At 72.0% G+C, this 115,343-nt stretch carries 94 protein-coding genes (1 of these 94 running past the window's edge); 42 read left to right on the top strand and 52 right to left on the bottom strand.

All coding sequences use genetic code 11. The annotated features are described in order from the left end of the window. Positions 1 to 705: 705 nt before the first annotated feature. On the bottom strand, positions 706 to 894 hold the full coding sequence (locus ACZ466_RS15275) for a DUF397 domain-containing protein (protein WP_378288062.1): 189 nt from the start codon (positions 892 to 894) through the stop codon (positions 706 to 708). Next, the gene (locus ACZ466_RS15270; protein ID WP_378288063.1) at positions 891 to 1,697 is read right to left on the bottom strand and encodes a Scr1 family TA system antitoxin-like transcriptional regulator; all 807 of its coding nucleotides are present in this window, start codon (positions 1,695 to 1,697) and stop codon (positions 891 to 893) included. Before ACZ466_RS15270 ends, ACZ466_RS15275 begins: the two co-directional genes overlap by 4 nt. A gap of 194 nt (positions 1,698 to 1,891) precedes the next feature. Between ACZ466_RS15270 and ACZ466_RS15265 the strand changes: the two genes are divergently transcribed. The 3 genes from ACZ466_RS15265 to ACZ466_RS15255 all read left to right on the top strand — a co-directional run bounded on the left by ACZ466_RS15265 (position 1,892) and on the right by ACZ466_RS15255 (position 4,650). Further along, entirely contained in the window at positions 1,892 to 2,275 is a 384-nt protein-coding gene (locus ACZ466_RS15265) for an ATP-binding protein (protein WP_378288064.1), read from the top strand. Positions 2,276 to 2,521: 246 nt separating this feature from the next. After that, positions 2,522 to 3,562 carry a methyltransferase domain-containing protein gene (locus ACZ466_RS15260; RefSeq protein WP_378288065.1) on the top strand — a complete coding sequence of 347 codons (1,041 nt, stop codon included), beginning with the start codon at positions 2,522 to 2,524 and terminating at the stop codon, positions 3,560 to 3,562. A 293-nt stretch (positions 3,563 to 3,855) separates the two neighbouring features. Beyond that, the gene (locus tag ACZ466_RS15255; RefSeq protein WP_464043722.1) at positions 3,856 to 4,650 is read left to right on the top strand and encodes a phosphotransferase family protein; all 795 of its coding nucleotides are present in this window, start codon (positions 3,856 to 3,858) and stop codon (positions 4,648 to 4,650) included. A gap of 170 nt (positions 4,651 to 4,820) precedes the next feature. Here the strand turns inward: ACZ466_RS15255 and ACZ466_RS15250 are convergent, their stop codons facing one another. From ACZ466_RS15250 to ACZ466_RS15225, 6 genes are all read right to left on the bottom strand, one after another. Further along, complete coding sequence (locus ACZ466_RS15250; protein ID WP_378288066.1) at positions 4,821 to 5,738, bottom strand: hypothetical protein; 918 nt, start codon at positions 5,736 to 5,738, stop codon at positions 4,821 to 4,823. Positions 5,739 to 5,820: 82 nt separating this feature from the next. Beyond that, positions 5,821 to 7,362, bottom strand: a complete 1,542-nt coding sequence (locus ACZ466_RS15245) for a sporulation protein (RefSeq protein ID WP_464043720.1) — start codon at positions 7,360 to 7,362, stop codon at positions 5,821 to 5,823. Positions 7,363 to 7,519: 157 nt separating this feature from the next. Beyond that, complete coding sequence (locus tag ACZ466_RS15240; protein ID WP_378288068.1) at positions 7,520 to 8,920, bottom strand: M16 family metallopeptidase; 1,401 nt, start codon at positions 8,918 to 8,920, stop codon at positions 7,520 to 7,522. Then, positions 8,917 to 10,176: a M16 family metallopeptidase gene (locus ACZ466_RS15235; RefSeq protein WP_378288069.1), complete on the bottom strand. Its 1,260-nt coding sequence runs from the start codon at positions 10,174 to 10,176 to the stop codon at positions 8,917 to 8,919. The genes ACZ466_RS15240 and ACZ466_RS15235 overlap by 4 nt, the downstream gene beginning before the upstream one ends. Positions 10,177 to 10,476: 300 nt before the next feature. Beyond that, positions 10,477 to 10,866 (bottom strand): STAS domain-containing protein, encoded by a 390-nt coding sequence (locus ACZ466_RS15230; RefSeq protein WP_378288070.1) that lies wholly within the window; start codon positions 10,864 to 10,866, stop codon positions 10,477 to 10,479. Positions 10,867 to 11,021: 155 nt separating this feature from the next. Then, positions 11,022 to 11,702: an ATP-binding protein gene (locus ACZ466_RS15225; RefSeq protein ID WP_378288071.1), complete on the bottom strand. Its 681-nt coding sequence runs from the start codon at positions 11,700 to 11,702 to the stop codon at positions 11,022 to 11,024. A 405-nt stretch (positions 11,703 to 12,107) separates the two neighbouring features. On the opposite strand from ACZ466_RS15225, the gene ACZ466_RS15220 reads away from it, so the two are divergent. Next, on the top strand, positions 12,108 to 12,929 hold the full coding sequence (locus ACZ466_RS15220) for a helix-turn-helix domain-containing protein (RefSeq protein WP_378288105.1): 822 nt from the start codon (positions 12,108 to 12,110) through the stop codon (positions 12,927 to 12,929). A 104-nt stretch (positions 12,930 to 13,033) separates the two neighbouring features. Next, positions 13,034 to 13,261 (top strand): DUF397 domain-containing protein, encoded by a 228-nt coding sequence (locus ACZ466_RS15215; protein WP_378288106.1) that lies wholly within the window; start codon positions 13,034 to 13,036, stop codon positions 13,259 to 13,261. Positions 13,262 to 13,568: 307 nt separating this feature from the next. Here the strand turns inward: ACZ466_RS15215 and ACZ466_RS15210 are convergent, their stop codons facing one another. Continuing rightward, entirely contained in the window at positions 13,569 to 15,425 is a 1,857-nt protein-coding gene (locus tag ACZ466_RS15210) for a serine/threonine protein kinase (protein WP_378288072.1), read from the bottom strand. Between the two features lie 244 nt (positions 15,426 to 15,669). Continuing rightward, entirely contained in the window at positions 15,670 to 15,852 is a 183-nt protein-coding gene (locus ACZ466_RS15205) for a hypothetical protein (protein ID WP_378288073.1), read from the bottom strand. Positions 15,853 to 16,055: 203 nt separating this feature from the next. On the opposite strand from ACZ466_RS15205, the gene ACZ466_RS15200 reads away from it, so the two are divergent. From ACZ466_RS15200 to ACZ466_RS15190, 3 genes are all read left to right on the top strand, one after another. After that, entirely contained in the window at positions 16,056 to 16,748 is a 693-nt protein-coding gene (locus ACZ466_RS15200; RefSeq protein ID WP_378288074.1) for a hypothetical protein, read from the top strand. A gap of 108 nt (positions 16,749 to 16,856) precedes the next feature. Beyond that, positions 16,857 to 18,020 (top strand): alkaline phosphatase PhoX, encoded by a 1,164-nt coding sequence (locus ACZ466_RS15195; RefSeq protein WP_378288075.1) that lies wholly within the window; start codon positions 16,857 to 16,859, stop codon positions 18,018 to 18,020. A 90-nt stretch (positions 18,021 to 18,110) separates the two neighbouring features. Next, positions 18,111 to 19,313: a S8 family serine peptidase gene (locus tag ACZ466_RS15190; protein ID WP_378288076.1), complete on the top strand. Its 1,203-nt coding sequence runs from the start codon at positions 18,111 to 18,113 to the stop codon at positions 19,311 to 19,313. On the opposite strand, the gene eccCa is transcribed toward ACZ466_RS15190, so the two are convergent. Then, the gene (eccCa, locus tag ACZ466_RS15185) at positions 19,310 to 23,299 is read right to left on the bottom strand and encodes a type VII secretion protein EccCa (RefSeq protein ID WP_378288077.1); all 3,990 of its coding nucleotides are present in this window, start codon (positions 23,297 to 23,299) and stop codon (positions 19,310 to 19,312) included. The two genes, ACZ466_RS15190 and eccCa, sit on opposite strands and share 4 nt — an antisense overlap. 333 nt (positions 23,300 to 23,632) lie before the next feature. On the opposite strand from eccCa, the gene eccD reads away from it, so the two are divergent. The 12 genes from eccD to ACZ466_RS15125 all read left to right on the top strand — a co-directional run bounded on the left by eccD (position 23,633) and on the right by ACZ466_RS15125 (position 35,893). Next, complete coding sequence (gene eccD, locus ACZ466_RS15180; RefSeq protein ID WP_378288078.1) at positions 23,633 to 25,012, top strand: type VII secretion integral membrane protein EccD; 1,380 nt, start codon at positions 23,633 to 23,635, stop codon at positions 25,010 to 25,012. A gap of 15 nt (positions 25,013 to 25,027) precedes the next feature. Continuing rightward, positions 25,028 to 26,374: a type VII secretion protein EccB gene (gene eccB, locus ACZ466_RS15175; RefSeq protein WP_378288079.1), complete on the top strand. Its 1,347-nt coding sequence runs from the start codon at positions 25,028 to 25,030 to the stop codon at positions 26,372 to 26,374. 222 nt (positions 26,375 to 26,596) lie between these two features. After that, a complete protein-coding gene (locus tag ACZ466_RS15170; RefSeq protein ID WP_378288080.1) occupies positions 26,597 to 26,911 on the top strand; it encodes a WXG100 family type VII secretion target in 315 nt (104 codons plus the stop codon). A gap of 13 nt (positions 26,912 to 26,924) precedes the next feature. Continuing rightward, positions 26,925 to 27,221, top strand: coding sequence for a WXG100 family type VII secretion target (locus ACZ466_RS15165; RefSeq protein WP_378288081.1), 297 nt, complete (start codon positions 26,925 to 26,927; stop codon positions 27,219 to 27,221). Between the two features lie 114 nt (positions 27,222 to 27,335). Further along, positions 27,336 to 27,683, top strand: a complete 348-nt coding sequence (locus ACZ466_RS15160) for a DUF2563 family protein (protein ID WP_378288082.1) — start codon at positions 27,336 to 27,338, stop codon at positions 27,681 to 27,683. 1,367 nt (positions 27,684 to 29,050) lie between these two features. Continuing rightward, positions 29,051 to 30,340, top strand: coding sequence for a S8 family serine peptidase (locus tag ACZ466_RS15155; protein ID WP_464043714.1), 1,290 nt, complete (start codon positions 29,051 to 29,053; stop codon positions 30,338 to 30,340). Continuing rightward, the gene (locus tag ACZ466_RS15150) at positions 30,337 to 31,005 is read left to right on the top strand and encodes a YbaB/EbfC family nucleoid-associated protein (RefSeq protein WP_378288083.1); all 669 of its coding nucleotides are present in this window, start codon (positions 30,337 to 30,339) and stop codon (positions 31,003 to 31,005) included. Before ACZ466_RS15155 ends, ACZ466_RS15150 begins: the two co-directional genes overlap by 4 nt. A gap of 62 nt (positions 31,006 to 31,067) precedes the next feature. After that, positions 31,068 to 31,376, top strand: a complete 309-nt coding sequence (locus tag ACZ466_RS15145; RefSeq protein WP_378288084.1) for a YbaB/EbfC family nucleoid-associated protein — start codon at positions 31,068 to 31,070, stop codon at positions 31,374 to 31,376. A 241-nt stretch (positions 31,377 to 31,617) separates the two neighbouring features. Continuing rightward, a complete protein-coding gene (locus ACZ466_RS15140; protein WP_378288085.1) occupies positions 31,618 to 32,205 on the top strand; it encodes a WXG100 family type VII secretion target in 588 nt (195 codons plus the stop codon). Between the two features lie 668 nt (positions 32,206 to 32,873). Continuing rightward, positions 32,874 to 33,230 carry a hypothetical protein gene (locus ACZ466_RS15135; RefSeq protein WP_378288086.1) on the top strand — a complete coding sequence of 119 codons (357 nt, stop codon included), beginning with the start codon at positions 32,874 to 32,876 and terminating at the stop codon, positions 33,228 to 33,230. Positions 33,231 to 34,276: 1,046 nt separating this feature from the next. Continuing rightward, on the top strand, positions 34,277 to 34,708 hold the full coding sequence (locus ACZ466_RS15130; RefSeq protein ID WP_378288087.1) for a hypothetical protein: 432 nt from the start codon (positions 34,277 to 34,279) through the stop codon (positions 34,706 to 34,708). 747 nt (positions 34,709 to 35,455) lie between these two features. Next, on the top strand, positions 35,456 to 35,893 hold the full coding sequence (locus tag ACZ466_RS15125; RefSeq protein WP_378288088.1) for a hypothetical protein: 438 nt from the start codon (positions 35,456 to 35,458) through the stop codon (positions 35,891 to 35,893). Here the strand turns inward: ACZ466_RS15125 and ACZ466_RS15120 are convergent. Together ACZ466_RS15120 and ACZ466_RS15115 are read right to left on the bottom strand one after the other, a co-directional pair. Next, a complete protein-coding gene (locus ACZ466_RS15120) occupies positions 35,865 to 36,647 on the bottom strand; it encodes a DUF6177 family protein (protein WP_378288089.1) in 783 nt (260 codons plus the stop codon). The genes ACZ466_RS15125 and ACZ466_RS15120 overlap by 29 nt on opposite strands. Positions 36,648 to 36,972: 325 nt before the next feature. Then, positions 36,973 to 37,635 (bottom strand): MinD/ParA family ATP-binding protein, encoded by a 663-nt coding sequence (locus tag ACZ466_RS15115; protein WP_378288091.1) that lies wholly within the window; start codon positions 37,633 to 37,635, stop codon positions 36,973 to 36,975. Between the two features lie 559 nt (positions 37,636 to 38,194). Between ACZ466_RS15115 and ACZ466_RS15110 the strand changes: the two genes are divergently transcribed. Beyond that, positions 38,195 to 41,569: a pyruvate carboxylase gene (locus tag ACZ466_RS15110; protein ID WP_378288092.1), complete on the top strand. Its 3,375-nt coding sequence runs from the start codon at positions 38,195 to 38,197 to the stop codon at positions 41,567 to 41,569. A gap of 170 nt (positions 41,570 to 41,739) precedes the next feature. Then, the gene (locus ACZ466_RS15105) at positions 41,740 to 43,092 is read left to right on the top strand and encodes a serine hydrolase domain-containing protein (protein ID WP_378288093.1); all 1,353 of its coding nucleotides are present in this window, start codon (positions 41,740 to 41,742) and stop codon (positions 43,090 to 43,092) included. Between the two features lie 13 nt (positions 43,093 to 43,105). Here the strand turns inward: ACZ466_RS15105 and ACZ466_RS15100 are convergent, their stop codons facing one another. After that, positions 43,106 to 44,065, bottom strand: coding sequence for a threonine/serine dehydratase (locus ACZ466_RS15100; RefSeq protein ID WP_378288094.1), 960 nt, complete (start codon positions 44,063 to 44,065; stop codon positions 43,106 to 43,108). Between the two features lie 276 nt (positions 44,066 to 44,341). Here ACZ466_RS15100 and ACZ466_RS15095 point away from each other — a divergent pair, with 276 nt between their 5' ends. Next, complete coding sequence (locus tag ACZ466_RS15095) at positions 44,342 to 45,616, top strand: lipase family protein (protein WP_378288095.1); 1,275 nt, start codon at positions 44,342 to 44,344, stop codon at positions 45,614 to 45,616. A gap of 57 nt (positions 45,617 to 45,673) precedes the next feature. On the opposite strand, the gene ACZ466_RS15090 is transcribed toward ACZ466_RS15095, so the two are convergent. Continuing rightward, positions 45,674 to 46,957 carry an RNA polymerase sigma factor gene (locus ACZ466_RS15090; protein ID WP_378288096.1) on the bottom strand — a complete coding sequence of 428 codons (1,284 nt, stop codon included), beginning with the start codon at positions 46,955 to 46,957 and terminating at the stop codon, positions 45,674 to 45,676. A gap of 99 nt (positions 46,958 to 47,056) precedes the next feature. Continuing rightward, positions 47,057 to 47,410 (bottom strand): YciI family protein, encoded by a 354-nt coding sequence (locus ACZ466_RS15085; protein ID WP_378288097.1) that lies wholly within the window; start codon positions 47,408 to 47,410, stop codon positions 47,057 to 47,059. A gap of 220 nt (positions 47,411 to 47,630) precedes the next feature. On the opposite strand from ACZ466_RS15085, the gene ACZ466_RS15080 reads away from it, so the two are divergent. Both ACZ466_RS15080 and ACZ466_RS15075 read left to right on the top strand, forming a co-directional pair. Then, positions 47,631 to 48,056 carry an effector-associated constant component EACC1 gene (locus tag ACZ466_RS15080; protein WP_378288098.1) on the top strand — a complete coding sequence of 142 codons (426 nt, stop codon included), beginning with the start codon at positions 47,631 to 47,633 and terminating at the stop codon, positions 48,054 to 48,056. After that, positions 48,053 to 50,656, top strand: coding sequence for a caspase, EACC1-associated type (locus ACZ466_RS15075; RefSeq protein ID WP_378288099.1), 2,604 nt, complete (start codon positions 48,053 to 48,055; stop codon positions 50,654 to 50,656). Before ACZ466_RS15080 ends, ACZ466_RS15075 begins: the two co-directional genes overlap by 4 nt. Before the next feature lie 79 nt (positions 50,657 to 50,735). Here the strand turns inward: ACZ466_RS15075 and ACZ466_RS15070 are convergent, their stop codons facing one another. Both ACZ466_RS15070 and ACZ466_RS15065 read right to left on the bottom strand, forming a co-directional pair. Continuing rightward, complete coding sequence (locus tag ACZ466_RS15070) at positions 50,736 to 51,305, bottom strand: dihydrofolate reductase family protein (RefSeq protein ID WP_378288100.1); 570 nt, start codon at positions 51,303 to 51,305, stop codon at positions 50,736 to 50,738. A 14-nt stretch (positions 51,306 to 51,319) separates the two neighbouring features. Then, positions 51,320 to 51,883 carry an NADPH-dependent FMN reductase gene (locus tag ACZ466_RS15065; protein WP_378288101.1) on the bottom strand — a complete coding sequence of 188 codons (564 nt, stop codon included), beginning with the start codon at positions 51,881 to 51,883 and terminating at the stop codon, positions 51,320 to 51,322. Positions 51,884 to 52,062: 179 nt separating this feature from the next. Here ACZ466_RS15065 and ACZ466_RS15060 point away from each other — a divergent pair, with 179 nt between their 5' ends. Both ACZ466_RS15060 and ACZ466_RS15055 read left to right on the top strand, forming a co-directional pair. Continuing rightward, entirely contained in the window at positions 52,063 to 55,290 is a 3,228-nt protein-coding gene (locus ACZ466_RS15060) for an AfsR/SARP family transcriptional regulator (RefSeq protein ID WP_378288102.1), read from the top strand. Between the two features lie 198 nt (positions 55,291 to 55,488). Next, a complete protein-coding gene (locus ACZ466_RS15055) occupies positions 55,489 to 57,651 on the top strand; it encodes an ATP-binding protein (protein WP_378288103.1) in 2,163 nt (720 codons plus the stop codon). A gap of 150 nt (positions 57,652 to 57,801) precedes the next feature. On the opposite strand, the gene ACZ466_RS15050 is transcribed toward ACZ466_RS15055, so the two are convergent. Genes ACZ466_RS15050 through ACZ466_RS15040 form a run of 3 tightly spaced genes read right to left on the bottom strand, consistent with a single transcriptional unit; the run spans position 57,802 to position 60,622 of the window. Continuing rightward, complete coding sequence (locus ACZ466_RS15050; RefSeq protein ID WP_464043708.1) at positions 57,802 to 58,740, bottom strand: carbohydrate kinase family protein; 939 nt, start codon at positions 58,738 to 58,740, stop codon at positions 57,802 to 57,804. Continuing rightward, positions 58,737 to 59,396 (bottom strand): hypothetical protein, encoded by a 660-nt coding sequence (locus ACZ466_RS15045; protein ID WP_378292355.1) that lies wholly within the window; start codon positions 59,394 to 59,396, stop codon positions 58,737 to 58,739. The genes ACZ466_RS15050 and ACZ466_RS15045 overlap by 4 nt, the downstream gene beginning before the upstream one ends. Next, positions 59,393 to 60,622, bottom strand: coding sequence for a hypothetical protein (locus ACZ466_RS15040; RefSeq protein ID WP_378292357.1), 1,230 nt, complete (start codon positions 60,620 to 60,622; stop codon positions 59,393 to 59,395). Before ACZ466_RS15040 ends, ACZ466_RS15045 begins: the two co-directional genes overlap by 4 nt. Positions 60,623 to 60,852: 230 nt before the next feature. Here ACZ466_RS15040 and ACZ466_RS15035 point away from each other — a divergent pair, with 230 nt between their 5' ends. After that, positions 60,853 to 63,975: an AfsR/SARP family transcriptional regulator gene (locus ACZ466_RS15035; RefSeq protein WP_378292359.1), complete on the top strand. Its 3,123-nt coding sequence runs from the start codon at positions 60,853 to 60,855 to the stop codon at positions 63,973 to 63,975. Here ACZ466_RS15035 and ACZ466_RS15030 read toward each other — a convergent pair. Beyond that, a complete protein-coding gene (locus tag ACZ466_RS15030; RefSeq protein ID WP_378292361.1) occupies positions 63,972 to 64,856 on the bottom strand; it encodes a LysR family transcriptional regulator in 885 nt (294 codons plus the stop codon). The genes ACZ466_RS15035 and ACZ466_RS15030 overlap by 4 nt on opposite strands. A gap of 107 nt (positions 64,857 to 64,963) precedes the next feature. Between ACZ466_RS15030 and ACZ466_RS15025 the strand changes: the two genes are divergently transcribed. The 5 genes from ACZ466_RS15025 to ACZ466_RS15005 all read left to right on the top strand — a co-directional run bounded on the left by ACZ466_RS15025 (position 64,964) and on the right by ACZ466_RS15005 (position 69,073). Then, entirely contained in the window at positions 64,964 to 65,464 is a 501-nt protein-coding gene (locus ACZ466_RS15025; RefSeq protein ID WP_378292363.1) for a cysteine dioxygenase family protein, read from the top strand. A gap of 12 nt (positions 65,465 to 65,476) precedes the next feature. Beyond that, positions 65,477 to 65,974 carry a pyridoxamine 5'-phosphate oxidase family protein gene (locus ACZ466_RS15020; RefSeq protein WP_378292365.1) on the top strand — a complete coding sequence of 166 codons (498 nt, stop codon included), beginning with the start codon at positions 65,477 to 65,479 and terminating at the stop codon, positions 65,972 to 65,974. 32 nt (positions 65,975 to 66,006) lie between these two features. After that, a complete protein-coding gene (locus tag ACZ466_RS15015) occupies positions 66,007 to 66,465 on the top strand; it encodes a VOC family protein (protein ID WP_378292368.1) in 459 nt (152 codons plus the stop codon). Between the two features lie 22 nt (positions 66,466 to 66,487). Beyond that, the gene (locus tag ACZ466_RS15010) at positions 66,488 to 66,976 is read left to right on the top strand and encodes a hypothetical protein (RefSeq protein WP_378292370.1); all 489 of its coding nucleotides are present in this window, start codon (positions 66,488 to 66,490) and stop codon (positions 66,974 to 66,976) included. Between the two features lie 612 nt (positions 66,977 to 67,588). Further along, positions 67,589 to 69,073 (top strand): flavin-containing monooxygenase, encoded by a 1,485-nt coding sequence (locus ACZ466_RS15005; RefSeq protein ID WP_464044016.1) that lies wholly within the window; start codon positions 67,589 to 67,591, stop codon positions 69,071 to 69,073. 31 nt (positions 69,074 to 69,104) lie between these two features. On the opposite strand, the gene ACZ466_RS15000 is transcribed toward ACZ466_RS15005, so the two are convergent. Further along, positions 69,105 to 69,656 (bottom strand): ATP-binding protein, encoded by a 552-nt coding sequence (locus ACZ466_RS15000; RefSeq protein WP_378292372.1) that lies wholly within the window; start codon positions 69,654 to 69,656, stop codon positions 69,105 to 69,107. A 164-nt stretch (positions 69,657 to 69,820) separates the two neighbouring features. Here ACZ466_RS15000 and ACZ466_RS14995 point away from each other — a divergent pair, with 164 nt between their 5' ends. Further along, on the top strand, positions 69,821 to 70,600 hold the full coding sequence (locus ACZ466_RS14995) for a helix-turn-helix domain-containing protein (protein WP_378292374.1): 780 nt from the start codon (positions 69,821 to 69,823) through the stop codon (positions 70,598 to 70,600). Then, positions 70,584 to 70,778 (top strand): DUF397 domain-containing protein, encoded by a 195-nt coding sequence (locus ACZ466_RS14990; protein ID WP_464043703.1) that lies wholly within the window; start codon positions 70,584 to 70,586, stop codon positions 70,776 to 70,778. Before ACZ466_RS14995 ends, ACZ466_RS14990 begins: the two co-directional genes overlap by 17 nt. A gap of 84 nt (positions 70,779 to 70,862) precedes the next feature. Here the strand turns inward: ACZ466_RS14990 and ACZ466_RS14985 are convergent, their stop codons facing one another. Beyond that, positions 70,863 to 71,912: an LLM class flavin-dependent oxidoreductase gene (locus ACZ466_RS14985; RefSeq protein WP_378292376.1), complete on the bottom strand. Its 1,050-nt coding sequence runs from the start codon at positions 71,910 to 71,912 to the stop codon at positions 70,863 to 70,865. A gap of 103 nt (positions 71,913 to 72,015) precedes the next feature. Further along, a complete protein-coding gene (locus ACZ466_RS14980; protein WP_378292378.1) occupies positions 72,016 to 73,389 on the bottom strand; it encodes an ABC transporter substrate-binding protein in 1,374 nt (457 codons plus the stop codon). A gap of 167 nt (positions 73,390 to 73,556) precedes the next feature. Between ACZ466_RS14980 and ACZ466_RS14975 the strand changes: the two genes are divergently transcribed. Genes ACZ466_RS14975 through ACZ466_RS14965 form a run of 3 tightly spaced genes read left to right on the top strand, consistent with a single transcriptional unit; the run spans position 73,557 to position 77,191 of the window. Continuing rightward, on the top strand, positions 73,557 to 76,205 hold the full coding sequence (locus tag ACZ466_RS14975; RefSeq protein ID WP_464043700.1) for a sensor histidine kinase: 2,649 nt from the start codon (positions 73,557 to 73,559) through the stop codon (positions 76,203 to 76,205). A 7-nt stretch (positions 76,206 to 76,212) separates the two neighbouring features. Continuing rightward, positions 76,213 to 76,593 carry a DUF742 domain-containing protein gene (locus ACZ466_RS14970; protein WP_378292851.1) on the top strand — a complete coding sequence of 127 codons (381 nt, stop codon included), beginning with the start codon at positions 76,213 to 76,215 and terminating at the stop codon, positions 76,591 to 76,593. Beyond that, the gene (locus ACZ466_RS14965; protein ID WP_378292853.1) at positions 76,574 to 77,191 is read left to right on the top strand and encodes a GTP-binding protein; all 618 of its coding nucleotides are present in this window, start codon (positions 76,574 to 76,576) and stop codon (positions 77,189 to 77,191) included. The genes ACZ466_RS14970 and ACZ466_RS14965 overlap by 20 nt, the downstream gene beginning before the upstream one ends. A gap of 20 nt (positions 77,192 to 77,211) precedes the next feature. Here the strand turns inward: ACZ466_RS14965 and ACZ466_RS14960 are convergent, their stop codons facing one another. The 14 genes from ACZ466_RS14960 to ACZ466_RS14895 form a co-directional block, all read right to left on the bottom strand. Continuing rightward, on the bottom strand, positions 77,212 to 77,472 hold the full coding sequence (locus ACZ466_RS14960) for a hypothetical protein (protein WP_378292855.1): 261 nt from the start codon (positions 77,470 to 77,472) through the stop codon (positions 77,212 to 77,214). After that, entirely contained in the window at positions 77,469 to 78,023 is a 555-nt protein-coding gene (locus ACZ466_RS14955) for a class E sortase (protein WP_378292857.1), read from the bottom strand. The genes ACZ466_RS14960 and ACZ466_RS14955 overlap by 4 nt, the downstream gene beginning before the upstream one ends. Before the next feature lie 111 nt (positions 78,024 to 78,134). Beyond that, positions 78,135 to 79,430, bottom strand: a complete 1,296-nt coding sequence (locus ACZ466_RS14950) for a chaplin family protein (protein ID WP_378292859.1) — start codon at positions 79,428 to 79,430, stop codon at positions 78,135 to 78,137. A gap of 204 nt (positions 79,431 to 79,634) precedes the next feature. Beyond that, positions 79,635 to 80,486: a hypothetical protein gene (locus ACZ466_RS14945; RefSeq protein WP_378292861.1), complete on the bottom strand. Its 852-nt coding sequence runs from the start codon at positions 80,484 to 80,486 to the stop codon at positions 79,635 to 79,637. A gap of 191 nt (positions 80,487 to 80,677) precedes the next feature. Beyond that, entirely contained in the window at positions 80,678 to 81,961 is a 1,284-nt protein-coding gene (locus ACZ466_RS14940) for an NAD(P)-binding domain-containing protein (protein ID WP_378292863.1), read from the bottom strand. A 32-nt stretch (positions 81,962 to 81,993) separates the two neighbouring features. Further along, entirely contained in the window at positions 81,994 to 83,259 is a 1,266-nt protein-coding gene (locus ACZ466_RS14935) for a carboxylate--amine ligase (RefSeq protein WP_378292865.1), read from the bottom strand. A gap of 1,246 nt (positions 83,260 to 84,505) precedes the next feature. Next, positions 84,506 to 85,732, bottom strand: coding sequence for a glycosyltransferase family 4 protein (locus ACZ466_RS14930; protein WP_378292867.1), 1,227 nt, complete (start codon positions 85,730 to 85,732; stop codon positions 84,506 to 84,508). After that, positions 85,725 to 86,984: a GNAT family N-acetyltransferase gene (locus tag ACZ466_RS14925; protein ID WP_378292869.1), complete on the bottom strand. Its 1,260-nt coding sequence runs from the start codon at positions 86,982 to 86,984 to the stop codon at positions 85,725 to 85,727. Before ACZ466_RS14925 ends, ACZ466_RS14930 begins: the two co-directional genes overlap by 8 nt. Next, complete coding sequence (locus ACZ466_RS14920) at positions 86,981 to 87,712, bottom strand: YveK family protein (protein WP_378292871.1); 732 nt, start codon at positions 87,710 to 87,712, stop codon at positions 86,981 to 86,983. The genes ACZ466_RS14925 and ACZ466_RS14920 overlap by 4 nt, the downstream gene beginning before the upstream one ends. An 81-nt stretch (positions 87,713 to 87,793) precedes the next feature. After that, positions 87,794 to 88,960, bottom strand: a complete 1,167-nt coding sequence (locus ACZ466_RS14915) for a glycosyltransferase (RefSeq protein WP_378292873.1) — start codon at positions 88,958 to 88,960, stop codon at positions 87,794 to 87,796. Next, entirely contained in the window at positions 88,957 to 89,733 is a 777-nt protein-coding gene (locus ACZ466_RS14910; protein WP_378292875.1) for a polysaccharide deacetylase family protein, read from the bottom strand. The genes ACZ466_RS14915 and ACZ466_RS14910 overlap by 4 nt, the downstream gene beginning before the upstream one ends. Then, the gene (locus tag ACZ466_RS14905) at positions 89,730 to 91,337 is read right to left on the bottom strand and encodes a lipid II flippase MurJ (RefSeq protein WP_464043693.1); all 1,608 of its coding nucleotides are present in this window, start codon (positions 91,335 to 91,337) and stop codon (positions 89,730 to 89,732) included. The genes ACZ466_RS14910 and ACZ466_RS14905 overlap by 4 nt, the downstream gene beginning before the upstream one ends. Continuing rightward, positions 91,334 to 92,710, bottom strand: coding sequence for an O-antigen ligase family protein (locus ACZ466_RS14900; RefSeq protein ID WP_378293210.1), 1,377 nt, complete (start codon positions 92,708 to 92,710; stop codon positions 91,334 to 91,336). The genes ACZ466_RS14905 and ACZ466_RS14900 overlap by 4 nt, the downstream gene beginning before the upstream one ends. Further along, positions 92,707 to 94,344 (bottom strand): sugar transferase, encoded by a 1,638-nt coding sequence (locus tag ACZ466_RS14895; RefSeq protein WP_378293208.1) that lies wholly within the window; start codon positions 94,342 to 94,344, stop codon positions 92,707 to 92,709. Before ACZ466_RS14895 ends, ACZ466_RS14900 begins: the two co-directional genes overlap by 4 nt. 301 nt (positions 94,345 to 94,645) lie before the next feature. On the opposite strand from ACZ466_RS14895, the gene ACZ466_RS14890 reads away from it, so the two are divergent. Beyond that, positions 94,646 to 95,740 carry a zinc metalloprotease gene (locus ACZ466_RS14890; RefSeq protein ID WP_378293206.1) on the top strand — a complete coding sequence of 365 codons (1,095 nt, stop codon included), beginning with the start codon at positions 94,646 to 94,648 and terminating at the stop codon, positions 95,738 to 95,740. Here ACZ466_RS14890 and ACZ466_RS14885 read toward each other — a convergent pair. The 5 genes from ACZ466_RS14885 to ACZ466_RS14865 all read right to left on the bottom strand — a co-directional run bounded on the left by ACZ466_RS14885 (position 95,703) and on the right by ACZ466_RS14865 (position 102,060). Then, complete coding sequence (locus ACZ466_RS14885; protein WP_378293203.1) at positions 95,703 to 96,818, bottom strand: glycosyltransferase; 1,116 nt, start codon at positions 96,816 to 96,818, stop codon at positions 95,703 to 95,705. The two genes, ACZ466_RS14890 and ACZ466_RS14885, sit on opposite strands and share 38 nt — an antisense overlap. After that, complete coding sequence (locus ACZ466_RS14880; protein WP_378293201.1) at positions 96,815 to 97,555, bottom strand: DUF2334 domain-containing protein; 741 nt, start codon at positions 97,553 to 97,555, stop codon at positions 96,815 to 96,817. Before ACZ466_RS14880 ends, ACZ466_RS14885 begins: the two co-directional genes overlap by 4 nt. Before the next feature lie 73 nt (positions 97,556 to 97,628). Then, complete coding sequence (locus ACZ466_RS14875) at positions 97,629 to 98,747, bottom strand: glycosyltransferase family 4 protein (protein ID WP_378293199.1); 1,119 nt, start codon at positions 98,745 to 98,747, stop codon at positions 97,629 to 97,631. 130 nt (positions 98,748 to 98,877) lie between these two features. Beyond that, positions 98,878 to 100,839: a hypothetical protein gene (locus ACZ466_RS14870; RefSeq protein ID WP_464043690.1), complete on the bottom strand. Its 1,962-nt coding sequence runs from the start codon at positions 100,837 to 100,839 to the stop codon at positions 98,878 to 98,880. A 258-nt stretch (positions 100,840 to 101,097) separates the two neighbouring features. Continuing rightward, a complete protein-coding gene (locus ACZ466_RS14865; RefSeq protein ID WP_378284682.1) occupies positions 101,098 to 102,060 on the bottom strand; it encodes a GlxA family transcriptional regulator in 963 nt (320 codons plus the stop codon). A gap of 99 nt (positions 102,061 to 102,159) precedes the next feature. Here ACZ466_RS14865 and ACZ466_RS14860 point away from each other — a divergent pair, with 99 nt between their 5' ends. Then, positions 102,160 to 103,443, top strand: a complete 1,284-nt coding sequence (locus tag ACZ466_RS14860) for an MFS transporter (RefSeq protein WP_378284681.1) — start codon at positions 102,160 to 102,162, stop codon at positions 103,441 to 103,443. Between the two features lie 13 nt (positions 103,444 to 103,456). Here the strand turns inward: ACZ466_RS14860 and ACZ466_RS14855 are convergent, their stop codons facing one another. Then, positions 103,457 to 104,029, bottom strand: a complete 573-nt coding sequence (locus ACZ466_RS14855) for a TetR/AcrR family transcriptional regulator (RefSeq protein WP_464043685.1) — start codon at positions 104,027 to 104,029, stop codon at positions 103,457 to 103,459. A 131-nt stretch (positions 104,030 to 104,160) separates the two neighbouring features. Here ACZ466_RS14855 and ACZ466_RS14850 point away from each other — a divergent pair, with 131 nt between their 5' ends. After that, the gene (locus tag ACZ466_RS14850) at positions 104,161 to 105,003 is read left to right on the top strand and encodes an SDR family oxidoreductase (protein ID WP_378284678.1); all 843 of its coding nucleotides are present in this window, start codon (positions 104,161 to 104,163) and stop codon (positions 105,001 to 105,003) included. Positions 105,004 to 105,789: 786 nt separating this feature from the next. Here the strand turns inward: ACZ466_RS14850 and ACZ466_RS14845 are convergent. From ACZ466_RS14845 to ACZ466_RS14815, 7 genes are all read right to left on the bottom strand, one after another. Then, the gene (locus tag ACZ466_RS14845) at positions 105,790 to 106,194 is read right to left on the bottom strand and encodes a hypothetical protein (RefSeq protein ID WP_378284677.1); all 405 of its coding nucleotides are present in this window, start codon (positions 106,192 to 106,194) and stop codon (positions 105,790 to 105,792) included. Positions 106,195 to 106,331: 137 nt separating this feature from the next. After that, positions 106,332 to 108,455 (bottom strand): tetratricopeptide repeat protein, encoded by a 2,124-nt coding sequence (locus tag ACZ466_RS14840; RefSeq protein WP_378284676.1) that lies wholly within the window; start codon positions 108,453 to 108,455, stop codon positions 106,332 to 106,334. Next, the gene (locus tag ACZ466_RS14835) at positions 108,452 to 110,251 is read right to left on the bottom strand and encodes an HSP90 family protein (protein WP_378284675.1); all 1,800 of its coding nucleotides are present in this window, start codon (positions 110,249 to 110,251) and stop codon (positions 108,452 to 108,454) included. The genes ACZ466_RS14840 and ACZ466_RS14835 overlap by 4 nt, the downstream gene beginning before the upstream one ends. Before the next feature lie 122 nt (positions 110,252 to 110,373). Beyond that, the gene (locus ACZ466_RS14830) at positions 110,374 to 111,306 is read right to left on the bottom strand and encodes a diiron oxygenase (protein ID WP_378284674.1); all 933 of its coding nucleotides are present in this window, start codon (positions 111,304 to 111,306) and stop codon (positions 110,374 to 110,376) included. Between the two features lie 26 nt (positions 111,307 to 111,332). Beyond that, a complete protein-coding gene (locus ACZ466_RS14825) occupies positions 111,333 to 111,950 on the bottom strand; it encodes a TetR/AcrR family transcriptional regulator (RefSeq protein WP_378284673.1) in 618 nt (205 codons plus the stop codon). A gap of 67 nt (positions 111,951 to 112,017) precedes the next feature. Continuing rightward, complete coding sequence (locus ACZ466_RS14820) at positions 112,018 to 112,845, bottom strand: SAM-dependent methyltransferase (protein ID WP_378284672.1); 828 nt, start codon at positions 112,843 to 112,845, stop codon at positions 112,018 to 112,020. Then, positions 112,830 to 114,035 carry a cytochrome P450 gene (locus ACZ466_RS14815; protein WP_378284671.1) on the bottom strand — a complete coding sequence of 402 codons (1,206 nt, stop codon included), beginning with the start codon at positions 114,033 to 114,035 and terminating at the stop codon, positions 112,830 to 112,832. The genes ACZ466_RS14820 and ACZ466_RS14815 overlap by 16 nt, the downstream gene beginning before the upstream one ends. 187 nt (positions 114,036 to 114,222) lie before the next feature. On the opposite strand from ACZ466_RS14815, the gene ACZ466_RS14810 reads away from it, so the two are divergent. Next, positions 114,223 to 115,343, top strand: partial view of an ATP-binding protein gene (locus ACZ466_RS14810; RefSeq protein WP_378284670.1) — the 5' end (the start) only. Its footprint extends 1,771 nt past the window's final position; the window shows 1,121 of its 2,892 coding nt (coding positions 1-1,121); the start codon lies at positions 114,223 to 114,225; the stop codon falls past the right edge of the window.

Below are 115,343 nucleotides of genomic sequence, written 5' to 3'. Positions count from 1 at the left end.
CGCTGGGGGACCGTTGCGGCGCGCCCAGCGCGGCGTGCACACGCATCGCACTCGCGACAACCCGCCGATGCGCTGGTCGTTGGGCAGTTCAGGGACCGGCCGCAGGGCATCCAGGGAACCTTCCACATCCCCGCTGTTGGCCCGCGCCAACGCCATGTCGGCGCGGGCTCCGGCCCCGTCGCTGAACGAGCGTTGTTCCGGAGGGGCTTCCTCATAGGCGTTGATCGCTTCGGTGGCCGAACGTGCGGCGGGTTCCTCCTTGCCGGGAAGCCAGATCCGGGCGTCGGCGACGTAGTAGAGACCGACACAACCCCGCCCTCCACTTCGTCAGGCCCTAAAGCCTTCCGGGAAGCCGGGGCGGGGGCATGGGGACTGGTGATCTCGCTCCTCGCTCCGCTCGGGCAGTCATATTGGGGCTCCGCCCCAAACCACAAGGCAGGGGGCTCCGCCCTCCACACCCCCACCAGCCCCGGAACGACAACGCAGAAGACAAGCTCCTGAGAGGCGCTTGGATGAAACGGTCGGTCGCCGAGCGGCACGACGGCCTTCATCTGTGACCGCCCCAGCGCAATAGTCCGACTCGCGGGCCCGGCGCTGCGCGTCCTGGGCCGCGGGAGGTCACGAGAGCCTGCCAGGCGTCGCTCTCCTATCAGGCCAACAGCACGCGGGCGTCGGTCGCCGCGGCGTGCTGCCCGTGATGAAGCATCAGAGGTCGAACGTACCGGCCTTGATGCCGCTCAGCAGGCTTGCGAGGGTCACGTGGCTGAGGGCGATGTGACCGGCATCCGGCGCCTTGCTGTCCCGGATGCCGACCGCGAGGGGAAGACGGGCCACTTCGACGCAGTCTGTCTGACCGGTGTCGGCGCTACGACTGGACTTTCTCCACTGGGTCACTGCTGTGCCTCGATCATCTCTTGGAGTCTCTCGCGGGTGGCCTCGGGCGAGAGTGCGCGCCCGCCGGTTCGATCAAACGCGACCGTGAGTCTACGCAGGTCGCCCGATTCGGTCACCAGCCTCCCACGCGCGGGAGTCTCGACAAATCCCACCTCGCGTTCAGAAGTACTGAAGATGTGGAACGCACCCCCTAGACCCACCTGTGGTCCCACATCCACAGCTACCACTCGGAGCGTCACGTTCGGGAGGTTCGCAACCGCCGCAAGTTTCTCAAGTTGCCCCAAGCGGATGCGGGAGGGGGCCAGCAAAAGGGCCACCTCGGAGAGCAGCACGGAGACATAGGGGGCGTTCTGTCTGGTGATGACCGTCTGCCTTTCCAGGCGCTGGGCGACCTGCCCTTCCACATCGGGTTCACCAGCCAGCCTGAAGACGGCTTCCGCGTATTCGGGCGTTTGCAGCAGTCCCGGGATGAAGGCGACACCGTTCATCCGGATCACGGTGGCGATGGACTCGTACTCGGCGAACGCTCGGAACTGGGCGGGTGCTTGCAGGGTGCTGGCGTAGTGATGAAGAGCGGCGAGTAGTCCGCCGGTTCTCCATTCGTCGTCGAGAGTCCGGAGAGCTTCGACCGGTGGATGGTTCCTTCCTGCCTCCCAATTCGAGACAGTCTTGTGGTCGGCTCCCACAAGCCGACCCACGGCAGCCTGAGACAGCCGGTGCTGCTTGCGGAGTATCCGCAGGTGAAAGGCTAGAAGCGACCACAGGCCGGCCATCGGATCGATCGACTCAGCGCTGCTGCTCATCTACCCTCCATGACTCTCGATCCTCTCGCGAGACAGAGCCAAACTAGCTCCGGCTGTGTGAATGTGTGTCGCGAACCACAGAACACACACCGGGAGAGTGATCGGGGATGGCAGTTAGGAGCACGGCGGCGGATCGCGATCTGACGTGCACGGGTCTTCCTTCCCGGAGCTTTCCGGGCACCATGCGCCAGCACATGGAGCAGCGCCTCGGCCTCTTGGGGCTTATGGATCACCTGCCGACCGAGTTGATCGACGATCTCCATCTGATCGTCTCGGAACTCGCCACGAACGCGTGTCAGACGACTCCCGAACGAGAGATCACCTTCAAGGCCGTCTTCGAGGAGCGCTCCATCTGGATCGGAGTATGGGACTCAAGTAACGAAGCGCCGAAACCCAGGCAGATCGGTCCCTTTCCGGCGGGGGATCTCCAGCCCGACGCTCACGCCCTTGATGAGGGGCACGAGTCCGATGACATCGGAGGCCTGGGGCTCCCCATCGTCATAGCGCTCACGGACGAGCGAGGCGTCGAGTTCACTCCACCAGAAGGGAAGTGGGTGTGGGCACGTCTCAAGCACTGAAGGGACGGACGGTTCGGGTCGATCGGAACCGACGGTCACGGAGGTACTGAGAGCCGGAGTCGGTGTTACCTTGGGCGTGATTCGCTCACGGATAGATGAAAGGAAAGATGCGATGGGAAAGCACGGCAAGAAGGAGACCTGCAAGCGGTGTAACGGATCGGGCACGATCGTCGTCGATGCCGACGGAAAGGATGGCCGGAGTCAGGAAACCCGGAGCTGCCCGGGGTGCGGTGGGGCTGGAGAGGTATGAATCGGCGGCAGTTCATTCCGGACACGGTGTGGGTATGGGGTGACGACGGCTGGATGATCCCGCTGCGCCGGGAGGACGATCCGGGCAGGTGGGGGAGGCTCTGCGACAGCGATGAAGCGATCGTCACGCAGGTGGACGACGGTGCCGGCACCAGGGGCGTACAGCCCACAAGCTCCAGCAGTGCCCCCTCCGTCATGCGGCACATGATCAACGCGCTCGACGTGGAACCAGGAATGCGCGTGCTGGAAATTGGCACCGGGACCGGATATAACGCGGCGATGCTCGCAGAGATCGCGAGCGCGGTTAACGTGACCACGGTCGAGGTCGATGCAGGAATTGCCGACCATGCCCGGCAGGCGCTCAATGCAGCCGGGTTTCCGGTCACCGTTATCACTGGAGACGGCGCTGCCGGATATCCGGAGAACGCGCCGTATGACCGTGTGATCGTGACAGCCTCGGTAAGCGATGTCCCCTACGCCTGGGTGGTTCAGACCGCCGCGCACGGACGCGTGCTCATGCCCTGGGGCAGCGATCTTTACTCGGGCGGGGTTCTGCTGACGCTGACGGTGGGCACTGATGGCACCGCCGACGGGCGATTCACCAGGGCGGTTGCCTTCATGCGTCTGCGAGAGCAACGGCCAAGGCATGTGCCATGGCGAGATGATGAGGGGAAAGGCGACTATCTGCAGAGGGCGACCGGCGTGTTCCCTCATGAGGTGTTCGAGGCTGGATCAGAGGCCAGGTTCGCGGTCGGGGCCCGGCTTCCGGGTGTTACCGACGGCAGGACTCGGAATGAGGATGGGAGCCACACCTTCCGGCTGTCGCACCATGAGACCGGCTCATGGGCGGCCTGCACGCCGAGCGACGACGAACACCGTGTGCGCCAGCACGGGCCGCGCCGACTCTGGGACGAGCTTGAGCGGGCCTATGCCTGGTGGCATGACTCCGGCAAGCCGGGGCCCACACGGTTCGGGCTCACAGTGACCCCAGAAGGTCAACATGTCTGGCTCGACTCGCCGGCGAACCGGATCACCTGAACCCTGATGGGGGCCAGGCCACCGTGCAGGAGCCGGCGATGGCCGTGGCTCGAGTTCCGGCATATGGACAAGGCCGTGGCGGCCGGGCATGCGGCCCTGGCGGTCAGCCGTCCCGCTTGGTCAACCATGGGGGTGGACACGAGGACATCCGGTCCGGCGCCGCGCTGGAGCGGACCGTGCCGATCCTGAAGGCCACCGGTTACCGCCTCGACATGGAGTTCTGGGAGTCCGGTGCCGGGGCGGGCTGCTGCCCGCCCGAATGCAGCACCATCGGAGACTGACGGAAGGCGTCGATGCGCAGCACATGGGTGGACCTGCCGCATGAGGTACGGGACGCCGTAGCCGAGCAGACCGGCCTCGTCCGGGAGGTCCGGCCGGTCACGGCTGGGAGTAACGCCGAGTTGGCCGCCGTGGTGGACGGCTCGGTGGGGCTGACGTTCGTCAAGGCCGCGACGATCTCTGGCCGTCAGGCCCGTGCGCTGCGCAGAGAGGCCGAGATCAATCCGCATGTCCGCGAGTTCGCCCCTCGGCTCCACTGGACGGTGGAGACCGGGGGGTGGCTCGTGCTCGGCTTCGAGCACGTCGAGGGTCGGCACGCGAACTACGCGCCCGGCTCCCCGGATCTGAACACGGTCGCCGCCTTCATCCGGGAGCTGCACATGCTGGCGTGTCCGGACGTGGTGGAGATGCGCGTCGAGCGGCGCTGGGAGGGCCTCGCCGAGGACGTCTCGGTGCTCGCCGGGGCCACACTTCTGCACACCGACCTCAACCCGCGCAACTTCCTGATCACCCGGTTTGGCCGTCCTTACGTGGTCGACTGGGCGTTCGCCTCTCGCGGGGCCGCCTGGATCGAGGCAGGCCAGGTCATCCCGTGGCTGATCCATGCCGGGCACAGCCCGGCGGAGGCCGAGGCGTGGGCCGACCAGGTCCCCGCCTGGAAGCTCGCCGACCCTGCTGCGATCGACCTGTACGCACAGGTATCAGCCGAACGCTGGAGGCTGCACAGCCAAGCCAACCCACGCCCAAGCGGCGAAGTGCCGGAATACGTCACCGTGAGAGAACGGTGGGCGCGACATCGCGCACGCTGATCCGCCATTCGCGGGGCCATCAGCGCTTATCGAGGGTTGCCTGTTGCTTGTCGGTCCGGGAGGTTTTCGGGGGTGTGGGGGGCGGAGCCCCCTGCCTTGGGGTTTGGGGCGGGAGCCCCAATGAGACTGCCCTCGCGGAGCGAGGACCGATTCTTGAGGGCCTCGTCGGGTTACACGGTGCCTGGGTTGATCGCTGCTCTCAGGTCTTCTGGGAGGTCGCGTAGGCGGGTGGTGAGTTCCCAGGGTTCGATGCCTTCGGGGATGTCCTCGGGGAGGAGGCCGCAGAGGACGGAGCCGGTCGTGTGGACGGCGGTGAACGCGCCGATGCGGGCGATGCCGCCGCCGTTCAGGTGGGCCATCTCGGAGAGCAGGGCGGTCAGGGCCGAGGGGTCGTTCAGGTCCTGCAGGCCCCGGGCGTAGGTGAACAGCTCTTCGGCCAGGGCGTCGGCGCGGCGGCCGGAGAGGTAGAAGGCGGTGCCCTGGTAGACGCCGGCGGAGCGGTGCTCGCGGATACGGATGCGCAGGCCGTACTCGGCGGCGCAGCGTTCAAAGGCTCCGGTGAGGAGGGCCTCGGCCTCGCCTTCCTCGCTGAGGAGGAGTCCGGGTACGACGCCTTCCTCGCGGTTGAGGCGTTCCAGCATCTCCTGCCGGAGTTCGCCGATGACCTGTTCGGCGGCGTCGAGGGAACGGGCCAGGGCGTGCCTGGATTCGCGGTCGAGGTCGGTCTCGGCGAGTCCGGACGACAGGGCGCCGAGTTCGGTCTCGATGCGGTCCACGCGCGCGCCGAGCTTGTCGACCTGGTCGAGGACCTGGGGGTCGGGGCCGGGGGGCGGGGTGGGCCGTTCCGGCGCGTACAGCGATCCGGGCGGCGGTTGCGGCGGGGCCTGCGGGATGGTGATGGCGGGGGCTTCGGCGGCGGCCTGCTCCACGTCGGCGCGCAGCGTGTCGTGCCGCCGGCCCAGTTCGGCGAGCTGCGACCGCAGCTCGCGCAGTTCCGCCTGCGCGCGGGGCAGGCGTTTGTCGGAGGCCAGGTAGAGCTCGCGCCCGGCGATCGCCAGGCACAGCAGGACCAGGATCACGGTGGACATGAGCCTCCTCGGGGGGCGGGCCGCGCCTTCGACCCTAACCGCCGGGGGCGGTCATGCCGAGGGCGCGGCGAGCATTGCGCGATCAGCCGAACAGGCCGCCGAGCAGTCCGCCGAGGATTTCGCCGACGGCTCCGGCGGCCTCGCCCGCGGCGGCGTTGACGGCCTCGCCGGCGACGGCCTTGCCCGCGTCGGCGGCGAGGTTGCCCGCGTAGCCGGCGACGGCGTCGCCGAACTGGCCGACGGGGACGCCGGCGGCGTAGCCCGCGACGTTGGCGGCGCCGCCGACCACGTTGCCGAACGCGTCGACCGCCGCGCCGGCGGCCAGGCCGCCCGCGACGCCCGCGGCGGCGACCCCGCCGACCGCGCCTGCCGCGGCCCATCCGGCGCCGCGCCCGTGGTGGCCGTGGTGGGCCGGGTACGCGGGTCCGCCGTGGTGATGGTGGTGGACGGGAGGCGGTCCGTGGTGTGCGGGAGGCGGCGGGTACTGCGGGGCCGCGGGGGCCGGGGGTGGGGCGTACGGGAGTCCTGCGCCGGGCGCTCCGGGGCCGGGAGGGGGCGGTAGGTGGCCGGGCGGCGGGGGAAGCGGGTTCTGGCCGGGCTGCGGCGCGTGTGCGGCCGGCGGCAGGGGGCTGTTCGATCCCGGTCCGGGGGCGGGCGGGGGGAACTGCCCGTACTGGCCGGGGCCGCCGTAGGCGGCAGCGGCCGGGGCCGGGGCGCCGTGTCCGTGGCCTGGCGTGCCGTGGTGCGCGGGCGGGGCGCCGGGAGGCGGTGGGAACGTCGAGTGGCCGCCCGGTGGGGGCAGTGGCGCGCCTCCGGGGGGCGTGTGCCCCGGCGAGGGGTAGGGCGATGCCTGCGGGCGCGGCCGGGACGCGGCCTCCTCCAGCCAGCGGCCGATCTTGGAGTTCCAGTCCGTCTCGGCGGCCTCCTGGTGCTCGACCTGGAAGCGGCCGAACCGCTCGTCCGGGGACCCGCCGGCCCGCCGGTCGGCCTCCAGCACGAACGCCATGTGCCGCGGGTTGGCGATGAAGCTGAGCCCCACCTCGCCGATCCGGCCCGCGTACTGCGGCGGCGGCGCCAGCTGGATCTCCTGGTAGAACGGGAGCTGCTGCGGGACGCCGCGCAGCTTCGACTGCTCGAACGCCACGTTCTGGATCTTGAAGCCGAGCCGGGCGATCGCCGCGAGCACCCACTGCTGCGACTTCAGCGGCTCCACCGAGATCGGGTCGACGTCGCCCGGGTCGGGCTCGCCCTTGACGTCCACCTCGGTGCACAGCCCGATGGTGAAGCCCGGCAGCTCCCGGCCCAGCACCGTGGTGAACGGCAGCTCGTACGGCAGCGGGATCGAGAACGACAGGTCGCGCCGCTGGCCGGGCTCCAGCCGGAACGCCCTGGTGAGCGCGCCGCGGTAGACCTCGGGGCCCGCGCTCTCCCCGCCGTAGCCGTTCTGCATGCGCGGCATCAGCGCGAGCGTCACATGCCGGATCTCAGCGGGGCGCTGGCCCCCGACCAGGTGCACCTTGCCGGCCACGACCCCGCCGGGGCGGCAGTTCGGCTCCGACAGGATCGTTTCGACGGAGGGACCCGGGGCCCCGCCGTACCCGCCCGCCATCTGCCCATAGGCCACAGGCCCTACCCCTCTCGCGCGACACCGCGGGGGCGGTCCCCGCATCGGTCAGACGAAATCCACCATGCCATCGTTTCATCGCGGGCGGCGACCCCCGATATGCCATGGAATGGGTGAATCGTCCCCTCGGCGAGACGAGGGGACGATCCATCCCAGGTCACTCGCCGGGCTTCGCCTCGCGGGCCGACACGGTGACGGTCGCGTAGCCCAGCTTCTCCAGGGGCTCGCGGATCTGCTCGGCGTCGCCCACCGCGATGACGGTCAGCGCCTCCGGGTCGACGTGCTCGGCGTACGCGCGCGCCACCTCGTCCGGCGTCGCGGCGCGGACGGCGTCCAGGTAGCGCCGCGGGTAGTCGGCGCCCAGGCCGTTGGCGGCCGCGTCGGCCAGCTCCGCGGCGACCGAACGGGCCGTCTCGTACTCGGCCGGCGCCCGGTCGGCCAGGGCCCGCACCGAGGAGCCGCACTCCTCGGCGTCGATGCCCCGCGACACGACCCCGCGCAGCTCGGTCAGCGCGTCGGCGACCGCGTCCGCCGTCACCTCGGTGTGGACGGCGCCCTGCGTGATGAACAGCCCGCAGTGCCGCAGCCGCAGCAGCCCGGCGCGCACCCCGTAGGTGTACCCCTTCTCCTCCCGGAGCACGGCGTTCAGCCGCGAGGTGAGGCCGCCGCCCAGCACGTGCGACACCACGGTCAGCAGCGGCCAGTCGGGGTGCGAGCGGTTCGGCACGCCGTGCCCGAGGCTCAGGTACGTCTGGACCGATCCGGGACGGTCGACCACCACGATCCGCGGGCCCGTCGTCGGCGCGATCTCGTCCGGGACGCGCAGGGCCTCGCCCGAGCTCGTCCAGCCCTCCAGCGCGGCGGTCAGCGCGGCGTCGGCGTCCACGCCGGACAGGTCGCCCGCGACCACCGCCGTCGCCTCGCCGGGGACGGCCGAGCCGTAGAACGCGCGCACGTCCGCGCCCTGGATCGCGTCCACCGACTCGGGCGTGCCGCCGGTCGGCCGGGACGCCCGCGCCCCGGCCGGGAACATCACGGCGCGCAGCTCGCGCATGGCGCGCGAGCCCGGGTCGGCGTCCTCCTGCGCGATCTCCTCCAGCCGCTCGCGGACCAGCCGGCGCACGTCGGAGTCGGCCAGCGCCGGCTCCCGCACCACCGAGGAGAACAGCTCCAGCGCCGCGCCGAGCCGGGTCACCGGGACGTCCAGGGCGATCCGCAGCGCGGTCAGGTCGGCCGAGGCGTACAGGCTGGCGCCCAGCCGCTCGAACGCGGCGGTCAGCGCGGTGCCGCCGCCGGGCTCGGTGCCCTCCAGCAGCGCCCGCGCGGCCAGCGCGGCGACGCCGTCGCCGCCGTCCGGCTCGCGCCCGGCGCCGGCGTTCAGCACCAGGCGCACGGCCGCCAGCCGCCGCCCGGGAAGGTCGCAGCGCAGCGTGGCGGGGCCGCCGGGCACCGCGCCCTCCGCGCCGGCCGGGAACGCCCAGGCGGGGACGGGACCGGGGACCGGGCGCGGCGCCAGGGCCAGGGCCGAGGGCTCGGAGCCCGCGGGGTCGGTGGTCACGACGCCGTACCTCCATAGGTCAGGACGGAGCGCGAGCCGGGCCGCAGCCACCGGCCCGCCATCTCCTTGATCTGGTCCGCGGTGACCGCCGCGGCGCGGCCCGGCGCGGTGAACACCCGGGCCGGGTCGCCGAACTGGGTGGCGTTCTGCGACAGCGCGTTGGCCAGCCCGGTCACCGTCTCGGTCTGCTCCAGGAACCCGCGCTCGGCCTGCGCGGTGGCGCGGGCGGTCTCGTCGGCGTCGGGGCCGCCGGCCGCGAACCGGGCCAGCTCCTCGTCCAGCACCTCGGCGATCTTGGCGGTGTCGGGGCCGATCGCGTCCACGATGGCCAGCGACGGGCCGCCCGCCAGCCGGGTCACCCCGGCCCACACCTCGGTGGCGATCTGGTCGCGGCGCACCATCCGGTCGTACAGCCGGGAGCCGGAGCCGCCGCCGAGGATCTCCACCGCCAGCTCGGCCGCCTCGATGTCGGTGCCGCCGTCGGAGGGCAGCGGGAACATCGCGAAGTAGGCGGGCGAGGGCACCTCCTCGTCCACCGGCTCGGCGTTGACCGCGGGCAGCGGGCCCAGGTCGCCCGGCCGGGCCGGCGGCGCCTGCGGACCGGAGGGCAGGCCGCCGAAGTAGCGCTCCACCGCGGCCAGGGTCGCCTCCGGGTCGACGTCGCCGACGATCGAGATGACCGCGTTGCCCGGCGCGTACCAGGTGCCGAAGAAGTCGGCGCAGTCCTCCAGGGTGGTGGCGTCCAGGTCCTCCATCGAGCCGATGGGGGTGTGCGCGTAGGGGTGCCTCTCGGGGAACGTCAGCGCGCACAGCTTCTCGAACGCGGTGCCGTACGGCTGGTTGTCGTAGCGCTGGCGGCGCTCGTTCTTCACCACGTCGCGCTGGTTGTCGAGGTTGGCCTGGGTGAGCGCGGCGGGCAGCGTGCCCATCCGGTCGGCCTCCAGCCACAGGGCCAGCTCCAGATGGCTGACCGGCACCGTCTCGTAGTAATTGGTGCGTTCAAAGGAGGTGCTGGCGTTGAAGGTGGCGCCGGCGCTCTCCAGGAGCGCGGCGTGCTCGCCCTCGGCGACGTTGGCCGAGCCCTGGAACATCAGGTGCTCGAAGAGGTGCGCCAGACCGGTGCGGCCGGCCCGCTCGTGGCGCGAGCCCACGCCGTACCAGATGTTCACGGCGGCCAGCGGTACGACATGGTCCTCGCAGACCACCACGCGCAGGCCATTGCCGAGCGTGTGCTCATGCAGCGGCTGTTCTGCCACGGAGCGCTCCCGTCCGTTCGGTGGATCGGTTGGCGAGACGGCACCGCGCGCGTCTGCGGGACTGCGCCCTGGCGGCGGGCTTGATCTCTGTCTCACGGTACCGGTTCGCGTAGCCCGCGGGCGCCGCACGTCCGGTACGACGAGGGCCGGGCGATTTCCGGTGCCGTTCCGGAGGTCCGGGAGGGGGACGAGACGCGTCTGGGGCCTCTGGGGGCGCTGTGGCGGGGGCGAAGGGAAGGAATAAGGAGGCGGGGGAGTAAGAGAGGAGGGGAGCGGAAGCGCCCTGCGCCGAGGGGAGGCTCAGCGGGTGGTCTGGGACTTGGTGCCGCCCTGGCCGCCGGCGGCCGCGGCCTCGTGGGCGGCGAGCGCCTCGTCCAGCGTGCGGTGCAGCACGAAGATCTTGGTGAGCTGGGTGACGTGGAAGACCCGCCGCACCCGGTCGTTGACCCCCATGAACGACATGGAGCCGTCCCGGGCGCGGAGCCGGTGGTAGATGCCGACCAGGACGCCGAGGCCGGTGGAGTCGAGGAAGGTGACCTCGCTCAGGTCCACCACCAGGTGGAGGGCCCCGTTGTCGATGATGTCGAGCAGTCTCTCCCGCAGGCGGGGGCTGGTGAAGACGTCGATCTCACCGCTGATCGTGACGACGGTGAGGTCCTTCTCGACCCTGTGCTCGACGGCGAATTCCACCGCTACTCCCTCTCCGGACGGTTTCGTGGGTGCACGCATACCCGCCGGGCAGGGCCTTCATTCCGTGGGCCGCTGCGAGGTCCGGCACAAGGCCCCGCTTTGGGCCTGTCCAAAGGACCACCGGGCCAGGAACGCACGGGCTAGGAACGCACGGGCTAGGAACGCACGGGCTGGGAACAGCGGAACAGGGCCCAGACGACCTTGCCCTGGGGCAGGCCGCACCACCCCCAGCGCATACTGAACGACTCGACCAGGTGCAGTCCGCGGCCGGTCTCGGCTATGTAGTCGGGCTCCTTGCGCCGCGGCGCGGAGGGGCTGGCGTCCATGATCCCGCACAGCAGCCAGGGGGCCTGGTACAGCAGCCGCAGCCGGATGGCGGCGGGCGCCGAGCCCAGCGGGTCCCCGGCGGAGTGGACGGCCGAGCCGACCGTGGCGCCGGAGGAGTAAGAGGCCCGCGAGGCGCCCTGGCCGTGCGCGCCCTGCGTGCTGTGGGACGGATGCGCGCCGTGGGACCCGTGGAGGCTGTGGGGGAGGTCGGGGTCCGGGCCGTGTGCGGCCGGGCCGGAAGTGTAAGGGTTGCGGGCGCGGGGGCCGTGGGCGGCGGGGCCGCCGCTGTGCCTCAGCGCGTTGGTGACGAGTTCCGAGACCACCAGGCCGACGTCGTCGGAGATCGCCCCGCAGCCCCAGCCGTCCAGCCGCGAGACGGCGAAGTGGCGCGCCTCGGTGACCGACTCGGGCTCGGGCAGGACGGTGAAGGAGACGGTCGGCGCGGCCGGTTCGACCAGTGTGCGCAGCCCCTGGGCCAGGCGTGGCGGCAGATCACTGGATTCGGGCACCGGTGTCGCCGGTACGGCACAGTCCTGTGGCCCCGGCGCACCCGCGATGGGGCCTACCCCCCATCGCGTGTCGTCGTGCGCGTGGCGTGACGTCATTCCCCGGACCCCGCAGAGTGATCTCGTTGTGCAGCCGTGGCTCGGAAGTCTCGTGCGTTATCCTGCGCATCGTAGCGTGCGAATGCAAGGCCCAATGCACGTGCATCCGAACCGAACGGGCGCGATCCGTCACGATCGGCAGGGTGCTCGCGCGGGCGGACGGAGGTAAACCGCAGGACAGGCACCCCAATGGCACACTGAGTACACTCTCCGGCTTCGCCGGGGAAAAATCGCTGTCCGCCAACGAGCCGCGGGAGGTTGGGCGTGACTCCAGAGACGCCGGGAGCTGGATCGACGGTCCGTCGGATCCTGCTCGGCTCGCAGCTGCGTCGCCTGCGAGAGGCGAAGGGCGTGAGCCGGCAGGAGGCCGGCTATGTCATCCGCGCGTCGGAGTCGAAGATCAGCCGCTTGGAGCTCGGGCGGGTCAGCTTCAAAGAGCGTGACGTGGACGACCTGCTCACGCTGTACGGCGTCGACGACGCGACCGAGCGCGAGGCGCTGCTGCAACTGGCACGGGAAGCCAACACCCCGGGCTGGTGGCACCGCTACAACGACGTCCTCCCCGGCTGGTTCCAGACCTATGTCGGCCTGGAGGAGTCGGCGGCGCTGATCCGGACCTACGAACTACAGTTCGTCCCGGGTCTGCTGCAGTCCGAGGGCTACGCGCGGGCGGTGATCCGGCTGGGCAACGCCGGTGCGGCCGAACAGGAGATCGACCAGCGGGTCGAGCTGCGGCTGCAACGGCAGGAACGGCTGACGGGCCCCGACGCCCCGAGGCTGTGGGCGGTGCTGGACGAGGGCGCGCTGCGCCGGCCGATCGGCGGCCCGGAGGTGATGCGGGGCCAGTTCGAGCATCTCATCGAGATGTCCAAGCTGCCCAACGTCACCATCCAGGTGATGCCGTTCCGGTTCGGCGGCCACGCCGCCGAGGGCGGAGCCTTCTCGATCCTGCGCTTCCCCGATCAGGACCTGCCGGACGTCGTGTACGTCGAGAACCTCACCGGCGCGATGTACCTGGACAAGCGCGACGACGTCGACACCTACCTGCAGGCGATGGAACGCCTCTGCGTCGACAGTGCCACACCCGAGCGCACCGTCGAGCTTCTCGGTGATTACCTCAGAGAGACATGATGCTCCAGACCGACGGCCAGAACTTTCCTGGACGCAACAACGCCTACGAGGGCGCCCACGAGGCCGCCCGCGACAGCGCCTATGACAACGCCTACGACAACGGGATGCCGGCGACCGGCCTCACCGGGGCCCGCTGGCTGAAATCGCGGCGCAGCAACTCCCAGGGGAACTGCGTGGAGATCGCGGAACTGCCCGGCGGGCACATCGCGATGCGCAACTCCCGGCATCCGGAGGGCCCCGCCCTCATCTACACCCGGCCCGAGATCGAGGCGCTGATCCTCGGGGCCAAGGACGGGGACTTCGATCACCTGATCGCCTCGTCCTCCAACTGATCCGAAGCCATACGCCGGGCGCACCCGCTCGCGCATCCGCGCCCGGCCCGATCCCCCGCGCTCCTGAGCCCCGTCACACGGAGGCGAGCCCCTCCGGCTCAGGCTCCGCTCCGGCCGCTCCGGCCCGCTTCCGCCGCTCAGGCTCCGCACTGGCCACTGTCGCCACTCCGGCCCGCTCCGGCTCCGCTCCGGCCTCCCGGCCGCTCCGGCCGTTCAGGCTCCGCTCTGGCCCGCTCCGGTCACTCTGGCCGCTCTACCCGCTTCGGCCGTTCAGGCTCCGCTCTGGCCGCTCCGGCCTCCCGGCTGCTCAGCCGCAGTTCGCGTACGACGACGTGGCCGACCCCGAGCCGAACCGGACGCACTGCCCGGCCGCCGAGACGTACACCGGCCCCGCGTACCAGGCGTACGACCCGCTGTCGGCGACCTTGCTGCCGCCCTGGCGCTGGATCCACACCGACGCCGACGACGCGCGGCCCACGTTCTTGGTCTTGATCAGGACGGCGCAGTTGTAACCGGAGCTGTTGTAGAGCTGGTACGCCCGGCCGCCCGAAACCGCCATCGAGCGCTGCACGTAATACCCGCCGCCGTGGCCGCCGGAGTTGCACACCTGCTGGGGCGTGTACTTGTTGGCGGGTTCGGGGGTGGAGCCGCCGCCTCCCCCGCCGCTTCCTCCGCCCGGCGGGGGCGTGGACGGCTGGCCGGAATTGCCGCCCCCCGTCCTCGGGGTCTCCGAGGTGCCGGGCTGCGCGCCGGGGCTCTGGGAGTTCTTCGGCTTGGCCGTCCCCTTGCCCGGCGTGGGGTCGGGGGCGCCGGGGAGGTTCTCGACAGTGACGGGGCCGTTCGGGCCGTTCTGCTGGGCGGCGGCCGCACCTGGGCCCTTGTCGCCGCCCGAACGGGTCGCGGCCCACACCGCGCCGCCGGCCAGCAGTGCCGCGACGGCGGCGGCCGCTGCGATCGGGACCAGCAGCCGTTTTCGCCCGCCCTCACCCTGGCCGCCGGGCCGGTGCTGCTGCCCCGGCATCGGATGCGGGTGAGGAGGCGGCTGCGGCACGGTGCTGCCGTGCACCCCGTGCTCGCCGCCCGACCTCGGGTCGGTGGCCGCCATCGGGGACGCCGCGGCGTGGAACTGGGGCGGGGGCGGAGGCTGCGGCGGGGCCGGGGACGGAGCCCGGGGAACGCCGGCCGCGCCCGGCGCGCCGTCCGCGGGAGGGCCGCCGGGCACCGCGCCGGCACCGGGTACCGCACCGGGCATCGGGACGGCGCCGGGCACCGCACCGGCACCGGGTACCGCACCGGGTACCGCGGCGGCTCCCGGGACCGCGTTCGGGGCGGCGCCGACCAGCCGTTCCTGGGCCTCGCGGGCGGTGGGACGGCGCTCGGGCTCCTTGGCCAGGCAGGCGTCCACCACCTCGCGCAGCGGGCTCGGCAGGTCGCCGAGGTCCGGCGCGCCGGTCAGGATGCGGTGCATCACCGCGGCCATGTCGTCGTTGCCGAACGCGGGCCGCCCGGTCGCCGCGAACACCATCGTGGTGCCCCAGGCGAACATGTCCGAGGCCGGTCCGACCGCGCCGCCGCTGAAGTGCTCGGGCGCCATGTACGCGGGCGTCCCGACGTTCTGGGTCTCACCGGCCGCGCCCAGCGCCCGCGCCACCCCGAAGTCGATCACGCGCGGGCCGTCCGGGCCCATCATCACGTTGTGCGGCTTGAAGTCGCGGTGCACGATGCCGGCCTGGTGGATCGCGTACAGCGCGGTCAGCGTGCTGATCGCGAGCCGTTCCAGCGCTCCGCCGGCGCGCGGCCCCTCGGCCTGCACCTGCAGGTGCAGCGACTGGCCGGGCACGAACTCGCTGACGATGTACGGCTGGTCGCCGGCCAGGTCGGCGTCCAGGACCTGCGCCGTGCAGAACCGGGCGACCCGCTTGGCGACCGCAAGTTCCCGGACGAACCGGCTGCGCGCGGACTCGTCCCCGGTGAGCCCGGAGTGCAGCAGCTTGACGGCGACGTAGTCGGACAGCCGTTCCGGTTCGCCCGTTCCCGCGCGGCGGCCGAGGAAGACCGCGCCCTGACCGCCCTCGCCCAGCCGGCCCAGGAGCTCGTACTCCCCGAGCGCGGTCGGGTCGCCCGACCGCAGCGGACGGGTGTCCGGCATCGTCCTGTCCGTCACGCCACTCTCACTTCGTCGCATCCGCCTCTGGCCTTGCAAGACTATTGGTCGATCGAGGGTGCGCGCTCATGAACGAGGGCGATCGCGACCGTCCTGCCGGATGTTCGCGCAGGTCCGGGCCGGTTCAGCCGACAGGCGCGGGGCGGCCTCCGTCTACGAGCGAATGCTCGTTCTACAGTGCGGAAGACCCCCGGCACCGCACGTTCCGGTGTGCCGGGGGCCTGCTTCTTATCCGGGTTTTCGGTCAGGCCGGGTCGGGACCGCACCGCCAGAGGCGCCGCTCCGCCCGGCCGTGCTCATGGCCCGGCGGACCCTCCGGGGCATGACCGCGTTCCAGACGCGCCGCCACCGCGAGCGCCCGCAGCGAGGTCGACTTCACATGCTTGTGCCCGGCGCCGGTCCGGGCCTGGGGAATGCTGCTACGCACCAGATACTCCATGGGGGTCGGATTACCCGAATCATCCGGTCGCGCACCTGCCCGCGGACCGGGTCGGGAAGCGCGGGACGATCACCGCGCCCCCGGTACAACCCCAAGATCGTCCACGGTATTCCGAGCGAGCGTTCGATTTTTTTGGCCCCCTGAGGCGGCGCTAGGTTGGCAGGCCACGCCCCCCGCCGAGGAGACCCCCGATGACGACCGCCTACTACGACGATCTGGCCGGGCTCCTGCTCGCGCGCGGCCTGCCCGCCGAAGAGGTGGCCGACACCGTCGGACGGCTCGCCGCGCACGCCGCCGGCGCCGACCCCAAAAACGAGTACGGCCCCTGCGCCGCCCTCGCCGAACGGCTCACCGGCGCCGCGTCCGGCCCCGTCGACGGCGCGCCCAGCCCCGAGACCGACCCCACCGCGCGCACCCGGACCTGGACCGCCGACGCGTTCGGCGACCGCGCCCGCCTCGACGCCTTCGGCGCGGCGGGCTGGGAGGTCGAACGGGTCGACGAGCGCGACCGCTTCGTCGCCCGCCGCGACCTCACCGACCCGCGCCGCTGGGAGTACCGGCGCGAGACCGGCGACGCCGCGCCCCCGGACGGCGACTGGGAACCCTGCGGCACCTGGCTCTGCTTCCGCTACTACAAGCGCCCCGCGCAGGACGGGCCCGGCGACCTCTCCGGCGAGATCCCGCGGACCTCGTCCCGGCGCGCGCAGCTCTCCCTCATGGTCGCCTGCTACGTCGCCACCCTCGCCGCCATCGGCCTCGGCTGGACGATCTTCAACGGCTCCGGTTCCGGCTCCGGGACGGGCCTCGGCTTCCTCGGCGGCTTCCTGATCGGCGGCGCCGTGGCGGCGGGCGCGCTGGTGATCGCCCGCGCCCGCCGTCCCTGACACCGACACCCCTCGTTCACCGGTCCCACCGGTGACCGTTCCCCAACACCTTTTACCGTCGGTGCAGCCGCGGCTCCGGAACGTCTCAACCCCCCTAGGAGACAGCCGATGGAACGCCGTACCTTCATGCGCGCCACCCTGGTCGGGACGGGCGCCGCCGCCTTCACCGGCACCCTCTGGCAGCGCGCCGCCCTCGCCGCCCCCGCGCAGAACGCCCCCAGCCCCTACGGCGCGCTCCAGGCCGCCGACGCCAACGGCATCCAGCTCCCGCCGGGCTTCACCAGCCAGGTCGTGGCCCGGTCCGGGCAGACCGTCACCGGCACGTCCTACACCTGGCACAGCGCGCCCGACGGCGGCGCCTGCTTCGCCGACGGCACCGGCTGGATCTACGTGTCCAACGCCGAGGTGTCCGCCTCCTCCGGTGGCGGCGCCTCGATGATCCGGTTCAACTCCAGCGGCGCCGTGACCGGGGCGTCCCGCATCCTGTCCGGGACGGACCGCAACTGCGCGGGCGGCAAGACCCCCTGGAACACCTGGCTGTCGTGCGAGGAGACCGACACCGGCCGGGTCTGGGAGACCTACCCGTTCGGCGGCACCGCCGTGGCCCGTCCCGCGATGGGACGCTTCAACCACGAGGCCGCCGCGGCCGACCCCGTCCGCCGCGTCATCTACCTCACCGAGGACAAGAGCGACGGCTGCTTCTACCGGTTCGTCCCCACCACCTGGGGGGACCTGTCGTCCGGAACGCTCCAGGTGCTGCGCGCCGGCACCGCCACCTCCGGCACGTTCACCTGGGCGAACGTCCCCGACCCCGACGGATCCCCGACCGCGACGCGCAACCAGGTCTCGGGCGTCAAGCGCTTCAACGGCGGCGAGGGCTGCCACTACGCGGGCGACACCGTCTGGTTCACCACCAAGGGCGACAACCGCGTCTGGCAGGTGAACCTCGCCGCCGGCACCTACGAGCTCGCCTACGACGACAGCCTCGTCAGCCCCGGCTCGCCCCCGCTCACCGGCGTCGACAACATCACCGGCGCCTCCTCCGGCGACCTGTACGTGGCCGAGGACGGCGGCAACATGGAGATCTGCATGATCACCCCGGACGACAAGATCTCCGTGTTCCTCCGCATCACCGGCCAGTCCTCCTCCGAGATCGCCGGCCCCGCGTTCAACCCGGCCGGGAACCGCCTCTACTTCTCCTCGCAGCGCGGCACCTCCGGCTCGTCCTCGAACGGCATCACCTACTGCGTGACGGGCCCGTTCCGGACCTGACCGATACCCGATCTCCGGGCCGGCCGGTCCTGCCGTCCGGCCCGGAGGTCCAATACAGTCGTCCGCCGAACCCACCCGGGGAAGGGGACGATGCGCCGACTCGCAGCGGCGGCGGCAGCCGCCACTCTCGCCCTCCCCGCCCTCCCGCCGACCGCCCACGCCGCACCCGCCCCCTGCGACCTCCCGCGCGGCTACACCGGCCCCGTCGGCGAACAATGGGCCCGGAAACGCCTCGGCTACGACCGCGCCTGGACGCTCACCCAGGGCGAGGGCGTCCTCACCGCGGTCATCGACAGCGGCGCCGACACCCGCCACCCCATGCTGAGCGGCCGGATCGCCGACTCCGTCGACCTCACCGGCACCGGCGACCGCGACTGCGCCGGGCACGGCACCGGCGTCGCCGCCCTCATCGCCGGCCGCGACCCCCGCCTCGGCGGCGTCGCCCCCGCCGCCAGGCTCCTGATCGTCAAGCAGCAGCACGCCGAACGCGACGCCGACGGCGGCGCCCGCCTCCCCAAGGCCGTCCGCGCCGCCGCCGACGCCGGAGCCCGCGTCATCAACATCTCCCTCAAGGCCGCGCCCTCCCCGGCCCTCGACCAGGCCGTCCAGTACGCGCACACCAAGGACGCCGTCATCGTCGCCGCCGCCGGAAACGCCCAGGAACAGGACGGCGACCAGGGCGCCGCGTACCCCGCGAGCTACCCGGGCGTCCTCTCCGTCGCCTCCCTGGGACCCGACGGCGCCCGCGCCGAGAGCTCCGGCGTCCAGTCCAAGGTCGACCTCGCCGCCCCCGGCAAGGGCCTGATCACCCCGTGGCCCGGCGGCGGCCACAACCCGCAGGCCGAGGGCACCAGCTACGCCGCCGCGTTCGTGTCCGGGACGGCCGCCCTCGTACGGTCCCGCCACCCCCACCTGAACCGGGAGCAGGTCGTCAGGCGCATCCTCGCGACCGCCGACGGCAACGCCGGAACGGGCACCGGCCGCGGCATGGTCAACCCCGTCCAGGCCGTCACCGCCGTCCTGGCAGGAGAGACCGCCCCGCCGCCGGCGCCGTCCCAGCCGCCCGCGGCCGTCCTGGCCGCCCCCGAACCGTCCGACGACCGCACCCGCGCGATCGCCACCGCCGTCACCGCGGTCACCCTCACCGCCGCCGCCCTGGCCGCCCTGTCGGGCGTGATCGTCCCCATGGGCCGCCGCCGCAACTGGCGCCCGGGCCGCGCCGCCCTCCCGGCCCCCGAGCCCGAGGACACCCCCGAAACAGCCCCGCCGTCCACCACGATCGGCACCCCCTAGGAGGCGTGCAACCCCGTCTGCACCAACCGCGCCCCGGCCCGCCGATCGGCCAGCGTCCCACGTCCCACAGGCAGGGGCGCCGGGCGGACCTCGTGGAAGAGCGGGCCCTCCTCCTTGGTCCCCGACATGATCAGAGCGGGCGAGGCCATGTCCTTGAGCTGCTGGAGGACCGGGTCGTACAGCGCCCGCCCGGCACCGCCCATCGCGCGCGACAGCACCAGGTGCAGTCCGATGTCGCGCGCCTGGGGGAGCAGCTCCAGCAGCGGCAGCAGGGGGTTGCTCGACGTGGCGACAAGGTCGTAGTCGTCGACGAAGAGGAAGACGTCCGAGCCCTTCCACCACGAACGGTCGCGGAGCCGGTCGGGCGGCAGGTCCGCCGGGGGCAGCCGCTCGCGCAGCGCCTCCGCGAGGTCCTCCACGAGTTCGGACGCCGCCGACGCGGACGCGGCGTACCCGATCCGGTGGCCGGTGTCGGCGGTGTCCAGGAGCGCCCGCCGGTAGTCGACGAAGAGGAGCCTGGCCTCGTCGGGGGCGTGCAGGGTGACGAGCCCCTCGGCGATGAGGCGCAGCAGGTTCGACTTGCCGCACTCGGTCTCGCCCACGACCACGAAATGGGGATCGACGGCGAAATCCAGCTGGACGGGAGCCAGCGCGTCCTCGTCGATGCCGATCGGCACCCGCCACGCCTCCCGGGGGACACCGGCCAGCCCGGAGGCCGGCAGCAGGCTCGGCAGCAGGCGCACGGGGGGCGCCTTCGGGCCCTGCCAGGCCCCGGCGACGAGGTCGACCGTCGCCGCGACCCCGTCGGCCAGGTCGTCGGTGGTGCCGCGCCCGTCCAGACGCGGCAGCGCCGCCAGGAAGTGCATGCCGTCCCGGGTGAGCCCGCGCCCGGGACGCCCCTCCGGGACGTTCTCGGCCAGCCGCCGGTCGACCTCGGACTCGTAGGAGTCGCCGAGCTTCAACTCCAGCCGCGTGCCGAACACGTCCCGGATCCCCATCCGGAACTCCGACCACTTCCCGGCCGTGGCCACCACGTGGATCCCGTACCCGAGCCCGCGCGCGGCCAGATCGGTGATGGCCTCCTCGAGCTGCTCGTACTCCTGCCGCAGGGACGTCCAGCCGTCCACCACCAGGAAGACGTCGCCGAAACCGTCGCCCGGGACCCGCCCCTCCGCGCGCATCCGCCGGTACGCGGCGATCGAGTCGATGCCGCGCTCGGCGAACTCCTGCTCGCGCCGGTCGAGGAGCGTGGACACCTCGGCGACCGTACGGCGGACCCGGTCGGGATCCCGCCTGCTCGCGACGCCTCCGACGTGGGGCAGCCCGGCGAGCGCGCCCAGCGTTCCGCCCCCGAAGTCCAGGCAGTAGAACTGGACCTCCTCGGGGGTGTGCAGCACGGCGAGCGAGGTCAGCAGCGCGCGCAGCGCGGTCGACTTGCCGGTCTGCGGCGCGCCCACGATCCCCACGTGCCCGGCGGCGGCCGACAGGTCGACCCAGAGCGGCTCGCGCCGCTGCTCGAAGGGCCGGTCGATGACGCCGGCCACGGCCCCCAGGCGTCCCCTCCCCTCCCAGCCGGCCGCCGTGAGCCCCAGCCCGGCAGCGGCCGACAGCGGCGGCAGCAGCTGGTCGACGGACGGCGGGACGTCCAGCGGCGGCAGCCAGATCCGGTGCGCCGGCGCGCCCCTGTCCGCGAGCCGGTCGATCACCGCGGTGAAGAGGGTCTCCCCGGTCGCCGGTTCGCCGGGTAGGGGGCGGGCGCCCTCCCCGGCAGGTGGACGCTCGTCGGCCCGGGGGGCGATGCGGTCCAGCGTGTACGGGGTGATCCGCCGGTGCCGGATCGTGCCGCTCGGCCGGACGTTCTCCTGCCGCCCCTCCCCGACCGGACCGGAGACGTAGGCGGCCTTGAACCGCACCATCTCGCTGATGGACACCTTCAGATAACCGTTGCCCGGCTGCGACGGGAGCTCGTAAGCGTCGGGCACCCCCAGCACGACCCGCGACTCCATCGCCGAGAACGTCCGCAGCCCGATCCGGTAGGAGAGGTGTCCGTCGAGGCCGCGCAGCTTGCCCTCCTCCAGACGCTGCGAGGCCAGGAGCAGGTGGACGCCCAGCGAACGGCCCAGCCGCCCGATCATCACGAACAGCTCCGCGAACTCCGGCTTGGCCGACAGCAGCTCGGAGAACTCGTCCAGCACGACGAACAGCGTCGGGAGCGGGTCGAGCCGCGCCCCCTGCTCCCGCGCCTTCTCGTAGTCGCGGAGCGAGGCGTAATTGCCCGCCGCGCGCAGCAGCTCCTGCCGGCGGACCATCTCGCCGTTCAGCGCGTCGTACATGCGGTCGACGAGCGGGAGCTCCTCCTCCAGGTTGGTGATGACCGCCGACACGTGCCGTAGCCGCTCCAGCCCGAGGAACGTCGCGCCGCCCTTGAAGTCGACGAGCACGAAGTTCAGCGTCTCGGACGGATGGGTGAGCGCGAGCGCCAGCACGAGCGTGCGCAGCAGCTCCGACTTGCCCGAGCCGGTCGCGCCGATGAGCAGGCCGTGCGGGCCCATGCCGCCCTGCGCCGACTCCTTGATGTCGAGCTCGACGGGACGGCCTTCGCCGTCCACCCCGATGGGCACGCGCAGCCGGTTGCGCGGTGCCTTCGGCTGCTCCCAGGCGCGCTCCGGCTGGAGGTCGTCCAGGCCGTCCAGGCCGAGCAGCGAGGTGAGCGTGAGGTCGCCGGCCAGCGCGTCCTGCTCAGGCTCGCCAGGTGCCCCGGCGCGCAGCGACGCCAGCCGCAGCGCGAGCCCTTCGCCCTGGACGGGGGTGAGGGCGTCGGGACGGCCCAGCGACGCCGCGACGTCCTTGCCGGTGTGATCCCGCTCCAGCATCTCCAGATGGTCCGCGGCCACGCGCAGCCGCAGCATGGTGGCGTCGGGCGTGGGGGCGACCGCGCCGTCGAGATCGATGACGCACACCCCCTTGATCCCGTCCGCGCCGAGCTGGGAGTCGGGGGTGACGGTGCCGCCGTCCACGATCACGACGTGGAACGGCAGGTCCTGCGCGTCCACGCCGGGGCTGAACCGCGGCCGGTCCTTGAGGTCGTCGTCCAGGAGGCGTTCGAGGTCGGTGAGGGAGCCGGCGAACAGCCGCACCGGGCCCGCCGCGTCCTGCTCGTCCGGGTGCAGGCAGTGCGGCAGCCACTTGGCCCACTCCCAGTCGCGCACCCGCTCGGGCGCCGCGCAGATCGACAGGCGCACGTCGTCGGGCGTGTGGAAGGCGACGAGCTGGGCCACCATCGCCCGGACCATCTCCCGCACGGCCGACGCGTCACCGGTGGGCAAGATCCGCGCGAACGCGGGCAGGGACACCGCCACCGGAAGGTCCGGGACGGTCGAATGCGCCCGCAGGAACCGTCTCAGCGCCCCCGCGCACATCGGCTCCAGATCCTCGATCGGCCGGGTCTCCGGGGTGATCAGCTCCAGCGCGAGCCGCTGCCGGCCCCGGCCGATCCGCACCTGGCCGAAGTCCTCGTCCGCCGGGCGCCGCTCCCAGAGCCGGTGGCTCATCGCCAGCGACCACAGCGTCCGCGGGCTGGGGCCCGTCCATTCCAGCGCTTCGCGCTGCTGCGCCGCGGCCTTCCGGACGCGCCCGCGGACCTGGTCGAGGTGGCGGTAGTAGTCGCGGCGGGCGGCGTTCAGCTGCTGCTTGCGCTCTCCGGCGCCGTGCCCCATGTGCCCGAAGCCCATCCCGACCATGGACAGCACGAAGAGCCCGCTGGCGATCCACATGATGGGGTTCCCGCCGCCCGCGCCCCCCGCGCCGCCCATGAACATGAGCCCCATGGCGCCGCCGCTCGCCGCCATCGGCAGGTACATGAGGGCGTTGGCGAAGCCCTGATTGATCGTCTCCGGGATCTCGGGCGGCGGTTCCAGCAGGATCTCGCCCTCCGGAAGCCGGGGAGGAGGCCGTCGCTCCGGACGGTGTACGAGAACGATGCCCAACCCTCAGGCCCTTCTGCCCTGTTTCGGTACCCCGGGAAGCCAGGAACCGGACAATTCACCCGCTCATCTCCGACTGTGGGAACGTGCCGCAGATCACCATCGGAGTCCGGTTGATATCCAAAAGCCCCCGATGCCCCCGACATTCCCCGTCGACGCGTGTCAAAGTATCATCGTGCGCCGTCCGCCAGATCGGGGTTTCTTCCGCGTTATGATCATGCTCCCTTTTTCTTCTGTGCCGAATACCGGTTCGCCTCATGACCGAATCGGCGCCACGGAATCACCGGGCCGGCGCCCGCGGAGAAGCGCCGCCGAAGGTGTGAGACCGGAGGCCGTGTGAACACGTTGGCTGGGGCCGACCTCTGCCGCGTCGTACTGGTCGCCCCGCAACGGCGCGTCGACCTGTCGCTGCCCGCGGACATTCCGCTGGCCCACCTCCTGCCCACCCTGCTGCAGGTGGCCGGGCGGGAGCTGGCGGACGCCGGGCTCGCCCATTCGGGCTGGGTGCTCCAACGGCTTGACGAGCCTCCCCTGGACGAGTCACAAACACTGTCGTCCCTGGGCGTGCGCGACGGCGAGCTGCTCTATTTCCGTCCCGAACTCGCCCAGCTGCCCGAGGTCACCTTCGACGACGTGGCCGACGTCGTCGCGACCGCCGTCAACGAGCACTCCGAACGCTGGCGTCCGGAGAACACCCGCCGTTTCGGACTGGCGGCGAGCGCGGCGCTCCTGACCGCCGGCGCGGTCGCGCTGGCTCTGGCCGGCCCGTCCTGGGGGCCGTCCGCGATCGCCGCGTCCGCCATCGCGGTGGCGCTCCTGCTGGGCGGCGTCGTCCTCTCCCGCGCCGTCGGCGACGCCACCGCGGGCTCGGTGCTGGGCTTCGCGTCACTTCCGTACGCGTTCCTCGGCGGCCTGCTCGCCCCGGCCCGCCCGGTCGAGCTCCTCGACCTGGGAGCACCGCACCTGCTCGCCGCCCTCGCCGCCGCCACCCTCGCGGCGATCACGTCCGCCTTCGCCACCACGGCCGGACTTCCCACCTTCCTCGGGGTCGGCTTCGCCTCACTCCTCGGCGTCGTCTCCACCGGGCTCGTCCAGGTCGCCGGGCTCAGCCCATACGGGACGGCGGCGTTCGTGGCGTCGCTCTGCCTGACCTTGACCGCGCTGATCCCCTCGCTGGCGTTCCGGCTGGCCCGCCTGCCGCTGCCGCCCGTACCGGAGACCGCCGAAGAACTGCGGAGCGCCCAGACCTTCAACGGCTCGATGCTGCTGCGCCGCACAAGAGAGGCGGACCGCTTCACCACCGGGCTCGTGGCCGGTGTGGGGCTGGTCGCCCTGGCCGCACAGTTCTTCCTTGTGCCCGGCAAAGGCGTACTGCACATCATCATGAGCGTCTGCATCTCGCTCGTTCTCCTGCTCCGCGCCCGCGTCTTCCACGGACGATGGCAGCGGACGTGGATGCTGGGCGCGGGCCTGGCGGGCCTGGCGCTCCTGTGCCTGCGCTGGGCCGCCACCGCGCCCGTGCTCGCCGTCATCGTCCCCATGGTCCTGGCCGTGACCATCACCATGCTCATGGCGCTCCGGCTGCCCGCCCACAAGCCGACGCCGTTCTGGGGGCGGGCCGGGGACATCGTCGACCTGGCCCTCGTCATCAGCCTCTTCCCACTGGCCATGGGCCTGCTGAACCTCTACTCCTGGCTGCGCGGCCTGGCCGGCTGATCTCGGGGACGACGCATGCAAACGCGCAAGGACCTCTACCAGGCGCACCGGCTGATGACCCAGCGGGTCGCCCTGGCCCTCCTCCAGGGCAAGCCCGGAGCCGCCGAATCACCTCTCCGACGCACGGGCGTCGGCGCGCTGTGCGGCGTCATGGTCGTCGTCCTGGTCGCCGCCGGGTTCGGCATCTCCGGCCTCGTCTTCAAGGGCGGCGCCCGCAACCTGGAGCAACCGGGCCTCGTCATCATCGAGAAGGAGACGGGCGCCACCTACGCCTACAGCCCCCAGGACAGGAAACTCATCCCGTTCCTCAACTACGCCTCCGCACGCCTGGCGATGTCCACGACCTCCATCCAGCGCAAGACGGTCTCCGCGAGGTCCTTGGCCAAGTACGGCAGAGGCCCGGTCACGGGAATCCAAGGCGCACCCGAGTCGCTACCCGCCCCGGACAAGCTCACCAAGGCGCCATGGTCCCTCTGCACCACCGGCTCACGCGTGTCCCTCATCGGCGGCCGTGACATAGGCGGAAGCAAGCTCGCCGACAACCAAGGAGTGCTCGTCCAGGGCGGCCCTCAGTCATGGCTCATCTGGCGTGACACCCGGATGCGCGTCTCCCCGAGGGCCGCCCGCGTCCTGAGCGCGGACCAGCCGACCCCGGTCGACGAGCGCTGGCTCAACGGCCTCCCGCAGGGGCCCGACTTCGCGGCGCCTCCCGTGCCGGACCGGGGCCAGACCCGCCCGGGCCCGGACGGCGCCCCAGCCCAGGTCGGCCAGGTGTTCAGGGTCGCCGCCGTCGCGGGCACGCCGACCCGCTGGTACGTCCAGCTGCCGGACGGCCTGGCGAGCGTCTCGCAAACCCAAGCCCGCCTTCTGCTCGACTCGGCCGGAGCCGGCCCGCCGCGCGACATCTCTCCCGGCGCGGCGAACACGAGGCCCTCCCGCACCGCCCTCTACAACCGAAATATCCCCGAAGACCCGCCCCAAATTTCTGCGCACCGTCCCGACCAGTCACTCTGCGCGGTCTACCGGAATACCGGCCGGCTTTCGACGGAGGTCCGCTTCACCCTGGACGCCCACCTCCCTCCCGCTCCCGCCGCTCCCGTTTCCACCGCCCTGGACCAGGTCGTCCTCCCTGGTGGCGGCACATTCGCCGGCACGCTCTCCCAACCGGGACAAAAACCCCAGGCATTCTCATTGATCACCGAACAGGGCGTCCGCCACCCCATCGCCACGTCCGACGACGCCACCAAACTCGGCTACTCGGTGAACACCGCAGTGCCGATACCGGTCAACCTCATCAACCTTTTCCGCCCTGGCCCCATCCTCTCCTCAGCGGCCGCACTGCGGCCGGTTCCGGCCACGTAAGTGTGCGTCTTGACAACGCTCGCGCAGATCAACTGCGGGGTCGGCGGACCTGTTGCCCGAGAGTCTGAAAACCCCTCATGTGCTGGGCGTGGACACCCGCGTTCCCTGATCCCTACGCTCGAACTTGCTCGCTGTCACGGGGTGTGTCGCTTTCGAAGCGCTACAGGGAGTAGGGGGCGCGCCTTGTGATGCCTCATGTCGTCCATCCACAAGGAGAACGCGGTGACACAGCAGTCGGCGCACAGCCGGGAAGGCATGCGCAAGGGCGCGGACGCCATCGAACACGCCGAGCGGCAGCTGCGCGGCACCCGGGCCAGGCTCGAGGCCGAGCAGAAGGCCCTCGCGGCCCGCTGGAAGGGCGAGGGCGCCATGGCCTTCGTGAAGGTCTACCAGCAGTTCGACCAGCAGTTCGTCAAGGTCCTCACCGACCTCAACAAGATCCAGCAGAAGCTCGGCGACGCCCGCGTCACCTACGCCGCCAACGAGGCCGAGACTGCCGCCAGGGTCAACAAGCTCACCGGCATGATCAACGGCTGACGAGGAGGACACCGTGAGCACCGACTACACGCTGGTCAACTTCGGCGCGATGAAAGAGGCCCAGGCCAGCTTCGCCAAGGCCCTGAACGAGTACAAGGCCGCCCTCAACGAACTGCAGAGCAAGGTCCAGTCCACCCTCGCCGAATGGGAGGGCGACGCGGACCAGGCATACCAGGCTATGCAGAAGCAGTGGAACGCCGCCGGCGAGCAGCTCGGCCAGGTCGTCCACAACATGGGCCAGGCCATCGGCGACTCCCACGACGGCTACCTCACCACCGAACGCCGCAACACCGCCATGTTCGGCGGCTGACGAACCACAGAACACCACGGGGAAGGAACGCTGTGGCTCCCAGGGGTGAATGGCCGACACCGACCGATAGTCGGGCTCGTCGCACGGCCCCAGTGATCATGCGAGGCCGGTGAAATGAATCCCATCGAGGTTCGGCGCCGCCGGCTACGCCAGATGGCCGGAGAGATGGAACGTGATCTCACCGAGCTCAGGGCGGCGCTGGACGCCCTGGCCGGAGGCTCCAAGGCGGCCGGTCGTATCGGCGGGTGGGACGTCGCGCAGCAACTCGGATGGAACCTGGACTCCGCGCACCAGAACATGGTGCGCGGGCTGCGCGACTACTGCGACGCCTATCAAGCGCTGATCACGCGCTTGCAGCGCGCGGCGGAGAACTACGAGCGCACCGAAGCCGCTGCCGCAGACCGGGCCCGGGCCGTTCAGGGCGGTGGAGGTACAGGTGTGGTTCCGTGGCAGCACAGGTGAGTCGGGCCAACGGGGATCGGAATAAACGATGAGCAAGAAGGATCGGGCCTACGACCTCAGGCCGGGGACGCTCGGGCAGGGGGACCCGACCCAGTACAACTACGACGCCGTGGCAGCGCATCTGCAGGCTGCCAGTGCGGTCCCGCTTCAAGAGATTTGGTTGGCCTATCACAAGGCGCACGGCGCACTGCGACGGGCCGAGGACTCCCTCGGTCGGCATGTGCGCCAGCTGAACGCCATATGGCAGAGCGACGCCCAACAGCTCGGCGTGGCCGAGATGAAGCAGCTTATCGAAGCCTCGGGGACGTTGGCCGACGTCAGTACCAGGTTCCAGTCTGCGGCGAGCGCGGTCCGAGCCGCCCTTGAATCCGCACAGAGCAGCATGCCACCGAAGCAGAACCCCGAAGGGCTGGGAGTGATCTCCAGACCCGGCGCTCCGGACGCGAGTCCTGCGCGTTACGCAGACGACAAACGCGCGCAGCAACACCTGGCAAGTACCAACACCAGCCTTTCAGCCGCATTCGACCAGATCCCGGAGACGGTGGCAGTCGGTCTTCCCGGCGGCCCGCAACGACGCATTGACGGTGGGGCCACGGGTTCCGCTGGCGGAACGAGCGGTGCGGGCACCGTTCCGGAGTCCTACACAGGTCCGGCCGGAGCGTCGCAAGGCGGCATGGCCGCGAGCCCGCACGGCGGTGGTGGTCCCCTCCTGTCGGATCCACACCCCGGCCCGCAGACTCCTGGCCAGCCCGATATGCGGCCCGATATGCGGAACGCGTCGGAGCTGGAGGGCATTGCGCCTATAACCGGCGGACCCGGCCCCCAACACGCGGATCCACCTTTCAACATGGGTCCACGGCCTCCCGGCTCGGGGGAACTCTCACCGGGTGTTCCCACGATGACGACGCCCGCGCAAGGCGTGACCACGGGTAAACGGCCTGGGCTTCCTGTGGGGCACTCACCCCTGACAGGAAACGCTGAGATGCCCCTTCGCGGTCCAGGGCCCAGCGGTGGCGTGCTCAGAGGCGCCGGCCCCGTTCCCGGCCATGTCGGATCAGGAGGTGTCCCCGGATCGGGGCCGCCACCGGTCAGCCGCGCAGGAGGGATCATCGGAGGCGTCAGCACCCCGAGCGGGCATTCCACGACCAACGGCTCACGTCCCGTAGGCGGCCTGTCTCCGGGAGGTGTGATCCGTCCTGGAGCGACGCCCCCAAGCGCCATTTCACGGGCAGGCGCCACTCCCAGCGGCAGCGCTCCCTGGCAGGGTTCCCCGACGGAGCATCGGACGTCCGCCCTCCCTGGGGCGACTGGTCTCGGCGCCGGACGTCGCGGAGCTGGGGAAGCGATCCGAACCCCCCGCATCCTCGATGAGGATGACCTCTGGGCCGAAGATGAGGACGTGGCCCCACGCGTCATCGGCGGCGATGAAAAGTAGCCGGCGAAGCGACGATAAGGCCATTGCCGTAGGACCGAGCGACGAGGCAATAGGGAAGGCGCGTATAGCCCGGGTCATCCTGGTCGGCGTCGCCGCCTTGCCGCTCATGCTCTGCCATGCTCCCACGGCATTGGCTGCCCCTGGGCCCCGGGGTGAACAGTGGTGGTTTCAGGCTTGGGAGATTCAGAACAAGGTGTGGCCCATCAGCCGAGGTCGAGGCGTCACCGTGGCTCTGATCGACAGCGGCGTCCAGGCGGATATAACTGACCTGCAAGGCGTGGTGCTCCCCGGGATCGCCTACTCGGAGACAGGCACTCAAGCACGAGGTGACGGACGTGTTGACAGCGACTCCGAACTAGGCGGCCACGGTACGGCGATGGCGACACTGATAGCGGGCCAGGGGCGCGGCAGCCGGATGATGGGTGTGGCTCCGGAATCCAGAATCCTGCCGATTCAAGCCTCCAGCCAATACAACTATCCCGAGGCCATTCGCTACGCTGTCGACCATGGCGCCAAAGTGATCAACTTTTCGGAGGGAGTCGGCTACAGGTGCACCGACTCCATCCAGGATGCCGTGAGCTATGCAATAAGTAACGATGTCGTCATCGTCGCGGCTTCGGGAAACGATCCTCGTGAACCCGACACCGCACCCGGCGACTGTGCGGGAGTGCTCTCGGTCGGCGCGTTGAGCCATGACCTGAAAATCTGGGAGAAGAGCGCACCGGGGAGAAACGTCATGGTCGCCGGTCCGGGAGTGAGTGTGGGGGCCACCATGAAGGACGGCCGCTTTCGCCCGAACCTCAACGGCACGAGCCAGGCGGCTGCGCTCTCGAGCGGCGTCATCGCCCTCATGCGTTCGCACTATTCCGCTATGTCGGGCCGTGAAGTCGTGCAACGGCTGGTGGCGACCGCGAAGGACGTGGGCCCCAAGGGCTGGGACAAATGGACGGGGAATGGTGCGATGATTCCCTATCTAGCGCTTACCGCCGAGGTCCCGCACAACGCACGCAATCCCGCTTACGAAAAGCTGGACACTCTGCAGGGCATGGCACCGGACGTCCCCAAGACAGAGTCGCCTGCGCAGCACACGCGCGCAGTGGCCAATGAAAAAGTACAGGGCGGCGGCAGCAGTACAGGGCTTCTGCTTGGTATTGCCGGTTCGGTCGTGGGGCTCGCCGTCATCGCCTTCGCTGCAAGACGCATCATGGGAAGAACTCGATGACACCGAAAAAACGAATCAAAGATGCGATAAATGCGGGCTTCGCCAGTGATGCGGAGGTAGCTGAGTATCCAGCGGGCATGCGAGGGGCTCGCTCAACTCGTAGAGAGGGCGACGCCGAGCGCGATAGCGCGGCCGGCCTGCCCGGCGGGATCGCGGAGGAAAGCGAGACCGGAGAGCCTGTAGGACCGCAGGAAACAGCAGGGGCGGCCCAGGTCTATTCCACCTATGAATCCGTGGATGAGCGGGAAGTGCAGGTTCGAGCGCATCAGTGGCTGTCACGCGCTCGGGTGGCCGGCGATGCGAATACGTCATTGGTCGAGGCTCCGACGTTCACCCCACAGCAAAAGCAAGACCCTCCCCAGAGCGTCGAGATGATGACGCCCGATCCTCGCTACAGAGAATCCATGAAAGCACTCGAAGCCGAACTGTTCGAGATGCGCTTCCACCAAGAATCGGCCCAGGGCGACGTCCAGGCGACCGTCAACGGCTACGGGCAGTTGACCGATCTCTACATCGACCCCGACGCGCCGCTGGGATCGACGGCCGCGAAGCTGGGACAACGGATCGCGCAGTGTGTGGACGCGGCTCAGAGACAGGGCATCGAATTCGCGCAGTCCTCGGCTGAGGAGATCGAGCGCCGCTTCGAAAACGGCAGCCGGTTGTGAGGGCAGGAGACGTCTATCGCGGCGGAAGCAGCGACAACCCCGAACGCCGCCTCGATCGAGCCTTGGAGGACCTCGCGACGGCCATGGCGCGGAGTGATGCAGAGGTGTCCGCTCTCCGTGACTACGTCGAGGCATTGGACGACCTCGAAGACGAAGCCGCCGAGCTTCACTGGGTGCAGGACATCAAGCCTGGGCTGGGCCAGGTGAAGGTGGACGGACGAGGCCGTGTGGTAGCTGTCGAATTGGACATTCATACTGTCCGGCTCTCGGACCGCAGTCTGCTGGCGGAGCGTGTGCTTCAAGCCTTCAATGCAGCCAACGCCCGACGCGTGGCGGATCTGGCCGAACGGGCCGCTGTCAAAATCTGGTGAGTGACGAGGCCGAATCGATGAAGGGGACCTAGAAATGCCGCTGTACGACAGATATCAGCCGTATCATCGGGGTTTCACTGGCCTTGGTTTCGGTCCTGGGGGCGGAGGGGCCAGGGGGCCTCGCCCAGGAGGTGGAGGGAACTCACGACCGAGCGGCAACCAAGGGAACAGGGGGAACCGCGGCGGCCAGGGGGCTGACCCACCGCTCAGTACCAGCCTGATCAAGAGTGCCGGTGCCATTGTGGGCTCGGCTGTCGCCTGGCAGGTTGCGCTTGACAAGCTCGCGGGCCTCAAGGGCAACCCCGAGGCAGTTTACAGAGCGGTGGACGCCTGGCGTGGGGCGGCGAACCTCATTGCGATGTCAATGGAGTCGATCGAGACGTCGTATACGGCGTTGGGGGCCCACTGGGAAGGGCCTGCCTATGACAACTTCAAAGAGTACATGGGCAAGAACCAGGATAAATCCAAAGACAATCGGGATGCACTTCTCGAGGTTGGCATTCAGCTGGCTGAGGCTGCCGGCGTTCTGCAGACCTCCTATATCAATGCCGTGGCCGCGGCCAGAGAGGCATCGATCCAAATCGGTCCATTGATCGTTCAGTACAGGAATGCGCAACAGTATGCCGACCAGGTGACCATGACGGAAGCCATGACGCAGGTTCTGCAGAACTTCGCTTCGGGAATCAATAACATTCATGCGGGCAGTAAGACCGCCATCACCGAGTACAAGACGTACATAGCAAAGATTCAAGGCACGGCGAGCAAGCTGCAGAAGCCGGTGAGTCCTCCCGGCGGGCTTGGTAACAGGGCCGGTTGGGAAGCCAAATGAAGGGCGCACGGGCCGTCTGCGTCATGGGTGGTCTGGCGGTGGTGGCAGCCTGCTCGGGTGAGGCCGCTCCGAGGGCCAGACCTTCCGCGGTGCCGTCAACAGAACGTGCCGTACCTGCACAATCAACCTTGCGCGGACCCGACCCGTGCACTCTGGTGGGGGACGAGCTCCGCCAAGAGGTTCTCGGGCCGAATGAGAAGGCCAGGAGCGAGCACTCGTACGGATGTGTCTGGCGCAGTAAATCTTATCGCCCCGAGCAGCGGGGACCCAAGGCGCTGTCTTTGCACATCAGTGTTTTCCCTGGGCCGGATGGATCCACCTGGTACGAGAAGCTGCCGGAGGCGACGGGCGAGGCATATTTTCGGGAAAAGTCCGTTGCCTATGGCAACTGCAGGACCATCTCTGTCCCGGGTGGGCAAGCGTGCTGGGTGTACCCGCGAGGGCTCAAGGCCAATGGCTCCTGGTCCTGGTCACCTGACTTCTTGACGATCCCCTTGCGTCGCGGAGGGCTCGGCGGCCAGATCAATGTTTTCGGTGGCAATCTTCGGAGCATGCCTTCCGGTAAAAGGGGCGAAATCGCGACTCGGTTGGCCAATGAAGGTTCGGCAAATCTCAAGTAACGCGCCGCTCCGGCACTGTCACGCGGCGCGTGGAGGTAGGGAGGATTGTTGAGTAATACGCAGGTCTCGCATCGTCGAAACCGCATCAAGCAAGCCGGGGAGGATGTGCTCGAAGGCGCATCGTTCTGGGCGTTGGCGTCACGTGCAATCACCGTTCATACGGCGATTCCTGGTGATGCTTTCGGGAGCCTCGGGGCGGAGGTCGGGATCGTGGAGAGCTACCAGGTCGCTGCTCGGGAGATGGCCCATAAGATAGATGACGGTGCAGATACCCTGGGGAAGACCGCCGCTGCCCTGTGGAAGGCTGCGGATGCCTATGACGGCCGGGAGAAGAAGGTCGCCCAGCACTTCCTACTGGCCATTCGGGCCCTTTACAGCACCTACCAGGTGCAACGACCCCGATGAATCCGCTCAGCCGAACTGAAAAAGCCTGTTAGACCTCTAGGAACAGGGCTTTTGACTCGTTTCGCGCATATCACATGGGCTCGTGGGCGAGAAGAAGACTACTTGTCTCCAGCGGTCGTATGGTGGGATCAGTGTTCGCGATGTGGTGTCGATGGCGCCAGAAGAGCGTACAGCAAGAAGTAATAGGCTTGCTGGGGCTCGAGGCTAGGATGAAACAGATCAGCGAATGGTTGACCCCTTAATAAGTTAAGAGATGCGACGGGGCATTCTCTCTGAGTCGGTCTCGACAGGCCGGGGCTCTTGGTAATTGTTTCAGAGTGAAATCGAAGATTCAATAGTCCAAAATTACCTCACTTCGTGAGCTGGTGAACCATGCCCGTACGAGAACGAGTGCAACTCAGCACTGGCCCGGGGCGACGTGGTGGCCTGCTGTGGGGAGGAAACGTTCTAGCGGCCGCGATCTTCCTTGGATTTTCTGTGTACGCCATGCCAGTGCTGATGGCGGCTGGTGACCAACTCTTTGCGGTGATCTTGTTTGTCGCATGCCTTTCTTTTTTTGTTGCCATTGTGTCGATGGTGGTGACTGCCTATCGTCGGTCCTACTGGCTTGAAGATGGCCTACTGTGGCGCAAGGGGGTCTTCCGTAATCAGTCTTACGATTTTTCTACAGTATCACTGTCCTTGCAATCTAGGACTATAGGGGTTGGCGGGTCCCCAGTGCCACGCCTCGTCATCAGCTCTCAGGGTAAGCGTGATGCCGTGCTTTGGTTGCGTAATCGTGACCATCGGCTATCATTGCTGCCCCCTGACCAAATAAGGGCACTTGCGGATTCAATTGTTTCTAAATGTGCGGTTGATCCTGAGGCTATGGCGGTCGCGACCCGGCTCCGGAGATTGTCAGATTAGGAGTGTGATGACAGTTAGGTGGTGTGGTCTTGGGGGGCGGGCGGGTTGAACTGTCCACAGGGCCTGGGGTCAGTGCATGGGTTGCATGGCTCATTTTGGTTTTGGGGACGGTCGGTGCCGTTGTCTTCACGGTAAGAGTGGTGGATGACCTCTCGGTTGACGGGGATAAGGTACTGGCGGTCGTTCTTAGTGTGGCTGTGGCGGTGTCCGTGCCGTTCGTGATTCTGCTCGGTGTTGTTATGCATCGGCGAAGCTTCTTCTTCGAGAGCGGCTGTCTTTGGCGTCGAGGTGTGTTGCGGGATCGTCGGTATGATCTCTCGCGGGCCGTAGTGCGGATGGACGCGGGCAAAATTGGGTTGCCCGGTATTCCCGCGCCGGTTCTGGAGGTCAGCGAGGAGGGAGGCCGTGCTGTTCGGGTTTGGCTTCGGAATAGGGATAAGCGGTTCGCGTTGCTTCCCCCTGGGGAACTCCGCGCGTTGGCGGATGAAATCGTTGCCGCTCGTCCGGATGGTCCGGATGTGAGTGGTGTCGCCGAAAGGTTGCGTCGGCTGGCTGATGATCCGGTTTGTTGAGGGTGGGGGAAACGGGGTGGGGGTTGGGGGCGTCTTAAGGGGTGGGTTGGTTTCGGAGGGAGTGGGATGGGTGCTTTGAGGGTTGGGGATCCTCGGATTTTGGGGGCGTTCACGCTTCGGGGGCGGCTGGAGGAGCATGGCGCGGGGGTTGTGTTCTTGGGGGAGGACCGGGAGGGGCGGCAGGTCGCGGTGGCGGTGTTGCGGTCTGCGGCGGCTGCGGACTCGGCGGTGCGGGAGCGGTTCGAGGCTGCGGTGGGGGCGCTTGTCGAGGAGGGGAGGGTTCGGGACGCTGCGCCTCGTGGGGTGTTGGGGTGGGTTGCTTTTCCGTATGAGGGGCCATTGGGGGATGCCGTTGGGGTGCTGGATGCGGCTGGGCTGACTGCGGGTGCCGCGGAGGGTGGGCCTGGGTTCGAGCCTCACTGGTCTGCGGGGGAGTGGGCCAGCCCGGATGCGGGGGTGGATTTCGCGGTGCCGCATGTGGTGAATGAGGCGGTGCCTCAGGAGCCTTCTGCGGTGCGGTGGCGGGTTGTTGCGGGGCTTGTGTGTGCTGGGGTACTTCTCGGGGCGTTGGTTGTTGCTTTTGTGTGGTCGCCGGGGGGCGGGGGTGCGCCGGTTCCGTCTCCTTCGGTTGCGCGGCCTTCGGCTAGTGCGTCGGCTTCCGCCAGTCCGCGGGTTCCTCAGGGGCCTGATGGGCCTGATGGGCCTGTGGCGGGGCCTACGTATGGGGAGGGCGAGAAGACGTACCACATGAAGTTGGAGGGCTTGCCGTTTGAGTTCGACGCACCTGGGACTTGGGGGTGCATGCGTAGTGAGAAGAAGCCGTTCGAGAGCCGGTGGATCTGCGTTGATGAGGGCGGCACGTTTCCTCCGTCGGGGAGCGGGGCCGGAGGGATGGTGGCGGTGCAGAAGTGCTCGGCTTCTTGTGGGGAGGGCGAGCGGAAGGCGCTGCGTGAGCAGATTCTTGTGGAGGAGGGGGACTGGCGTCAGATCGACTCCACGACGATGTACGCGGAGGTCGAGGCGGAGAACGAGGAGGGGGAGCGCGTGGTGCGGGTCGCTCTGAGCCGTGTGTTCACGCCTAAGGGAGGCGGGCGTGTGGGGGTCGCGGTGCAGTTGACGGGGCCGCCGGAGCAGAAGAAGACGATGCAGAAGCTCATCAACGAGATCCGGAAGCGGACCCCCTGAGGCGTTGGAGGAGCTGCTGGTAGCTCGGCCAGTCGGTCAGGGGGAACCACGATATGGGGCTCCTACCCAGGGCCAGGCCCACCGGGGTGGGGGTGCCTATCCAGCGGGGTTCGGTGGTCAGGTCTGGACGGCCGTTGCCGACGTGGACGAGGAGGGATTGGAACGGGTGCGTTGCGTACAGGGTCGTTAGGAGCGTGGGGAGTCGCTCCAGGGGCGGCGTGTCTGCGTAGGCGACGGTGAGTGTTGTCGTGGTGGAGTCGGTGAGGGCTTGGCAGTGGGTGCCTACGGTGATGATGCGGGTTCCTGCGGGGAGTTGAGAGGTCCAGGGGTGTTGGACGGGTTCTGTGGGGCCCCAGCCTTTGGGTGGTTCGTTGGTGAGTAGGCGTGTCAGGGGCTCGATGAAGGTGGGCTGGGCGCGTGCCACGAAGGTCAGGTGGACGCCCAGGGCTGTGGGCGGGGTCTTGTAGCCGGGGGCGTAGTCCTGTGCGTTCGGGGTCGGTACGAAGGCGTTGTTCCATGTCATGGGGCGTCCGGTCAGGCCGTCGTAGTAGCCGTTCTGGTGGCGGACGATCCAGCGGGCTTTTCCTGCGTTGATGAGGGCTCGCAGGGGCAGTGTTATGCGGCTGGTGATGGGGGTGACCAACTGGAGGGCCTTGGAGTGGGTTGCCTGCTCGGCTATGTCCGCGGTCAGCGGGACGATCGTGCGGTCGGTCAGGATTACCGTGGCGTCGTCCGTACGGGCGTCCGCGGTCATGAGGCTCTCCATACGGTTCCGCCGTGGCGGGAGACCAGTTCTTCCGCGCAGTGGAGGGCGATGGCGGTGGCGTTGAGCGCGGCCCGTATGTCGATCCACCAGGTCGGCAGGGGGACCGTTGTGTGCAGGAGGCGTTCCACCTCGCCCGGTACGTCGATGCGCATGGGGCGGCCTAGGTGGACGAGGAGGCGGCCGGTGGGGTCGACGAGGTGAGTGGTTCCTTCGTGGTCGCCTATTGATAGGTGTGTGCCTCGTAGGCGGGCTGAGCTCTGGAGGAGGGGGCGTACCTCTGGGGGTTCTCGTAGGAGTGCGACGTACTCCCGGCTCACAGTGTCCCTTCCCTCTGGGCTCGTCCAAAGGACTCGGCTGCGATGCGAGCGATGGCCGTGTGCGTGGCCGCGCCGACCCGATCCGGGGTGATGGTGGTGCCTGTCTCGAGGTGGCGGTCGAACGGGACGATGATTGCGTCTGTGTTCAGGAGGTCGCGTGCGTCGGGGGTGTGGGCGACCAGTGCGACCACGGGGTTGTGGCCGTTCTCCTGGAGGTGGTGGAGGGCGGCTTGGGCGCTGACCGCTCCGTCTTGTGTTCCGGGGACGACGAACACCTGGGCGTGGGCGGAGCTCAGGATGCTCTGGTGGAGGGGTGATCCTATGCCGGTGCTGCAGTCGATGATGGCGACGGAGAAGTAGCGGCTCAGTAGGCCGGCGCCGGATCGGTACGCGTCGTGGGTTAGTTCTTGGGCTCCTAGTACCCACACGCCTGTTTCTGTGTGGGCCAGGTGGGGGGATGCCTCGGCCCAGGAGCGGGGGCGTGCGGCGATGATGCTTTGTAGGGAGCTTGTTTGTCCTGCAACGCCCAGGCGTCGGGGGAGAGCGCCTAGGCCGGGGTCCGCGTCGATGGCGAGGACTCGGTCGTCGCGGTGCTGCTGGATCGTCCTGGCGAGGAGTGCCGCGATGCTGCTCTTACCTGCGCCGTCCCTGATGCTCATGACCGCGATCCGGCGGCAGGAGCGTACGGGGACGCTGAGCTGGGCGGTGAGCTCGGACCTGTCCCGTTCCCCTGTTGTGGCGGATGCGCCCACCGCTTTGCGCATGCTCCGGCCCAGACGCTTGATGGCACGGTCGCCGTGGGGGTTGCGCTGGCCGCCTGGGGTCGGACGTGCGGGTGGGGTTTCCGAGCGCGGGACGGGCGCCGGCAAGGGAGCCGGTGGCGGTGGGTTGGTTCGCAGGGGTGTCAAGGGCGGGAGTGGGTGGGGTGGGAACAGGCCTGCTTCCAGGGTGCCCAGCTCGCTCAGTACCTCGTGCTGCCAGTCCCGATCGGACACCGATCTCCTTCGTGGACGAACAAGCGGGGTGCGGACGAGTCTAGTCAGAACGCCGTTGACGGTTCAGGGGGTTGGTTGTCGGGCGGAGTGGACGGGAGGGGGCAGGGGGTAGGTATCAGGCGTGCGTCGTTCGCGGGCTATGTTGGGGGCCGCTCGACGTTGAGCCCGGGAGGCCGTCGTGTAGGGGGCGGCCTCTGCCGAACCGTCTCCTGGGAGTTACGCCGTGATCAAGAAAGTGCTCGTCGCCAACCGCGGTGAGATCGCCGTACGGGCGTTCCGCGCCGCCTATGAGCTCGGGATCGCCAGCGTGGCGGTCTACGCCTATGAGGACCGGTTGTCCCTGCACCGGCAGAAGGCCGACGAGGCGTACGAGATCGGGGAGCACGGCCATCCCGTGCGGGCGTACCTGGACGTGGACGGGATCGTGGAGACCGCGGTTCGGGTGGGGGCCGACGCGGTGTACCCCGGGTACGGGTTCCTTTCGGAGAGTCCCGAACTGGCGGCGGCGTGCGAGCGGAACGGGCTGACGTTCGTGGGGCCGCCGGCCGGGGTGCTGGAGCTGGCCGGGAACAAGATCGAGGCGGTGGCGGCGGCGCGGCGGGCCGGGTTGCCGGTGCTGCGGTCGGCGACGCCGGAGCCGGGCGAGGAGGCGGTGGCGGCCGACGAGATCGGGTTCCCGCTGTTCGTCAAGGCGGCGGCGGGCGGCGGCGGGCGCGGGCTGCGGCGCGTCGATCGGCGGGAGGACCTCCCGGCGGCGGTGGAGACGGCGCGGCGGGAGGCCGAGAGCGCGTTCGGCGATCCGACGGTCTTTCTGGAGCAGGCGGTGGACCGGCCCCGCCACATCGAGGTGCAGGTGCTGGCGGACGGCGCCGGGCACATCGTGCATCTGCGGGAGCGTGACTGCTCGGTGCAGCGGCGGCACCAGAAGGTCGTGGAGATCGCGCCGGCGCCGCGGCTGGACCCGGCGGTGGCGGAGCGGCTGTGCGAGGACGCGGTGCGGTTCGCCCGGGAGATCGGGTACGTGAACGCGGGCACCGTGGAGTTCCTGGTGGACGCGGCGGGCCGGCACGTGTTCATCGAGATGAATCCGCGGATCCAGGTCGAGCACACGGTGACCGAGGAGGTCACCGGTGTGGATCTGGTGCAGAGCCAGTTGCGCATCGCGGGCGGCGAGACGCTGGCCGACCTGTCGATCGCGCAGGAGAACGTGCAGGTCTCGGGGTTCGCGGTGCAGTGCCGGATCACGACCGAGGACCCGGCCAACGGCTTCCGGCCCGACACGGGGAAGATCTCGGCGTACCGGTCGCCGGGCGGCGCGGGTGTGCGGCTCGACACCGGGACGACGTACGCGGGTGCGGTGGTGACGCCGCACTTCGACTCGATGCTGGTGAAGCTGACCTGCCGGGGCCGGACGTTCGAGGACGCGGTGCGGCGGGCGCGGCGGGCGGTGGCGGAGTTCCGGATCCGCGGTGTGGCGACCAACATCCCGTTCCTGCGGGCGCTGCTGGAGGAGGACGACTTCCAGGCGGGCGGGGTGACGACGGCCTACATCGTCGATCATCCCGAGTTGCTGACGGCGCGTTCCAGTGGTGACCGCGCGACCCGGCTGGTCCGTTATCTCGCGGACGTCACGGTCAACAGGCCGAACGGTGACGCTCCGACCGATCTGGACCCGGCGACCAAGCTGCCCGAGGGGATCGCGCTGGACGGTCCGTTCCCCGAGGGCTCCCGGGATCGGCTGCTGGCGCTGGGGGCGAGGGCGTTCGCGGAGCAGTTGCGGGCGCAGAAGGCCGTCGGCGTCACCGACACCACGTTCCGGGACGCGCACCAGTCGCTCCTGGCGACGCGGGTGCGCACGTTCGACCTGCTGTCGGCGGCCCCGTATCTGGCGCGGATGACTCCGCAGCTGTTCTCTCTGGAGGCGTGGGGCGGCGCCACGTACGACGTCGCGCTGCGCTTCCTGGGCGAGTCGCCTTGGGAGCGTTTGGCGGCCATTCGTGAGGCGGCGCCCAACATGTGCCTGCAGATGCTGCTGCGCGGGCGCAACACCGTGGGGTACACGCCGTACCCCGACTCGGTGGCGCGCGCCTTCGTCGACGAGGCCGCGCGTACGGGCGTGGACATCTTCCGGGTGTTCGACGCACTGAACGACGTGGAGCGGATGCGTCCTGCGATCGACGCTGTTCTCCAGACGCACGCCGTGGTGGAAGGGACGCTCTGCTACACGGGCGACCTGTCCTCTCCCGGGGAGAAGCTCTACACGCTCGACTACTACCTGCGCCTGGCGGAGGAGCTGGTCGAGGCGGGCGTTCACGTGTTGTGCATCAAGGACATGGCGGGCCTGCTGAGGGCCCCTGCGGCGCGCACGCTCGTGACTGCGTTGCGCGAACGCTTCGACCTCCCCGTCCACCTGCACACGCATGACACGGCGGGCGGTCAGCTGGCGACGTACCTCGCGGCCGTGGAAGCGGGGGTGGACGCCGTGGACGGCGCAGCCGCACCCCTGTCGGGCACCACGAGCCAGCCCCCGTTGCAGGCCATCGTCGCGCACACCGATTTCACCGAGCGCGCCACAGGGATCGACCTGGACTCGCTCACCGTGATGGAGCCCTACTGGGAGGCGGTGCGGAAGCTGTACGCGCCGTTCGAGATGGGGCTGCCGTCGCCGACCGGGCGCGTCTACCAGCACGAGATCCCCGGCGGGCAGCTGTCCAACCTGCGGCAGCAGGCGGTCGCGCTCGGCCTGGGCGACCGGTTCGAGGAGATCGAGCGGCTGTACGCGGCGGCCGACCGGATCCTGGGGCGGCTGGTCAAGGTGACCCCGTCCAGCAAGGTCGTGGGCGACCTGGCGCTGCACCTGGTGGCCGCCGGCGCCGACCCGGACGACTTCGCCGCGCACCCCGAGCGCTACGACGTGCCGGACAGCGTGGTCGGGTTCCTGAACGGCGAGCTGGGCGACCCGCCCGGCGGCTGGCCCGAGCCGTTCCGCGGCCGGGCGCTGGCGGGGCGGCAGTACGCCCCGGCGCGCGCCGAGCTGACCAGCGACGAGGAGAAGGACCTGGCCGGGCCGCAGGTCCGCGACACCCTCGACCGGCTGCTGTTCCCGGGGCCGGCGAAGGACTTCCGGGAGTCGCGGGCGGCGTACGGCGACCTGTCGGTGCTGCCGACCGGGGCGTTCCTGTACGGGCTGCACACCGGCCAGGAGGTCTCCTTCGACCTGGAGCCGGGCGTGCGCGTGCTGGCCGGGCTCGAGGCGGTCGGCGACCTCGACGAGGCGGGTTTCCGGCAGGTCATCTGCACGGTGAACGGTCAGCTGCGCACGCTGTCGGTGCGGGACCGCTCGGTGGCCGCGGACGCGCCGCCGGTGGAGCGCGCGGACCCGTCCGAGCCGGGGCAGGTCCCGGCGCCGTTCGACGGGTCGGTGACGCTGCGGGTCGCCAGGGGCGACACGGTGGAGGCCGGTGACGTGGTCGCCACGATCGAGGCGATGAAGATGGAGGCCGCCATCACCGCGCCGGTCGGCGGGACCGTCACCCGGCTGGCCGTTCCGGAGGCGACGCCCGTCCAGGCCGGGGACCTCCTGCTGGTCATTTCCTGAGCCGCACCACCGGTCCCGGCATCATCTCCGGGACCGGTGGCGCCATGGCGCGGGGGTCGGCTTAGGCTGACTTCCGCAGGATGTCGATCTCCTCCTGGCGTGGGATGACAGGGTGGGCGATGTCCGAGAAGACTCTTCTCATCACGTCGTTTGACTAGAGAGAGACGGGAATGGCGACGAGGCGGTTCGTGCGGCTGAGACGGTTCGCAGGGACGGTGCCGGTGTCCGTGGCGGTGTTCCTGACGGCGGCCGTGCCGCCGACGGCCTCGGCGCAGGCCGCGCCGCCGGGCGCGGCCGTTGGGCCCGCTGTTCCGGCCGTTGCGCTGGGCCGCGCGTACGCCGATCCGCAGGGCGTGTCGTTCGACGCGGGCAAGCTGCGGGTCACCCTCGACGCCACGCACGAGGCCGGGATGCACGGCCTCTACTCGGCCGTCCGCCATGACGACGACGCGTGGAGCGGCGCCTCGGGGGTCGCCGACGTGCGCACGCGGCGTCCCGTGCGGCCCGACATGGAGCACCGCGTCGGCAGCATCACCAAGACGTTCACGGCCACCGCCGTGCTGCAACTGGTCGAGCAGGGCCGCCTCCAGCTCGACGCGCCCGTCGCGCAGTTCCTGCCCGGTACGGTGCCGGGCGAGCGGGGGCAGCAGGTCACCGTGCGGATGCTGCTCAACCACACCAGCGGTATCGCCGACTACGTCGTGTCCGCGTTCCCGTCACTGCGCCGCCTGTCCCCGGAGAGCCTGGACAGGTCGCGGTTCCGTACGGTGCGTCCCGAGCAGATCATCGCGTGGGGACTGGAGGCGCCGCCGACCAACGCCCCTGGGGCGGCATGGTCGTACTCCAACACCAACTACATCATCCTCGGGAAGCTCCTGGAGAAGGTCAGCGGCGTCAAGGCCGAGACCTACATCCAGCGGAACGTCATACGCCCGGCCGGGCTCAAGCACACGTACTTCCCCAACAGGGCGACCATCTCCGGGCCGCACTCGCGCATGTACGAGTCGCTGTACGGTCACGCCCAACCGCTTCGCGAGTACAGCGTCTACAACATGAGCTGGGCGGGTACGGCGGGCGCGCTCGTCTCCACGATGGACGACCTCAACGCGTTCTACCGCGCCCTGCTCACCGGCAAGCTCATCGGACGCGGCGGCCTGACGGAGATGCAGCGCACCGTCCCCGTCCAGGACGGCAACGGCAACACGCTGATGAACTACGGCCTCGGGCTCTACTCCCTGGAACTGCCGTGCGGCACGTTCTGGGGCCACGACGGAGCCGTGTTCGGCGGCGGTACGCAGGCGCTGTCCAGCGTGGACGGGCGCAGGCAGGTGGCGCTTGGGTTGAACCTCACCAAGTACCAGCAGCTGAACGGGCAGGGCGTGCCGATGCCGCACGCCATCGACAACGCCTTGGGGGCGCACTTCGTGCAGGCGCTGTGCGGGGGTCAGGGCCCGCTGGCCACGCAGACCCCCGGCACGTCCGCCAAGCCGCCGCTCCCGCTCCGGTTCGTCATCCGCCCCTGAGCCAGGTGCGGCGTCATACGGCCAGATCGCCCAAGGCGGTGTTGGCGCCGCACAGCAGCACCGCGACGCGTTCGTCCGCCTCGGGACGGTACGCGCCCGCGCGCAGGGCGGCGGCCGCGGCGGCCGTGCCGTGCTCGACCACCAGCCGGTAGTCCTCCCAGATCCGGCGCCGGGCCTCGCTGATCGCCTCGTCGGGGACGAGCACGGACTGCACGCCGGTACGCGTCGCCACCGCGTGCGCGATCTCCCCGGCGCGGGTGGCGCCGAGCGAGTCCGCGGCGACGCCGGAGACCTCGACGTCGACCGGCCGTCCGGCGCGCAGCGCGGCATTCAGCGTCGGCGCGGCGGACGGCTCGACGCCCACCACGGTCGCCTTCCCCTCCAGGGCCGCGGCGACGCCCGCCATGAGCCCGCCGCCGCCCACCGCCAGCAGGACCGTGTCGACCTCCCCGGCGGTCTGCTCCAGCAACTCCAGGCCGATGACGCCCTGGCCCGCGCACATCTCGGGCTGGTCGTAGGGGTGGCAGAACAGCGCCCCGGTCTCGGCGGTCCGCTTGACGGCGGCCTCGTGGGCGTCGGCGTACTTCACACCCACCTGGACGACGGTCGCCCCAAGCGCGCGCAGCTTGGCCACCTTCACCTGGGGCGCGGTCTCCGGCACGTACACCTCGGCCTTCGCACCCACCTGCGAAGCGGCGTACGCGATGGCCAAACCCGCGTTCCCCCCGGACGCGGCGATGACACCGGCCTCGGGCAGGAGTCCCTCCTCTTCCGCCCGCAGAATCCGGTTGAACGCACCGCGCGCCTTGAACGAGCCCGTGTGCTGTGTCAGCTCCAGCTTGAGCCACACCTTCGCGGGCGCGGTCGCCCTCTCGGGTACGAACTCGGCCGGTTCGACCTCCATGACGGGCGTCCTGCGCACCCGCCCCTGGATCCGAGCGGCCGCGGCCCGGACGTCCGCAACATCGATCATCGCCGTGTCCCCTCCGAACGCGATGCCCGCCCACAACGGCGGCCACCTCCTGCCTACCAGACGCCGTGAGGCCCTGCGACGTCCTCACCTTCGGCTGGGCGCGGTGGTTGTGAGACGCCTGCTAATTCGCTTCGCGACCGTGTGTGCTCGCTTCATTCCGCTGCTCGGGGGCGCCGGGAGACAGTCATCAGCGTTCACTTCCAGCGGTCGCCGGCCGCGTCCGGGCCCCGCGCCCGCGCGCCCCCGGCCGCCGCTCGTCCCACCCCTGGAGTGGTGATGAAACTACGGGTTCTGCTCACAACGGCGGCGGCGGGTGCGTGCCTGGCGGCCCCGATGGTGGCGGTCGTACCGTCGGCGTCGGCGGCACCGTGGGCGTGCACCGCGTCCGACGCGCAGATCTACGCCGCGCCCGGCGCGGTCACCGGCGGCCCGGGGGAGCTGCTGGCCTGCCGTCCCACGACACTGCCGGGCGTGCCGCACAACATCGCGATGAAGGCGTGGAAGGTGCGGTACGCCTCGACCGACGCCAAGGGCGCGAAGAACGTGGTGTCGGGTTTCGTGGCCGTGCCCGAGGCGCCGTGGACCAAGGGCGGGTCGCGTCCGGTGGTGGCGTTCAACCCGGGCACCTCGGGATCGGGTCCGCAGTGCGCGCTGTCCAAGCAGATGTCGGGCCAGTACGTGGACCACTATGAGGGGCCGAACATCGCCGAGCTCCTCAAGGCCGGGTTCGCCGTGGCCGCCACCGACGGGGTCGGGTACCTCGACGGCCAGGTGCACACGTACATGGTGGGCGCGAACGCGGGGCACGCGCTGCTGGACGTCGTCCGGACCTCCCGTCAGATCCCCGGCGGTGGTCTCAGGGCCGACGGCAAGGTGGGCATCACGGGCTACTCCGAGGGCGGCGCCGCGTCGCTGTGGGGCGCCCAGCTGGCCGCCTCGTACGCGCCCGAGCTGAAGGTGGCCGGCGCGGCAGCGGGCGGCGTCCCCGGCGACCTGAAGATCACCGCGAAGGCGCTCAACGGGGGCCTGTTCGCCGGGTTCCTGGCCGACGCGCTGGTGGGGCTGAACGCCGCGTACCCGGAGATGCCGTTCACCGAGCTCATGAACGAGGAGGGCGAGAAGGCCATCAAGGCGGTCAGGGAGAACTGCCTGTACGGGACGCTCGCCGTGTTCCTCGGCGCCAAGGTCGAGAACTTCTCCACGGACAAGCTGACCCTGGAGCAGATCTACGCGCTGCGCGGCCCGAACGGCGTGACCTGGGGCGAGGTCATCGACCGGCAGAAGCTGGGCGTCGACATCGGCGGCCCGTCCTCCGGCGCCACGTACAAGATCGGGTTCCCGGTGTTCCAGTACCGCGGCTACTTCGAGGAGATCATCCCGCACGAGACCGAGGACGCCACCCGGGCGGCCTACTGCAAGGCGGGGATCACCACCCAGTGGAAGAACACCTACCCGGCCGAGCACCTGACCACCGACTGGCTCGCGGCCGGTGACGTGACCACGTTCCTGGGCGAGCGTTTCGAGGGCAAGCCCGCGCAGGGCAACTGCTGACACGCCTGTGCTGAGGAGGGCGCGCGGCCCGGGATCCCCGGGCCGCGCGTCTCGTATTCAGGCTTCGTTGCGGGGTGTGGTCCTGCGGCCGGCGGTCGACGCGCGGTCCAGGAGCAACGTCCGTTCGGCCTCGTTGCGGGTCAGGGACGCGGCGCGCTCGAACTCGGTCTGCGCCTCCACGTACCGGCCCAGCCGGAACAGCAGGTCGCCGCGGACGCTCGGCAGCGGATGGTAGTTCTTCAGCGCCGCCTCGTCGGCCAGCCCGTCGACGATCTCCAGGCCCTTCTCCGGGCCGTGCGCCATCCCGACCGCCACCGCGCGGTTCAGTTCCACCACGGGGGACGGCGCGCGGCGGGCGAGGATCTCGTACAGCGCCGAGATCCGCGCCCAGTCGGTGTCGGCGGCCTCGCGCGCCTGCGCGTGGCAGGCGGCGATGGCGGCCTGGAGCACGTACGGGCCGGGCGGCCCGCCGATCTTCTCGGCGCGCAGCAGCGCCGCGTACCCGCGGCGGATGAGCAGCTGGTCCCACAGGGCCCGGTTCTGGTCGAGGAGCGGGACGGGCTCGCCGGACGGCCCGGTGCGCGCCCGCGACCGCGACGCCTGGATCTCCATCAGCGCGACCAGGCCGTGCACCTCGGGCTCGTCGGGGGCGAGCCCGCCCAGCAGCCGGCCCAGGCGCAGCGCCTCCAGGCACAGGTCGGCGCGGATCAGGTCGTCGCCCGCGGTGGCCGCGTACCCCTCGTTGAAGATCAGGTAGATGACCTCCAGGACCGATGACAGCCGGCCCGCGCGCTCCTCGGCCGCCGGCACCTCGAACGGCACGCCGGCCTCGGCCAGCGCGCGCTTGGCGCGGACGATCCGCTGCGCCACCGTCGGCTCCGGGACCAGGAACGCCCGCGCGATCTCGTCGGTGGCCAGCCCGCCCAGCATCCGCAGCGTCAGCGCGACCCGGGACGGGGTCGGCAGCACCGGATGGCAGGCGGTGAACACCAGCCGGAGGAGGTCGTCCTCGATGCAGTCGTCGAGGACGGCGTCGAGCTCCGCGCCGGAGTCCTCGGTCTCCAGCCGGTGCCCGAGCTCCTCCAGCTTGCGGTTCAGGGTCTGGTCGCGGCGGATCCGGTCGACGGCGCGGCGCTTGGCGATCGCCATCAGCCAGGCGCCCGGGTTGTCCGGGACGCCCGACTCCGGCCACTGTTCCAGCGCGGCGACCAGCGCGTCCTGCGCCAGCTCCTGGGCGAGCCCGACATCGCGGACCATCCGCGCCAGCCCCGCGATGATCCGCGCGGACTCCAGCCGCCAGACCGCGTCGACCGTCCTGTGGATCTCCGTGCCACCCGTCACGCCGACGATGAGAGCACCCGCCGCGGCCTTCGCGCAAGCCGCACGCCCCCCGCCGTCCCCCGTGCGACCTGGAGGAACGGCGGGGAGCGGGGCCTGGCGTCAGGCGCCGGGCGCGCCGGGGAAGGGGTCGCCGGGGCCGAAGACCTGGTGGATCACGCCCCCGCCGTCACCGGCGATCGACCAGAACCGCTTGGACAGCTCGATCGCCTCCTCCTTGGTCCGCGTCTCGATCAGCGCGAACCCGACCACGACCTCCTTGGCCTCGGCGAACGGGCCGTCGGTGACCGTGATCTTCCCGTCGGAGGCGGTGATGCGGGTGGGGTGCGGGTCCAGGCCGCCGGTGGCCAGCAGCGCCCCCGAGCGGCTCATCTCCTCGATGAACGCCCCCATCTCGGCGGCCATCTTCTCGTCGAACTCCGAACCGCTGTCGGTCGTCATCATCAGGAACCGCATCGTCGTCTCCTTGCTCTCGATCGCCGGTGAGACCCTCTCCGGCCTCCCCTTTCACCGACGCGTCGAACGAGGGACGGCCCGATCGACATCCCGGGCGACATTCTTTCTGGATTTTTCCGTCCCGCGGGCGCCGGCCTCCGCCGTCGGGCAGTCTCGTACCCGAAGGGGGGCCTCGTACCGGGCGCCAGAGCCGGCACGGGGCGATGGTACGGGAGGCTCGATGGACGTTGTCATCCGCGTCGGCGGCGGGTCCGGGTCCGGCGACACCGAGGCGCTGCGCGGGTGGTTGCTGCGCGATCCGGTGGCGCGGGAGGTGACGTTCCCGCCCGGCCCGCCGGCCCCGCCCGGATCGCCGCCCGGGACGATGGGCGCGCTCGAAGCGATCAACGTGTTCGTGGCGAACGGGATCGCGCTCGGCAGCCTGCTGGTCGCCGCCGCATCCTGGCGGGACGCCCGCCGCCGCGACGCCCGCGGCCGCGACGGCGGCGCGCCGGTCGTACGGGTGACGGTCGGGGGCGTGACCGTGGAGGTGGACGGCGCCGACCCGGACGAGATCGCCCGCGTCCTGCGGGCGCTCCCGTCCCCCGACTCCACCGCCCCGCCCGGGAGGCAGGCGGAGGGGGACGCGCCCGTTCCCCCGTCATGAGCCTGCCCGACCCCGCCGGCTCCCGTGCAGTGCTCCTCGGCGTGCACGCCTACCAGGCGCTGGAGGATCTGCCGGGGGTGGAGCGGAACGTGGCGGCCCTGGGCGAGATGCTCACCGGCGGGACGGTCTGGGACCTGCCCCCCGGCCACTGCGTGCGGGTCCCTGCGTCCGCCGACGTGCCGACGGTCCGCGGGGAGCTCCGCCGCGTCGCCGCCGAGGCCACCGACACGCTGCTGGTCTACTTCGCCGGCCACGGACTCCTCGACCAGTCCGGCGAGCTGTGCCTGGCGCTCGCCGACACCGTTCCCGGCTTCCCCGAGGACGGGCTGCGATTCGAGGTCGTCCGGCGCGCGATCCGCCCGCCCCACGCGGTCGTCCGCCAGACGATCGTGATCCTCGACTGCTGCTACGGCGGCCGGGCCCTGGACGGGGAGATGGGGCCGTCCGCCGACCTGGGCGCCAGGACGGTGATCGACGGGGTGTGCGTGCTGACCGCGGCGGCGGCGACCCGCCGGTCCCTGTGCCCGCCGGGCGAGGAGTTCAGCGCGTTCACCGGGGAGCTGATCAGGCTGCTGCGCGAGGGCGTCCCCGGCGGCGGCCCGGACCTGGACATGGACACCGTGCACGGCGTGCTGGCGCGGACGCTGCGCGAGAAGGGCCGTCCCGAGCCGCAGCAGGGCGCGCGCAACGCGGGCGGACGCATCGTCCTGGCGCGCAACCGGGCGCACGCCCCCGCTCGGCGGCGCGTGGTGATCGACACCCGGGTCGCGCCGCCGCGTTCGCTGGTCGGGCGGGAGGCGGATCTGGAACGGCTGACCTCCCCGCCGCAGGGGCGCGCCGGTTCGGTGGTGTGGGTGCTGCACGGCATGGGCGGCGCGGGCAAGACGGCGCTGGCCCGCGCCGCCGCCGCCCGGATCGCCGACGACTTCCCGGACGGCCGCTTAGAACTGGACCTCTACGGCTTCAGCCCCGGGGAGAAGCCGCGTCCGCCCGAGGAGGTCCTCACCGATCTCCTGCACCGGGTCGGGTTCCGGCCCGCCGAGGTGCCCGTCACGCTCGCCGGGCAGGCGGAGGCGTGGCGGGGCTGGCTGTCGGGCCGCCGCGTGCTGCTTCTGCTGGACAACGCGCTGGACGAGGAGCAGGTGCGGCCGCTGCTGCCCGGTGCGGGCGCGGCCGGGCTCACGCTGGTGACCAGCCGCGACCGGCTCGACGGGCTGGAGACGCCGCACCGGCTCCCGGTCGGCGCCCTGTCGGAGGACGACGCCGTGGCCATGCTGTGCGGGCTGGGCGGAAGGGGCGGAGGCGACGGGAAGCTGGCCGAGATCGCCGCGGTCTGCGGGCGGTGGCCGCTGGCCCTGAACGCGGTGGGCACCCTGCTGCGCGACCTCTCCCCGGCCGATCTGCTCGCCGCTATGGGCGACCTCCGGCGCCCCCTGGAACTCGTCCCCGAGGGAGAGCGGTCGGTACGGACGGCGTTCGACCTCTCGTACCGGGCGCTGGACGTTGAACTGCGGACGGTGCTGCACGCGTGCGCGTGGCATCCCGGCCTGGACTACGACCGGGACTCCGTCGCCGCCATGCTCGACCGTCCGAAGGCACTGACGCCCGTGCATCTGGCGGCGCTCGTCAGGCGGAACATGCTGCTGGCCGTCGATGGGCGCTACCGCCTGCACGATGTGTTCCGCCATGTAGCCCGCGAGACCGCCGAACGGGAAGCGCCGGGCGGGGCCGTGACGGCGCGGCGCCGCCTCCAGGAGCATCTGCTGGAACGGCTCAACGCGGCCCTGGCCTGGCTGCAGGGCGTGGAGCCCGCGCACGAGCCGGAGGCGGACATGGGCCTGTTCCCCGATCCGCTGTCGGCCCGGGACTGGCTGACCGCCGCCTCGCCTGAGCTTGAGGCCGCCGCCCTGGCCTGGGACGAACCGCACCCGTCCGGCCCGGACGCGGAACTGGGGGCGGCCCTCGCCCGGCGCACCGCCCGCTGGTTCCGCCTGGACAACCGTACGGAACAGGCCCTCCGCCTCAGCGAGGCCCTGGAACGCAGAGCGTCCAGGGAAGAGGACTTCATTCTGATGGCGGATGCTCACTGCGACCTCGCGGCGGTGTTCGAACTGCGCGGCGATTACGAGGAGGCCGAGGAGCACTACCGCCGGGCTCGGCACGTCTACAGGGAGAACGGCGATCAGCGGGGTGTCGCCGTCGCGCACGGGGGCATCGCGACGGCGAAGCGGCTGCGGCGCGATCACACGAGGGTCCAGAGCCGCTACGAGGCGGCCCTCGCCACGTTCACCGGCTTGAGGGACCGCCGCGGGTGCGCGTCCGTGCTCTCCGGCCTGGGCCATGTGGCCGTCGGACGGGGCGAGGCAGCCGAGGCCAGGGAGCGGTATGAGAGCGCGCTGGAGCTGTGCGAGCGGATCGGCGACCGCCTGGGCGCCGCGGAGGCGCTCTCGGGCCTGGGCCGCGCCGCCGTCCTGCGGGACGCCCTCCAGGAGGCCGCCGCGCTGTTCCGCGATGCCGCCGACCGGTACGACGCGATCGGCGTCACCGATGCCGCCGCCTACTGCCGGGAGCAGTTGAAGCGGCTCGGTCACCCGTCCTGAGACGGTCTTCGCACGTGGCGCGGCACCGGACGGGTCCGCGAGCGGGGCGCGGGCCGGCCGGTGCCGCGGGGTGACGCTATCAGGCGTCTTCCTTCTTGGGGGCGGGACGGTAGGTCGCGACGATGACGCCGGAGCCGAACGTGGTGGTGTCGGCGAGCTCGAACGTGGCACCGAAGCCGTCGGTGGTGAGCAGGTCGGCGGTGTTGCCGGTGCCGACGATGACCGGGTGGATCCACAGCCGAAGCTCGTCCAGCAGGCCGTTCTCGACCAGGAGGCGGGACACCGAGCCGAAGCCGTACTGGAGGATGTTCTGCCCGGGCTGCTCCTTCAGGCGGCGGACCTCCTCGGCGACGTTGTCCTTGATGATGGTGGTGTTGTTCCACTCGCCCTTCTCCAGGGTGGTGGAGACCGCGTACTTGGGGATCGTGTTCATGCGGACGCCGAAGTCGCCGGTCTGCTCCTCCATGTGCGGCCAGGTCTCGGCGAAGGCGACGTAGGTCTCGCGGCCGGCGATGAGCGCGTCGCAGGAGAAGAGCAGGTCGTGGGCGTACCGCTGGGCGTCCTCGTCGAAGTAGTCCATGGTCCACAGGTGCGGGTCCTCGATGACGCCGTCGAGGGAGATGTAGGTCGAGTTGATGATCTTGCGCATGGTCTTCTCCTGTGTCAGGTGGTGTACGGATGCCTGGTGCGTGCCTCGCGGAGGGCCTCGGCCCACCAGGAGAGCTGGTCGAGCGTGGTCGTGACGGCGGTGTTGCACTCGGCGGACGGCTTGGGCCAGGACCCGTCGGGTGCGAAGTCCTCCCAGTAGCAGGGGAGGGAGATGCCGTCCCGGATGGTGACCGCGTGCAGTTCGGCGAAGATCTGCCGGAGCTGCGCGGCGGCGTTCCGGCCGCCGGACTCGCGGCCGTAGGTGACGAGCGCGACCGGCTTGGCCTTCCACTCGTCGTAGTACCAGTCGAGCGCGGTCTTGAGCGGTGCGGGGAAGCTCTGGTTGTACTCGGGGGCGACCACGACGAACGCGTCGGCGGCGGCCAGCCTGGGGGCGAGGGCGCGCACCGGTTCGGGCGGCGGCTCGTCGTGGTCGGTGAGCGTCTCGGGCAGCCGGGTCTCGGCCAGGTCGACCAGGTCCACCGCCACGTCCGCGCGCTTGCGGGCGTGGGCGGCGAACCAGTCGGCCACGGTCGGGCCGAAGCGGCCGTTGCGGGTGCTGCCGATGATGATCGCCATTCTGAGCATCTCCGCGCCCGCCTCCGTCGCGTGTCGTCCGGTCCGGCTCGATGGGTTCCACTGTGCCGAAGGGGGCTTACGGGATCTTTACGGTGGGTTCGCGGTCGTTTCGGGCCGCTTGACGGGCGGCTTCTCCAAGGTGCTTCTCCCCTCTCCTACCTGCCACTATCGTGCGACCCATGCTTTTCGGGGTGCTGGGGCCGCTGGCCGTGTGGACCGACGACGGGGCGTCCGTCCCGGTGCCGGGCCTGAAGGTGCGCGCCCTGCTGGCGGATCTGCTGCTGCACGAGGGACGTCCGGTGCCCGCCGACCGGCTGATCGACGATCTGTGGGGCGAGGATCCGCCCGGGAACCCGCCGGCCGCGCTGTCGGCCAAGGTCTCGCAGCTGCGCCGGATCCTGGAGGACGCCGAGCCGGGGGCGCGGGTACTGGTGGCGACCCGCCCGGCCGGCTACCTGCTGGACATCGTCCCGGACCGGCTGGACGCGCACCGGTTCCAGGCGCTGGCGGCGCGGGCGCGGGAGACCGCGGCCCCGTCCGCCCGGTCGGGGCTGCTGGCGGAGGCGCTGGGGCTGTGGCGGGGGGCGGTCCTGGCCGACTTCGCCGACGAGCCGTTCACCCAGGCCGCGATCGCCCGGCTGGAGGAGCTGCGGCTGACCACGCTGGAGGATCACGCCGAGTTGCGGCTGGAGCTGGGCGAGCACGGGGTGCTGGCGGGTGAGCTGGGTGATCTCCTCGCCGCGCATCCGCTGCGGGAGCGGCTGCGCGCCGCGCACATGCTGGCCCTGTACAGGTCGGGGCGGCAGAGCGAGGCGCTGGAGAGCTACGAGGCGCTGCGCGCGCATCTGTCCGACGAGCTGGGCTTGGATCCGGGCGCGGAGCTGGCCGCGCTGCACCGTTCGATCCTGACGCAGGCCCCCGAACTGGACGCCCCGCCCGCCGGGGCCGCGAGCCGTCCGTCCCGCACGAACCTGCAGGCGCCGCCGTCCGACCTGATCGGACGGGACGGGGCGGTCGCGGAGATCCGGGCGCGGCTCGGCTCGGACCGCCTGGTGACGCTGACCGGGCCGGGCGGTGTGGGCAAGACCCGGCTGGCGGTCGAGGCGGCGCGGGGCGTGGACGGCTTCGGCGACGGCGTGTGGATGGTGGAGCTGGCGGCCTTCGAGCGGTCCGCGGGCGCCGCGGAGCTGACCGACGGCATCCTGCGCGTCCTGGACATCCGCGAGTCCGCGCCCCCCGGCGGGGCCGCGCCCGCGGAACGGCTCGCGGACGCGCTCAAACCGCTCGACCTGCTGCTCGTCCTGGACAACTGCGAGCACGTGGTGGAGCAGGTGGCCGATCTGGCGCGGCGGCTGCTGGACGCGGTGCCGGGGCTGCGCGTGCTGGCGACCAGCCGGGAGCCGCTCGGGCTGGCCGGGGAGGTGGTGTGGAACGTCCCACCGCTGGACGTTCCCGACGCTCCCGCGAAGCACACTGCCGACCCTGACTCCGAACCCGCCGTCGACGTGGAGGAGCTGGCGCGTTCCAGTGCCGTCCGGCTGTTCGTGGAGCGGGCGTCGGCGGCGGCGCGCGGGTTCCGCCTGGACGAGGACAGCGCGGTCGCGGTCGCGGTGCTGTGCCGTCGCCTGGACGGCATCCCGCTGGCGCTGGAGCTGGCCGCGACGCGGGTGCGGGCGCTGGGCGTGCACGGGCTGGTGGCGCGGCTGGACGACCGGTTCCGCCTGCTGGCCACCGGGCACCGCGGCGCCCCGCAGCGCCAGCGCACCCTGACCGCGATGATCGAGTGGAGCTGGGAACTGCTGCCGGAGCCCGAGCGGGCGGTGCTGCGCCGCCTGGCCGTGCACGCCGACGGCTGCTCGCTGGAGGCGGCCGAGGCGGTGTGCGCGGGCGACGACATCCCGGTCTTCGACGTGCTGGACCTGCTGGCGCGGCTGGTCGACCGCTCGCTGGTCGTGGTGGCCGACCGTGCCGACGGGCCCCGCTACCGGCTGCTGGAGTCGGTCGCCGCGTATTGCGCGGAGCGGCTGCACGAGGCGGGCGAGCATGACGAGGTGCTGATGCGGCACCGCCGCTACTACGCGGAGCTGGCCGCGGGCGCCGAGCCGCGTCTGTTCGGCCGCGACCAGGACCGCTGGCTGCACGTCCTGGACACCGAGGCGGCCAACCTCCGCATGGCGCTGGACGGCCCGGACGCGCTCCGCCTGGCCAACGCGCTGACCTGGTACTGGTTCCTGCGCGGGCGGCTGTCGGAGGCGCTGCGCTCCCTGGACGCCGCGCTCGCCGCGGACGGCGGCGCCCCCGCGGACCGGGCCAGGGCGGTCGCGTGGCGGGCCGGGCTCGCGCTGCTGCACGGAGGCGACGACGCGCGGTGGCCCGCCCGCCGCAGGGAGGCGCTGGCGGGCCTGGACCAGTGCCCGCCGCGCGAGCGCGCCCGCGCCCAGTGGTTCCTCGCCTTCGCCGGCAGCGAGGTCGACGACCTGGCGTCCGGGGAGAAGCTCCTGGAGGAGGCCCTCGCCGCGTTCAACGAGCAGGGCGACCAGTGGGGGGAGGCCGCCGCGCTGATCCTGCGGTCCAGGTTCGCGCACGCGCGCGGCGAGCCCGCGGCCCTGGAACGGGAGGGCGAGCGCGCGACCCGGCTGTTCGCCCGGCTCGGCGACCGGTGGGGGCAGCTCCAGGCCGCGGGGTGGCTGGCGGCGCACGCCGAGCTGACCGGTGAGTACGCGCGGGCGGACGTGCTGCAGAGCGAGGCGCTGCGCATGGCCGAGGAGCTCCACCTGTGGCAGGACGTGGCGCTCAGCCGCGCGTTCCTGGGCTGGATCGCGTTGCAGCGCGGCGAGTACGAGCGGGCCCGCACGCTGTGCGAGCAGGCCCACGCCATGGCGAGCCAGCCCGCCACGGTCTTCGCCGACCTCGTCTTGGGCATGGTGGCCCGCCAGCAGGGCGACGCCGACGACGCCGAGATCCGTCTGACCGCCCTGCTGAAAGCCCTCCCGCTGGACGAGGGCGAGCATCCGCCTCCCTTCCTGCCGCTGATCTACGTCGGCCTGGGCTACACGGCCGAGTTGCGCGACGACCTGGTGAGGGCCCTGGAAATGCACCGCGAGGCACTGTCGGTCGCGCTGCAGATCGACGGCCCGCGCGACATGGCGTTCTCTCTGGAGGGCATGGCGAGCACGCTGAGCCGAGGCGGGCACCCCCAGACCGCGGCCCGCTTCCTCGGGGCGGCCACGGCCATCCGCCGCACGACCGGGATGACCCCCGGGCCGTCCGAGCGCGGGGACATCGCCCGTACGGAGACAAGGCTCAACGAGGCCCTCCAGCCCGAGGCCCTGGACACGGAAATGGCCCAAGGCGCAGCCCTGACCCCCACCGACTGTCTGGCCCAGGCCCACTCCCTGCACCTCTGACCCCCCCGCGGGCGCCGGAACAGTCAAGGTTCGCCGTATTGATAATTCGGTGTCTGGTATTTCGTAAAAGTTGACCTTGACGAGATCTTTCTTTCGATGTAAAGGTAAAAGAAGGGCGGAAAGGCCATTTAATTTCTCCGTGTTCGACGACGATGTCGGGGCTCCCCGCTCTTCCCGTCGTTCCGGACAAGGGTGTAGATGAACAGAAGAACCGGTGGTGGCGGTGGCCCCGGGCAGTCGAACGAACTGCGCGGCGACGTCGCCGGGCCGGTCGTCCAGGTACGCGACGTGCACGGCGGCTTCCACGTCCACGACGGCGCGAAGCCGCTGCCGATTCCGCGGCAGCTTCCCGCCGCCGGACGACTCGTCAACCGGGACGAGGCGCTGTCGGTGTTGGAGCGGATGCCGTCCGGCTCCCGCGCGGTCGTGATCAGCGGCCCCGCCGGGATCGGCAAGACGGCGCTCGCCCTGCACTGGGCCAACGGGCGGCTCGGCGACTACCCCGACGGCCAGCTGTACGCCGATCTGCAGGGGCACTCGGCCGCCGGGCCGGCCTCCCCGGCCGAGATCCTGGGCGGGTTCGTCCGCGCACTCGGTATCGCGGGCGACCGCGTCCCGGTGGACCTGGCCGAGCGGGCCGCGCTGTTCCGCTCGCTGACCGCGGGCCGCCGGCTGCTGATCGTGCTGGACGACGCGTACTCCGCCGCCCAGGTCGCCCCGCTGCTGCCGGGCGCGCCCGGCGACGGGGAAGGCGGCCCGCCCGGCCCGGCCGCCGTCGTGACCAGCCGGTGGCGGCTGGGCGGCCTGGTGATGCGGGGAGCCCGCGCCGTCCAGCTCGGCCCGCTGGCGGCGGACTCGGCCCTGGAACTCCTCGGCGCCACGCTCGGCGCCGAACGGGTCGGGCGCGAGCGCGAGATGGCGGGCGCGCTGGTCGAGTTGTGCGCGCGGTCCCCGCTGGCGCTGAGCGTGGCCGCCGCCCGGCTGGCCACCCGTCCCGCCTGGTCGATGGCCGACCTGGTGCGCGACCTCGCCGACGAGAAGCGGCGGCTGGCGGTGCTGTCGGTCCCGGACGCGGAGGACGATGTGACCATCCGGGCCGCCTTGGAGCTGTCGTACCGCGCGCTGCCCGACCCGGCGCGGCGCCTCTACCGTGCCCTCGGGCTGTTCCCGGGGGCCGCGTTCGACGCGCGGGCCGCCGCGGCACTGGCCGGGGAGCCGCTGCCGGAGGTCCGGGACGGCCTGGGCGTGCTCGCCGCCGCCAGCCTCCTGGACGACCTGCCCGGCGGCCGGTACCGGCTGCACGAGCTGGCCCGCCTGCACGCCCTGGAGACCGTCGAAGGGCACGACCCGCCCGAGCGGCGCGCGGAGGCGGTCGGGCGGCTGGTGGAGTGGACGGTCGCGGCGGCGCTGGCGGCGAGCCGGGCGTGCGCGCCGTACCGGAACCTGCCCGACCCGCCGGACGCGCCGCCCGGCCCGCCCGTGTTCGCCGACGCCGCCGACGCCCTGGACTGGCTCGACGGGGAGTTCGGCACGCTGCGGGCGGTGGCGCGCCGGGCGCAGGAGTCCGGCCTCCACCAGCGGGCCTTCCTGCTGGTGGACGCGGTGTGGCCGCTGTTCCTGCACCGGGGCCGGCACGCCGAGCGCCTGGAGTTCGACCGGCTCGGTCTCGCCGCCGCCCGCGCAGCGGGTGGCGGGTTCGCCGAGGCCAAGATGCTGAACCGCACCGGTCTGGCGCTGCGCGGGCTCGGCCGCCTGGACGAGGCCGCCGCCGACTTCCGGGACGCGCTCGCCCTGTGGGACGCCCTCGGCGACCGCTCCCGGGTGGCCGGTACGCGGCGGCGCCTGGGCCTCCTCGAACTCGACCGGGACGACCTCACCGCCGCCGCCGCGCACTTCGACGCCGCGCTTGGGGAGTACCGCGCGGCCGGTGACGACCGGCGGACCGCCCTCACCCTCTGCGACCTCGGCACGGTGCTGATCCGGGACGGCCGTCCGGACGGGGCCGTGGAGGTGCTGACCGAGGCGGGCCGCCTGCTCGACGACGGCACCGGGGACAACGCCTACAACCAGGCCATGGTCCTGCTGCTGCTCGGCCGGGCGCACGCCCTCCGCGGGCCCGGCGGCCCCGGCACGCCGTCGCCTGCGGCCGATCTCGCCACCCGCGCGCTGGAGGCGATGCGGTCGCTCGGATCGGCGCTGGGCGAGGCCGACGCGCTGCACGTCCTCGGCGACCTGGCCGCGGGCGGCGGCCGCGTCACCGAGGCGCGGCGGCACTACGAGGACGCCCGCCGGATCCTGGCCGGTGCGGGCGCACCGACCGAGGCGCTCGACCGGGCCCTGACCGGCCTCGGCGACGACTGACCGGCACCCGGAACGGAGCGCCGGCGGAGTGGAGGGTGACGGTCAGTCCGCTCTTGCCGGGGAGTCTGAGGGGTCGCCCCCTCAGAGTGTTACCGCCGTCCACCGCCGGGCCCGGTGTGCGGGCGGGCCCGGCGGTGGACGGCACGACGGTCAGGCCGCGCGGCCGTCCCAGCGGCCCTCGATGACGGGCGGCGGGGTGAGCGCCCGCAGCTCCGCCAGCCGGGCACCGGTCAGCGACACCGCCGCCGGCATCCGGTGGCCGACCTTCCAGCTCGCGTGCAGCACCCCGTCCCGCAGCGCCGTGACGGGGTCGCCGTGCCGCAGCCAGCCGTCCAGGAACGTGGCGAACAGGGCGTCGCCCGCGCCCGAGGTGTTCACGACCCGGTGAGGCGGCACGGCGCGCACCTCGATGAGGCGCCCGTCCCGCAGCCCGACCAGGGCGCCGCGCGCGCCCAGCCCGACCCCGGCCACCCGGCAGCGCGGGTAGCGGTGGAACAGCCCCGCCACCCATGCCCGCGGGTCGGCGAGTCGCTCGTGGCTGCAGAACACGATCCGCGCCTGCTCCAGCCACGGCCGGTTGTACTCGCCGTTGGGATCGGAGACCAGGTGCACGTCCACCGCGATCGGCACGCCCAGCCCGGCCGCCGGGGCCACCAGCGGACGGACGAACTTCGCGTTCGTCAGCACCAGCAGGTCCGCGCCCCGCGCCTGCTCCCGCAGGATCTCGTACGGGTAGGCGGCATGGTTGACCGGCGCCAGGTGCGGCATGCCCATCCGGCGCCCGTCCGGGCCCACCAGCACCAGCCCCAGCGAGGACGACGGCGACGCCACGACCCCGGGGCCGTCCAGGCCGTCCCGGCGCAGTTCGGCGCGGATGGCCTCGCCCGCCGTGTCCTGGCCGACCAGCGTGCACAGCCGCACGTCGTTGCCGAGCGCGCGCTGCACCCTCGCCACGTGCCCGGCGACCCCGGCCATCCCGCTCCCGGCCCACAGCGGCCGGGCGGACGACTCGTACCGGACGGGGAACTCCGGCACGTTGACCGACATGTAGAGGCTGACCACCCCCGCGACGACGATCGTGGCGCTCATGAGGCCCTCCGCTCCGCGTCGCCGACGCCGTCCACCCGAACCCGGACGCGCCCGGTGACGGCCAGGCACCCGGCGGGCCCGCCGCGCGGGACGGCCAGCTCGCCGGTGATGAGCACCGAGTGGTGCAGCTCGCCCAGCCCGAGGCCCGACAGCGACCAGCAGTGCAGGAACGACCCGCCGATCGCGGGCCAGGCCGCCGCGGCCGTGCCGGATGACGTCTCCGGTGCGACGAACGCCTCGACCAGCTGGACGCCGCCGCTCCCGGTCCGCAGCGCGGCCAGGTGACCGCGCGGCCCCGTACCGGCCGCCGCGCCGCACCCCGGGTAGCGTTCCAGCAGCTCGACGAGCCGCCGCGGGGTGAAGAACGGGCCGTCGAACAGCACGTCGGCGACCTCCCGCCCGGCCGGGTCGCCGTGCCGGTCGACGGCATGGACGTCGGCGAAGTCCAGCGCTCCGGGCCGGGCCGCGGCCCGCACCGGACGCTCGCCCAGCAGCATCAGCCGCGGCTCCCGCAGCCGCCCGCCGCGCGGGATCACCAGCACCGCCGCCGCCCGGTTCCCGGCCGCCGGCCGGTGCCCGGAGGGTGCGCGCCGCCGGGTCAGCGCCAGCGCCCGGTCCAGCCGGAACAGCTGCGCCACCACCAGTTCCCCGTTCATCGTCCGCCTCCCGCGCGTCGCATGAGGTGCGGCGCCTGGACGGGCCGGGTGACCGGCACCGTCGAGGGCTGCCGCAGCCGCAGCAGGCGGTAGATCACCTGCCGCATGTTCCTGTTGAACCGTCCGGGCTCGGAGGTGAGCCGTTCCACGACCGGCCGGTGCCGTTCCGGCGAGAACTCCGCCGCCGCCCGCAGCAGCTGCCGGCGCAGCGAACCCCGTGCGGAGATCTTCGGCGCCGCCTTCCCCAGCAGCGCCTGCGCCGAGTCCGGATTGACGTCCGCGCCGGGAAAGCCGCCCAGGAGCACCGGCACCCCCGTGACGGCGGCGTACGCGGTGACCGACCCGTGGTCGCCGATCACCCAGTCGGCCGCCGCCAGCACCCCGCGCCAGTCCGACTCCGGCGGCACCAGGCTCAGCCCGCGCCGCAGGTAGTCGGCCAGCCACGACCGGACCTGCAGCTCGCTGTGCCCGTGCCACACGTTCGGGTGCAGCAGCGTCACGACGTGGAACTCCTCCACCGGAAGCTCCGCGAGCAGCCGCGGCCACAGGTCCGGCCGGCTGCCCAGCAGCGACCGCGCACCCCACGTGGAGGTGACCACCACCAGCTTGCGCCCGTCGCCCGCGCCCAGCGCCACCTGGTACGACGGCCGCCGTTCGAGGCTGGCCACCAGCCGGTCGCAGGACGGGTCGCCGGCCACCTGCGCCACCGGCAGCGCCTCCGGGCACGAGCGGGCCAGCTCGCGCCGGTCGTCGCGGTGCGCCAGGACCAGCGCCGCCGGGACGAGCGCGCCGTCGTGGACGAGCCGCTGCGCGTCCAGGCCGTACACCGCCCGGCCCCCGGCCGCGCGCCCGGCCCGCCGCGCCACCAGCTTGCCGTGGCCCGCGCCGTGCGGCATGACGATCAGCGGCGCGTGCAGCTCGTGCACCCCGCCGTAGCTGGCCGCGATCGCCAGGTCGAACTCCAGCCGCGTCGCCTGCTCCCACGGCAGCCGCGCGGCGCCGAGCCCGGCCAGGAACTCCGGCACCCCGGTGCCGAACTCGTCGGGCGCCTGCGTGAAGAACACCTGCACGCGCAGGTCGTTCTCCATGAGATGGACGGCGTCCATGAGACGCTGCCCCGAAGTGACGGTGTGCACGACGATCAGCACGGTCCTGCACGGGCGCCGAGTGGCCCACCGTTCGGCGTCGAGCCCGATCGGGCCCCGGCGCCATTCGCTGACGGACATCCTTTTTCCTGCCCCCTTGGTGATCCCAGGTGCTTGGCTGTCCGACGCGACCCCTGCACGAAGCATCGGCGACCGACCTTGCGGTGCACCTTGCGGAAGGGCTTGCAGTACGGCATGCGGTCCCGGCCCGAACCGGCCACGCAAGACCATGCTTACTTCTGGCCATCATTCCTTGACACTGGCAAAATCTTTTGGGTCAAGGGCGCTTTTCTCCATGGGAGAGGGAGCGGATGGAATTCCGTGTCCTGGGTCCGCTGGAAGTGTGGTCCGATGGCCCGCGCGAGCTCCGCGGCTGGGCACGGGAACGCCGCATCCTCGCCATCCTGCTGATGGCGCCCGGCCGGCCGGTGCCGACCGGGACCCTGGTCGAGCGGCTGTGGGACGCCGACCGCCCCGACCGCGCCCGCGACCTGATCTACCCGTCCGTCGCCCGGCTCCGCTCCTTCCTGCACGACCTGGACGGCGGGGTCCGGCTGGACCACCGCAACGGCGCCTACGTGCTGGACGTCGACCCGCTGCGGATCGACTACCACCTGTTCCTCGACCTGCGCGCGCAGGCCCGCGCCATCGCCGACAACGGCGACCCGGAACACGCGCTGCGCCTGCTGCGCGACGCGGCCCGGCTGTGGCGCGGCGAACCGCTCGACGGCATCGGCGGGCACTGGGCCGAGCGGCGCCGCCAGAGCATTCGAGAAGAGCTGCTCGTCGCCACCCGCGAACGCCTCGAACTGGAACTCTCACAAGGCCGCCACAGCGATATCACGGCGGAATTGAACGACCTCATCGGGCAGTTTCCCTACGAGGAGAAACTGGTCGAGCTGCTCATGCTCGCCCTGCACCGCGACGGCCGCTCCGGCGAGGCCCTCCAGACCTTCGACCGGTTCCGCCGCAGGCTCCACGCCGACCTGGGCACCTCTCCGACCGCGCGCGTCCGCGACCTGCACCGAGGCGTCCTCGCCGACGATCCCGCACTCGCGCCGCCGACCGCCCCCTCGACCTGGTCGCCGCCCAGCGACCTGCCGCCCGCCACGCACACCTTCACCGGCCGCGAGACCGAGCTCCGGCGGCTTCAGGAGATGGTCGACGACAGCGGTGGCACCGTCGCCGTGATCGCCATCGACGGCATGCCGGGCGTGGGCAAGTCCACCCTGGCCGTCCAGCTGGCCCATCGGCTCGCGGAACGTTATCCGGACGGTCAGATCTTCCTGGAGTTGCGCGCGCACCACGTCCGGCAGGCCCCGGTGGAGCCCGCCGCCGCGCTGGAGAGGCTGCTGCGCTCCATCGGCGTCCCGCAGCGCAAGATGCCGGGCGACTTCGACGGCCGCGCGGCGCTGTGGCGCACCGAACTGGCCCGGCGCCGGCTGCTGCTCGTCCTGGACGACGCGCTCGACAACGACCAGGTCAGGCCGCTTCTCCCCGGCACGCCCGGGTGCCTCGTCCTGATCACGAGCAGGCAGCGGCTGACCGGTCTGGACCATGCCCGCCCGCTCCCGCTGGGGCCGCTGGCCCCGGCCGATTCGGTCGTGCTGCTGTCCAGGGTCGCCGGTCCCCTGACCGCGCCGGACGCCCCGGGCGTGGCCGCGGTGACCCGCCTGTGCGGCCATCTTCCGCTGGCGCTGCAACTGGTCGGCAACCGCCTGCGGCATCGCGAGAGCTGGACCGCCGCCGACCTGGCGGCCCGGCTGAGCCGGCCCGGCAGGCTGGACCAGATGCGCGCCGAGAACCGGGCGGTCGCGGCCGCGTTCCGGCTCTCGGTCCAGGGCCTGGACGACGATCTGCGCCGCGCGTTCCTGCTCCTCGGCCTGCACCCGGGCACGGACGTGACGACCGGCTCGGCCGCGGCCCTCCTCGACCTCGACCGGGGGACCGCGGAAACGCTCCTGGAGGGGCTGCTCGACCACAACCTCATCTCCGAACCGCGCCACGGACGCCACCGGTTCCACGATCTGATCCGCGAGTACGCGCAAGGCCAGGCGCTCCAGGAGGCCGATCTCGCGCCTGGCCCGGCGCTGGACCGGCTCCTGGACCACTATCTGGCCACCGCCGACGAGGCCGACCGCGTCCTGTTCCCCCACGTCCCCCAGCGTGCCCGCGCGAACGCGCCCGCCGCCGTCGCCCCCGCTCCGATCGGGGACAGGGAGCAGGCCAGGGAATGGCTTGACGACGAACTGGAGTCCCTCGTCGCCACGGCCCGCTTCGCGGTGGAGGAGGGCAGGGCACGCCATGCCGTGGAACTGGCCAGGGCATTGCAGCGCCACCTGGAGGAATCGGGTGCCCTTCCACAGGCCGCGCAAGTGCACACCTGTGCCGTCGAGGCGTGCAGGAGGATCGGCGATCGCGCGGGGCTGGCGCACTCCCTCCTCGAACTGGGCATGGTGCTCTGGAGGATGGGCCGCTACGAGGAGACGCTCCGGTCGGCCACCGAGGCCCTGGACGAGGCACGCGCCCTCGAAGACGACGCCCTCGTCGCGAAGGCACTCGATCTGTACGGCCTGATCCACTACACCCGGTCCGAGTACGACGTCGCCGTGGGCTACTACGAGCAGTCCCTGGAACTGTGGCGGTCCGCGGGCGAGCACACGGGAGAGGCCGCGGTCCTGAGCCACGTGGCGATCGTGCTGTGGCATCTGGGCCGCTACCCGGAGGCGATCGAGCGGATGCGGCGGGCGCTCGCACTGTACGAGGCGGCCGGCGACATGCGCGGCCTCCAGATCACGCTGAACAACACCGCCGAGTTCGAACGCCAGCTCGGACGGTTCGACTCGGCCCTCCGGCACTACGAGCGGGCGGCCCGCGTCCGGGAGATGACCCGGCAGCACCAGGCCGTCTGGAGCAACAACGTCGCGTCCGTCTACCGCAGGACGAACCGTCTCGAAGAGGCCGTCGAGGAGTACCGGCGAGCGCTCGTCCTCTACAGGGAGGTCGGGGACGTGCGCGGCGAAACGGACTCCCTCAACGGGCTCGGCTCCTGCTATGCCCGGCTCGGCCGGGACGGAGAGGCACTCTTCCACCATCAGAAGGCCCTGCAACTCGCCCGACGGCTCTCCGAGAAGTACGAGCAGGGCTGGGCTCTGCGCGAGATAGGTGATGCACACCACCGCGCCGGAAAGTACGGCACGGCTCTGGAGCACCTGGAGGAGGCCCTCGCTCTCGCCCGCGCCATCGGAGACGCCAACCAGGAAGCGAATGCCCTGAGCAGCCTGGGCGAGGTCGTCGCCCAGACGCGGGGCCCCGCCGAGGCCGACCAGTACCGCAGGAAGGCCCTGGAACTGTACGAGGCGCTCGGCCTCCCGGAGGCGGCCGAGGTACAGGCCCGTATCGGCGGCGGCGCGAGCGACGCCTCGGGCTCCTAAGGAGTCGGCTCGCCCGGTCGGATCTCCTGGACGGCCTGGTGCAGCGCGGCGACGAAGGCCGTGGTCGCCGGCGGATCCGGCGGGTCGCCGTAGGCGGCCAGGTAGACGCGCCGCCGGAACTCCCGCACCACGCTGGTCCTGATCCCCGGCGCGCGGTGGGTGCGCAGCGTCAGCCCCGGCATCGTGGTCACGCCCATGCCCGCCGCGACCAGCGCCTGCTGCACGATGGTGTCGTCGCTGGTGTAGGCGATGGACGGGACGAAACCCGCCTTGTCGCAGGCGTCGAGGAACTCGCGGCGGCAGTTCTCGCAGCCCTCGATCCACGCGGAGTCGCGGTTGCCGGTCAGTGTCTGGTCGGGTTCGAGGCTGAGCAGGTACATCGGGTCGTCGAACAGGTGCGTGGCGCGGATGTCGTCCGGGATCGTGTCGTCGTAGCGGAAGACGACCGCGACGTCGACCTGCCCGGTGCGCAGCAGGTCGAGTGACACCCGCGGGTGCGCCTCGACCAGGCGCATCTCGATGCCGGGGTACTCGCGGCGCAGCGTGCGCGCGGCGTGCGGCACCAGTGCGGCGAGCGCCGACTGGAAGCCGGCGACCCGGACGCGGCCGGTGCGCAGGCCCACCATCGCGGACAGCTCGGCGGCGGCGGTGTCCACCCGGGCGACGATCTCGGCGGCGCGGCGGGCCAGGTGCTCGCCCTCCGGGGTGAGCCGGATGCCCCGGCCGACCCGCTGGACCAGCCTGGCCCCGGTCTCGGCCTCCAACCTGGCCAGATGGTGGCTGACGGCGGGCTGGGAGTAGTTCAGGTGCTTGGCCGCCTTGGTGACCGAGCCCTCCGAGGCGACCGCCGCGATGACCCGTAACCGCAGGATGTCCAGCATGTATCAACGATACGCATGTGTTCGCCCGAACATTGTCATTAGACGGAATGAGTCGGTGCGCGAGACGCTGATCAGGACGAACCCGCCGTACGAAGGAGGACGCGGCCATGCTCCGCTCATCAGTGACGCTCACCGATCTCGTCGCGGCCGTGCGCCACGCCGTCGACGCGCGGACCGGCTGGACGGACACCGCGGACCTGGTCGCCGACCGGCTCCGCGCGCACCTGCCCGGCCCCGAGATCCTGACCCCCGAGCAACGTCTCGGCCGGCCCGACCGGGTCGCCGGGCACCTCCTGCACGCCGAGCCCGACGGCGCGTTCTCCGTCCTCGGCCTGGTCTGGCGCCCCGGTCAGACCACCCGGATCCACGACCACATCACCTGGTGCGTCGTCGGCGTGCTGTCCGGTGTCGAGCACGAGGAGCTGTTCGACGACGCGCTCAACCCGATCGGCGTGCGGGACAACCCGCCCGGCGAGGTCAGCGGCTTCGCGCCGCCCGGCGACATCCACCGCATCCGCAACGTCGGCGACGAGACCGCCGTCAGCCTGCACATCTACGGGACCGACATCTCCCGCGTGGGCTCCAGCGCCCGCCGCCACTACAACTGAGGAGCCCGAACCATGGACCGGAACGCCGTCGACGAGGTACTGAACCGCCCGCTCAGCCAGGAACTGCTGGCCCGCGACCTGGCCCGGCTGGCCTTCGTCGCGCTGGACGGCACGCCGCGGTCGATCCCGATCGGGATCGTCTGGAACGGCTCGGAGATCGTCATGTGCACCGCCACGAACGCGCGGAAGCTCCCGGCGCTGCGCCGCAACCCCGCGGTCGCGCTGACGATCGACACCGAGTCGCACCCGCCGAAGGTCCTGCTCCTCCGCGGCCGGGCGGAGCTGGACGTCGTCGACGGCATCCCGGACGAGTACCTCCAGTGGAACGGCACGTACGAGATGACGCCGGAACAGCGCGCCGAGTGGGAGGTCGGTGTGAAGTCGCTCTACGACGGCATGGTCCGGATCGTGGTGAGGCCGACGTGGGCCAAGCTGATCGACTTCGAGACCACCCTGCCCACCGCCATCGAGGAACTGATGCGGCGGCAGCAGGAACGCCGGCGCGCCTGACCACACCCCACGGACCCCGACAGGAGATCATCATGACCCACACCGAGCAGCGCGGCACGCTCCAGCGGATGGACAACATCGCCATCGTCGTCGACGACCTCGCCGCGGCCAAGGCGTTCTTCACCGAACTCGGCATGGAGCTGGAAGGCGAGGCGACGCTGGAGGGCGGCCTGGTGGACCGCCTCATCGGGCTCGACGGAGTCCGGACGGACATCGCGACGATGCTCGCCCCGAACGGCACCGGACGGATCGAGCTGACCATGTACCACTCGCCGGCGAGCCCGGGTGGCGACCAGCCCGTCCCGGTGAACGCGCTGGGCATGCACCGCATCATGTTCGCCGTCCAGGACATCGAGGACGTCATCGACCGCCTGAGGCCGCACGGCGCCGAACTCGTCGGCGAGGTGGTGCGGTACGAGGACAGCTACCGGCTCGCCTACCTGCGCGGCCCCGCCGGCATCTTCGTCGCGCTGGCCGAGCAGATCGGCTGAGGTGCGCGGCATCCTGGTGTCCATGACCGAGTCGGAGGCCACCGGCTATGACTGCCTGTCGTCCCGTCCGGTTCCGGAGGGCGAACTGCGGACCTTCCTACTGGACTGTTTCGAGATCACCGAGGCGGAGCTGTTCGTCGCCCACACCGATCGCATCACCGACGAACTGCGGGCCCGTCCAGCGGACGCGGTGTTCGCCGCGTACTGCACCTACGACCCCCAGATGTCCGGCCATTTCGCCATGAGTTTCAACGTCGGCATCGAGGGCCGCCTGGCCGACCGCGTCGGCCGCCGGGAATTCGCTGAACGATTCGCCGCCCGCTTCGACGCGTACGTGCTGTACGGCGACGCCGAACCGCCGGGATTGTGGACGGTCATCCTGCCGGACGGCAGTCGCCTTCGGGCCGCGATGGAGCAGGACGACGACCTTTGCGTGCTGTACGCGGCCACGGCACCGGTGCCCGGCCTGCCCGATCTCCGCGTGGACGAGGGGCTCTGGCGGATTCGCTGAAATTCCCAGGAGTGACATCTAGAACGGAATTTCATTCGAACCGCAAAATGCGTGATCGACTTTCCAGTGTTTCCAAGCGGCTTCTCGCATGCCCTGGTAGCTTCTCGATCATCTGAAGATCCACGCGGCGAGACAGTGTCGTCCGCTGCGTTGCGAGAGGAGCCTGCCATTAAGGCGCTCGCTATAGCCCTGCTCGGCGCGGCCACCATGTACATGTTCAGCATCTCGAACATGGCGACGTCCTCCCTCCTCTAGGGAGGGAGCATCGGGGGTCGTACGGCAGGAGGGGCGTCCGCTTCGGCGGGCGCCTCTTCTTTAGGGGTCGTTTCATTTGGTGAGCCGGCGGTAGCGGATCAGGGCTGCGGCGACTGCGGCGAAGTATGGCATCCAGGGTCGGGCCGTGCCTCTGGGACGTCACGCTGATGTGAGGCTTGCGGTACTGCATTCCCCGTACGCGACTGGACACTCTGTGTAGCCAACGTGGTCTACGGAGCGAGGGATGCGACAGTGCGCGGTTCTCAACACGGGGCTTTCCGGAGCGATCGCACACCTGGGACCGGAACGGGGCCGGGACGCGTCGGCTCCGACGGCCGTGCCCAGGTCGAGGTCGCCATCATCGGCGCCGGGCTCAGCGGGATAGGAATGGGGATCGCGTTGCGACGGGCCGGCATCGAGGACTTCGTGATTCTCGAGCGGGCCGATGACATCGGTGGGACATGGCGGGACAACACCTATCCCGGCGTTGGCGTGGACATCCCGGTTCAGGGCTATCAGTTCAGCTTCGAACTCAACCCCCGGTGGAGCCGCCTGTACGCGAACGGCGCCGAGGTCAAGGCATACGTGGATCACCTCACCGACCGGTACGGCCTCAGGGCGCACGTCCGCTTGCACACCGAGGTCGTTGAGCGCGTATGGGACCAGAGCGCCCAGGTGTGGTGTCTTCGCCTCGGCGGAGCCGGGAATCATTTCGGCTCGGAGGTGACGGCTCGCTTCGTGGTGAGTGCCATCGGGTTGTTCGTCGATCCCAAGCCCGTGGACCTCCCCGGCGCGGCCGGGTTCGCCGGGACGATTCTGCACTCGGCGCGCTGGGACCGGACCTGCGATCTGAGCGGCAAACGTGTCGCGGTCGTGGGGACCGGGGCGAGCGCGGTGCAGCTCGTCCCTCACATCGCACGGCAGGCGTCTCGGCTGGAGGTGTACCAGCGCACCCCGATCTGGGTCACCCCCAAGCTGGACCTGCCCACACCCAGGACACTGATGTGGCTGTTCCAGCGCATGCCACGCGTGCAGGCCGCGGTACGAGTCGCCGCGGCCCGCAGCGTCGAGGTCCTTCTGATCGACATTCTGGTCAATCACCGGCGCGCGCCGTTCATCGTGCATGGCATGGAACGGCTGACACGGGCCTTGTGGTACCGATGGCAGGTCCGCGACCCGGACACGCGCGACAGGCTGACTCCGCGGTACGGCCTGGGCTGCAAACGCGCCGCGCTGTCGAACACCTACCTGCGCGCCTTCAACCGCCCGAACGTCGAGCTCGTCACCGACGCCATCGAACGGATCACTCCCGGTGGGCTGCGCACCGTCGACGGCCGCGAACGCCAGGTCGACGTGATCGTGCTGGCCACGGGGTTCCGCACGGCCAGCGATCCAGAGAACTTCCGGCGCACTCCGGTCCGCGGCCGCGACGGATTCGACCTGGCGACGCACTACACCGAGCATCGGCTGCACTCCTACGAGGGCATCAGCATCCCCGGGCTCCCCAATCACTTCATGATGTACGGCCCGTACGGATGGGTCGGCGGGGCCTGGCACCAGATGGTGGAGACGAGCTCCGCGCACATCGTCCGCGTGATCACCGAGGCGCGGAGGCGCGGAGCCACCACCGTGGAGGTACGCCGGGAGCCGACCGCACGATGGACCCGGCAGATGAGGCGCCGACTGGAAACCTCGCTGTGGGCCACTCGCAGATGCGCGACCGCGAACAGCTTCTACTACGACCACCACGGCGACGTCGCCTACGTACGACCTACCAGTTCGAGACAGGCGCGGCGGGCGTCACGGACCTTCCCTCTGGACGACTATGTCTACACCACCTGACCGCTGGCTCGTTCGCGCGGAACGGCCCCCTTCACCCACCGGCCGCTTGACCGGCGCCCGACGGATTCGCCTCTTCGTCCTTTTCTTGATCGGTAGCGGTCGCCGGCGTGAAGTGAAAGCGCGCCCAGACCCACTTTCCCTTCGGCGGCGTCGGATCGATGCCGATCTCATCGGCCAGAGCCATGACCAAAGGCAGCCCCAAACCTCCGATTTCGTCTGATTGGTGCCCTTCGTCAAGGGCATTCGGATCCGGAGTAATGTCATCGAGCTCTAGTTCGATGGCCGTTCTTGGGGTAGGCTGCTCATCGCTGGCATCCCAGACCTGTACCATCACACACCGATCCTCGAAAGCGGCCCGAAAGGTGATCGCCGAGCGGGGAGTCGCTGTACATGAGTTGGTCACCAGCTCCGAGACCGCGAGAAGAATATCCCGACGTACTTCCCTACCGATTGCCCGATTAAGCCCGAGTGCTGCGAACCGCTGTTCCACAAGGCGCCGGACACTGGCGGGAACGGTCGGTGCGGGAAGCGTCGTACAGGTAATCTCCCGATCTCGTTTCGTTTCTATCGCTGTGCCTGACATCTGCCTGGCCTTTCGGTGTGAACATCTGTGAGCCCTTGCACAGAGTGGCGCACCGAACCGGCTCTGTCACTGTTGCCGGCGAAATCGGAAAATCGATCAGAAGCGAGAGGGGCTTCCACATGGTCCGGCCTTCCCCCGAGCCCACGAACTCGATCCACGACTTCATGGCCTACTACCTGCGCTTTCAGCGCATGCGGCATGGCCTGACGCAGGCCGAAGTCAGCAAGATCATCGGCTGCTCGAACGCCCAAGTTTCCAAGTACGAGTCCGGCGAGAAGCAGCTCGACGCCAACCAGTGCAAGGCCCTCGACCTGGCATGGGACACCGGCGGCGTCTTCGCGACCATGCTCGTCTTCGCCAAGCAGGGCTTGGACGTGAACTTCCAGGCACGTCGCCGCCGCTACCAGCACAGGGCGATCGAACATCAGATCTTCTCGCAGCTCATCCCGATCCCGTTCCAGATCGAGGAGTACGCGCGGGGGCTCCTGGAGGTGGGGCGCGCCAACGGGCACATCCAGGACGTCGACGAGGCTGTCACGCAACGGATGGAAGTCCAGTCCAAGATCCTGGAGAATGAGCCACAGCTCTGGATCCTGATCGACCAGATCGCGCTCCGCCCGATGGGGAGTCACGAGATCATGGCGGCCCAGCGTGACAGGCTCTTGGAGGTGGGCACGCTGAACCACGTGTCCATCCGGGTACTCCCGCTGTCGGCCGCGCCCCATATCGGCGTGGACGGTCCCTTCTGGTGTTTCACGATGCCCGACCGCCGATTGGCGGCCTTGTCGGGCAGCGCCCTGGCCGTGGGTCGGATCATCGACGATCAGATCGAAGCCGCTCGCGCAGTCCAGCGCTTCCAGCGGCTCGCGGCGCAGGCATGGAACGAAGAGCAGTCGCTTGAGTGCATCGCGAGGATGGGTGAGGATCATGACGGCTTGGCGTAAGAGCAGCCACAGCGAGGGCGGCGGCGCCATGGAGTGTGTCGAGGTGGCCGAGCTGGGCTCTTGTCGCGTCGGTGTTCGCGACAGCAAGGCTCCCGAGGCTGGTCATCTCGCGCTTGGCCAGGAGGCTCTCGCGGATCTCGTGACGCGGATTCGGCGTGGGGAGCTGGATCTTCCGTAGCGCAGTCACTTCTTTGCCCACAGGCTGTGGACAACAAAGGAGGGGCCGGGGGCGGTGTGCGCCCGGCCCCTCCTGAGGGTGGTTTTACTTGAAGGCCGGCATCAGTTCGTCGTGGATCAGGCGGAGCTGGCCGTCGACGTTCGGGACGCCCTCCAGCTCGCGGCCGGTGAACTGCTTCACCAGGCCCGCGTCCGTGATCGCGGCGATCAGGTGGTTGACGCCGGTCGGGGCGATCTCACTCTCGATCTTCGCGCGGACCTCGTCCGGGGTGCCCGCCAGGGACAGCTTCTCGGTGATCTCCGGCGTGGTCAGCTCGATCGCCTTGGCCAGGTCGCCCGCGCCGATGGCCTCGATGATCGGGGTCATGTCGGCCGGGTCGACGCCGTTGCGCTCCAGCTGCTCGGCCGGCATCGCCGAGGCGTACAGGCCGACCATGCTGCGGGCAGCCTCCTTCGCCGCCTGCGAGTCGGGGCCGACCGCGAAGACGACCCAGGCGCCGATGTCCAGCGACTGCCAGTCCTTGCCCGCGCGCTCCGCGCCGATCTTGAAGTTCTCGACCGCGTACTCGTACGCGCCGCGCGAGTAGCTCAGCGCGTGGTGCACGCCGTCGGACAGCTCACCGGCGGCCTGGAACGACTTCGGCCCGCGCATCGCGCCGATCTTGACCGGGAGGTGCTCCTGGACCGGCCGGGCGAAGGTGAACAGGCCGTCATAGGAGTAGAACTCGCCGTCGCGGGTGATGGCGCCCTCGTCCAGCAGGGTGCGGACGACCGCGGTCGCCTCCTTGACCCGGGTGAGCGGCTTGGTCTTGGCCCAGTCGATCTTGTACTGGGCGAGCACGCCGAAGTTGCCGCTGCCCAGCACGACCTCGGCGCGGCCGCCGGTCAGCTCGTCCAGGGTGGCCGCGGCCTGCGCGATCAGGGTCGGCTCGCGCAGCGTGACCGCCGAGACGGACGGGCCGAGGCGGACCTGGGAGGTCTGGGCGGCGGCGGCCGCGAACAGCAGCCACAGGTCCTTGTGCCACGGCTCGTCGGCCGCGTACACCGCGTAGAAACCCAGCTCGTCGGCGAGCTTGATGGAGGCCAGCGACTCGGCGACCGGGTAGTCGGGAAGCATGGCGTAGCTGAACTTCACGGGAAACGTCTCCTTGTAGTGCGCCATCGCACGTGTCCGGGGGAAGTTGGAGAGCGGGGGTTCTGCTGCTGTTTCTCTCAGGGGGTCGCTGCGGTCACCTCTTCTATCCCTTGATTTCTGCCCAGGCCTGGCTCCAGCGGGAGTAGTCCACACAGGAGTCGCCCCGGTCGTCGCCGCAGTTGGTCACCGGCGTCTTCCAGAACGCGATCTTCTTGTAGAAGTCGGCGTCGCCGACCTTGTACTCCGCGCAGAACGTCTTGGCCGTGTAGCGGCACGCCTTGGGGTTGGCGGGGGCCTGGCCGAACCACTGCGCCACCTGCGACTGCACCTTCGCCGTGCTGATCCAGTTCATCCAGCGGTACATGCAGTTCGGGTGGCGGGCCCGCGAGGAGATCATCCAGGTGTCGGACCACCCGGTGGCGCCCTCGACCGGCAGCACCGTCTGCACCGGGGCCTTCTCGGCCTCGGCCAGCAGCGCGATCACCTGCCAGGTGGTGCCCGCGTGCACGTCGCCGATCTTGAACGACTGCAGCGAGTCGGCGTAGCTGTGCCAGTACTGCCCGACCATCTGGCGCTGCTGCTTCAGCAGCGCCACCGCCGCGTCGAACTGCTCGTCGCTGAGCTCGTACGGGTCGGTGATGCCCAGGTCGGGACGGTGCGACTTGAGGTAGAGGGCGGCGTCGGCGATGTAGATCGGGGAGTCGTAGGCCGTGATGTTGCCCGCCGCGGGGGAGTTCCTCTCGAACACCACGCTCCACGACGTCGGCGGCTGCGGAAGCTTGTCGGTGCGGTACATCAGGTAGTTGGCACCGTAGCCGTGGGGGACGCCGTACATCTGCCCACCGACGGAATTGTACGGCTGTTCCTTGAGGTAGTCCGCGATGTCGGGATAGTTGGTGAGCAGTGAGGTGTTGACCGGCGCCACGTCACCGCCGTAGACGAGCCGGATGCTGGCGTCGCCGGACGCCGACACGCCGTCGTACTTCCCGGTCTTCATCAGCGCGACCATCGAGTCCGAGGTGTCGGCGATCTTGGTGGTCACCTTGCAGCCGGTGGCCTTGGTGAACGGGGTGACCCAGTCGACCTTGGGGTCGGTGGAGCCGTTCTCGGCGTACCCGGCCCAGGCGACCAGGTTGAGCTGGCCCTCGGTGGCGCCGATGACCTGCTGGGCCGGGATCTGCGGCAGGGAGGTGCGGGCGGCGTCGGACGAGCCGCCGCTGCAGCCGGCGGCCAGCGCGGCCGTCACCGCCGCCGTGGCGGCGACCGCCGTGGTCAGTCGGCCGCGCCCGCGGGTCGAGCGCGCACTGCCGAAAACGCCGCCGGAGGCGCCGCCGGACGAGCGGTCCGTCGCCTTCCGGGGGGCCTCGGACGGTGCGCCGAGCGCGTCGCCCGGCGGTCCGCCGGAGGGACGGGAGCCGGGCGCGTTCGGCCGTCGCTGGAGGTGGCGCAGCTGGCTGGGCAGGCTCTTGAAGATCACGCTCGCGGATTGTAGGCCCGTGACAACCGGTCATGTCCAGCGAATCACAATGATTCAGATCTCTATCCACAACCCGCACAAACGATCACGTAGCCCTGTACCCTCTCGTGCGATCAGTGACCGTCGGCTAACGGAGAGCCTCCCCAGTGCAATCAAGGGACCGTCGAATGGGATCACGTATCAGGCATCGGCGTCCTCGACCCGGGACCGGACGGTTCGGGACGGTACGTTTCAAGGTCACGGCGCTGGTGCTGGTGTCGCTGGTGTCGCTGTCCATCCTGTGGGCGTTCGCGGCGAGCGTCACCCTCGGGGAGGGCCTGAACCTGCGCAACGTGGAGACGGTCCAGGACCACTTCGAATACCCCTCCGGCGCGCTCGGCAGCGCGCTCCAGGTCGAGCGGCGCACCACGATGGTGTACCTCGGCTCGAAGGCGCCGACCGACTTCGCGATCATGGAGTCCGCGCGGCTGGTCACCGACCGGCAGGCGACCCTGTTCCGCCGGCTGGCCGGTGACGAGGGCGCTCTGGACAGCGCGCCGCAGCAGACCCGCCAGCTCGCCCGCGAGATCATCACCGGGCTGAACAACCTCGGCACCAAGCGCAACGCGATCGACACCGGCGGCACCGCCCGCACCCAGGCGTTCGCCGACTTCACCGGGCTGCTCGGCGGCATCGGCACCCTGCAGGGCACGATGGCCACGCTGAGCAACGCCGAGGTCGCCAAGGACGCCCGCAACCAGGTCGCGCTGGCCCGCGCCCGGGAGGCCCTCTCCCAGGAGGACGCGCTGCTGGCGGGCGTGCTGGCCGCCGGGCAGATCACCCGTCCCGAGCACGCCGAGTTCGTCAAGCTGGTCGGCACGCAGCGGGCGCTGTACGACATCGCCTCCCCCGAGCTGCGCACCGGCGACCGCACCTACTTCCGCCGGGTCACCGGCACGCCGGAGTACGGCCGGCTCCGCCAGCTGGAGGACCGGTTCATCTCCGCCCCGCGGATGCCGCGCGCGGGCGACGAGACCCCGATCCTGTGGAAGAACACCGTCGACACCAACCTGACCCGGCTGCGCGGCCTGGAGCTGTCGCTGGTCAGCGCCGCCGAGGCGCGCGCCAAGCCGATCTCGGACGCCATCATCCTGCGCGTCGCGCTGGCCGGCATCCTCGGTCTGGTCGCCGTGGTCATGTCGGTCACGCTCGCCGTCTGGGCCGCCCGCTCGGTCATCCGCGACCTGAACGGCCTCAAGCGCGAGGCGCTCGACCTCGCCAGCACCAGGCTGCCGGGCGTCATCCAGCGGCTGCGCCGCGGCGAGGAGGTCGACGTCGCGGCCGAGGCGCCGCCGCTGTCGTTCGGCACCGAGGAGATCGACCAGGTCGGCCAGGCGTTCAACGCCGCCCGCCGCACCGCGATCCAGGGCGCGGTCGAGGAGGCCGGGCTGCGCCGCGGCATCAGCGAGGTGTTCGTCAACCTGGCCCGCCGCAGCCAGACGCTGCTGCACCGGCAGCTCAACCTGCTGGACTCCATGGAGCGCCGCATCACCGAGCCGGACGACCTGGAGGACCTGTTCCGGATCGACCACCTCGCCACCCGCATGCGCCGCCACGCGGAGGGCCTCATCATCCTCTCCGGCCAGGCGCCGGGCCGCGGCTGGCGCAACCCCGTCGCGGTCATCGACGTGGCCCGCGCCGCCGCCTCCGAGGTGGAGGACTACACCCGGGTGTCGGTGGCGCCGATGTCGCAGGCGTCGATCTCCGGGGTGGCCGTCGCCGACGTCATCCACCTGCTGGCCGAGCTGATCGAGAACGCCGCCTCGTTCTCCCCGCCGCACACCAGCGTGCAGGTCACCGGGCAGGCGGTGGCCCGCGGCTTCACCATCGAGATCGAGGACCGCGGGCTCAGCATGGACGAGGAGAGCCTGGCGGCCGCCAACGCCAGGCTGGCCAGCCCGCCGGAGTTCGACCTGTCCGACAGCGCCCAGCTCGGCCTGTTCGTCGTCGGCCGGCTGGCCCAGCGGCACAAGATCAAGGTGACGCTGCGCACCTCGCCGTTCGGCGGGATGAGCGCGGTGGTCCTGCTCCCCGAGGAGATCGTCGTGCACGGCGACACCGAGGGGTACGAGGTCGGCGGCGGCGAGGCGCAGCTCGCGCTCACCCGCCGCAGCGAGGACGCGCTGCTGCCGGTCGGTGTGGTGCGGGGCGGCCCCGGCGGCCCCGGCCACGACCGCGCGCTGCCCGCCGGGAACGGGGGGCCGGTGCTGCGCCTGCACTCCAACGAACCGGAGGTGCCGCACAGCGCGCGGCACCGCAGATCGCACGGGGAACCGTCTCAGCCCATGTCCGAACCGAACGCTCCCGTTCCGCCCCCCAGCGGGCCGCACGTACCGCCGCCGCCGCCGGCCGCGCCGCCGATGCCTCCCGCGCCCGCTCCCGGCCACGCTCCCCCTCCCGGCCCCGTCGCCGTCCCGATGCCGGAACCGGCGGGCGAGGTGCCCGGGGGACGGCCCGTCCAGGAACTGCGACCCGAACGCCGCTCCGGCGGCGGCAACACCGGTCCGCTGCGCCGCCCGCCCGGCGGCGCCTCCCGCGGCCGCGGCGGCCGCGGCGACCGCCCGGACCGTCCCGACCTGCCGCGCCGCGTCCGCCAGGCCAACCTCGCGCCGCAGTTGCGGGAGGAGTCGACCGGGGAGAACGCCGCCCCGGAAGAGCAGGCTCCGCCGCGCGCCGAACGCTCGCCCGAGGAAATGCGCTCGATGATGTCCTCGATCCAGCGGGGCACCCGGCGCGGCCGTACGGAGTCGACCATCGAGTTCGACGAGGGGTCGTGACAGGGAGATGAACGGCCCCGGAAACGAATGGCTCGACGAGGACGCGGGTCCCCTCGTCCGCTCGTACGCGCTGACGCGCGGCCGGGCCCGGCCACGCACCCGCGGCGAGGGCTTCGAGATGATCGCCATCATCGCTACGGTGGCGACCCCGGCCAGCGCCTCGCCCGACATCGGACCCGAGCATCTGGCCATCGTCGACCTGTGCGTGCGGCCCCACTCGGTGGCGGAGGTCTCCGCCCGCCTGGGGCTGCCGCTGGTCGTCGTGCGGGTACTGCTCGGCGACCTGCTCGCCCACCGGCTCATCGCGGTCAGGCGCCCGCAGCAGGAGAGCCAGACCGTGACCGAACATCTGCTCAGGGAAGTGCTCCATGGACTCGAGGCGCTCTGACGCCACCGAAGCCGCGATGCCCCTCGCGGTCAAGATCCTCGTGGCGGGGGGTTTCGGGGTCGGCAAGACCACGTTCGTCGGCGCGGTCAGCGAGATCAAGCCGCTGCAGACCGAGGAGGTCCTCACCGAGCAGAGCGTCGGCGTCGACGACACCTCCGGGGTGGACCGCAAGACCACGACCACCGTGGCGATGGACTTCGGCCGGATCACCATCCGGGACGGCCTGATCCTGTACCTGTTCGGGACGCCCGGCCAGGACCGGTTCTGGTTCATGTGGGACGAGCTCTCGCACGGTGCGCTGGGCGCGATCGTGCTGGCCGACACGCGTCGGCTGTCGGACTGCTTCCCGGCGGTGGACTACTTCGAGAACCGCGGCCTGCCGTTCATCATCGGCGTCAACTGCTTCGACGACGGGTTCGACTACGCCGCCCGGGAGATCCGGGACGCGCTGGACCTGAACCCGGAGACGCCGGTCGTGCTGTGCGACGCGCGCAGCCGGGAGTCGGCGAAGAGCGTGCTGACGTCGCTGGTCAAGTACCTGCTGCAGGTGAACGGCGGGGAGCGGGCCGGGCCCAGGCCGGCCGGCCAGCTGCGCTGATCGGCCGGTCCCGGGGGGGCTCAGCCGTCCAGGGCCCAGGAGTCGTCCTCGTCCTCTTCGTCGTCCGCCGGCGTGACGGCGGCGGGCGGCCGGGGGAGGGCGGCCGGAGGCGGGGCGAACAGTGCCAGGCACCTGTCGACGGCGCGCAGCAGCGCCGCGTCCGGCGGCGTCTCGCGGCAGAGCGCGGCGTGCAGGTCGCGCAGTTCGTCGGGGGTCATGGCGTACAGCGGCTTGGAGATCCACGCGGGGGGCGTCGGGAGTTCCTGCAGCGACCGGTTCACGGCGCACCGTCCTTGCGGGCGATGACGACGATCCGCATGCGGTCCGACCCCTTGGGGTGGCAGCTGATGAGGGTGAGGACGCTCTCCCGGGGCGTCCGCCCTTTCCGGAACGGGACCGGCGCGAGGACGCTCGCCTTCCGCGGGGAGATGATCCGCGTGCCGTAGGCGCGGAAGACGTGGGTCGTGCGCCCGCCGCGCACGATGATCCGGTCGCCGCGGCGCAGCCGGTCGAGGTCGTGGAACGGCGCCAGGTAGGTGGTGCGGTGGCCGAGCAGGACCGCGTTGCCGATCTCGCCGGGCATCGCCGTCCCGGGATAGTGGCCGATGCCGCGGGCCAGGACGCGGCGTGACACGCCCTCGCGGATCGGGCGGTGCCTCAGCTTCAGCCGGGGGATCGAGATCCGCGCGAGCACGCGCCCGGCGGGCTTCGCGGGGGCGGAGACGGCCGTCGGGGCGTGGGGCGGGGTGCGGGTCGCGGAGGGGGAGGCGGCCGCCGCCTGTACCGGCGCCAGCGCTGCCAGCAGGGTGCCGATGACGGCCTGTGTACGCATGCCTTCGGGTGTCCTTCGTCCTTCGGTTCCCGTGTCCGTCGCTCGTCCGGGGGAGGTGCCGCGGCCCTCGGGCCTCAGGGTCTGAGGGCCTGAGGGCCGCGGATCAGGAGGTCAGGGGTTCAGCGGCGTGCCGCGGCCCACGCTGATCGGAAGCCCGTCCAGCGGCAGCGGCAGCGGGGGCTCGGAGGCCCTCTGCTGCTGGGGCTGGGTGGGCCGGCCGCCGGGAGCGGACTGCGCGGGCGCCTGCGCGGGCGGGCGGCCCGGCTGCTGCTGCTTCTGCTGTCCCATCCGGTCCTTCAGCTCCTTCAGCTGGTTCGCCTGCTCCGGGGTGGGCACCGTCTTCTGCTGCAGCGGCCGGATCGCGACGCCGAGCGACTCGATCAGCTTGCGCACGCCCTGCGTCGGGTCCGGCGGGTCCTGCTCGGCGACCCGCCGGGCGACCGTCTCCCCGGCGGACGCGCCGGCCGCGGGAAGCGCGGCCGGGGCCCCGGCCAGCGTGCCGTTCAGCTCCTGCGGGCTCTGCGCCGAGCGGAGCCCGCGCCCGATCGTGTCGGTGAGGCCCTGCGCCCCGGGCAGCCCGGACGCGTCCGGCAGTCCCTCGGCCGAGGGCAGGCCGAGCGTGTCCGCGGCCTCGCGCAGCATGCCGCCTGCCTCGGGGATGTCGCGGGTGCGCTGGCCGGTGGGGACGTTCTGCCGCGCGGTGGACGGCAGCTTGAGGCCCTCCAGCGGCAGCGCGGACTGGGCGGCCGGCGCCTTGACCGCCTGCGGCTTGGCGGCCCGCGGCTTGGGCGCGGGAGCCTTGGGCAGGGCCGGCCTGGGCGCGCCGGGCTTGGACGTGGCGGGAGCGTCTGCGGGCAGGCCCACCGAACCGGCCAGGTCGGAGACGGGCCGCACCGGGTCGGTGCCGGTCAGCTGGCCCGTCGGCACCCCGCTCAGCGGTCCCTCCGACTTGCTGCCGGACGCGTCGCCCACGGACGCCGACGCGCGGTGCTGCGAGCTGCCTTTGCCGTGGTCGTGGCCCCCGTTCACCGTCGCCCCGCCCGGGCAGTCGCCCTTCGCGACGCCGACGACGCCGACGCTGTTGCCGCACACGTTGATGGGGGTGTTCTGGGACCGGTCGATCTGGTTGCCGCCCCCGATGCTGTGCTTGCCCGAGGTGACGTTGCCCTTGCCCCCGTGCACGTGGGCGCCGCCGACGCACCACGCCTTGGCCACGCTGACGACGCCGATGGCGTTGCCGCAGATGTTGATGGGCGTGTTCTGAGGGGCGAAGATCTGGTTGCCGCTGTTGGAGCCCCTTTCGCCGCTGGTGATGTCGGCTGAGGCGGTGCCGGGGCCTGTGCCGGCCATGGCGATGCCCGCCGCCACCAGGGCGGTGCGGGCGATGTTTCTCGTCCAGTTCCGCATGTCCTACTCCCTCGTTGCGGTGTAGCGGATCGGATGGGAACGGCAAGGGCGCGAGGCGCGCACTGCCTGCTGCTGATGAGGTGCTGGGAAGTCCGGGGAACGGCGGGCGTTGGCCGCCCTCTCCTCCGGTGGGTTCGTGCAGTGGGCCGCTGGGGCCGCTCGCGTCGACGGCGAATGCGTCGACGGGCCGAGTTCGCCGCCGTCCTAGTCGGGGACGACCATCGGGCGGGCGGGTGCGGACTTGTCCTGCATCGCCGCCGCCGGAAGGGCGCGCACGTCCACGGTCGCGGGCGTGGCGTCGATGGGGGAGGAAAGGGTGCCCGTCATCGGGCCGGGCCCGTACATGGTGTGCAGGAACGCGGCGCTCGCGTCGCCCTGCCCCGGGGGCATGAGGGGCTGCGGCGCGGACGGCCCCTGCCCCGCGCGGGCGCAGGACCCGCAGCCCGTTTTCAGCGACGCGCCCGAACCGACGCCCGGCGCCGCCGCCGAGAACCCGCCGCGGGCACCGGCCGGGGACGCCTGCGCGCCCGCGTCGTCGTGCGCGGCCTGGAGAGCGGTGGCGCGGCCCGTGCCGGGCAGCGTGCCCAGCGCGGGCGGCTGCTCGGTGAGCGGGGAGAGCAGGCGGTCGACGGCGCGCTGGTCGTCCCGCAGCCCGGCGCTCCCGATGAGCGCGGCCCCGGCCGGACGCAGCTCGTGCAGCCCCGACCTGTCGGAGACCTCGTCCACCAGCCTCGTGACGGCGGACGAGGGACGGCCGAGAAGCCGCCCGGTCGCGTGCTCGGTCGCGTGCTCGGTCGTGTGCGCGAGCACGTCGCCGGAGGCCCGGTCCGCGCTCGCGGTGAGCGCCGCGCCGAGCCGTCCGGCCGCGCCGCCCGGGTCGGCCGGGTCCGCGGTCGCGGAGGCCGGTGACCCGGCCAGCGCGGACAGCAGGTACCAGCCCGCGAACGCGAGCCCCGCGACCACCGCGACCCGCGCCGCCCCGCGCAGCAGGACGCGGGCGTGCGGCACCGGTTCGGGGACCCGGCGGGCCCCGTCGCGGATCGGTGCCGGCTGCATGCGCGGAACTCCTCGGGGACGGCGTCGCGTGTGACGTTGGGCGACGATAGCAGCACTGAGAGTAATGATCGCCCGCATTCGTTTCCGGTTGGCGTGTCTTTCCCGTCGGCCCCCAGCGTGGCCCCCGGCACCGTGCTGGGCCTGGTGGTCTACCGACTGTTTGCCGGAACGTGGCGAGGTCGTGCGGTCGGTCAACCCTGGGGTGCCGCCTCCTTGGCCGCCTCGCTGGCGGTCTCTTCCGCGGGACGCGCGGGCGGGGTGACGGCCGGCTGCGCCGCGAGGCCGGCGGCCCGCGCCGCGACGTGCGCGGCGATCCGGCGGGCCGTGAAGTCGGCGCCGTGCACGAAGCGCATCACCGGCCCGAAGCTCGCCGCCGACGCCAGCCCGGTGAAGTACAGCCCCGGCACCGTGCTGTCGAACGACGGCCCGAGCACCGGCGACCGGTGCGCGGCCTGGACGAGCCCGCGCAGCTCCGGCGCCAGGATGTCGATCCGCCCGAGGTCCGGGACGAACCCGGTCGCGGCGATCACGTGGTCGGCGTGGTGCTCGCCCCGTCCGCCGGTGCGGCCCGCCGTGCGGACCACGGCCCCGCCGTCCGACTCCCGCGCGCCCGTGACCACCCGGCCGGTCAGCACCTGCACGCGCTCGTCCAGGCGGTCGCGCAGCCACCACGCCCCGGCCGGGCCCATGGTGGTGCGGACCAGGTGCCGCCGCGTCCCGTCCGGGAGCAGGCGCGTGGCCCAGGGGTGCTCGGCCCAGAGCCACGTCCGGTAGCCGCGTCCCAGCCCCGAGTGCGGCCCGCGCAGGGCGCGGTTGACCAGCGACGGGGACGGCACGGGCACCGAGTTCCAGGCCAGCCGCTCGGTACGCGCCAGCACCAGCGGGTGCGCCCCGGCGTCGGCCAGCAGCACCGCGGTCTCCAGCGCCGACTGGCCCGCGCCGATCACCGCCACCTCCCGGCCCTCGAACCGGTCGAGATCGCGGTGCTCGACGCTGTGCGTGCACAGGTGCGGGGGCAGCCCGGACAGCACGACGGGCGTGTGCGCGAACGACCGCACCCCGATCGCCATGATGACCGCGCGGGCCCGCGCGACCTCGCCGGTGGACAGCGTGACGGTGAAGTCGCCGCGCGACCGGTGGCGATCGACCAGCTCGACCTGGGCGTCCTCGCAGTCGGGGACGAGGTTCTCGGCGAACCAGCGGCCGTACTCCACGAACGTCGCCAGCGGGATGGGCCGCCCATTGCGCCACCCCGGATGCCGGTCGGTGAACGCGGCGCCCGCGAACGGGGCGCCCAGGCTGGAGGCGAACGGCTCGGATTTCAGGAACATGCCGCGCGGCATGCTGCCGTCCCAGAACTCCATCGGCGTCCCGATGACGCGGACGTCCAGGCCGTAGTGCTTGAGGTGGGCCGCGGTCGAGAGGCCGTAGGGCCCCGCCCCGACGATGAGCGCGTCGGCGGTCGAGTCGTGCATGGGTTCCCCCGTGTCGTGATGGTGGTGGGCCGCTACCCTCCGGTGGTGCCGCGCCGCAGGCCGCGGGCCAGGCCGCGCGCCAGGCTCCGCCCTGCCATGGACAGGAACGGGACCGGGTCGTCGGCGGCGAACCAGGCCGGTTCGCCGGCCTCGCGCAGCCGCCGGACGGCCGCGCGGCGCTCGCCCGGACGGGTCAGGGCATGGTGCAGGAGGTGGTTCTCCACCAGCAGGGTGCGCCCGTACCGGGGGCGGGCCTGGGGCACGGCGCGGCCGGAGTGCGCGAGGTGGGCGATCCTGACCAGGTCGAGGCCCGACCCGTCGCGGAACAGCCGGAACTGCGCGCCGAGCCGGGGGTTGAAGTCGAGCAGGTGGTAGGTGCCGGTCCGGGCCTCGAACCGGAAGTCCAGGTCGACGGTGCCGCGGTGGCCGAGCAGGTCGACGATCTTGTGGGCGAGCCGTTCCAGCGCCGGGTTGAGGACCCATTCGCCGGAGACGGTGTGGCCGGCGTCGGCGGGGTGGGCGAGGTGCTTGCGGCCGGTGGCGCCGAACAGGCAGGCGCCGTCGCCGTCGAAGTGGCCGTGGAAGAACCAGTCGCCGCCCTCGGGGGGAACGTGGCGCTGCAGGATCGGCGGGCCCGCCGTCTGGGCCGCGGCCCCGCCGAGTGTGGCCGCGAGGGCGAACAGCCGGTGGACCTCGGCGGCGGTACGGGCGACGACCGTGCCGCGATGGCCGGGCGGCAGCAGCCATGGCCGCGGCCACTTCACCACCAGCGGGAGGCCCAGCCGCGTCAGCGCGGCCTCCACCTCCGTGGGGGAGCGCGGGACGAGGCTCTCGGGGCAGTCGATGCCGAACCGGGCGCACTGCTCGGCCAGCAGCGACTTGTCGGCCACCCGCCGCGGGCTGGACGGGTCGGGCGCGGTGAACGCGAAGCACTCGGCCAGGGCGGGAGCGTGCTCGGCGATGAAGATGGCGCCGGCGTCGTCCAGCGGGAGCAGCAGGGTGCGGCGGCCGATCAGCCCGGCGATGTGCCGCAGGTGCTCGGCCAGCGCCTCGGGCGCGGTGTGCGGCGAGGGGCCCCACGGCCAGCGCCGGTGCAGGTGGCGCGAGCGTGCGGCGGGGCTGCCGGGGCCTTCCAGGATCGCGTGGACCGGCACGCCCGCGCGGCCCAGCGACCGGATCGCGCCCAGCGTCCCGTGGTGGAAGGGGTTGCGGTCGGTGCGCAGGAGCAGCACCGGCAGCCCGGCGTCGAGCTCGGGGGCGCGGGCGCCCGGGGCGGCGGGCGGCGGCGGGGACTGCATCGGTCAGGCCGCCCGTTTCGCCGGAAAATGCGCTCTTAGCCGGTAATACATAATAAGGAAGCTTTCTCTAAAAAACGGTAATTCTGCTCTCGGTGCGGAGATCCGTTTGTTCATCCACCCGCGCCATCGGGCATACGTTACGCATGAGCTCAGGCGATGACCATCGTGCTCGGGGGCCGTTCGGCCATGGGCGTGCAAGATCTCCTTTGGGACTTCTCTGCCGTGCTGTGGCGGGCCTCACGGTCGTCGTGGCGCTGACGGTGGCGGCCATCACCGCGAGCCGGCCCGACCCCGAATCCACCGGACATGTCGCCGGTGAATCCCGGGCGGTAACACCGCTCCGAACATCCCCCGATTCCGCCTCGGGAAACCCACCCGCGACATCCCAGGAAATGCGCCGCGAAAAGCGCCGCCGCATACCGCTCGGCGCGTTTCTGGGGTCGGGCGCGGAGGGCGTCCAGAGGATCGAGGCGTTCGAGCGCTGGCTCGGCTCCCCGGTCACGGTCGGCCGCACCTACCTGCCCGGCGAGGTGTGGAAGGCGATCGAGGGGCCGTTCGAGATCCTGCGGCCGTGGTCCCTGTGGCGGCACGCCGTCCCGGGGCGGATGCTGGTGCTGAACGTCCCGATGCTCGCGCCGAACGAGGTGGGGCTGCCCGACCGGGCGGTCGCCAAGATGCTGCGCAACGGCGCGTCCGGGGCCTACGACCGGCACTTCAGGACGCTGGCGGAGCGCCTGGTGCTGGAGCGGATGGGTGACACCGTCCTGGTGCCCGGCTGGGAGATGAACGGCACCACCTACAGCCACCGGTGCGGGCCCGACCCGGCGGCGTGGAGGGCCTACTGGCGGCGGATCGTGTGGACCATGCGGTCGGTGCCGGGCACCGCGTTCCGGTTCGACTTCACGGCGGCGCGGGGCCGTGACGCGGTGCCGTGGACCGAGTGCTATCCGGGTGACGACGTCGTCGACATCATCGGTTCCGACAGTTACGACCAGCCGGAGGGCGGCAATTTCGCCCGGTATGTTCATGAACCGCTCGGGCTGCGGGACCAGGCGATGTTCGCGGCGGTCCACGGCAAGCGGCTGTCCATCCCGGAATGGGGACTGTTCCGTAACTCCGATAATCCCGACTACATCCGTGGGATGTATCACTGGATGGAGCAGAACAACATGATGTACCAAAGCATTGCCGATTATTGCCCGCACGGCGTGTGGCAGTGCCAGAACAATCCGCGTTCGGCGGCCGTCTATCGCGAACTCTTCGGCGGAAACACCTCGTCCGTCCAAGAATCGCCGTCGGCTTCTCCGCCCGCTCCGGGGCCGGCCAGTCCGGCGGTGACCTCCGCCAGCAGCGCGAGCGTGCCGGACAGGTCGAACGCCCCGGCGGCGCCCGCGCCCACCCTGCCCTCCTCGTCCGCGTCGCGCGGACGCGACAGCCGGGAGGTCAACTCGGCGGCGAGCGCGTCCGGCTCCTCGGGCGGGACGAGCGCCCCGGCGCCGTAGGGCAGGACCTCCGTGAGCCCGGGAACGCCGCTGCACACCAGGGAGCGGCCGCACGCCAGGGCCTCCAGCGCGACCAGCGGCAGCCCCTCCCAGCGCGAGGGCAGCACGACCAGGTGAGCCGCCGCCAACCACGCGCGCGTGTCCGGCACCGGAGGGACGAACAGCACGCCCGGCAGCCCGTCCGCCCGGCGGCGGAGCGCGGGCAGGTCGTCGCCGTCCCCGACGATGGCCAGGAGGGCGTCCGGGCAGGCGGCCCGGACCGCGGGCCACGCGGCCAGCAGCACGTCCTGGCCCTTCTGTCGGGTCACCCGCCCGATGCACACGGCCAGGGGCGCGCCCGTGGGCAGGTCCAGCGCGTCCCGCGCGGCCTGGCGGTTGGCGTCCCCGGCAGGGGTGAAGCGGCTCAGGTCCACACCGTTGCGGACGACCTGGTACGGCCCGCGCACCCCGGCCGCCTCGCCCAGGCGCAGCTCGCCCGCGCCGACGCAGATCAGCGCGTCCGTCCGGTTGCGCGCCGCGTACCGTTCCCAGCGCAGCACCGCCGCCGCCCGTGAGCCCGTGACGGCCAGCCACGACCAGCCGTGCGGCTGGAAGATCGTCGCGGGACGCGGCGGGCCGCCCGGCGCGGACGGGCCCGGCAGGCGCCCGGCCAGCCCGGCCTTGGCCGAGTGCAGGTGCAGCACGTCCGGCCCGAAGCGGTCGACGATCCGCCGCAGCTCGCGGGCCTCGCGCAGCGTGCGCGCGCCGGGTTCGCGCTCCGCGTCCCAGGCGAGATGCGGCACGCGCAACTCCTCCAGCCGTGCCGGGAGCCCGCCGCCGGGGCCGCCCGCGCCCTCGGAGTCGCCGGACGGGCAGGCCACCGCCACGTCCCAGCCCCGGCGAACCTGGTCGGCGACGGCCTGCGCCACGTACACCGCGACCCCGCCGTCTGTGGGCTGGGTGACGTGCAGGACGCGCAGCCCGTCACGCATGGCGGCCGTCCATGCCCGGTCCCGTGGGGGCGGTGCGCCCGCCGTGCTCGGCACGATGCCGGTGCTCGTCCCGGCGCGTCCGCAGCTCGGCGTGGCAGCGCGCGGCGGCGGCGTACGCGGAGGCGAGCGCGGGTGCGCGCGCCAGGATCAGCCGCTCGTTGTGCACGGCGACGGGCCGCCACTTCCTCTTGTACGGCTCGTCCCCGCGCAGCATGCTCAGCGCCGGGACGCCCGCGTCCCGCGCCACGCCCAGGTCCTGCCGCAGCAGCATCAGCGTCACCTCGACGAAGTCGCGCAGGTTCGGCTCCGCCCCGTACAGGTACGCGCCCGCGAACTCGTGGCCGATCAGCACCAGGTCGGAGGCCACCAGCCCGCCCTCCCAGCGGTACTCGTACAGCGCGGCCCGCCCGTCGCGGATCATCGGGCCCAGCGCGTCCGCCAGGTGGCGGCCGAAGCGCGGGCGGACGTGCTCCGGGTTGATCGGGCGGCCCCGCCACTGCCGGGCGTGCAGCTCCAGCAGCCGCTCGACGCCGGCCACGGCGTCCTCGGCCGGGACCGGCGCGGCCGTGATCCCGTACGCGTCGATCCGGCGGAGCTTGGCGCGCAGCTTCCCCGCGCTGCGGCGGGGCAGCCGGCCCAGGACGCCCGCGATGTCCCCGGCGGGCAGTTCGAGGCAGGTGGACGCGGGCGTGCGCCACGACGTCCGGGGCCACGCCCCCGCCAGCACGTGCGCCGCCGAACCGGGCCTGACCTCGGGGAAGTCGAGCGCGCACCAGCCGGACGCGCCCAGGAGCGCGCGGGTGAGGTACCAGGCGGCGCCCTGGGCCTCGTCGCGGTCCAGCAGGACGTCGGTGTGGTCGCTCTGCGGCGCGGCGAGCGGGACCAGCACCGGGCATCCCCAGCGCCGCACCTCCATCAGCGGGGCGGCGGCCACCAGGCGGCCGTGCCGCCGTACCAGCGCCAGGCGCAGGCTTCCGCGCCTGCCGTAGTTGCGCCACCAGGCCGCCAGCCACGCGTGGGACTGGAACGGGGTGGCGGCCGGGCTGCGCGCGTAGAGGTCGTCCCACTCGGCGGCGAGGCCGTCGAGCGCGGTGTCGTCGCGGTGGAGCTCCACGGTCCAGCCGAACGAGCAGCCGTCGCTGACCCCGCCCCTGGTCCCTGTCCTGGTACCGAGATCGACCCCGGAGCCGAAGTCGATGACGTTGCCCACGAACGGGACGGCGCGGACGCGGCCCAGTTCCACATCGGTCATCGGCGTGCCTCCGCCGTCAACGGGGATCCCTTCGCCGCGGGCTTGGCGTCCTTGCCGTCCTTGCTCACGCCCTTGCCCTTGCCCGCGTTCTCGGACGCCGCCGCGGCGGCGATCTCCTCGGCGGCGCTCGCGAGCGCCGCCTCGAACGCCCGGCGGACCCGCGAGGCGACCCCGGTGGCCGCGACCAGCCCGCCCAGCAGCAGCCCGGTCGCCACCCCGACGGCCACGTTCAGCGGCAGGTTGGGCGAGCTGGGCGCCGCGGGCACCGACGCCTGGGTCATGGGCGCGACCCGCACGCCGGTGTCGTGCTGGTGCGCGTTGCCGTAGCGGACCAGCGCGTCGGCGGCGGTGTTGGCCAGCTCCGCCGACAGCATCGCGGTGCCGGCCGAGGCCGTGAGCCGCACCAGCGGGGTGTCCGGCGAGGACGACGCCTGGATCCGCGCGCGGGAGCGGTCGAGCACCTGGCCCGGGATGGGCTTGGCCGCCCACTGGAGCGTCTCCCGCATCGACGCCAGCCGCCCGTACGCCTGCGCGAAGTTGACCGCCGCGGGCCCGCCGTCCGGATCCGAGACCACCAGCACGTAGCTGGTCGCCGAGTAGGTCGGGGCCTTGAACAGCCCGTACCCGAGCCCCGCCAGCAGGCACGCCAGCACGATGGCGATCGGGAGGGCGAACCGGCGCCCGAAGTTCTTCAGGACGCGGATGACGAGGACGCGGATTTCTTGCATGCCTTGGCCCTTTCGGAGAGGACGTGCTCGCGAGGAGGTGGTGCGGGACGAGGTGCTGTGCGGCGGCGGCGAGCGGGGCCGTCAGGTGGCGACGAGCGCGCTGCCGCCCACGGGCCGGACCGCCGCCGGGCCCTCGTGGTACAGGTCGACGAGCTGGGCGATCCGCGCCTCCACGGCGTAGTGCCCCACCAGCGGCGGCGGGGCCGCGCGGGCCGGGGTGGGCGCTTCCGTGCGCGGCAGGGCGTCGAGCGCGGCGCTCCAGGCCGCCACCCACGACGGAAGCCGCTGCACGCGCGGCGCCATGAGCGACGGCAGGTCGTCGATCGCCGGGCACGTCCGGTAGAGCACGGGAAGCCCGGCCGCCAGCGCCTCCAGCACGCCGAGCCCGAAGGTCTCGTGGGCGGACGGGGCCGCGTAGGCGTCCATCGCCGCGAGCATCCCGGGGACGTCGGCCGTCCCGCCGGTGAAGTGCGTGCGGCCGGCGACGCCGAGGTTCTCGGCCAGCTCCTCCAGCTCGGGCCGGGCCGGTCCGGACCCCACGATGAGCAGCCGCCCGTCGCCGGAGCCGGGACGGGCCGTGCGGCCGGTGCCCGCGAACGCGCGGACCAGCAGGTCCAGGCTCTTGGACGGCACGAGCCGCCCGGTGCTGCCGACGACGAACTCCTCCGGCCCGATCCCCAGGGCGCCGCGGACCGCGGCCCGGCGCTCCGCGGAGAACGCGAACGCCCCGGCGTCGATCGCGTTGGTGATCGTGACCAGCCGGGCGGGCCGGACGCCCCAGTCCAGCAGCCGCCGGGTGACGCTCGGGGACACCGCGACGGTCGCGTGGCCGAGCCGCTCGCTCGCCCGGTAGAGCGCGCGGACGCCCGGCGTCGTCCGGCGCCCCTCGATGTGGCCGTCGCCCAGGGAGTGCTCGGTCGCGACGATGCGCGGCGTCCGGGCCAGCCAGGCGGCAACGCGCCCGTAGACGCACGCCCGGTACAGGTGCGTGTGGACGACGTCGTACCGGCCCTTGCGGATCAGCCGGACGAGCCGCGGCAGCGCCGCCGCGTCCCGGTTGCTCCGCATGCCGATCTCGTGGACGGGGACGCCCCCGGCGCGGATGCCCGCGCCCAGCGCGCCCGCGTGCGTGAGGACCGCGACCTCGCACTCGACGCGGTCCTTGGGCAGGTGGTCCAGCAGCAGCGCCAGCTGCCGTTCGGCGCCGCCGTGCTCCAGGCCCGTGATGACGTGCAGGACCCGCGTCATATGCGGACCAGCCATTGCAGTTCGTGCCGGACCACCTTCGCGCGCAGCCGCAGGCCGCGGTCGCGCTCGCCGACGTAGGTGCGGGCCAGGGCGTGGCGGCCGGGCTCGTCGGGACGGATGGCGCAGGCGTAGTCGTACCCGGCTGCCCTGACCTCCGCCACGTCCCGGGGGCTGACGTGCCCGTAGGGGTAGGCGAAGCCGGTCACGGGCCGCTGGACGGCCTCCTCCAGGACGTACCGGCTCTGCCGCAGCTCGTCCCGCACCTGCTGGGCGGGCGCCCCCGGGAGGGAGATGTGCCGCATGCCGTGCGAGGCGACCTCCATGCCGAAGTCGGCGACGGCGCGCAGCTGGTCGGTGGTCATCAGCGACTTGGGCGGTCCGGAGTCCCAGCTGTTGTAGCCCCCGGCGTGCCCGGCGACCATGAACACCGTCGCGGTGAACCCGAACCGCACCAGCGCGGGCACCGCCCGGGTGGCGAAGTCGGCGTAGCCGTCGTCGAAGGTGAGGCCGACCAGCCCGCGGGTGCCGCCCTCGGCGTCCGCGCGCAGCAGCTCGCCCACGCTCACGCCGCGCAGCCTGCGCGCCTGGAGCCAGCGGAGCTGCCGCTCGAAGCGCTCGGGCGTGACGGTCACCAGATGCGGGTCCCGGTCGTAGTGGTCGACCGAGTGGTACATCAGGACCATCGGCATCGAGGTCATCGGATGCTCGGTCTTCTCACGGCTCTCACGGCTCTCAGGGTTCTCAAGGTGCTCGAGGTTCTCGGGGTGAGTCACGTGCTCTTCCTTCGGATGCTGGTGAACGAGCTGAGCGGCCCGCCCGCGCGGGCGCGCCCGTAGGCGGCCAGGGCCAGCGCGGCGGCGTAGACCGCGGTGACGACCGCGACGCCGGCGCCGGCCTGGTGGAGCGGCGGGGCGCCGGCCGGGACGAGCGCGCCCGGGCCGGGGAACCGGCCGGTGGCGGCCAGCCCGGCCAGGCACGCGGCGCCGGCCGCGAGCGCCAGCGCCCCGATGTCGCCGCCGGCCGCGCGCAGCGACACGGGCGCGACCCGCCTGCGGACGAGCAGGAGCAGCGCCACCGCGGCCACGGTGATCCCGGCGGCGTTGGCGGCGGCCAGCGCGGCGGTGCCGCCGGTGCCGACCAGGGCGGCGCCGAGCGCGCCCGTGACGGCGAGCCCGGCGGCCATCGCGCACACCGGGTGCCAGACGGGACGGGCGCGCGCGAAGAAGGCCCGCGCGGCGACGCCCGCCATCGCCTGGCCCCACACGCCCAGCATGTAGACGCGCAGGACCAGCGCGGTCCGCTCGCCGTCGGCCTCGGTGAAGCGGCCGTGCTGGAACAGCAGCGCGACGATCTGCGGCGCCAGCGCGATCAGGATCGCGGTGGCGTACAGCACGATCGCGCTGACGACGACCAGGTCGGACTCGACGCGGCGGCGCACCCGGTCCAGGTCCCCGCCGGCCGAGGCGCGGGCCAGCCGGGGGAACGTCACGGTCACCAGCAGCAGCGAGGCCACCATCGGGACCTGGCCCACCTTCTGCGCGTAGTTGAGGTGGGAGATCGACCCGGCGGCGAGGCCGGAGCCGAGGAAGCGCTCGACGAAGACCTGCGACTGCCGGGTGAGGGTGTACAGGACGATCGGCGCGGCCGCCGCCAGCGTCACCGAGGCCGCCGTGTCCCGCGCGGCCCCCTTCGGCTCGCGGACGGCGGCGTCCCGCCCGCCGGCGCCGCGCAGGCAGCGGACGAACGCCGGGAGCTGCACGGCCACCATGAGCAGCCCGCCGCACGCCACGCCGAGCGCCGCGCTGGTGATCCCCAGCGGCACCGCGAACGCCGCGATCATCGTCAGGATGCCGAGGTTGTAGGCGAGGTAGATGGAGGCCGGCGGGCCGAACCGGTGGTGCGCCCGCAGCGTCGCGCTCATGAACCCGGCGATCCCGAAGGCCAGCACGGTCAGCGCCGTCAGCCGCACGCACCGCGCCGCCGGGCCGGGATCCTCCAGGCCGGGCGCGAGCACGTCCACCAGCAGCGGCGCGGCCAGCACCAGGACCAGCGCGACCGCGGCCAGCGCGACCGCCAGCCGCGGCAGCACCGACACCACCAGCGGCCGCACCCCGTCCGGCTCGCGCAGCAGCCGGGTCACCACCGGCACCATGAGCAGCGCCATCGCGTCCTCGATCAGCAGCGGCGACACCGTCTCCGGGATCGTCCAGGCGACGAGGAACGCGTCGGTACCGCTGCTGGCCCCGAACCGGTGCGCCATGACCAGGTCGCGCACGAAGCCCAGCCCGGTCCCGGCGGCGACGAGCAGCCCGGTGAGCAGGGTGGCGCGGCGGATCGAGCCGTCCCGGGCCGGCGGGCGCGCCCCGACGGCCGTCATGCGGTCCCGGCCCGGGGACGGGGCGCGACCTCGGTGCCCGGGCGGGGGAGCCCGGTGGCGGCGCCGGCGGCGACCAGCCCGATCATGATCGCGACCAGCATGCTGCTGGCGCCGCTGATGTCGGCGTACACGAAGTTGATCAGCAGTCCGGCCAGGAAGCCGAACGCGGCCAGCCACAGCGGGTCGCGCGGGTCGCGGTGCCGCCACACCCCGTACGCCAGCGCGCCGAACAGGGCCAGCAGACCCACCAGCCCGACCACGCCCTGCTCGGCCAGGACCAGCAGGTACTGGCTGTGCGGGGACAGCAGCGGCTGGCGGTGGTAGCCGTTGACCCGGTCCATGACCTCGCCCGCCGAGGAGAGCTCGATCGGCGCGTAGGAGTCGCGGTAGGCGGGGAAGTTCTTCACGCCCACGCCCGTGACGGGATGGTCGCCCCACATGCCCCGCGCCGCCGTCCACAGGCTGTAGCGGTCCAGGACGGACTGGTCGGGGGCGTCCATGACCGAGGTCATCGACTGCGCGCGGGCGGCCAGCGTCTGCCCGCCGAGGTCGCCGTCGCCGCCGCCCAGCCCGAGGCCGAGCCCGCCCACCACGACCACCGCCAGCGCGGCGGCGGTCGCCGCGGTGCGCATCGCCAGCCGCCGGCTGTAGGCCAGCAGCACCAGCCCGGCCGCGGCGCCGATCGCGATCCAGCTGCCCCGGCTGAGCGCCAGCAGCAGCGCCGAACCCAGCACCGCCAGGGCCGCCGCCGCGAACGGGCGGACCCGGGGCGGCCCGGCCAGCGCGAACGCCAGCGTGAACACCACGCCGAACCCGGCGACGATCGACAGCGCCATCACGTCCCCGGCGCCGAACGTGCCGACCGCCCGGACCGTCTCGCCCCCGATCGCGGCGCCGTTGCGGGTGAGCGCCTGCCAGATGCCGTAGGACGACTCCGCCAGCGCCACCGCGACCACCGCCGCGGCCACCACCAGGCCGTCCGTCCGGTCCTGGACCAGCGTCATCGCGGCCAGCGGCACCAGCACCAGGAGCTGCACGATCCGCACGTAGCCGGGCAGGCTCGACGCGATGTCCTGCGAGCACAGCGTGGCGATCCCGGCGGCGAGGGCCACCGTCCCGAAGGCGGGCAGCGTCCACAGCGGGGGCGGCGCCACCTTCCGGGCGGCGACCAGCACCGCGGCGACGGTCACCAGGACGAGGCCCGCCAGGTCCCCGGCGGAGACCTGCACGGCCAGCACGTCGCTGAACGTCTCGAACCCGGCGAACCGCGCCGTCCACGCGACCGCGGTCGCGCCGATCTCGGGCGGCACGCACACGCACAGCGCGGCGGCGGCGACCAGCGGGCTCCACCGCCCGGCCAGGGCCCGCCTCACGCGACGTTCCTCGTCAGCACGGCCCGGACGGTCATCAGCAGGATGCGCAGGTCGGCTCCGAAGGTCCAGGTGTCGATGTAGCGGTTGTCCAGCCGCACCCGCAGCTCGATCGAGGTGTCCCCGCGCAGCCCGTTGACCTGCGCCCAGCCGGTGATGCCCACCGGCATCCGGTGCCGCAGCGGGTACTCCGGGCAGGTCTCGGAGAACAGCCGGACGAAGTGCGGCCGTTCGGGGCGCGGGCCGACCAGGCTCATGTCACCGCGGACCACGTTCCACAGCTGCGGCAGCTCGTCCAGCGAGGTCTCGCGCAGGAAGCGGCCGACCGGGCCCATGCGGGCGTCGCCGTCCACCGACCAGCGGGTGTCGGCCTCGTGGTCGTCGGCGGGCCGCAGCGAACGGAACTTCAGCAGCGTGAAGGGCTCGCCGTCCAGGCCGACGCGCCGCTGCCGGAACAGCACGCCGGGGCCGCCCTCGATCCGGACCGCGAGCGCGCAGGCCAGCAGCACCGGCCACAGCGTCAGCAGCAGCAGGGCGGCGGCGACCGTGTCGAAGGCGCGCTTGGCGGCGCGGGCCGTCCGCGCGCCGGGACGCGGCCCCAGGCGCACGAAGGGGATCCCCTCCAGATGCTCGACGGGCGCCTGCGCCGTCCGCGCCCCGGCGCGCGCGAGCAGCAGGTCCGTCGTGGACGGGACCAGCAGCGTCTCGCACGGCAGCGCCGCGCAGATCCGGACCAGCTCGTCCAGACCCGAGCGCCGCACCTCGTCGGCGACGATCACCACGGCGGCGCGGGAGCGGGTCTCGGTGCAGGCGGCCAGGGCGCGCCGCAGGTCCAGCGGGCGGCCCAGCACGGGCAGGGCGGGGACGGGCAGGTCGCCCGGGTCGCCGGTGACGATCTGCCCGACCGGGTCCAGCCCGAAGTCGCGGCGCCGCCGCAGCACCCCGGCCACCAGCGCGGCGCCGGGGCCGGTGCCGATGATGACCGTGGGACGGCCGCGCGGGCGCAGCTTGCGGTGGGTCCGCAGGACGGCGCCCGCGGCCAGCCGGGACGCGCCGGCGAACGCGCAGTACAGGCAGGTGATCCAGAGCCAGATCGCGACGCTTCCGCCCCCGGGGAGCAGCAGCGCGGCCGGCGCCGCCACCACCGCGGCGCGCACCGCGAGGGCGGGCGCGTCGTCGAGCAGGGACGGCCTGCGGCGGCACCGGTGGAGCCCGGCGGGGGCGTTCACCGCGACGATCGCGGCGGCGGCCGTCACCATCGCGGTCACCGTGCCGGTCACGGTCACGGCGCCCGCGCCCGTGCCGCCCGCCGCCGTGCCGTTCACCATGCCGGCGGCGACGGTCACGGCGGTGGCCATGGCGAGCGCGTCCGCGGTGCCCAGCGTGAGCGCGTACAGGGCGGCCAGCGGTCGCGGGCGGGACGCCGTGGCGGGACGGGCCGCCGGGCCGGTCACGACCGGGATGACGCTCGTCGCGGTCAGGGTGCGGGTTCCCCCGCCCACGGCCTGCTGCGCCTGTCCTGCGTGTCCTTCGTGTCTCCCGCCGGGATCATCCTCGGAGCGCTCCTCGCGGCCCTCGTCGGCGCCGTCCTCGACGTCCCCTCCGACGGCGGGGACGCTCAGCCCCTGAGAGCCCATCGCGGTCGTCCTTTCTCAGAGGGCTAAGCGGCTGCCCGGTACTGCTGATCCACGGAAGTCTGTCCGCCGGATACCCACTGATCGTTGAAACGCCACCACCCCGTCCCAGGGCTTTAACAAAGGCCGACGCGCTTTTGAGAACGACCGTGGTGCCGGAAACGCCCGGCGCTCACGGCCTCGGCACATGGTTATGCGATGTCCGGTTATCTAGGTCGAACAATGGATATTTCGTCGGGTGTGCTGGGGTGGATTTTGGGCGTCGATGGCTTTATCCGATGTCGCGCGTGCCCAGTAATGTGATGTGCGCTCTTACAAGTTCCGGACGGGTTCGCCCGCCGGGTCCCTGTCCGCCGCGGCCGCGCTCACCGCGTTCACCGCGGCGGCCTGCGCGATCCCGGCGACGGCCGACGGCCCGGTGCCGGGCGCGCGGGAGGCCAGGCCGCCGGCCTGGTGCCGTCCCGGCCCCGGACTGCGGGCCGGAGCGCTGCCCCGGATCGTGGACCTGTTCCAGTGCGACGTGCGCGGACGGGTCATCAGGGGCACGAGCGGGGTCGCCGCCACCGTGCCGCACGACGGCTCCTCGGTGACCTCGCGCCTGCTGCGCCGCCACGGCGCCGCGGAACTGCGGATCGACGTCGACGCCGAGGCCGGGACGGCGACCATCGTCGAGCGCCGGGCCCGGATCCCCGAGGGCCGCCCGCGCCAGGCCGCCCTCGCGCCGCTGCCCGCCTGCACCGACACCGCCCGCAAGCTCGGGCCCGACCGGTGGCCGCGCGGAACGCGGATCTCCTGGCACTACTACCCGGGCTCCGTCGCGTTCAGCGGGATGCCCGCCGGGTCCGGGGCCGGAGCCTTCAGACGCGGCGTGCGCAGAGCGGTGGACGTCCGCACCGACTGCGTCAGGGGCTCGCTCTCCTACAGCCCCAAGCCGGACATCTACCAGCGGTACGCGGGACGGACGGACTCACCGCCGAACATCCTCGGCCCCGGAGCCTGCCAGTCCAGGAACGGGATCAACTCCTTCGGCTGGGCCGAACTGCGCACTCCCGACCGCGACATCCTCGCGGTCACCTGCACCTGGCACGTCGGCAACGTCATCCGCGAGGCCGACATGGCCGTCCAGACCCAGGGCAAGCGCTGGTGGACGACCCGCGCCCCGCGCCGCGGCGGCGCCCAGCCCGTCCCCGGGTGCCCGGAGGGGCGGTACGAGGCGGTCTCCGTCGTCACCCACGAGATGCTGCACGTGCTCGGGCTCCAGCACATCGACGGCGTCCGGCACCAGAACCTGTCGATGAGCCCGTACGTCCGTCCCTGCGACGACCGCGACGCCACCCTCGGCCTGGGCGACTACCTGGGGCTCATCGACCTGTACGGAGCGCGCCCCGGCCCGCGGTGAGGACCTCCAGCATGCCCGCGACGGTCGCGTCCCACGGGTAGCGTTCCGCGCGGGCCCGGGCCGCGGCGCGGCGCCGCTCCCGCGGCCACGACAGCACCTCCTGGACGCCGTCGGCGAACCGCTCCGGCACCGGCGGCACCGCGACCCCGGCACCCGGGACGAGCAGCTCGGGCGCCGCCCCGCGGTCCGCCGCGACCACCGGCGTGCCGCACGCCAGCGCCTCCAGCGCCGCCAGCCCGAACGACTCCACCGGGCAGGCGGCCAGCGCGACGTCCGCCTCCGCCAGCAGCCGCGCCACGGCGGCCCGGTCGGGCACGTGCCCGTGGAACCGGGCGCGCAGCCCGGCCCGCGCGGCCGCGGCCCGCAACCCGGCCGCCTGCGGCCCGTCGCCGACCAGGTCGAGCCGGACGGGCACGCCCCGGCGGTGCAGCTCGATCGCCGCCGCCACCGCCAGGCCCGGCCGCTTCTCCCGGGACAGCCGCCCGAGGTGTGTCAGCCGGACCTCGCCGCGGCACGGCGCCGGGCCCGGCAGCGGCCGGAAGGTGTCCAGGTCCACGCCGAGCGGGACGAGGTGCAGGTCGCGGGCGCCCACCCGGCCGAACTCGGCGGCGGCGAACGCCGACGTGGCCACGATCGCGTCGAACGCCCGCACCAGCCCGCCGTTCCAGCGGTCGGTGAGGGGCCGCAGCGGAAACCCGCCGGGGACGCGCGGCGCGAGGATCGCGTCCAGCCGCTCGTGCGACAGCAGCACCGACCGCACCCCGTGCCGCCGCGCCCACCGCGCCGCCACGGTCAGCGTCGCCTTGTCCGACACCTCGACGACGTCCGGGCGCAGCCGGGCGAGCGCGCGCAGCACCGGCCGCGGATCCAGCACCAGCCGGTAGCCGGGCGCCACCGACGGCCCCGGCACGGTCACGATCGTGCCCGCGGCGCCGTTGTGCCGACCGTGCTCCCGTCCCGGGACGACCAGGGCGCGCTCGTGCCCGGCCGCCGCGTACCCGCGGCCGAGCATGTCCACCGCGGTCCGCAGGCCGCCGGACACCGGGCTGTACAGATTGGCGAGCTGGACGATCCTCACGCGCCCACCAGCGCCCGGTAGGTGACCGGCCGCCCGCCCGCCGCCAGCGCCGCGTCCACGGCGTCCAGCGCGGCCTCGCGCAGGCCCGGCCTGCCCAGATCGGCCGGGTGCAGCGCGATCCGGAACGGCGTGCGCGACCGCGCGAGGAACCGGGCCGCCCCCACCATCAGCCGCGCGCCCGCGCGTTCGCCCGCCCCGCCCGGCCGGTGCGACAGCGCGGGCATCCGCCGCGGCGTCCGCCCGCCGGTCAGGTCGTGCAGCGCGAGCTGGCTCGTCCAGTACGCGAAGCCCAGCCCGGCCAGGGCGCGGCGGGTGCCGGGGGAGGCGAGCCAGCCGGGCGGGGTGAAGCCGACGATGTCGAGCCCGGCCTCCTCCAGCGCCTCCCGCCCCTCGCGCAGCAGCCGCCGCGCGTGCTCCTCCGGGAGCGCGCAGAACTCGCCCGCGCCCCGCGCCACCACCTGGTTCACCGCCTGCCGCCAGGCCGCGCCGCCGGGCACCCGCGCGTGGTGGAAGCCGTGCAGCGACAGCTCGTGGCCGCGCCCGCCCGCCTCCCGCAGCCAGGCCGCCAGGCCCGGCACCTCACCGGTCGCGGGCCCGCCGCCGTACGGCCCGGGGATCACCAGCAGCGTGCACGGGATCGCACGCCGGTCCAGCTCGGCGACCCAGTCGTCCACGGGCACCCGCGTGGCCGGCGCCACGTCGTGCACGGACACGACGAACGGAAACGCCTTGCTCATGCCGCTCCTCCGTGGGGGGACGACCCCCCACACCCCCCGGCAAGAACAGCGCTCATGCCCTCGCTTCGCTCGGTCATGCCGCCTCGCTGGCCGCGGTGCCGCCGAGGAGCCCCGCGTAGTGGCCGAGCAGTTGGTCGCAGATCATGTCCCAGCTCCGTCCCCGCACCGACCGGCGCGCGTTCAGGCTCATCAGCCGCCGCAGCAGCGGGTCGCCCGCCAGCGCGGCGACCGCCGTCCGCAGCTCGGCCTCGTCGTCCGGGGTGAACAGCAGCCCGTTGTGCCCGGGCCGCACCAGGTCGAGCGGGCCCCCGGCGGCGGGCGCCACGACCGGCACACCCGACGCCAGCCCCTCCTGGACGGCCTGGCAGAACGTCTCGTCGGCGCCCGTGTGCACGAACACGTCCAGGGACGCCACCAGCTCCGACAGCTCTTGTCCCGTCCGGAACCCGGTGAACGCCGCGTCCGGCAGCATCCGCCGCAGCCGGCCCTCCTCGGGACCGTCGCCGACCACGACGAGCCGCGTCCCGGGAATGCCGGCGAGCGCGGCCAGCATCCGGGGGCGCTTCTCGGCGGCCAGCCGCCCCACGTAACCGACCAGCACCTCCCCGGCCGGGGCCAGACGAGCGCGGAGGGACTCGGAGCGGTGGCCGGGATTGAAGCGCTCCTGGTCGACGCCGCGCGCCCACAGCGCCAGCCGCGGCACGCCGCGCCGCTCCAGCTCGGCCAGCAGCGGGCTGGACGGCACCAGCGTCAGGTCCGCGCGCGCGTGCAACCGGCGCAGCCAGCGCCACACGGCGGGCGAGGCGGCGCCCAGCCCGTACTGCCGGATGAACCCGGCCACGTCGGTCTGGAACACCGCCACCGCGGGCACGTCCAGCTCCCGCGCGGCGGTCAGACCGCCCGCGCCGAGCACCACGGGCGAGGCCAGATGGACGATGTCGGGGCCGAAGTCGCGCACCGCCGCGCGCATCCGGCCGGTCGGGACGCCGAGGGCGAACGAGCGGTAGCAGGGGAGGGCGAGCGCCGGGACCGTGCGCACGGCCTGCCCGGCGTAACGGTCCCGGTCGGGCGCGGGGGCGATCACGAGGACCTCGTGCCCGCGGGCCGCGAGCTGTTCGGTGACACGGCAGACCGAATTCGTGACCCCGTTGACCCGGGGGAGGAACGACTCGGTCACGATGGTGACCTTCACGCTGCAGAGCGTGGCCACGGCGACCGACGGGCGCGTCGCCCCCCGGCACCGCGTGACCGAACACTAGGCGAACGTCCGGTTTGTCCGTAGCGTCCCGTCAGCTGCCGGTCAGCCGCCCTTCAGCCGCCCTTCAGATCATCTCCAGCAGGCGGGCCAGCGTGTGCGACTTGGTGCCCCCGAGGGCGAGGTCCTTGGCCGCGTAACCGAACAGGTGGTGCATCATCCGATCGCGCAGGTCGCGGTACTGGAGGTAGTCGCGCCGGCCGAACAGCTCCGGGTCGTCCAGGTCGCTGGGCACGTGGTACGGCCGCGTCACCAGGACGCGCCGCGCCGCCACCGCCGGCCTCCTCGTGCCGTTCCCGCCGCCGACCCGGCCCGGCGGGATCCGGTACGCCCTGGCGCCCGCGCCGCCGGAGAACGAGGCGTACAGCGGACCCGACGACTCGTCGTCGACGCAGAGGCCCTCGTGGCCGATCCCGAACTCGACGGTGTGCACCGTGAAGGACCGCCCCGTCACCGGATCGGTGCCGGTCGCGCTGTCGGCGCTGAAATCGACCGTCATCGAGTGCGCCAGCTCCAGCGAGTACCTCACCCGCTGCGCCGTGACGACCAGCCGCGGCGCCAGGCCCGCCCACTCCTCCGGAGACGACGGCCCGGAACGGCCGTGCGCCGGCCCGTCGGCCAGCACCCGCGCGAAGGCGTTGTCGACCCCGCCGCCCGCGAGGAACTCCCCGAGCCGCGCCGGATCGACCGGCTCCATCAGATGCACCTGCGAGGTCAGCCGGATCCGCTCGCCCGGCTCCCCCTGCCGGGTGACCGTGCGGCCCTTCACCTGGAGCAGGAACCCGCCCGGCCCGTCCCCGCCGAACTGGCGGCGCCGCAGCACGATCCCGTGCCGCAGCAGCGTCAGCTCCGGGACGTCGTAGTAGGTGTCGGTGCACCTGCGCACGTCCTCGCCCGACATCAGCTCGACGCCCAGCGCCTTCAGCTCCGCCGGCCGCGAGTACAGCGCCCGCATCTTCGCCACCACCGACACGTGCTGCTCGCCGGAGATGAAGAACTCCGACTCGGCCTCCAGCGCCGTGGCCATCTCCAGGCCCGGCCGCAGCAGGTCGGCGAACGCCCGGTAGACGGGACGGCTGGTGCGCAGCGGCTCGGCCGCCGTCCACGCCGTCTTGGCGACCGCCTCCGACGCCTTCAGATCGTCCACGGTGATGGGGCGCAGATCGATGCGGCCGGAGCCGTACTTCTGCTCGGTGCCGCCGCAGTAGTGGCGGGGCGCGTTCGGGCCGGTGCGGTTGTCCCACCACTCGGCCCGGATGCCCGCCTGGGGAAGCGCTTCGATGACGGCGTCGCGGACGGGCACGCCGTCCGGCCGCTCCAGCTCCAGCAGCTTGGCCAGCTGGTTCCAGGTGTAGGACGCCGAGAACGTGCAGACGTTCTGGTCGGGCGGCGGCGTCAGGACGATGACGATGTCCAGCGTCCGGCCGCCGGGGGCCTCCAGCGTCACCGGGATCAGGTCGTGCGGCACCGCGACGTGCCTGAGGTCGGACAGGACGGTGACCTGGAAGCTCAGCCCGTCCTCGTTGACGCTGTAGCCGTTCACGATCAGCCGGGCGAGGTCCTTGAAACGGTGGTCGCGGGAGTACAGCGGCGGGGTGACCGTGGGCCGGTTCGACAGGTCGCGGCCGAAGACCCGCTCGCGCGCCCGCTCCCGCTGCCGCCGCAGGAACGCCGGGGTGCGCTTCTCCTCCTGCCGGACCGGGTCGGGGGCGGAGGCGTCGGGGTGCACCGCGGGCACCGGCTCCCGGCCGCCGGGCGCGACGGGCCCGGGACCCGCGCCGGTGCCCGCGGCCGACCGCGACGGCGGCGCCGGGTCGGTGGGCGGGGCCGGGACGACCGCGCGCCGCCGGTACACCGTCATCCCGCTGATGGGCTCGCCGAAGCCCGTGCACCGGTAGTAGACGTAGCCGTTGGCCTTGATCTCCGAGCCGACGACGACCGTGTCACCGATCGCCGGCGTCCACACCTCGGTGCCCTCGGGGAGCGGGGGGTTGGTCCACCCCACCGGTGCCGGTGTGGGAGTCGGCATGTTCTCTCCCGATTCATTGAGATGACTCCCGGAAAACGGGGCGGAAAAGTCTCCGTCCCGGTGCCCGCGCCGCCCCGCGGGGTTCGATTCCGGCCTGCAACTTACAGTGTTGCCGATGACGGACACCGGATCGTGATCAGAACCCCGCTACGGCCGGTTCCGGCCGCTTTTACGGAAAGACGATTGGTGCGGGGCCGGAATGGCGGTCGGTTGTTTCGCGGGCACGCCGCGTTTCCGTCGTGTTTCCGGCCTGGGGGGTTATCCCCGCGGCGGATCGGCGGCGAAGGCCGCCCGGTAGGCGGTCGGGGTCAGCCCGGCCCTCCGGACCAGATGGGCGCGCAGCGAGTCGGCGCTCCCCAGCCCGCTGAGCCGCGCCACCTCCCCGACCGGCAGCGCGGTCGACTCCAGCAGCTCCTTGGCCCGCTCGACCCTGGCGTGCAGCAGCCACTGCAGCGGGGCCATCCCGGTCTCCGCGCCGAACCTGCGGGTCAGCGTCCGCACACTGACCCGCGCGTGCCCGGCCAGGTCGGCGAGGGTCAGCGACCGGTCGAGGTGCCGCAATGCCCACTCACGGGTAACGGACAACGACGCCGTCCCGTTCCCCGACGAGACCGGCGCCGCGATGAACTGCGCCTGCCCGCCCTGCCGCACCGGAGCCATCACCACCAGCCGGGCGACGTCATTGGCCACGGCCGCGCCGAAGTCGGAGCGGATGATGTGCAGGCACAGGTCGATGCCCGCCGCCAGCCCCGCGGAGGTGAGCACCCGGCCGTCGTCGACGAACAGCACCCGCGGGTCGAACTCCACCGCCGGGAAGCGGCGCGCGAACTCCTCGCTGCGCCGCCAGTACGTCGTGACGCGCCGCCCGTCCAGGATCCCCGCCATGCCCAGCATGAACGCCCCGGTGCAGATCGACACCAGCCGGCGCCCCTCCCCGGCCGCCCGGCGCAGCGCCTCGAACACCCGCGGGTCGGTCTCCTCCCGGCTGTAGGTGCCCGGCACCACGATCGTGTCGGCCTCGTCCAGGACCTCCAGCCCGTGCCGGACCAGGATCTCCACGTCGCTGTCGCTCGCGACCGGGCCTGGGACGGGCGTGCAGGTGCGCACCTCGTAGCAGGGCCGTCCACCGGCGTCCCGTGCCGAACCCAGCACCAGGCCCGGAATCGTGGTGTCGAACGGCACCACCGGCGGGACCAGCAGAACAGCGACGCGATGGGTCATGGCCAGATCCTCCGGAAGATTGGCATTCCGGCCACTTTCGCACATTTCGGAAAATAGTGCACAGTGACCTTCGCCCCCCGTGCCACCTGGAGGTTCACCGTGCTCCGTCGTCCCCACCGCGCCTGGATCGTGGCGGCGGTCGCGTTCGTCGCCCTGATCGGCGCGGCCGGATTCCGCGCCGCGCCCGGTGTGCTGATGGTCCCGCTCCAGGACGAGTTCGGCTGGTCGCGGGTCACCACGTCCCTCGCCGTCTCCGTCAACCTGATCCTGTACGGCCTCACCGCCCCCTTCGCCGCCGCCCTGATGGAACGCTTCGGCGTCCGCCGGATCACCGCCCTCGCCCTGACCCTGGTCGCCGCGGGCAGCGGCCTCACCGTCTTCATGAACGCGAGCTGGCAGCTCGTCGTGTGCTGGGGCCTTCTGATCGGCCTGGGCACCGGCTCCATGGCGATGGTGTTCGCGGCCACCGTGGTGGGCCGCTGGTTCGTCCGGCACCGCGGCCTCGTCCTGGGCGTGCTGACCGCCGGGGGCGCCACCGGCCAGCTCGTGTTCCTCCCCCTCCTCGCCTGGCTCGCCGACCGGCACGGCTGGCGCTCCGCCTCCCTCGCCGTCGCGCTCGCCGCCCTCGCCGTCGTCCCGCTCGTCCTCCTGGTCATGCGGGAACGCCCCGCCGACGTGGGGCTCCTCCCGTACGGCGCCACCGAACCCGAACCCGAGCAGCCCGCCCGGGGCAACGCCGCCCAGGTCGCCCTGTCCGCCCTGCGCACCGGCATGCGCAGCAAGGCGTTCTGGCTCCTCGCCGGAGGCTTCTTCATCTGCGGCGCCTCCACCAACGGCCTGGTCGGCACCCACTTCATCCCCGCCGCCCACGACCACCACATGCCCGAGACCACCGCCGCGAGCCTCCTCGCCCTGGTCGGCGTCTTCGACATCGCCGGCACCGTCGCCTCCGGCTGGCTCACCGACCGCGTGGACAGCCGCAAACTCCTGGCCTGGTACTACGGCCTCCGCGGCCTGTCCCTCCTCACCCTCCCCGTCCTGTTCGGCGCCAGTGTCGAGCCCAGCATGCTGGTCTTCGTCATCTTCTACGGCCTGGACTGGGTGGCGACCGTCCCCCCGACCATCGCCCTGTCCCGCGAGGTCTTCGGCCCCGTCCAGGGCACCGTGATCTTCGGCTGGATCTTCGCCGCCCACCAGCTGGGCGCCGCCGCCGCGGCCGCCGTCGCCGGCCTGATCCGCACCGAACTCGGCACCTACACCATGGCCTGGTGGGGCGCCGCCGTCCTCTGCCTCTTCGCCGCGGCAATGTCCATGACCATCCGCACCCCCCGCCCCACCGTTCCCCACCCCGAGCCCGAACGCGAACGCCCGGTGGCCACCTGAGCCGCCCGTGCCCTCAACGCCGATGCCCGGGCGGATGGTCCTGCGGCCCGGAACCGTCGATCGGGTGGTCTGTGAAGCCCCATTGGAGTTTGCGGAGCGCCTCGTCGACGACGGTGTGGGGGGCGTGGACGCCCGGGGGCTGATCGGCCCACCAGCTCATGGCGGCCATGGTGGTCGCGCTGATCGCCGCGCTCAGGACCTCGGCCAGTGGAGGCCAGGCGTTGTCCGGTAGCCGTCGGGCGAGGAAGTCGCGGTTGACGTCGGTGCCGAGCCGTATCCGTTCCGACACCGCGAGTTCCGGGGTGGCCGAGACCAGCCGCACCGCCGCGCGCAGGTGCTCCTGATCGGCGGCCATGTCCCGCAGGGAGGAGCAGATCGCCCGGCGCAGCACGTCCATGGGCGGCTCGTCGGGGTCGGAGGCGTCCAGGACGGCTCTCCTGTCGTCCAGGACGCGTTCTATCGGGCTCCAGACGATGTCGGCCTTGACCGGGAAGTAGCGGTGCAACGTGCGCACGCTGATGCCCAGTTCCCGCGCGAGCTCGGCCATCGTGCACCCGGCGTATCCGCGTTCGGCCAGCAGTGCCACCGCGGCGGGGCTGAGAGAACCCGGGTCGGCGGCCCGTCTCGGCCTGCCACCGCGATTGGGGACTGTACCCGTCACGGGCACCAGTCTAGGGTTAGGGTTTTGACAGAGTCTGCCAAAATAGGAGTCCCCTCATGCCTGACGAGGTCATCGTCACTGTCGGTGTCGGCGGTATGGGATCGGCCATCACCCGCCGGGTCGCCTCGGGATCCCGCGTGCTCCTGGCCGACTACGACCAGGAACTGCTGGCCCGGGTCCATGCGGAGTTGGAAGGCGACGGCTACCAGGTCACCTCCGCCGTAGTGGACGTCTCCTCCCACGGCTCGGTCACCGACCTCGCCCAGTCCGCGGCCGACCTCGGGCCCGTGTCCCACCTGATCCACACCGCCGGCCTGTCGGCGGCCAAGTCCGGCGCGGCGGCGATCCTGAAGGTCGACCTCGCCGGCGTGGCCTTCAGCGTCGAGGAGTTCGGCAAGGTCATCGCGCCCGGCGGCTCGGGCGTCGTGATCGCCAGCATGGCCGGCACGCTGGCCGCGCCCCGGCTCACCCCCGAGATGGAAAGAGCGCTGACTCTCACCCGGGCCGACGAACTGCTGTCCCTGCCCTTCCTCAACTCCGACCTTGTGCGGGCCCCCACCGACGCCTACCTGGTGTCCAAGCGGGCGAACCAGTTGAGGATGGCGGCCGCCGCGCTCGCCTGGGGTCGCCGCGGCGCCCGCATCAACTCCATCAGTCCCGGCATCATCTCCACCCCCCAGGGCCGTGACGAACTCGCCGGCGATTCCGGCGCATCGATGCGCCGGATGATCGACGGCTCACCGGCCGGGCGCATGGGCACCTCGGGCGATATCGCCGCCGCGGCGGCCTTCCTCCTCGGCCCCGACGCCGACTTCATCACCGGCACCGACCTGCTCATCGACGGCGGCGCCGCCGCCGCGATCCGCCTCGGCGCGATCCAACCCACCCAGAGCCGCTGACAACTCGCAACGCCCTCGACACCTACGAGGCGGAGCAGTACGGCCCCCGCAGGCTCTAGGGCGAGGTGACCGACGCCTACGAGTGGTGGACGGCCTCTGGACGCCCCGACCGCGACCGGCACGGCATTACCGTCACCCAGAAGCCCAGAACATCTGGCTAGAGCACCGTTTGAGCAACCATCGGTCGCTCACCGTCTGGGTCACGGTGTCCTTTCGCGTCTTGCTGTCCTCGGTGTACTCAGTCGGTTTGTTGACCTGCTTGGTGCCGGTGGGTTTCCCATGCTTGCCCATGGATCGGATTGGGGCAGGGGGCACCGCGTGGTCCAGCCCCCAGGGGCGATGGGTCTCGGTGGGTGCCTCGAGGCTGACGGGCACCGGGACCGGGCAGTCCGAGTGGACCGATCGCGCGGGTTGACCAGGGGGCTTTCATTCATCACGAACGTTCCTTCCATGAGGAGTGGGGGATCCCGCCGCCGCGCTTACGGGCGTGGGCACGTCCCGCCCATGCCTTGTCCAGCGGCGTCCGCGGGATCTGGCCGGTCATGCGGACGCTGCCGGGCTGATGTGAGGTTGTTCCGCGTCGGTGAGCGCGGGGCGGGACAGCTCCGCCAGCGCAGGCAGCGACCATGGGCACCACGGCGTTAGCGACTCCTCGGGGACGCCGTAGGCCGCCTTGGCCTTCCGCTGCCACAACGCCGCCGTGACCCGGCTGACAGCCCAGTCGTACGCGGCCCGAGCGGCACCGCAGGGACCACGAAACCGGGCTGCGGCCGGAACTTCTTCATCTCATACGCCGACCTCGATCGGGTGGGCGTCGGTGCAGCGAACAGACGGCTCGGGCGCGATCGGTTCTCCGGTGATGGTGTCCGTGCAGCTCGCGGCGAACATCTGCTGTTCTGACAACGGGTGGAGGCGGCCATCGGCGATGTACCACCCCCGCACCTCCTTCACCGGGATGCGAGTCCCGTTCGCCAGCGTCTGACTGGTCTCGGCGGTGAAGGTGCGCAGGACGATGCTGGTCTCTTCGCCCGCTTCGATGGCTCGGAGGAGTTCGTCTATGACCCCTTGGTGCTCGACGGAGTAAGCCCCGTCGTGGAGCTGATCGATGGCAGTCGACCAGCCGTTCCCAAGGGTCAGGATGTGACTTGGGCCCCCAGCGGGCTGTGTGAGAGCGGACAGAATGTCGGTCATTGGGTGGTGACCCCCTCTGCTCGACCGGGAGGCCCGGAGACGGAACGTGTCTCCGAGGTCGCGCTGCGTACATTGTCGAGCGGGGGAGGGGCCTTGTGCAGGGGTTTTCCCTGGGTGGGGTGTTCTGCTTCGTTCTACTAGCGGAGGTCGTCCAGGAGGGATTGGGCTTCGGTCAGGTCGGCTTGGTGGTCGTTGTCTTCGGCGGGTTCGTGTAGGGCGCGTTCCAGGGCTGCTTTGGCGTGGGCGGGGGTGCCCAGGTCGTACCAGAGCTTTGCGGCCATGAGTTCGCAGCGGGTGACGAAGGCTCGGTCGGTGGTCTCGCGGAAGGTCTCGGCGGCGAGTTCGGCCTCGGTGGCGGCCTCCTCGGTGCGGTCGTGCGTTGCGAGGATCCGGGCGCGGTCGTACTGCAGGACGGCCAGTTCCCAGGTGCTGCGCTCCTCGTCGTGCGGCAGGTGCTTCACGACTTCGCGTGAGCGTTCTGCGAAGGCCAGGGCCTCGTCCAGGTCGCCGGCCCAGGAGTGGGCGAGTGCCGCTTGGCGCAGGCATACCGCCTCTTCGAAGAGGTCGCCGGTCTTGGCGAACTGGGACGCGGCCTCGGTGTAGCGGGCGGCCGCCTCGTCGTCGCGGTCCAGGGCGCCGAGGATCTCGCCTTCCTTCTTGGCGACGCGGCCGAGCGTCCCGGGCTCGGTGGCGCGTTCGGTCATCTCCGCCAGCATCCGCAGCGCGTCCTCGGACTGGCCGAGTTCGGGGTAGGCGCAGGCCAGCACCCATCGGGCCTGCATGCCGGTGTACTCGGCGTCCTTCTCGGGCGGGACGTCGGGCAGCGCCTCCTCGGCGCACTCGGCCGCGTCCAGGTGGCGGCCGACGGTCAGGTACGCCGTTGACAGGTCCACCCGGGCGAACGCGGCCAGCCGGGTGTCGCCCAGGGCGGTGAACCGGGCCGCGGCCTCGATGAACTCGCCGATCGCCCGGTCGGCGGAGCCGGAGTTCAGCAGGTCCTCGCCTTGGCGGGCGTGGGCCAGGGCCTTGTCCAGCGGGCTTTCCTCGAAGGGTGCGTCTTCCTTGAGGGCGTCCGCGATCTCGGGAAGTTCGGTGGGGGTTTGTTCGATCTGCTTGCGGCGGGCGGCCAGGGGGGAGAGGGGGAGCTCGTCGACGAGGGGTGTCTCCTGGATGATCGCGTGCATCCGGTCGTGGAGGTGGGTGTTGCCGCTGCGCTCGTCGTACCGGCCGGCCAGCTCGGTCACGTCGCGGAGGAGGTCCTCGTGCAGGTCGGCGAAGGTCCACTCCTCGTCCTCCTCGTCGGGGACGTCGGGGTTGGCGGGCCAGATCAGCACCTCCTCGCCGCGGCCCGCCTCGACCAGGGTGCGGAACAGCAGCGCCGATGCCGACGCCAGTTCCAGCTCGTACAGGACGGTCGGGGTGTCCTCCAGCAGGCGTAGGTGTTGCCGGAAGATCTCCAGGCCCCGTTCGGTGTTGCCCGACAGCACGCAGAACCGCAGGTGTTGCGCCACGTCGAACTCGTCGTCGTGGTCCAGGCCCCGGTAGGCCAGGCGGTGCGCGTCCCGGGCCTCCTCCAGGTCGCCGGTGCGCAGGTAGCAGTTCTGCAGGATCTGCAGCACGTCGGCGGGCTGGGAGTCGGTGTCGCAGGGGGTCTCGCCGGTGATGATGGGCTGCGCCACCGCGATCGCCTCCGCGTCCCGTCCCAGGCTCGCCAGGTAGCGGACCTGGTAGAGGCTCAGGCAGGCAGGGCAGGCGTACTGGGGCGGTTCGCGGTGCCGCAGCGTCGCCAGGGCGCGCTCGCCCATCTCGGCGTCGCCGGTCACCTCGGCCAGCAGCAGGCGGATCGAGTGGACGGTGTGCAGATCGTCGCGGTCGGGACGGCAGCGTCCCTCCATGTCGTCGAACACCCCCCGCACCAGCCGCAGCGGGTACACCACCATGAGCGTCAGCACGATCCCCTGGGCGGCGAACTGCCGCCACAGCATGTCGAGCAGGTCGTCGTCGAAGCGGTCCGGGTGCGCGGTGTAGAGCCCGACGCAGCGGGTGAACGCGGTGACGATCGCGTTGACGTCGTCGGCGTTCTCGGCGGTGAGCATGAGCGCGTCGACGAGCGCGAGCCGGGCCTCGATCTCGACGTCCAGCAGGCCCGCCGCCTCGGCGTGCCGCACCACGTCCCGGACCGCGTCCACCTGCGCCTCGCCGGGCGGCATGTCGTCCGCCTCGGCGAGCAGGCCCGACAGCTCAGCCGCGGTGTAGGTCATGTGGGGTCCTCCACGTTGTGCACGGCCCATTCGACCAGGCCGAGGAAAGAACGGTTCAGCGTCGCCGTGTCCGCGGGCCGCATCGGGTGGTGTCCCTGCAGCAGCGCGTGCCCGTACATGGCCTCCACGACGAGGCGGATCAGCAAGGGGTCCGCGAGGGTCGTCACCCGGCGGACCAGGGGGTTGTTGTGGTTCAGGATCAGCTGGGGGCGCTGCGGCCCCTCCTGCTTGGTCTCGTCCAGGCTGTCGAGCATGTCGGCCCAGGCGCCCTCGGCCGAGTCGATGGCGGCCTGGCGTTCGGCGCGGCGCGTGGCTTCGCGGCCCTCCAGGTAGAGGGCGGGCAGGGCGACGGGCTCGAACGCGCGCACCACGGGGTCGCAGCCAAGCCGGTCGAGGGCGCGGCGGGCGTGCGTGAGGAACTCCAGGACGGACGTCTCGGCGTCCGGATCGAGCGGGTCCATGCGCGTCGCCAGCTCGGCCGGGTCCAGGCGTTCCACGCGGATCTCGGGGTCGAGCAGCGGGAGCCGCTTGAGGATCTCGGCGTCGTAGGCGTAGCCCGCGTTGACCAGGCCCATGCCCTGCGCCGCCGCGACCCCCGCGAACTGGCGGAACTCGTCGACTCCGGCGGTGTACCGGATCCCGCCGTGCCGGCGCCGGAACTCGGCGAGGGGCATCTCGCCGTCGCTGGTCTCCACCGGCAGCCACCGGTCCACCAGCCGCAGCATGTCGGTGTCGGTCACGGCCAGCGCCTTGACGCCGAGGTGGTGGACGGACAGGAACCGGTTCAGCCGGGACGGGGCGGTGGTGGACAGCCGCACCAGCCAGGCCCGCAGCTGCTCGCCCAGTGCCTGGCGGGTCTCCTCCAGGAGGTCGTCCTCGTAGAGCTGCTCGCGGTCGGCGGTCGGGCGCAGTTCGCCCGCGTCGACGACGCAGCGGGCGAAGAACGCCCAGTCGGGGAGGAGGCGCTCGACCCGTTCGCCGAGCAGCATCCGCTTGAGGTAGACGCGGTGGGTGGTGCGGGCGCTGGCGGGCAGCGGCGTGGGCAGGACGAACGCGACCCCGGTCAGCCCGGCCGCGGGGACCTTCAGGTCGATGACGTCGAACGGGCGGAACTCCATCGCGGTCTCGGCGTAGCGCAGCAGCTCCTCCCGGCGCGCCCGCGGGTCGCCGTGGTCGGCCTGCCAGGGCGGCGGGCCCTCGGTCACGAGCCGGTCCCCGACGGTGATCGGGTACGGGAGCAGGGAGCCGAAGTGGCGGGCGAGGTGCAGGACGGTGTCGTCCGACAGCCAGTGCTCGGAGCCGCGGCGGGCGCGGAGCGTGACGGTGGTGCCCGGCTCGTTCCGGGGGACGGCGGACTCCTCGACCGTGTAGTGGCCGTCGGCGTGCCCGACCCATCGGACGGTCGCGGCGCCGTCCCCGGCGGCGGCGCTGCGGGTGACGACCTCGACGTCGTCGGCGACCAGGAAGCACGACAGCAGGCCGATGCCGAACTGGCCGAGGAACTGCTGCCGGGAGAAGCCCAGCTCGTCGCGCTTGGAGGAGCGCCCGATGGTGGCGAGCAGCTCGTGCACCTGCGCCTCGGTGAGGCCGACGCCGTTGTCGTGGACGCGCAGTGAGCCGTCCCCGGTGACCGAGGGCGGCTCGATCGCGATCCGCGGGTCGGCGGGGCGGTGGGCGCTCAGCGCGTCCACCGCGTTCTGCAGCAGCTCTCTCAGGTAGGCGCGCGGGCTCGGATACAGGTGGCGTCCGAGCAGGTCGACGATCCCCCGCAGATCAACGCTGAAGCTGTGCCGCACCGGTCGACGCCTCCCGCCTGTGACCCCGTCAATATCAATCCGGGTTAAACCCTGCCGTAACGGGCGGCGCGGTGGGGGTGAGATCTCGCAGGCGACGGGATCCGGTCACGGACCGTGAGCGGTCAGACCGGGACGCCGGACGCGTCGACGGCGCAGGCGCGGCGCCACGCGTACGGGACGCGGCCCGGCGCGAACACGCCCGCGTCGAGCAGCGACTTGAGCACCGACCGGCACGCCTGGCGGCGCAGCTCCACCCGGCGCGGGTCGCGGCGCACGGCCCGCCAGGTCCGCAGCGCGGGCAGCCCGACGGTCCGGTAGACCAGCGGCTGCACCATCATGTCGAACATGACGGCGATCGCGCCCGGGACGATCCAGTGCAGCGCCAGCCGGTCGCTGCGCCGCGCCCTGGCGTAGTGCTCGGCCACGGTGGTGCGGGCGTAGGCGAGGTGCCGCGCCTCCTCCTGCCGGTGGTAGTGGCTGATCCGGCGCAGGTAGTCGTCGGTGTCGGGGTGCTCGGCCAGCAGCCGCTGCAGCAGGTCGGGGACCTCCTCGCCGCCGAGCACCAGGGCGTCCAGCGTGGCGGGGCGGCGCATCAGGTGCGGGAGGGCGCGGCCGCGGGCGCGGCGGGCGAGCCGGCTTTCGAGCGGGTTGCGCTGCCGGGGCTCCAGCTGGCCGATCACGCGGGCGAACAGCCGCGAGTGCCGGGTCTCCTCGCCGATCTCGTGGAGCGCGTAGGTGAAGCGGGGGTCGGTGACGCGGGGCGAGACGGCCAGCCGGAAGGAGAACCCGGCCATCAGGGCGGCCTCGAAGGTGATTCCGAGCCGCAGCATCGAGGCCACCTCCTCGCGGGCGAGCCTGGCCTTCTGCTCGGGGGTGAGGCGGAGGCCGAGCCCGGCCGTGGACAGCAGCTCGTCGGGGACGATCTGCTCCTGGGAGAAGTCGCCGGTGACGTCGGTGTCGGGTTCGATGACCCGGCGCACGGAGGCGGTGTTCAGTCGTTCGACGCGCCTGGTGCGCGCCGCGCGGTCCTTGCGGAGGGTTTCCCTGGTGGCCATCGTGTCGCCTTTCTCCGTGGCGGTGCTCAGGGTGAACGGCTCTGGTCGGGGTCGGGGGTGGGCGCGACGGAGGTGATGATGTGCTCGATGACCGCGGCCCAGGCGGCGGGGTCGGGACGCGGGGTGTCCAGCCCGTTCATGATCAGCGAGCCGAGGACGACGCTCTGGCACAGGTAGGCCAGCGCCACCGGGTCCAGGCCGGGACGGACCGCCCCGTCGCGCTGGGCGCGTTCCACGGTGGCGCGGAACACGCCCAGGCGGCGTTCCAGCCCGGTGGCGATCATCGCCGCCACCGCGGGGTCGCGGCGCGCGGCGGCGAACGACTCGATCAGCATCACCCCCTGCCGGTCGGTGCGGGTGGGGAGCGCCGCCCCCAGCTGGATCATCAGGTCGAGTGCGGTGTCGGTGGAGTCGGTGGCGAACAGCTCGGCGAGCTGGACCGGGACGTGCGCCGCGATGGCGTGCCCGAGCAGTTCGGCCTTGGTGCCGTAGTTGGAGTAGATGGCGCCGACCGACAGCCCGGCGCGGCGCGCGATCTCGCCGGTGCTCGCGCGTTCGTAGCCGCGCTCGCAGAACACCTCGACGGCCGCCTCCAGCAGCCGCTCGCGCACCGCCTCCGAACTGACCCCCGCGATCCTGCCCATGGGTAAAAAATAGCAGCCACTCTTTTTAATGTCACGGGGCGGCGCGAGATGGACCGTCCCGAGGAGGTCAGGGCGTGCGGACGCCCACGCCCGCGTACATGACGGCGGGGCTGGGCGCGCGGGCGCGACCGCCGTTCCGGCGCCACGGCGCCAGCGGCGCCAGGCCGGGCGCCACCGGCTCCAGCTCACCGAAGAACGGGGCGATCTCGGCATGCGAGCGCGGCACCAGCGGGGCCGTGCAGTCCGCCGCGTAGATCCGCGCCGCCTCGGCCACCTCGTCCGGCGCGAAGTCCCCGGTGAGATGGGAGATCACCAGCGCGCTCCCGGGCGCCATCGCCTCTCGCAGCCGCGCCACCGCCTCGTACGGCCCGTCCGCGGTGTCGAGGAACTGCAGCACCGACCCGAGCAGCACCGCCACCGGCCGGTCCCAGTCGATCAGCCCCGGACCGCCGAGCGGCCCCACCGGCCCGCCCGGGTCGCGCAGGTCGTACTGGACGGCCGCGACGCCGCCGTCCCGGGCCAGCAGCGCCCGCGCGTGCGCCAGCACCAGCGGATCGTTGTCGGCGTACACCACCCGGACGCCCGGGTCGTGCCGGACCGCGGCCTCGTGCACGTTGCCGGCGCCCGGCAGCCCGCAGCCGATGTCGAGGAACTGCCGCATGCCGCGTTCGGCCAGCGTGCCCACCGTCCTGCGCAGGAACGCCCGGCTCTCCCGCGCGCCCGCGTCCAGCTGCGGCAGCACCGCCAGCAGCGCGGCGGCAAGGTCGCGGTCGGCCGCGTAGTTGTCCTTCCCGCCGAGCAGGACGTCGGTGACCCGGGCAGGGCTTGCGACGATGCGGGGCCCGAGCTCGCCCACCCTGACGACCTCGCCCACCCGGCTCACGTCGGCGTCCATGTCACCGGCAGCTCGTGCAGGCCGCGCACGGACAGGCCGCTCTTCCAGCGCAGCTCCTCCTCGGGCACCGCGAGGCGCAGTGCGGGGAAGCGGCGCAGCAGGCCGCCGATGGCCTCGTTGAGCTCCAGCCGGGCCAGATGCGCGCCGAGGCAGTGGTGGATCCCGTGCCCGAACGCCAGGTGCGGGTTGCCGTCCCGGTCCAGGGCCAGTTCCTCCGGATCGGGGAAGGCGGACGGGTCGCGGTTGGCGGCGGGCCGCGCGACCAGGACGGTCTCGCCCGCCCGGATCGCCGCCCCGCCCAGCTCCACGTCCCGGGCCGCCACCCGCGGCATCCCGGTGTCGGAGCCGAGCGGCACGTACCGCAGCAGCTCCTCGACCGCCGCGGGCGGCAGCTCCGGCAGCTTCGCCAGCCGTTCCCAGTGCTCACGGCGGGACAGCAGCGTGTAAGTGAGGTTGGTGATCTGCCCGGCGGTGGTCTCGTACCCGGCGACCAGCAGCCCGACGCCCAGTGCGACCAGCTCGTCCTCCGACAGTCCGCCCCCGCCGGGGCCGAGGTCGTCGCGGGCGTGCACGAGCGCGGACAGCAGGTCGCCCGACGGCTCGGCTCGGCGCCTGGCGATCAGCTCGCCCAGGTAGCCGTCCAGGGCCTCGTGCGCCTCCCGCACCTGCTCGGGGGTGTGCGCCGAGACCGACAGGAACGCGTCCGACCAGCCCTGGAAGCGGTCACGGTCGCCGTCGGGGACGCCGAGCAGCTCGCTGATGATCCGCACCGGGAGGGGCAGCGACAGGCTCCGCACCAGATCGGCCGGGGGACCGGCCGCCGCCATCGCGTCCAGCAGCCCGGCGACGACCTCCCGCACGCGCGGGCGCAGCTCCTGGACGCGGCGGTGCGTGAACGCGCGCACCGCGTGCCGCCGCACCCGGGTGTGCTCGGGCGGGTCCATGTCGGTGAGGAAGGTCTCCCGCCGCGCCCCCGCGCCGCGCCCGACCGCCAGCTCCCGGCTGAACACGGGGTCCGACAGGACGCGCCGCGCCTCCGCCCACCCGGTGACCAGCCATCCGCCGGCGCCGCCGGGCAGCCGGACGCGGGTCACCGGCCCGGCCGCGCGCAGCCGCTCGTACGCCGGGTCCAGCTCCAGCCGGTCGCGGCCGAAGTCGGCGACCGAGGGTTCCGGTTCCTTGAGCACCACCCGCCGCACTGTAGGGATCGAAGGTCAGCGAAAGGTCAGCCCGCCGCCGAATGGGCGGGAAAGTCGAGGTCAAGCGGCGAAACGCATGACCGCACCCTTCACAGTCCTGACCCGGCCGCGCAATGGGGCTTGATCCACACCATGCCGCCTCCCTTACCGTGGCACTCCGGCGTCGAATGAAGAGGCCATGGACTTTCGTATTCTCGGGCGGCTGGACGTGCGCTCCGACGAGGGGGAGCCGATCGCGATCTCGCAGCCGCTGCTGCGCGCCGCGATCTGCGTCCTGCTGCTCAAGGCCGACCGCCCGCTGACCTCCGACCAGCTCGGCGAGCTGCTGTGGGACGAGGGCGCCGGCCGCAAGGCGGGGGCGCTCAAGACCGGCATCAGCGGCGTGCGGCGGCTGCTGGCCACCGCCCGGCTGCCGCCCGGCCACGGCGGATACCGGCTGCGGCTGGACGACCACGACACCCTTGACCTGCTGGATTTCCGGGCGCTCGGGGGTCAGGCGCGGGAGGCCGCGGGCCGCGGCGACGACGCGCTGGCCGCCGAGTTGTACGAGCGGGCGCTGGCGCTGTGGGGCGTTCCGCCGCTGGAGGACCTGCCCCGCACGGCCGCGATGTCGGGCATCGTCACCGGGCTGCTCGCCGAGCGCCGCCTGGCCCGCGAGGACCTGGCCCGGGCCAGGCTGGTGCTGGGCGGGCATCGCGAATTGCTTCCCGAACTGCGTTCCTGGGTGGCGGAAGAACCGCTGAACGAGCATCTGTGGGCGCGGTTGCTGCTTGCGCTGTACCGTTCCGGGCACAAAGCGGAAGCGTTACAGGCCTACGATGAGGCGCAGAACACACTGGTCAACGAGACCGGCGCGGAACCAGGGCCTGAACTGCAGCGAATGTGGCATCGGGTGAAGGTCGACGACCCCGAACTCGCGCACCGCGCACAAAAACGTCCGGCCGCGCTGCTCGCGCCGCCGCTCGCCCGCCAGCTGCCGCCCGACATCCGGGACTTCACCGGGCGGGAGGCCGAATGTGGCCGCATCCGGCGGCTGCTGTCGTTCGCGCCGTCGGCGACCGCCCCGCCCATCGTGTGCGTCACCGGCGCACCCGGCCTCGGCAAGACCGCGCTGGCCGTGCACGTCGCGCACCTGGAGGCCGCGTCGTTCCCGGACGGCCAGCTCTACCTCCAGCTCACCGGCGCGTCGTCGGCGCCCCGCGACCCGGCCGTGGTGCTGAACGAGGTGCTGCGCGCGGTCGGCGTGGCCCCGTCCGACATCCCCGACACCCTGGACGAGCGCGCCGCGCTGTACCGGTC

This window comes from Actinomadura rugatobispora (assembly GCF_055379765.1).
This window is presented reverse-complemented; position numbering and strand designations above follow the sequence as displayed.

Coding starts and splice junctions, on each gene's coding strand:
- ACZ466_RS14930 (WP_378292867.1), bottom strand. CDS start 85,732: ATGCGTGACGGGCTGCGCGTCCTGCACGTCACCCAGCCCACAGACGGC.
- ACZ466_RS14820 (WP_378284672.1), bottom strand. CDS start 112,845: ATGGACGCCGACGTGAGCCGGGTGGGCGAGGTCGTCAGGGTGGGCGAG.
- ACZ466_RS15265 (WP_378288064.1), top strand. CDS start 1,892: ATGGAGCAGCGCCTCGGCCTCTTGGGGCTTATGGATCACCTGCCGACC.
- ACZ466_RS14945 (WP_378292861.1), bottom strand. CDS start 80,486: ATGCAGCCGGCACCGATCCGCGACGGGGCCCGCCGGGTCCCCGAACCG.
- ACZ466_RS15200 (WP_378288074.1), top strand. CDS start 16,056: ATGACGACCGCCTACTACGACGATCTGGCCGGGCTCCTGCTCGCGCGC.
- ACZ466_RS14850 (WP_378284678.1), top strand. CDS start 104,161: ATGCCTGACGAGGTCATCGTCACTGTCGGTGTCGGCGGTATGGGATCG.
- ACZ466_RS14975 (WP_464043700.1), top strand. CDS start 73,557: ATGGGATCACGTATCAGGCATCGGCGTCCTCGACCCGGGACCGGACGG.
- ACZ466_RS15025 (WP_378292363.1), top strand. CDS start 64,964: ATGCTCCGCTCATCAGTGACGCTCACCGATCTCGTCGCGGCCGTGCGC.
- ACZ466_RS14840 (WP_378284676.1), bottom strand. CDS start 108,455: ATGACCTACACCGCGGCTGAGCTGTCGGGCCTGCTCGCCGAGGCGGAC.
- ACZ466_RS15070 (WP_378288100.1), bottom strand. CDS start 51,305: ATGCGCAAGATCATCAACTCGACCTACATCTCCCTCGACGGCGTCATC.
- ACZ466_RS14895 (WP_378293208.1), bottom strand. CDS start 94,344: ATGGGCTCTCAGGGGCTGAGCGTCCCCGCCGTCGGAGGGGACGTCGAG.
- ACZ466_RS15100 (WP_378288094.1), bottom strand. CDS start 44,065: ATGATCGATGTTGCGGACGTCCGGGCCGCGGCCGCTCGGATCCAGGGG.
- ACZ466_RS14880 (WP_378293201.1), bottom strand. CDS start 97,555: ATGAGCAAGGCGTTTCCGTTCGTCGTGTCCGTGCACGACGTGGCGCCG.
- ACZ466_RS15150 (WP_378288083.1), top strand. CDS start 30,337: ATGACACCGAAAAAACGAATCAAAGATGCGATAAATGCGGGCTTCGCC.
- ACZ466_RS14950 (WP_378292859.1), bottom strand. CDS start 79,430: ATGCGGAACTGGACGAGAAACATCGCCCGCACCGCCCTGGTGGCGGCG.
- ACZ466_RS14940 (WP_378292863.1), bottom strand. CDS start 81,961: ATGCACGACTCGACCGCCGACGCGCTCATCGTCGGGGCGGGGCCCTAC.
- ACZ466_RS15000 (WP_378292372.1), bottom strand. CDS start 69,656: ATGTCAGGCACAGCGATAGAAACGAAACGAGATCGGGAGATTACCTGT.
- ACZ466_RS14990 (WP_464043703.1), top strand. CDS start 70,584: ATGACGGCTTGGCGTAAGAGCAGCCACAGCGAGGGCGGCGGCGCCATG.
- ACZ466_RS14935 (WP_378292865.1), bottom strand. CDS start 83,259: ATGCAGTCCCCGCCGCCGCCCGCCGCCCCGGGCGCCCGCGCCCCCGAG.
- ACZ466_RS15155 (WP_464043714.1), top strand. CDS start 29,051: ATGAGGATGACCTCTGGGCCGAAGATGAGGACGTGGCCCCACGCGTCA.
- ACZ466_RS15010 (WP_378292370.1), top strand. CDS start 66,488: ATGACCGAGTCGGAGGCCACCGGCTATGACTGCCTGTCGTCCCGTCCG.
- ACZ466_RS15020 (WP_378292365.1), top strand. CDS start 65,477: ATGGACCGGAACGCCGTCGACGAGGTACTGAACCGCCCGCTCAGCCAG.
- ACZ466_RS15115 (WP_378288091.1), bottom strand. CDS start 37,635: ATGAGCATCAGGGACGGCGCAGGTAAGAGCAGCATCGCGGCACTCCTC.
- ACZ466_RS14830 (WP_378284674.1), bottom strand. CDS start 111,306: ATGGCCACCAGGGAAACCCTCCGCAAGGACCGCGCGGCGCGCACCAGG.
- ACZ466_RS15040 (WP_378292357.1), bottom strand. CDS start 60,622: ATGTCCGTCAGCGAATGGCGCCGGGGCCCGATCGGGCTCGACGCCGAA.
- ACZ466_RS15055 (WP_378288103.1), top strand. CDS start 55,489: ATGAACAGAAGAACCGGTGGTGGCGGTGGCCCCGGGCAGTCGAACGAA.
- ACZ466_RS15065 (WP_378288101.1), bottom strand. CDS start 51,883: ATGGCGATCATCATCGGCAGCACCCGCAACGGCCGCTTCGGCCCGACC.
- ACZ466_RS15035 (WP_378292359.1), top strand. CDS start 60,853: ATGGAATTCCGTGTCCTGGGTCCGCTGGAAGTGTGGTCCGATGGCCCG.
- ACZ466_RS15080 (WP_378288098.1), top strand. CDS start 47,631: ATGGACGTTGTCATCCGCGTCGGCGGCGGGTCCGGGTCCGGCGACACC.
- ACZ466_RS15015 (WP_378292368.1), top strand. CDS start 66,007: ATGACCCACACCGAGCAGCGCGGCACGCTCCAGCGGATGGACAACATC.
- ACZ466_RS15105 (WP_378288093.1), top strand. CDS start 41,740: ATGGCGACGAGGCGGTTCGTGCGGCTGAGACGGTTCGCAGGGACGGTG.
- ACZ466_RS15045 (WP_378292355.1), bottom strand. CDS start 59,396: ATGAACGGGGAACTGGTGGTGGCGCAGCTGTTCCGGCTGGACCGGGCG.
- ACZ466_RS15190 (WP_378288076.1), top strand. CDS start 18,111: ATGCGCCGACTCGCAGCGGCGGCGGCAGCCGCCACTCTCGCCCTCCCC.
- ACZ466_RS14920 (WP_378292871.1), bottom strand. CDS start 87,712: ATGCAAGAAATCCGCGTCCTCGTCATCCGCGTCCTGAAGAACTTCGGG.
- ACZ466_RS14955 (WP_378292857.1), bottom strand. CDS start 78,023: ATGCGTACACAGGCCGTCATCGGCACCCTGCTGGCAGCGCTGGCGCCG.
- ACZ466_RS15250 (WP_378288066.1), bottom strand. CDS start 5,738: ATGTCCACCGTGATCCTGGTCCTGCTGTGCCTGGCGATCGCCGGGCGC.
- ACZ466_RS14865 (WP_378284682.1), bottom strand. CDS start 102,060: ATGACCCATCGCGTCGCTGTTCTGCTGGTCCCGCCGGTGGTGCCGTTC.
- ACZ466_RS15030 (WP_378292361.1), bottom strand. CDS start 64,856: ATGCTGGACATCCTGCGGTTACGGGTCATCGCGGCGGTCGCCTCGGAG.
- ACZ466_RS14995 (WP_378292374.1), top strand. CDS start 69,821: ATGGCCTACTACCTGCGCTTTCAGCGCATGCGGCATGGCCTGACGCAG.
- ACZ466_RS14925 (WP_378292869.1), bottom strand. CDS start 86,984: ATGACCGATGTGGAACTGGGCCGCGTCCGCGCCGTCCCGTTCGTGGGC.
- ACZ466_RS15260 (WP_378288065.1), top strand. CDS start 2,522: ATGAATCGGCGGCAGTTCATTCCGGACACGGTGTGGGTATGGGGTGAC.
- ACZ466_RS15160 (WP_378288082.1), top strand. CDS start 27,336: ATGAATCCCATCGAGGTTCGGCGCCGCCGGCTACGCCAGATGGCCGGA.
- ACZ466_RS15085 (WP_378288097.1), bottom strand. CDS start 47,410: ATGCGGTTCCTGATGATGACGACCGACAGCGGTTCGGAGTTCGACGAG.
- ACZ466_RS14915 (WP_378292873.1), bottom strand. CDS start 88,960: ATGACGCGGGTCCTGCACGTCATCACGGGCCTGGAGCACGGCGGCGCC.
- ACZ466_RS14825 (WP_378284673.1), bottom strand. CDS start 111,950: ATGGGCAGGATCGCGGGGGTCAGTTCGGAGGCGGTGCGCGAGCGGCTG.
- ACZ466_RS15270 (WP_378288063.1), bottom strand. CDS start 1,697: ATGAGCAGCAGCGCTGAGTCGATCGATCCGATGGCCGGCCTGTGGTCG.
- ACZ466_RS15075 (WP_378288099.1), top strand. CDS start 48,053: ATGAGCCTGCCCGACCCCGCCGGCTCCCGTGCAGTGCTCCTCGGCGTG.
- ACZ466_RS14845 (WP_378284677.1), bottom strand. CDS start 106,194: ATGACCGACATTCTGTCCGCTCTCACACAGCCCGCTGGGGGCCCAAGT.
- ACZ466_RS14870 (WP_464043690.1), bottom strand. CDS start 100,839: ATGCCGACTCCCACACCGGCACCGGTGGGGTGGACCAACCCCCCGCTC.
- ACZ466_RS14905 (WP_464043693.1), bottom strand. CDS start 91,337: ATGACGGCCGTCGGGGCGCGCCCGCCGGCCCGGGACGGCTCGATCCGC.
- ACZ466_RS14970 (WP_378292851.1), top strand. CDS start 76,213: ATGAACGGCCCCGGAAACGAATGGCTCGACGAGGACGCGGGTCCCCTC.
- ACZ466_RS15060 (WP_378288102.1), top strand. CDS start 52,063: ATGCTTTTCGGGGTGCTGGGGCCGCTGGCCGTGTGGACCGACGACGGG.
- ACZ466_RS14965 (WP_378292853.1), top strand. CDS start 76,574: ATGGACTCGAGGCGCTCTGACGCCACCGAAGCCGCGATGCCCCTCGCG.
- ACZ466_RS15095 (WP_378288095.1), top strand. CDS start 44,342: ATGAAACTACGGGTTCTGCTCACAACGGCGGCGGCGGGTGCGTGCCTG.
- ACZ466_RS15255 (WP_464043722.1), top strand. CDS start 3,856: ATGCGCAGCACATGGGTGGACCTGCCGCATGAGGTACGGGACGCCGTA.
- eccB (WP_378288079.1), top strand. CDS start 25,028: ATGCAAACGCGCAAGGACCTCTACCAGGCGCACCGGCTGATGACCCAG.
- ACZ466_RS15050 (WP_464043708.1), bottom strand. CDS start 58,740: ATGAGCGCCACGATCGTCGTCGCGGGGGTGGTCAGCCTCTACATGTCG.
- ACZ466_RS15195 (WP_378288075.1), top strand. CDS start 16,857: ATGGAACGCCGTACCTTCATGCGCGCCACCCTGGTCGGGACGGGCGCC.
- ACZ466_RS15125 (WP_378288088.1), top strand. CDS start 35,456: ATGAAGTTGGAGGGCTTGCCGTTTGAGTTCGACGCACCTGGGACTTGG.
- ACZ466_RS15215 (WP_378288106.1), top strand. CDS start 13,034: ATGCCGGCGACCGGCCTCACCGGGGCCCGCTGGCTGAAATCGCGGCGC.
- ACZ466_RS15120 (WP_378288089.1), bottom strand. CDS start 36,647: ATGACCGCGGACGCCCGTACGGACGACGCCACGGTAATCCTGACCGAC.